Below are 115,343 nucleotides of genomic sequence, written 5' to 3' on the forward strand. Positions count from 1 at the left end.
TCTGTAATAGAGTAAATAGTCCCTGCGTCAGAGTTAGAAATAGACATAACAACTTGTAGAATTTCTTCAAGAAGTTTACTCGCATCCTTTTCTGTTGTTAGCCTAATACTAATATCAATAAAGTGATGAAGATTTGTTCTATCTTTAATGTACTCAGACATATTATTACTACTTTGTTTTGTGAATAAAGGCGCCATTCCAATCCTGTGCTAAAGTTTGCAAATCGGTATTTTTAATTCGGTTAATAAAAATGTGGTAAACGTGATCACTCAATAAGGCAGTTTCACTTAGCTCTTCAAATAACGATAGAGCCAGTTGCCAATTTTTATTATTGTAATGCTGCATAGCAGTGAACGACTTTTTAATTTCAAATAGCTGGCTTTCGCTTATATCAGCTATAAAGTTGACAGGTTCATATAGCTCAGTTGCATTTACTTTACCCACTACCTGTACTTTATCAATTAAGCGAAATGCAATATGTGGACAAGCAAGCATTGTCTCTTCTGTAACCAGAATAGCTACCCCGTAAAATTTGGTCAAGCTTTCTACTCTTGAGCCTAAATTAACTGCATCTCCTAGTACTGTATAGGCTTTTCTGTACACCGAGCCCATATCGCCAACATTCATTTCACCAGTGCTTATACCCACACCAATGCTAATGGGAGGAAGCTGTTGCTCAGCAAATGCTTTATTAAGGCTTGTAAGGCCTGCTACCATTGCTATTGCTGCTTCAACACCGTGTTTTGCGTGGTCGCTATCTTCAAGTGGGGCATTCCAAAAGGCCATAATCATATCGCCTACGTATTTGTCTATAGTGCCGCTGTGATCAAAAATAACTTTTGTAGTCGCCGATAAGTACTGATTTAAATAATCACTTAATTGATTTGCGCTCATTCCTTCCGACAGCGCAGTAAAACTTCTTATATCAGCAAATAATACGGTCATATTTCGTTTTATACTTTGCTGAGTAAGCTGTTTACGTTGGCGAATTAACTGCTCAATATGATCAGGCGGTACATACTGATTAAACATCGATTTAATTTTTCGGCTGTGCTTCATTTCTGCTATAGAGCCAATAAAAACAAAGTAGGCTGCTAATAGGGAAATAAGTAACAGCGGCATAAATAGCGGCAGACTAATTTTTTGTACTGACCATAAATAAAAATTAAGCAATATAACTAGTCCAGCCACACTCACTGAAAGTGTGACAATAAAGCGGGCGCTTTTACGAAAGCTTAAAAACGATAAGCAACAGCCCACAAAGGTAATTATTAATAATGTTGCCCCTAAAGCCCATGTGGGTTGAGAAGGTAAAATTTCTGGATGGAGTAGCCCTTCAAAAATATTGGCATGCACTTCTACCCCAGGGTATTGTAAACCCACTGGTGTTGCTCTTAAATCAGCTAAACCAATTGCGGATGTACCAATAAATGCTACGCTGCCTTCTAATTGCTGCTCGGTAACTTTTTTGGTTAATACATCTGTGGCAGAGTAATATTGAAAACTTTTAGCACGGCCTTTGTACGGGATAAAAATTTGGCCGTACTCATCTGTTTGAATCCAATGCTCATGAAATTTAACCCCTTCAAAAAAGGTCAGGTCGCCTTGGGCACTCGCGCGTGTTTCAATACTGTTCGCTAAGGTATATAAACGTGCTGCCTCAAGTGCTAAAGAAGGGTAGAGCTTATCACCTACTCTATTAACCAGTGCCGCTTTACGGATAAATCCGTCGTTTTCGCTGTGAGCATTGATAAATCCGTTGCCCGTGGCACTATTTTGCAGCATAGGTATATTAACAGTAGCGCCTAAAAACTGGGTTACTTGGGAGTTATTTTGCTCGCTCTTTGGCCATAGTACGCTTGTCTCTGGCAACGGGTTACGCTGTTTGTAGGTATCGTTGTTTAATAAAAAACCCAATACGGTATCGTTACTATTGAGTGTTTTAGCAAAGGTGGTATCAGCGTCTACCTGATGTTTAATATCATTTAACGCTACTTTGTATGCACTTAATAAATCAGGGGCTCTAGATTGAATTTGGTTAACAGGGTTTGTTTCCGGTTCAGAAAAAAATATATCAAATGCAATAACTACAACACCGGCCTCTGTGAGTTTATTTACCAGGTCTGCCATTTTTGCCCGGCTCCACGGGAAACGCCCTTGCTCTTGCATCGTTTTTTCATCTATGTCGATAATAACAACGGTTTCGTCGAGCTGACGGGGAGTATCGGGTAAAGTTAGCAATAGCCTAGAGTCGTAAATAATACCTTCGACCCTATTGAGCAGCTTGGCTAATGCGCCACTAGAGAATAATTCTACAGCAGCTATAAGCAGCGTAATGGCTAAGCCTACAAATAGGTGGCGGTAAATTTTAGGAATATAAACGCGAGAAATAACTATTAATCCTTACTTGGCGTAAACTCAAACGTTCGGCCTTCTCTGGCACATTCAATATTAATATGCTCGCCATAATTTGCCTGTAAATGTGTTTCTATTGCGAGTAGCTCGTCATCGGTTCTTGCTGGGTCGTGGCTTATAATCGCTAAATTTTTAATACACGCTTGCATTGCTAATTCAGCTACTTGCTTAAATGTACTATGCCCCCAACCGTGCTTAAGCGTGAGCTCTTCGGTAGTAAATTGTGCATCATGAATTAATAAGTCAGCATCTTTAATAAAATCAGCCCACTGGGTAACTGTGGTTTTTACAACACCGGGTGGGGCCAATTCGTTATCTGTTATATAAGCAATTTTTTTGCCTTCAGCATGCACACAATACGCTGTGCCCCCGCCTGGGTGATTTAACGGCGCGGTAAATACGTTAAAACTATTTAGAGTAAAGTTTTTTTGAGTAGCAAGCTGAGTGTTTAATGTAATGTTTGCAGGTAAGTGTTGGTAGCTAACCGGAAAAAAAGAGCCAGACATTTGCATTAAAATCGCATTTTTAGTTTGCTCGTCTTCAACATCACCTACAACAATGGTTATATCACGATCGGCTTGGTAAATAGGCTTAAAAAAAGGAAAGCCTTGAATATGATCCCAATGATTATGCGTTAATAAAATTGCAATGGGGGTCGTGTGCTCTATGAGCTTTTCACCTAACTGTGCAATGCCCGTACCTGAGTCGAGAATCAGGCTTTTGCCATTTGTTTGCTCAACATACACACATGAGGTGTTACCACCAAATAGGTGCGTATGCTCACCCGGAGATGGCATTGAGCCTCTTACGCCATAAAATTTAACTTTCATAATTTAGGGCTTAACTCTATCAGGGTAAAAGTTAAACTTAGATAAACTGACATTATTAGAGGCATTATCAAAGCATGTACTGCTAAGTACCACTTGGGTATCTGTTTGTAAAAGCATTGATGTAAACTGATGTGTGCCATCGCATTGATTAGCCTGATAATAACCAAGCGTATTTTCTCCAAATAAGGTGTCGATAGTGCCATTAGCTAATATGCGGGCAATCATCCCTTTAGAATCACTCATGCCTGATAAAATTATATTACCTGTAGTATCAATCACCGCATCGGTAACTTTAGTATCAGAACTTGATGCTAATTGATATTGCCCAACACCACTAGTGGCAAAGCTTGTATCTTCAGTTCCATCTGGTTGTAACTTGATAATCACCGCTTGGTTTGGCGTAGTGCCTTCATTAGCAACTAAATAGAGATTTGCCGCACTATCGGCGAGTATTTTTGCTGCTCTATTACTAATATCTGTCGAAGAGCGGCTATCTGTATAGCTAAATAGCGCGTTAGCATCATCGTCTATTTTCAACATTATTAATTGCGAGTCACTGCCAGATACTTGCTTGCCTGCAATATATATATCTTTATTTGTATCTATATAGAGTGTTTCAAAAAACTCATTTACGCTGCCGTAGTAAGCACCGCTTGTAGCAAAGCTATTTTCTAAATTACCATCGCTTTTTAACATCGTTGCAAACGATCTTGTTACGCTTAAAGCATTAGTCGAAGAGCCTACAGCAACAATATAGCCGCTGCTATCTACAGCAACATCTGCAAAGTTAATATTGATATTTAAAATATCTACAGTGGTATAAATACCTTCGTTGGCAAAGCTTTCATCTAGGTAACCGTCCTGGTCTACTTTTGCTATAAAGCCTTCTTCGTTTAAACCGTTTATGAGTGTACCCGCAATAATGATACTGCCATCGCTAAGCTCTTTTAAAGTAATGGTTTTAAAGGCAACATTAATATTTAGGGCTTTACTACCATCAAGGCTAAAGCTGGTATCAATAATGCCTGCACTGCTATAGCGAGTGAGCACTAGCTTATTATTAGTATTAAGTTGTGCAATAGAGGCGCTTAAAAACTTATTGGCTTGCACGCCGTTTTGTAGCTGCAATACATTCATCGATAAATCGTCTGAACTAACACTTAAGTCATTTATACTTGTATAACCATTTATTGCAAAGTCGGTGTTTAAATTTGCATCACTCGTTATTGACGTTACAAAAGGCTCATTAGATGAATCGTTAAATCTGCCTGATAGCCACAGAGTGTCATTTTCATCAATAGTTGATGCATTAGCAGATTGATGACTGATAACGTTAGAGACAATGTTTATGCCTGCATTGCCGTAGCTAGTGTCAAGCGCGCCATCAGATATAGATACTCGCGCCGAAAATAGTTGCTCGTTTTGGGTATCACCAGAGGCTTCCACACCTGTAGTACCTGAGAGAATGATTTGATTACTCATAGGGGCGTATTGCACACCCGTTATTTGTGCGCCGCCATTAGCAGAACCCGAGTTTTCATCAATATTGTATACGGCGATTCCTTCATCCCCTATATTCTCATCAATATTGCCATTGTTATCAATTGAGATCATTACAGCCTCTTTCTCACCTGAAGAGCGAGTAATATATCCCCCTAAAAAGGCATTAAAATTAGCTGCGTCTACTCCGCCAACTGCAAGTAGCTCATCGTCACCTTCTTCGTCCGATAAATCTAATATAAGCGCATCGCCAGAGTTAAAACTTCCATTATTGTTGCCATCCGGAATAAGGTATCTGATGGTTGCATCTAAATCACCTTCTTCACCTATGCTGCTGCCCACTACAAGTAAATCAGAGTTACCAAAGTTTTTAATAGCGTGCGATTCATCATCCAGGTTCTGGCCACTTACATCTACTATACCTGGGCTGCCTGATTCATAAGCGAGGGTCGATACATCAAATTTAAGAAATAAACTGTCTTTGTCTGAACCATTTACCGAGTAGCCAACGCCTTGTATTTTATTGTCGGTGAACTCAAGGTCGTTTATTACAGATTCACTAGCCAGTGTTGTACATTTAGTACCGCTGTTAGCGTCGCCAGAGTTAGTACTTATAACGCCTGCAGCACTCATTTTTAATAAACATGCTTCAGTTTCTGAGCCATTAAAGCTTGAATAACCTATAAATAATTCACCATTACCAGAGATAATAGCCGTGCCTGTTTCATCTTCACCAAAATCTATCGTTTTAAAGCCGCTGCTATTAAATGCAGTGTTTAAATCGCCCGTATTGGTATAAGAAACAACAACGATATCTGTATCTGTGTTGTTATTGTAACCTACAAAATAAAGGTTAGTGTTAAGCTCAATGCTATCGTTAAATTCACCATTTGAAAAAACGCTCGAAAGATCTAACTGTTCGCTAATCGCTCGTCCAAATGTATCATCTTCTACAGGAATTAACGGGTCTTCTTCATCCGTAATATTCACATTAATGGTTATTGTAGTGGTTTCATTTGGAGAGCCGTTATCGGTAATATCTATATTAACTGTGTGCTGTGTAGCTGTTTCAAAATTAAAGGCACTGTTGCCATTTACGGTTAACAACCCGCTATTGCTATCAATATTAAATAATGAGGTTTCGCCACCGCTTAGGCTAAATGTGAGGGTATCATTTTCAATATCAGACGCTGTTATAGTACCAATTGTTTCTCCATCAGTGGAATTTTCACCAATAGCAAAAGTTTGATTTACTGCCGTTGGAGCATCGTTAATTGCTACAATTGTAATGGTCAAATTACCTTGCACCTCATCAGTACCATCACTTAACGTGTAGGTGAGTGTTGCTGTGCTTTCGTTGTTTAAGGCGGGGGTATATTTAATCTCATTATTTTCAACGCTCGCTGTACCAATATCCGCTGTAACGGCCGTTAAAGCTAGGGTATCGGTTGCATCTGCATCGGTGTCGTTGCTTATAACGTCAATGGTTGTTTCGGGAGCATCTTCATTGATTGTTGCTGTATCAGGTTGCGCTACAGGCGCATCATTTACAGGGGTTACATTAATGGTTAGTGTTCCCGCAGCAGTGTCTGTACCATCGCTTAGGATATAATTTACGATTACTTGGCCATTAAAGTTAGCTTCTGGCGTGTAAACAACGTTAGCACCAGAGCTAGAAATGGCGCCAACATCAGCATTTACAGAAGTAATAGAAAGAGTATCGTTTTCTTCATCCGTATCGTTGCTCAATACATTTATACTAGTTGCTGAGGCATCTTCTAAAATGGTGGTAGTATCTGGGTTGGCAACTGGCGCATCGTTCACTGGGGTAACCGTAATAGTTAACACGCCATTGGCTGTATCGGTGCCATCACTGAGGGTGTAATTTATAGTAACTTGACCGCTAAAGTTTGCCTCTGGAGTATAAATTACATCATCTGCAGAGCTTGTTACTGTGCCCGATGTGGCAGTTACAGTACTAATCGAAAGTGTATCGTTTTCTACATCAGTGTCGTTGCCCAACACATTAATATTTGTTGCTGCGGCATCTTCTAAAATAGTGGCAGTATCTGGGTTGGCAACTGGCGCATCGTTCACTGGGGTAACCGTAATAGTTAACACGCCATTGGCTGTATCAGTGCCATCAGTTAGGGTGTAATTTATAGTGGCTTGACCATTAAAGTTTGCATCTGGAGTATAAATTACATCACTTGCAGAGCTTGTTACCGTGCCCGATGTGGCAGTTACAGCACTAATAGAAAGTGTATCGTTTTCTACATCAGTGTCGTTGCCCAACACATTAATATTTGTTGCTGCGGCATCTTCTAAAATAGTGGCTGTATCTGGGCTTGCTACCGGCGCATCGTTCACTGAATTTATTGTGATATTAAGTGTAGCTGATGTAGCCGCCTCGCCATCACTAACTGTATAGGTAACAACTGCAGTGCCGTTATAATCAGCTTGCGGTGTATATTGTATTTGATTCGCCACAATGGTTGCGCTTCCTGAGTCAGCAGAAACCGTGGTAATAGTGAGTGAGTCGCCCTCAGTGTCAGTATCATTAGCCACTACATTTACAGTAGTCGAGCTGTCTTCATTTATTGTGGCTGTATCAGGGTTGGCAACTGGCGAATCGTTCACAGGTGTAACCGTAATATTAAGTACCCCAGAGGCTGTATCAGTACCATCACTTAGGGTGTAATTTATAACTGCTTGGCCGTTAAAATCGGCCTCTGGAGTATAAGCAAGGTTGCTACCGGCTACCAAAACGCTACCAGTATTGGTACTTGCATCGCTTATCGTGAGCGAGTCATTTTCAGGGTCTGTGTCGTTACTTAATACATTAATGTTTGTTGTTACGGCATCTTCTAAAATTGTGGCAGAATCAGGGTTTGCAATTGGGGCATCGTTAACGGGCGTTACAGTTATTGTTAGTACGCCCATAGCCGTATCAGTACCATCACTTAGGGTATAATTTACCGTTACTTGGCCATTAAAATTAGCCTCAGACGTGAAGATTACATCATTACCTGTACTTGTAACTGCACCTGATGTGGTCGTTAGCGCACTAATAGAAAGAGCGTCGTTTTCTTCATCTGTATCATTGCCAAGTACGTTAATATTTGTTGCTGCAGCATCTTCTAAAATAGTCGCTGTGTCGGGGTTAGCAACAGGTGCATCGTTAACTGCTGTTACTGTTACCGTAAGCACACCTGCGGCGGTAGTCGTGCCGTCAGTAAGTGTGTAATTTACAACGGCTTGGCCGTTAAAGTTTGCCTCAGGTGTGTAAACTAGGTTACTGCCAGACACCGATACTGAGCCGGTGCTTGCACTTGCTGTGCTAATAGCAAGGGGGTCGTTGTCTACATCTGTGTCGTTAGCTATTACGTTAATACTCGTTGGCGCAGCATCTTCTAAAATGGTTGCGGTATCAGGGTTTGCTACCGGCGTATCATTAACAGAGGTGATTGTTACTGTAAGTATCCCCGAAGCACTTTGCGTACCATCGGTTATTGTATAGCTGACTGTTGCAGTGCCATTATTGTTTTCTGCGGGAGTGTATTGAATTTGAGAATTTACAATTGAGACACTGCCAATATCACTGCTAGCAGAGCTAAGAGTTAAGGTATCACCATCTATGTCTGTGTCGTTACTTAATACATTTATTAAGGTAGCAGTAGCGTCTTCTGTAATGGTAATGCTATCGGCATTTGCTATTGGTGCATCATTAATTGGCGAAATGGTTACTTGTAAATTAGCCGTTGCTTCTGCGCCGTTATTATCGGATACACTGTACGATACAATTGCCACGCCATGGGTATTAGGTGCAGAGCTATACTGAATTTTATTATCAACAATGCTGGCTGAACCAAATTCGGTGCCAACACTTGTTATAGTTAAATTGTTACTGTCTATATCAGTGTCATTGGCAAGCACATCAACTAAAATTGGCGATGCATCTTCTTGCATTGCGGCGCTATCAGCCACCGCAATGGGGGCATCGTTAACCGGTATAATAATGAGGGTGGCCATTGCGCTACTTTGAGCTGGCGTGCCATCTGCAATCGTATAGTTTAGGGTTACTTCACCAAAGTAATTGGGCTCAGGTGTATACTCAATTCTATTGTTTACAATGCGTGCGCTGCCGATTGTATTTGTAACATTAGTAAGGGTAAGTGTATCGCCGTTGGCATCGGTATCGTTTTCTAATACGTTTAACAAAGTAGCAGGGCTGTCTTCTAATAACGTATATTCATCATCATTAGCTTCAGCAGGGGAGTTAGACCCTGTTTTACTTAATACAACTTGTGCTGTGGATGTTAGCCCTTGTTCATTTGAAACTGAATAAGTAAAACTATCAACATCTAATGCATCTGAATCAGGTTGATAGGAAAATGACCCATCAACGTTAAGTGCCAAAGTACCGCTTTGTACGTTAACTACGGGAGTGGTGTTAACGGTGAGATTACCTGGCTCTATGTTTACATCGTTTTTAAGTAAGCCATTTTCAGCTGAAATAACCAGTGTTTGATTATACTGAAATTGGTATTCATCATTTTGAGCATTAGGGGTATCAGGCATGCTATTTATTGTGAGTGTTGCCGTTGCAGTGGCAGTGGCACCGAAAGTGTCGATCACTTGGTATTGAAATTCATCGATACCGTAGTAATTAGAATCAGGAATATATGAAAAACTACCATCGGTAGCTAATTGCAATTGCCCATGGGCAGGTGAAATAAGATAAGTATCATCAATGATGAAAGTATCATTATTAGGGTCTGTGTCGTTAGCAAGTAAACCCTGGCTTGCATCAACTACAAGTGTGGTATCTTCATCTACACTATAGCTATCGTTTGCAGCAGTAGGCGGGCTATTTTGATCCAGTGCATTAATTGTAACACTTGCAATAGCCTCAGCACCTTGAGCATCAAAAATACGGTACTGAAAACTATCAGTGCCTTGCATATTTGCACTACCTACATATTCAAAGCTGCCATCAGCAACAAGTGTGAGAGTACCCTTACTCGGTAGGCTAACAGGCGTTGTATCTAGAGTGAGTAGATCTTGGTCTATATCGCTGTCGTTATTTAATAAGCCGGGGGCGCCAACTAATAACGTTCCGTCAGCACTTATATTGTATGTGTTATTAAGGGCTATGGGGGCATCGTTTACAGCGTTAATCGTTATTTCTACAATACCGGTATCTGTCATCCCAAGTTCATTAATTACTTGGTAACTAAATGCATCAATGCCGTTAAAGTTAGCTCGTGGCGTATAAGTAAAATCACCGCTTTCGCTGAGTGAAATACTGCCATGCTGAGGGGTAACTAAAGGGGTTGTGTTTATATATAGCTCCCCTTGGTACTCATCAGTGTCGTTAGTTAAAACGTTGCCTTGCAAGGCTTGATCTTCATTAACTAAAAATTGATCGTTTACCGCTTTTGGCGCAAAGTTTAGCTCTCCTCCTTGCGGTGCTACGTTAATTAACTCAGCAAAGCCACTTTCACCACTGCCATCTACACCAGTTATTAAAACTTGATAGCTTTTATCAGCTAATAGGTTGTCTACACTAAAGCTAGAGCCAGATACACTTAAAAACTGCTGGCCATTTTCTAGCGTATTTATATTGCTGGTGGTAATGCCAGCTTCGGTTGCTAAGTAAATATTGTAGCGGTTTAAGTTTTCGTTTTCTTTCCACGCTAAATTAATCGTTTGTCCGTCTCGCTGTGCTGTTGTGCCTTCTATTTGGTAGGGTTGCCAATTAGCCGTCACTGCGTCTGCAAGTACCTGGTTGTTAAGGCTATCGGTGATCCATATCTCTAAGCGTAGATCACCAGGATCAACGCCATAAAAGTAAGGGCTCAATCCTATAACCGGCTGCTCAAAATCTGTTCCACATGCTTGTGTGCAAAGTGCTAGGCTTTTATTTACACTCGGCAGTACTAAATTTACTGCGCTAATGCCATCGGGATCAGACACGCTAAGTAAAAAAGTGATATTGCCTTGTATAACTTCATTAATTTGTGAAAGAGTTATTGTAGCCTGAGAGTTTGCAACCGTTGTGCCTACAACCCCTCTGCTAGAGGCCACGGCACCCGACACCTGTGTTTTAGTAACAACAGAGTTACCCGTTATACCTGTAAGGTTTATCGGTGTAGCAGAAGGGGTGGGTGTAACTTGTTCTACAGGTAGCTGTTCTGAGTCTTGTTGAGCTGTCTCATCGGAGCCTCCACACGCACTAAGCAAAAAAACCATTGAACCGAGCAAAAAAAGGTTCTTTGCTGTCATTCTACATACTCCAATAAAAAGCTTTATATTCAAGTTACTTAATCTGAATACTAGTTAAGAAAATTATTACCCAAAGTGCAGGTTACTTAAGGTTCTAATCTAAAGTCGCCACCGGCATTTACAGCAGGGTTATTAATTTCACTAAGGCTAAAATCACCCGTGATGGTATCTATGTCATTTAAAAACACAGCATCAATTTGGCCAGTTGCTTTATTGTTGTTATGAGAAGCAAATGTAACGGCTAAATCTAGTTTGGTTAAATCAATTAAGCCGCTGTAAGCTGCGTACCAGTTGCCGCCAGCATCATTAAAGCTAATTTCTCCATCGGGAACTGTGCCGTTATCAAAATCTACCGACATAGACATAGAAAAATCACTGACTTCTCCTAGGCTCGACGACACATCAAAGCTGGTTGCTTGGTAATTAAAAACACCTTGGCGCTGCGCGATTTGGTCAATTAAGGTTGCATCATTTACCGCCTGAAATTGCTGCTGAGCATAAACATCAGTTATTGATATATCGGCATCTGTCGTTTTTTCTGAAGTATTGTTTTGTACTATTGATTGCTGCTCTGTTGGTTGCTCAGCACTTGTGTCATCACTAATAGTCGCTATGGTTTGGGTAAAAACAGCAGGTGCCTGAGTTGTTTTAATCACGCGCCCTAATGAGGTAACCTGCGCAAAAGAAAAAGGCTCATTACTGCCAAGGGATACAACGCTTTGATCTTCTAGTGTTAAATCTATTGCGCCATCCCAAACAGCTACATACATATCACCATCTATAAGCTGTAGTTCAAAATGGGTACCGCGAATACCAATTGATCCAACCGGTGTTTTAACACTGTACGCGCCACCATTTTTTTTAATAACACCCGAAATAGAACGCAGCCCGCCTTTTATTAGCTCAATAGAGGCAGAGCCTTGCTGAGTCGTTGTATTAAATTCATAGTTAGCAATATTTAGCTCAGAGTTTTCTTTTAATGCAATTAAGCCGCCATCAGACATTGAAAATTGCGCTTTGCTTTTTTCGCCAGTCGTTATTTTATCAACGCCATATACCGTGTCGCGTCGCTTAAGTGTTCGTTGTTGGGCGGATTCGGCATCTGTAGCAAGTACAGCGCCCCGAGCTAAAATAGTTTTTCCTGCAACAGTTGTGCTCGCTTGAGAATAAAAACTCACACAAAGTAAGGTGGTTAATACCGGAATTAAATGTTTCATAAGTACCTTAATTAGAATGAGTAACTTGCGCTTATATTGGTATCAAAGCGATCGTATTCGAACAAAGAAATATCACTGGTTTTGTCTTGATAGTTCAATGCTAATTGCAACGCTAAACTTTTATTAACTAAGTAGCGTAACGAGCTAGAAAGTATCAATAGGTCATCGCTTCGCTCTTGAAGAAATAGCGGGTGCTCATCCTGATATTCAATCCATTGATACCCTGTTTGTGCAGAGACTTGCCATTGTTGGCTAAGTAATGCATTTATTTGGTAATAAATTCCGCTAATGCTTCTTGCATTAAACTCACCTTCGTCAATGTTAGCGCTTTCATTTTTAAAGTTTGCGCTAACGCTTTGGTACCATTTTTGAGATAGATAACTTGCACCTATATTAAGAGTGTAAAAGGAGTTATCTAGTTTCTCGTCAAATGTATTATTCATAAGGCCAATTGATAGCGCTCCAAATACACTTAATTGTTTATTAAATTGGTAACTAGCTCCACTTGTTAATGATGACTCGGTTCTGTATAGCTCGCCATCTAACAGTAAAGGCGTAATACCAGCTTGCAAATACCACAGGGTGTTATCATTTAACTTTTGTTGGTATCGACCTGATATATTGGTATTAATACGGTCATATTCAGATAGCTCATTAAATTTATACCAATCGGTATTTACACCTAAAGCAAAAGAGCTTCGCTGATCAATGGGGTGAAAGTACCGCCCTTTATAATTTAGCTTTATATAATTATCGTCAGTGCTTTTACTTTCGGGTGATAGTAAAAACTCACCCAAATTAGGGATTAAAATTGTATCCTCAGAGGTGCCTGCATTAACGTTACCATCTACACCATATGCAAGCTCAATGCTCTGATCATATGTACGCTCTGTTAAGCGCTGCTTGTGCTGTGATGTTGCTAATAAAGAACGAGCCGCTTTTTTTACACCCTCTGGTGAAGTATCAGTATTAATTAATACATTCGCTTGAGCGTTAGCTGCAGGTAAATTATTGGCAGCAATATAAGATTTTACTAAATATAAACGTGCCTCATACCACTGTGGTTTTGCTTCTATTACTCGCTCAAAAGCAAATACCGCCGGAGCAGAAAGACCAGAATTTAGTGCTGAAACCCCAAGCAAGTAGTCAAAATCAGGTTCGCCCAAATATTTATAGTGTTTTTGACTGCTTTTGTACGCTTCATCAAATTGCTTTTGCGAAATTAAATATTGCAGTTCACCAAGTAGCTTTACATAGGAAATATTATTTTGGGCTTTTGCATTCAAGCTAGCAAAAGAAAGGTAACCAAGTAATAAAATAAAAATAGCGTGTTTGATCATGCTCGTTAGAATATCCCAAGAAGAAGTGGTGGTTTGCTAATACTAAATGCTATTAAACGTTAATAAGGTAACACTTTCTGTTTATATGTAAAGTATATTGGTGCATTATTGTGCGATTGTAAACAGCAAACTAATTTAGTATCTGATCAAGTAAGGTATTAGGTAAAGTAGGATAGATGAGCAAATTTAAATTTAAAAACGAACTGGGGATAAAACAGGAACAAAAGGAAAAGAATGGGGCGATTGACGGGGCTTGAACCCGCGACAACCGGAATCACAATCCGGGGCTCTACCAACTGAGCTACAACCGCCACTACACACCTCGTTTGGTGTGGCGCGCATAATACATAATATTATAAATGTTGTGAAGCCTAAAATTAAAAAAAATCAAAAAAAATAAATATTTCATAAAATTGCCTACTATCAGTAAAGGTTCATAAAGAGTGTGTAGCGTAATAGCGCTGACAATAAAAACTATTTTGTAGTGATAATTTACTATTTGATGAGAATGAAATGTAAATTAATGTATACTCACTTGCGGGAAATTGCTTAATAAAAACTATTTGGAGTTACTATGGATTCAATACTTACTTGGCTAAACGAAAACTCAGGCCTAATTTTACACTACGGTATTCAAGCAGTTATTGCGCTTGTTATCTTTTTACTTGGTAGCCGTATTGCCAAGTTTTGTGCAGGTTTAACAGAAAAAACATTCGATAAAAAGAAAGTTGATAAAGCTGTAGGCTCATTTGTATCGAGTATAGTTTATGCCATCGTATTTGCTGCCACTATTTTAATGGCACTTTCGCAAATCGGTATAGAAACAACCTCGTTTATTGCTATTTTAGGTGCGGCTGGCCTAGCTGTTGGTTTAGCGCTGCAAGGTTCGCTGTCTAACTTTGCATCTGGCGTACTTATTATATTGCTTCGTCCATTTAAATCTGGTGAGTTTGTTGAAGCTGGCGGTAAAATGGGCACAGTTAAAAAAATTGATATATTCTCTACAGAGCTTCGCACTCCAGATAACAAAGTAATTATCGTACCAAATTCACAAATTATGTCTGGTGCAATTACTAACTTCTCGCGTGAGTCTACTCGCCGTATCGACTTAGTAATTGGTGTAGGCTACGATGCTGACTTACGTAAAACAAAAGAAGTATTACAGTCAGTACTTGACTCAGAGACTCGTTTACTTAAAGATCCAGCATATACTGTTGCAGTTTCTGAACTTGCAGACTCAAGCGTAAACTTTATTGTGCGTCCTTGGGTAAACTCTGGTGATTACTGGCCAACGTACTGGGCATTATTAGAGAACATTAAAATTGCATTAGATGATGCAGACATTACAATCCCATTTCCACAAATGGATGTACATTTACACAAGCAAGACTAATACAAATCCGCAATAATACTTAATCATTTTGCGGGGTTAAACGTGTCGCTATCTGCGTTAAAAATTCTCATTTAGAACAACTAAATAGCGAATTTTTTGCCTGGCTATCAACACGTTTTTCCAGCCTCGAAATAGATTACTTAATTAAGCGAATTAGTATAATTTTTAGGATTAAATAGGTTATTTTTAATGAAATTAAAGCTTTTAACACTGTTAGTTGCAGCGTCTGCTGCAACTAACGCATTCGCTGAAGACGCAGAGAAAAAAACGTGGGAAGTAACAAGCGAGCTAGGTGCTATTGTCACTAGTGGTAACACTGAAACTACAACATTAAAAGGCGGTTTAAAGGTATTACATCACCTAGAAAACTGGAATAATGAGTACAAAATCGACGGCATCTATAAAGAAGATGAAGTAGAGGATGACAACGGCGACAAAGACAAACAGCGTACGAACGAAAAGTACTCTGCATCTGCGCAAGGTAATTACAAATTAAATGAAAAGAACTCTCATTTATTCATTTATGGTTCACACGTTTCAGACTACTTTGGCGCGCATAGAACTGAATCTGTAATTTCTGCGGGTTACGGCTTACGTTTAATTGACCAACCGGATATGTGGTTGAATGCAGAGTTTGGTCCGGGTTACAAATTTTTTGAATACTCTGACGACAGCACGCAAGTTGATGACGACGGTAACCTACTTGCAGGCGAAAGCGACAGTGAAATAATTGCTTTAGGTAAACTTGATTACAACTGGCAGATTTCAGACAGTGCACGTTTTACTCAACTTGTATCGGTTGAGTACGGTGATTCAAACACCAAAACGCGTTCAGAAACTGCATTGCTAGCAAAAATAAATGGCTCGCTGCAAATGAAAGTCGCTTTTAATGTCACCAACAACTCAGATGTTGCTGATGACGAAGAAAGCACAGATACAGAGACGTCATTAACGTTAGTTTACAGTTTTTAACCAAAAAACGTATTTAATGACATTTAAGTGACATAAGGGACGAAAGTCCCTTTTTTATTTGTTTTGATTTAATGTATTATAGCCACCAATTTTGGTTGTAGACCTAGGGATATACCTACTCGTGAAAGTTTTTATACAATTTTTTAGTGCTTTTATTCTAGTTTGTAGTTTTAGTGCGATGGCTTTTACGCCAACAGCCTCTCAAATTGAGCAATTTAAAAAATTGCCAAAAGCCCAACAAGAAGCCCTAGCAAAACAATACGGTGTAGATATTGCTACGATTACCGGCGCTAATCAATCGAGTAATGAAAATACAAAAGAGCAGCAGCCTACAATCGGCGAACGTGAAAAACTAGAACAAGAACAAGAAGATTTAACTGACGAAGAGCGCTTTAAACCAAAAACAGAAGAATTAAAACCTTACGGCTACGAGCTTTTTGCCGGTGAACCCACCACATTTATGCCAAGTGAAAATGCAGCCGTACCTGACACTTATATAGTAGGTCCTGGGGATCAACTAAAAATTAACTTTTACGGAAAAGAAAGCGATAGTTTTGATGTAACTATTGACCGTGAAGGACGAATTAGCATTCCCGATTTAAGCCCTGTAGAAGTCGCAGGTTTAACTTTTTCCGAAATTAAAGAACTAATAAAAGTAAAAGTTGAGCAAGAAGTCATCGGTGTAAAAGCCTTTGTATCACTGGGCCAACTGCGTAGTATGCGCATACTTGTATTAGGTGAAGCTTACAAACCAGGCAGTTACAGCGTTTCGTCTTTAACAACCGTATCACATGCTTTGTTTGTAAGTGGTGGTGTGTCTGAAATAGCTTCACTGCGTAACATAGAAGTAAAACGCGCTGGTAAAACAGTAGCTAATTTCGATCTTTACGATTTACTAATCAATGGAGACAGCAGCAACGACATAGTATTAAAGCCTGGTGATGTTGTTTTTGTGCCACCAGTCGGTGCCCAAGTTGCTGTAGATGGCTTAGTTAAACGCCCTGCAATATTTGAACTTAAAAAAGGCGAAACAGCTAAGCAGTTACTCACTATGGCAGGGGGCCTAAAAGCCGGTGCTTATGCTAAAAATGCCGTGGTAGAGCGTTTCAATTTTGATCGTAAAGAAGTGCTATCAGTAGACTTTACTAAGCCACAAATTAACTACATCCCGCAAGATGGCGACCGTGTACGCTTTAATTCTGTTAGCTCACAATACCAAAACTCTATTAGCTTAATTGGTGCTGTAGCGCGCCCGGGTAATTATCAATGGTATCAAGGTAAGCGTATTTCTGATGTTTTAAAATCAGTACGTGGCGACTTACTGCCACAAGCAGATTTAAGCTACGGCCTAGTTATTCGCGAAATTAACATAAATGGTGATATAGAAGCGCACCAGTTTGATGTAGCACAAGCCATTATTAAAAACCCTGAAAACAATTTAGCATTAAAAGCTAATGACAAAATCATAGTATTTAGCCGTTTTGAAGAAAAAGAAGCTGAAAAATCAGCACTTGCTAATATGGCGTTGAGTCAAGAGCAGCAAGAGCAGCAGCTTAAAGCTGAGCAATGGCATACGTATCAGCAAAAAGAGTTTGAAAAATACATCGGCATAAACCAAGAAGAAGAGGAATTTCTTTTTGAAGAAAATAAAGCCATTACCATCGCCGAAATTTCAAAACGTAAAGCAAAAGAAGAAGCCGAGCTTGAGCTAAAACCTGAAGATTACGCCTTATTTAGCCGTCATAACCTTTTAGCCCCGATTATTGCCAAATTTAAGCAACAAGCCTCTGTTGATCAGGCTATGCAGCTAGTAGAAATTAGCGGCAATGTTACATTTCCAGGTGTTTACCCTTTAATGGTAGGCGGTGATGTACGTGATTTAGTAACCGCTGCAGGTGGCTTGCTAGAGTCTGCCTACGTAAAACAAGCCGAAATTACGCGTATTGTTGCAAGCGATGCGTCTAAAATAGAGCACTTGCGTTTAGACCTTGAAAGTGCGATGCGTGGAGATTTACAAAGCAACATTACATTGCAAAGTAAAGACAGCATTAACGTATTCGCTATCCCAAATTGGCAAGAAAACGTAAAAGTAGAGCTTAAAGGTGAGTTAAGGTTTCCTGGTACATACACAATTCGCCGCGGCGAAACACTAACAGAACTATTAGAGCGCGCTGGAGGCTTTTCTGAGTTTGCTGAACAAAAAGCCGCTGTATTCACCCGCGCTTCAATTAAAGAACAAGAGCAACAACAGCTAGCCCGCTTATCAACCGAGTTACGCCGTGACATTGCATCAAAAAGCTTTCAGAACTCTGTAAGTAGTAACACGCTTACATATGATGAAATGAATAAACTATTAAATGATTTAGCAAGTGTTGAAGCGGTGGGGCGTTTAGTTATCGATTTACCACTGATTGTTGAAAACAAGCAAAACCTAGTCCTTCAAGACGGAGATGTTTTATATGTACCCAGCAAGCGCGATTCAATTAGCGTAATAGGTGAAGTTAATTACTCTACCTCTCATTTATATAAAGCCGGTATAAGTGTTGATGAGTACATTGATTTAAGTGGTGGCTTAAAAGATCGCGCTGATGAAGACAGTATTTACATAATTAAAGCAAATGGCTCAGTAAAAATACCAAACACCGGTGGCTGGTTTGCTGCTAATAACTCAGAGCAGCTAGAACCTGGCGATACAATAGTAATACCTATGGATGCAAGTCATATGGACAAACTAACGCTTTGGAGTACTGCAACGCAAATTGTATACCAATTAGGTGTAGCTGTAGCAGCTATAAGCGGTATCTAATATTTATAGAGGCGTCAGGAAAGTAAGTGCTTTATTTACATTGCGTTTTCTTCCTAGCGCTTCGGTATACTCCCTAGTTTAAAGTGCACTTGTAGATGTAGTATTAAACCGCGTAAATGTAAAAGTAGGCGGTCTATTTGTAGTTATTGGTGGCAGGTAGCACGAGAAGCTCCTAGCTCTAGAAGAATAACTTGATGTGATATTCATGTTGTACAATTTTAATAGCTGATAGCTAAACTTATGAGATTTAAATGGAAAACAACTCAAATAACCTAAAGCAAGCAAATGGTTCAGTGACTGATGATATTGCCAATGATGAAATAGACCTTCGTGAACTATTTACCGTTATTTGGCAAGGCAAGTTGATAGTTATTGCTTTAACTATTTTATTTGCTGTGGCATCAGTTTTTTACGCTATTAGTCTTCCGAATGTTTATAAATCTGAAGCGTTATTGGCACCAGCAGAAGCTCAGCAGCAAGGTGGTTTAGGCGCATTAGCTGGCCAATTTGGTGGGCTTGCTAGTTTAGCAGGTGTTAACTTGGGTGCCGGTGGTGGGGTTGATAAAACGCAATTGGCGCTTGAAGTACTTAAGTCACGCAAGTTTAGCAGCGAATTTATTCAAAAGTATAATATTTTACCCAATTTAATGGCTGCTAAAGCTTGGAACCGTGAAACGAATACCATTGTTTATGATGAAGAGCTTTATATTGCAGAGCAAAATAAGTGGATACGTGAAGTTAAAGCACCTTTTAAGGCTGAGCCATCAATGCAAGAGGCTTATAAAGAGTTCAGAAAGATTGTTAATGCAAACTTAGACAAAGAAAGTGGAATGATAACGCTTGCAGTTGAGCATGTATCACCTTACGTAGCACAGCAGTGGGTAAAGTGGTTAATACAAGATATAAATAAAACCATGAAAGCACGTGATGTGTTAGAGGCTAATAAAAGCACTGAATTTTTAACTCAGCAATTAGATCAAACAAAAATTGCTGATATACGTGCCGTGCTATACAAATTAGTAGAAGAGCAAACAAAAACCATTATGTTCGCAAATGTTCGGGATGAGTATGTATTTAAAACAATAGATCCAGCATTAGTTTCAGAGGAAAAGTTTAAGCCCAAACGTGCACTTATTTGTATATTCGGTACTTTATTAGGGTGTTTTATAGGGGTAACAATCGTACTTATTAGGCTTTATTTCCCTAAAAGTAAGTAAATAGGTTAAATGTTACTGAATCTCTTTATTAAAGATTATTTTGAGTATTACTCTATAAATTTAAAACGATATATTAGAGAAAATAATATTGGTTAAAATTAAAGATCTATTACATTATACAACTGGTCCAGTAATGAGTGCATTTTTAGGCTTACTAATTACTCCTTTATTAGCATGGACCTTTGCTATGGAGGATGTAGGTCGGGTATCTATATACCATTTGATTTGTAATTTAGTTGTAATGGTTTTTACTCTTGGATTAGATCAGTATTACATGAGGGAGTATTACAAAGCTGAGAAGGTCAGCTTGATGATAACCTGTATTATGCCGGGGATCATTTCTCTTGGTATATTTAGTTATCTTTTTTATGCGTATAGAGTAAGTATTTTACAATATCTTTTTGAAATTAGTAATGATGCAACTGCAATTATTATAATTTCGTCATTTATTGTTACTCTAATTAATCGGTATCTTTCATTGAACCTTAGAATGGAAGGTAAGGCACTAAAGTTTTCTTTTTCTCAAATAATACCAAAGTTAGTCATTTCACTAGCTCTTATAAGTATACTGTACTTAGAGGATGTTATGTTTGATGGCCTTTTATATGTATATCTTTTATCTAATATTGTATTACTGGTTTATTTACTTATAGAAAATTTTAAAATTTATAATTTTCTAAATTTATTTGAAAAAAATAAATTTAACTTCAAAGATTTAAAAGATGGTTTTAGCTTCGGATTGCCCCTTATTTTAAGTGGCTTAGCATTTTGGGGGTTGACAAGTATTGATAAGTTAATGATTAAAGACTTATCTTCCTTAAATGAGCTGGCTTTATATAGTGTTGCTGTTAGTTTTGCATCGGCTGTAGTTATAATAAGATCTGTTTTTAGTACTATATGGGCACCGGCTATTTACAAAAACGAAGACCACCCAGATATAGAGAAAAACATTAGGTCGGTTGTTAGTTTAATGGGTGTGGTTATATTTTATCTATTTTGCATTGTAGGTATTTTCTCGCCATTAGTAGCAATTATACTTCCTGATAATTACGAACTGGTTTCAAGTATAATTATTTGCTGTGTTGGATATCCGCTTTTTTACACGATGTCAGAAGCTACATCTATGGGTATCAATGTAAAGAAAAAAACGTATTATTCTATGCTTGTGTCAATACTGACTTTAGGTGTTAATTTTGTTTTAAACTATCTTTTAATACCTTTTTTAGGTTCGGGTGGGGCTGCTGTAGCAACGTTGATCTCGTTTTATATTTATTATGTATTTAGATGCGAAATATCTTCAAGAATTTGGATCTCGTTCCCTAGATTTAGACAATATTTTGAATTTTTAATTGTAATTTTACTATGTACATTACAGGTGGTTTTTCATGACTTTCCACCACTTTCGAAAGCTCTAATTTGGTGTACAGTATTAGTTTTTTATACTTTCTTTTATCGCAGCTATTTATATTTACAATACTCTAAGCTAACTAAATTATTAAAGAAGAGGGTAAAAGTGTGAGTGTTTTTTTTAAACACCTTCGTGCATTGCTGAAAATGCCATTTTTAGTTAATAACATGAGCAATGTTATTAAACTCGAAGCCAAAAAGGTGCAACTAGATTTAGCTGACTTCAACGAGTATAAAAGGTTTGCAGACATAAGGGATAAAAGTGTAATTGTATCGTTCACTACATATGGAGAACAGATTCATGAAGTTCACTATATAATAAAGTCAATTCTATCACAGACTATTAGACCTAATAAGATTGTTCTGTGGTTGGATGAATCCGAATTTTCAGAAAGTGATATACCTTTAACGCTATCGAGCTTATATGAATTCGGGCTGGAAGTTGAGTTTGTTTCTAATATTAAATCTTATAAAAAGTATATTCCAACTGCAAAGAAATACCCAAATGACATTATTATAACTATAGATGATGACTTTATTTACCCACAAGACATGGTAGAGGGTCTTCTACGCGAGCATTTAGTGTTACCTAATGTAATACTGGGGACTAGAGCGCATAGAGTTAAGTACAATAAAAAAGGAAAAATACTTCCATATAACAAATGGGAGTATGAAGCTAATAGCTTTTCTTTGAAGGAGGATGTATTTTTAACTTCCGGTGCTGGCATGCTTTTCCCTCCTGGCCTGCTGAGCAACGAAGTTTTTAATGAAAAAGTATTTATGGAGTTGGCTGATAGCGCTGATGATATATGGTTTAAAGTAATAGCCCACATAAGTGGAGTAGACTGTAAAAAAATTAATGATAAGCGAGATTGGCCCACTAGATACCTTCAATTAAGCACTGGCTACAACCAATCACTAAGCTCTATGAATGTAGGGAAGGCTAGAAATGACACACAGTTGTCTGCTCTATTAAATTTCTACAATTTAAATTCTCTAAGACGATAAAGTCTATTGTATTAATCTTATATTGCTTTATATGTTTTCTCGATTGAGAAGTTAAGTCTTACCTCTTTTTATGTCTAGCTTATGTAAGAGATATAATGGTATTAGTTACCTTAAGTGTATTGCAATATGTTACTGAACATCAGTTTTATTTAAAAGGTAAAGAAAAAGTTCATTGGGTACATTATATAAACTTCAAGAAAATTGAGGTTATATATGTATCATGCTCGAATGATTAAAAGAGAGTTTCTGAATTTTTATATAAAAAATCACTATTATTATATTTATATATAAATAGTAGTATAGAAAAAATAGGTATTAAATGTTGGCAGAAATAAGATCGTTATGGATAGGTGGTGCTTTATCTAGATTAGAAAGAGTGTGTTTAACCTCTTTTTTACGTGCAGGGCATAAGGTGTATTTGTATACCTATGATGAAGTATCAAACATACCAGATGGTGTAGAAGTGCTAGATGCTAATGTTATACTGCCAAAAAATAAAGTTTTTACTTACGGGTCTGTGACAGGTAAAGGCAAAGGTAGTTATGCTGGATTTGCAAACCATTTTAGGTACGAAATGCTCCTAAAGTGCAGTAATACCTATTGGGTTGATATGGATGTTATTTGTTTGTCGCCTTTTTATATTAATGACGAATTAGACTTTGGCTTTGAAAACGAAACCTATATCAACAATGCTGTAATTGGTACTAAAAGCGCAGGTAACAAGCTTTTCTCTAACTTAAGTAAATATTGCGATAACCCTTTTCAATTTACACGCTGGGATACATTTAAATTCTTAATAAGAAAACTTATTGGTAGAACTTGGGGGCGAGGAGATTTTTCATATTTGCCATGGGGTATTACAGGGCCCAAAGCTCTTACTGGTTTTGTAAAGAAGGGGGGGCTATTAAACTATGCAGCTTCTGTGCAAAAATATTACCCAATTTCATCGGCGGACTGGAAGAAAATTTTCTTTGCCAGTGACGAGCACATCAATTTGGATGGGGCTCAGGCTGTCCACCTTTGGAACGAGCAACTCCGAAGAGATAATTTAGATAAAAATACAGTATTTGATAAAGAGTCTTTATATGAAAGGCTTATTTCAGATCTGAAGCTTGATGAATAGTGTTTTCCGATAAATGATTTATCTTATACTTGTTGTCGTACTTACACTTTTTTCGTACTCATCTATAGCAAAAAAAGATTACAGCCTTTTAGGCTATTTTTTAGTACTGATACTTGCTTTGTTTGCAGGGCTTAGGCATGAAGTGGGGGCTAAGCCAGATTGGGAAGTGTACCATCAAGTGTTTTACGACGCTCCAGAGTATATTTCTAACTTATTTATCTATTTTTCTGATAATAATCGCTTAGAAAAAGGTTACTTAACTTATAACTTTATCATTCACTCTATCTTTGATGATTTTAATTTTTTTCTCGTTGTTACAGCACTAATCACAATAGGTCTAACTTACAAGAGTGTATCTATTTACACTCCTATGACTATCTTCGCACTACTAATTTATATGCGTTATGGTTATTTTCAATTTAATATGATGTTCCTAAGGCAAGGTTTAGCTGTCGCGATATTTCTATATTCAATACAGTTTATAAAATCTAGAAATGCTTATGCTTACTTTTTATTAAATTTAATAGCTATTACTTTTCATGTGAGTTTGATTTTAGTTTTCCCTTTGTACTTTTTCATTAATAATAAATTTAAACCGCACGTTTTCATATCTATTTTAATTAGCGCGCTATTTTTGCAAGGCATTAATGTAATTAAATTGATAGCGGATGTTTTACCTAACTCTAATATCATATTTTACGCGTTTAAGTCTTATGTATCTGCTGGTGAGCCAAAGCCATTTTCTTTCTCATTTATAGAAAAGCCGTTAATGTTTTTTATTTTACTTTATTATTATGAGAGGTTAGCAAAAAGGTTTGAGTACTTTGAGCTATTCTTTAACCTTAGTTTTGTTGGGCTTATCTTAAGTATATTGTTTATGCAGTTTGAGGACTTAAGTGATAGGTTTGTGATTATTTTTAATATATCAAATATTGTGCTTTTAACCTATTTAATGCGGGTGTTCAAAGGTGAGGGTAAATTAGCTTACCTATTTATCATATCCTTAATAATTATGTTCTTTGTTTTTAAAATGACTAATTCAGAACAATACATACCCTATAATATTTTAGGACAAATTAATCTCTAATAGTAAGGCCTCCATGTTAACAATTGCCATATCAACAGTTGCAGCTTCTTTAAATAAGTTGACAGAATATCTTCAGACAAATATTGATAAAATAGATCATAGAGTCAATTTTTTAATATGTTCACAACGAGAGCCTACTAATACTGTAACTCAACTATCAGAAAGGGTTAAAGTAATAAAAACGACTGAATCTGGGTTAAGTCGCAGCCGAAATATGTTGCTTACGAATAGTCAGAGCAAATGGCTGTGGGTACAAGATGATGATATTGAGTTAGAATTTGATGCTCTTCAGCAGTTAGTAAATATTCTTCAAAACTCTAATGATGACCTTCACTTTATTAAAGTAAAGTCATTAGAGAATCACAACGATTTTTATAAGAATTATGCTTTTCATAGCTCACATAAGCTGACAAATTCTTTAAAGATATCATCTATTGAAATCATTGTAAGTCGAGAGTTCGTCAATGCTAAAAAAATTAAGTTCGATACTAACTTGGGTTTAGGCACAAAGCTTCCTTGCTGTGAAGAAAATAAATTTATATTAGATTTATTTAAGGCTAATGCAAAAGTAAGCTATTTAGATCTAGCCACTTGCTATCACACAACTAATATAGAAAGTCGAGATATAGATCATGCTGGTCGATTCTGTGCTAGAGGATACTTATTGCGCTTTTATCCTTTTTATATACGTTTTGCGCTAATGCTACGGTGGGCAATAAAAATCCCAGCGGAGTTATCTTTTTATGAAAAAATGAAACTGATGTTAAAAAACTACATTATAAAATGATTATTTCATTTCTAGAGCTTTAATCTAAGGTTTATCTCTATATACTATGCAGAATTTTTTACCGATAAATCTTAGTCAAATACACTATTAGAGTGTTTTGCAAACGAAGAGTTAAATATGCACCTTATTTCGATTATTACGGCGACTTATAATTCTAGTGCAGAATTGCTAAAAACTTATGAGTCCATATCATCGCAAACGCTTAATAATTGGGAATGGCTAGTAACTGATGACTGCTCATCTGACTCAACATATCAATTGTTGCTTGAAATATCCGAAAAAGATAAAAGGGTAAAAGTTTATAAAAATGCCGTTAATTCAGGTGCAGCCGTCGCTCGTAACAGCTCATTAAGCCATGCTAAAGGCGACTATATAGCGTTTATTGATAGTGATGACTGTTGGCTTCCTAATAAGCTTGAAAAGCAGGTTGCCTTTATGGGGGATAACATCGATTTTTCTTTTACTGCTTATACCTTAATTGATCATCGTGGGGAGTCAATAGGTAAAACTGTAGATGCAACGCAAGCTGGCTTTTTTACATATGAAGACATGCTAAGAAAAAAAGCAACCTTAGGTTGCTCTACTGTGATGTTAAGGCGTAATGCTTTTTCTGATATTACTATGCCATTATTAAGAACAGGGCAAGATTATGCAACATGGCTAAAGTTATTAAAATCAGGGAAAAATGCTTACCTTTTAAGTGAGGTGTTAACGTGTTACAGAATAATGCCTAACTCAATTTCGAGAAACAAAATAAAAAAGGCTAAGCGGCAGTGGCAAATTTATCGTGAAGTAGAAAGCCTTCCTTTCATAAAAGCTGTTACATGTTTTACCTTTTATGCATGGAGAGCTCTGTTTCGCAAGTCGTGATACCTCTAGAAGCCTAGGTAACTGAATTTCACTCTTAGAGTCGGTTTTTAAGCTTACATTTCTATTCAATGCGTGTTCAGAGTTCAGCTATACAATAGAGGAACAGTGTATTGCTAAACAAAGAAATGAATAATAAGATCTGCCTAGTGTGCATCCATGTTAAGGCACAATTATTTCATTTTTACTAATTATTGTTTAGAAAGGCTATAAATAATTTATAATGCTTAGATGCGTTACTAGCCGACTTTAAAAAAAATAAAAAACAATACTTTAAGTTCTTTTTTCACCAAGGTATGCGTAAGTGTATTTAGTAAAATTCTAACTTTAGCTGTAATTGTTAAAATAAATTCAGAAAGCACACTTTTAAGTTGGAAGGTGCTTTAATTAACTGAAATAACACAGATTAAGTTAACTATTAGCTAGTTAACACGGAAATTTATATGATTTTAGATCTTCTATTCACATTTGTTATTGCATTCGCAATGCTATTCTTAATGCGTAAGGTAGCACGCAATATTGGACTTGTGGACATTCCCTCTGGCAGAAAAGCCCATACAGGTAATATCCCCTTAGTTGGTGGAGTAGCAATATGCATAACAATTGTTCATTACATTTATTCTCACCCAGGCATGATCAATCACGAAAACCTCTTTATGCTTTGTATCACTGCACTTACAGCGATCGGTATGCTTGATGATAAATATGACTTAAGCGTTAAGTTTAGGATCATCGTACAGACGGCTATCTCTATCGTTATGATTTACTTTGCAGGTGCTCAGATGCAATCTTTGGGTAATATGTTTGGGATTGGAGATGTTATTCTTTCATGGCTTGGGCCTGTGATTACTGTATTCGCAGTGATTGGCTGTATTAATGCATTTAATATGGTCGATGGTATCGATGGACTTCTTGGTGGGTTATCAATTGTTACATTTGGCAGCATAGCTATATTACTATCTTGGTCGGGTGAGCAAAAGCTTAGCTATTTATGCATCTTACTCGTTGTGACAATGATCCCATATATTTTAATGAATTTAGGCTTGGTTGGTCGCAAACGCAAAGTGTTTATGGGGGATGCGGGCAGTATGATGATCGGTTTTACTGTCATTTGGTTACTGATTGGAGCAAGTCAAAACCCAGGTAGCCCAATGATACGCCCAGTTACAGCTTTATGGCTAATAGCTGTGCCACTTATGGATATGGTTGCGATCATGATACGCAGAATTAAGCAAAAAAAATCCCCGTTTAAGCCAGACCGGGAACATCTACATCATATTTGTCAGAGAATAGGCTGCTCTCCAATGCAAACATTGGCGCTAATTTGTTTAATTGCTTCAATATTTTCTGGAATTGGAATGCTGGGAGAGGTGTATAATATTCCAGAGTATTATATGTTTTATAGCTTTCTAGTCGTATTTAGCCTTTATCTATACGCCCTTGCAAATTACTGTAAAGTAATTAATTACATAAGGTGTAAGCTAGGGCTCTCTGAAATTACAATACAGCAATAACCCCCTTATAAAAGGCCTTTGAATATATAGCTCTATATGAATACCTTTAAGCCCAAGTGACACTTAAAATAAAGTGCTACTTGGGTTAGACCTTTATCAACAGTCATCATGGTTTTTTCACTGCAGAGCTTATATCTCCTTCCAACCCCAACCTCTTCCCCTAACAACTTTTTATACTTATTTGCTAAAAGTATGTACCTATGCGCTAATGATAATACGTGTACCATCTAGTCAAAAATAAACATAAATAGACTTTACTGGCAGCAGCAATAAAGTTGAGCTTGCTTCGCGGTATAAAGTTAATCTTATACAGGACAGTACTTCGTTATATAGGTTATTATTGAAGGCGCTGTACTTTCTATCGCTTACTTAACCGCTCTTAGTTTTATAGTGCACCTGTCACACATACAGTAGCATTAATATATACTAGCTTTTATATTTTTGTATGTGGGTGTGGGTGTGGGTGTGGGTGTGGGTGTCGGTGAGGCTTATAGTTCGTACAATTGTTAGGTAAATAATGGTGTGCAGTAATAAGGCCTTTAATTCAAAATCAAAGCTGCGAGAGATCATTCTCAGGTACGAAAATTATTATTCGAAGCGCTTATTGTGTTCCACTAATAGGCAATATATGCGACCTTAACTGAAAAGAAAACAAGGTAAGCAGAGTAACGCAACTGCTTTACCTAAAGTAAATTGCTTTTGAGCTAATCTAAAATTTAAATATCAGGGATTTCATGAAGTATTTAGTAACAGGGGCTGCGGGTTTTATCGGCGCAGTAACATGTCAAAAGTTATTAGCAGCCGGGCACATAGTTGTTGGTATTGATAATTTAAATGATTACTATGATGTAAGTTTAAAATTAGCCCGCTTAGACTTATTCAAAGAGCACGGTAACTTTAAATTTGTAAAGCTTGATATAAGCGAACGTACGCTTATGAGTGAGCTGTTTAAAGCTGAGCAATTCGATAAGGTAATACACTTAGCTGCACAGGCTGGCGTTCGTTACTCAATTGAGAATCCAGACGCATACGCCGACTCAAACCTAGTTGGGCACTTAAACGTGCTCGAAGGGTGCAGAAATAATAAAGTTAAGCACCTTGTTTACGCATCATCTAGTTCTGTATACGGGCTAAACGAAAAAACACCATTTGAAACAACAGACAGTGTTGATCATCCTGTGTCGTTTTATGCTGCTACCAAAAAAGCCAACGAATTAATGGCACATAGCTATTCACATTTATATAGCTTACCGACTACAGGGTTACGCTTTTTTACAGTTTATGGACCTTGGGGTCGCCCAGATATGGCTCCATACATATTTACTAAAAAAATCTTAAACAACGAAACTATCGACATTAATAATAATGGCGATATGTGGCGTGATTTTACCTACATTGACGATATTGTTGAAGGCGTTGTGCGTGCGGCAGATGTAGTACCAGTACCAAAAGCCGATTGGAAAGTAGAAACAGGTTCGCCTGCTACAAGCTCTGCTCCGTATGCCGTTTATAATATAGGCCATGGCAGCCCTATTAATTTAATGAAATTTATAGAAGCTATAGAAAGCGAATTAGGTATTGAAGCTAAAAAGAACTTCCGTGAAATGCAAGCTGGCGACGTTTATAAAACCTTTGCAGATACACAAGACCTGTTTGCTGTCACTGGCTACAAAGCAAAGGTAGGTGTTAAAGAAGGCGTAAGCGAATTAGCCAAATGGTATAAAACCTTCTACTCGTAAAATATCACCGCAAAAGCAAGCCTAAACCCTGCGCTTAATATAAGGTTTAACCTTGGCGTAGGCGTCTTGCTTGCTGGCGCACTAAAAGCGAAGCTTTTACGTATTTACCAATTTGCGTGAGCAAGCTTCACGCCTACAACAAAACCTTAAACCCACCTTTAATGTTAAGGTTTAACTCCCGTAGGCGTCTTGCTTGCTGGCGCATTAAAAGCGCAGCTTTTACGTATTTATCTATTTACCTATTTACCCAATTGCGCGAGTAAACTTCACGCCTACAACAAAACCTAAACCCACCTCTAATTTTAGGGCTTAATCACTCGTAGGCGTCTTGCTTGCTGGCGCATTAAAAGCGAAGCTTTTACATATTTGCGAAATTGCGTGAGTAAACTTCACGCCTACAATAAAATCCTAAACCCACCTTTATTTCTAATGTTTACCACCCGTAGGCGTCTTGCTTGCTGGCGCATTAAAAGCGAAGCTTTTACAAATACACACAATTCCAATACGGATATTTGCTTATGTTGTTTACTAATCCCGCGCGTAAAGGGTTTGCTACTATATACCTAGCTTGAGCTATTAAATCTTCATCATCTCTTATTTTGTGGTCATAATAATTTGATTGCCATATCTTTCCGTCAGTTTCGTTATATTTATTAAATCTATAAGTTGTAATGTTCTTAAACTTTCTAACTAGGTTTGATAGTTCTGGGCTACGATTTAATTGTAAAAGCCAATGTATATGATCAGGCATAATTACAAAGCAAATAGTGTTAAGCGAATTACTTTTGGAAAACACAGTAAGCTCTCTAGCTATCAACCGTGCATTTAAATAATTAGCAAATAATGGCTTACGAAAATCACAACATAAAGTTATGGAGTAAAAAGTATTAATGGTAGGGCACCTACCTTTTAAACGTTTTTGTGTGTTAACCATATAGTTTTATTCCCTTTTTAAGTGCTTTTTGCGTGAGCAAGCTTCACGCCTACGTGGATTATTATACTTGGTGTATATTGTGGTGTAGGCGCCTTGCTTGCTGGCGTACTAAAAGCAATGCTTTTACGTATTTACCAACATTGCGTGAGCAAGCTTCACGCCTACGTGGAATCTTATACTCGGTGTATATTTTATTGTAGGCGCCTTGCTTGCTGGCGCATTAAAAGCAACGCTTTTACGTATTTACCAACATTGCGTGAGCAAGCTTCACGCGTACAATAAAAGCCTAAACCCACCTTTATTTCTAATGTTTACCACCCGTAGGCGCCTTGCTTGCTGGCGCAATAAAAGCGTAGCTTTTACATATTTACCCCTTACCTATCTCAATTTTAACTTCACTACCTAACACCTCTTTATACTTACTTGCTAATACGTGCTTTGCCTCATCATCACCATGCACAATTTTTATATGGCTTGGCTTTTTACGCATGCCGGTTACAAATTTAACTAATCCGTTTTGATCGGCATGCGCACTATAGCCGCTAATTGTATGCACCTGTGCGTTAATTGTAATTCGCGTATCGTTTAAAAAAACATACCCATTGCGGGGGCCATATTTTTGTATATCGCGCCCTAACGTGCCTCGGCCTTGGTAACCTACAAACAATACATCGGTTGTTTTGTCAGGTAAAAAGCGCTCAAGGTAATTAACTATTCGCCCGCCAGTGCACATACCGCTAGCAGCTAAAATAATGGCGGGAGTTTGGCGCGACGCTAAATAATTAATAATAGCGATATGCTCGCTATGCGTATCAACCGTGGTTAGGTTTTCAAAGTTTAGCGGATGGCGGCCTTTGGCTACTTTGCGCTTAGCCTCTGCATCCCATAAGTGTTTAAACTTAATATATTGCTCTGTAAAATTGGCAGCCATGGGAGAGTCTAAAATCACATGAATACTTCGCCACGGCGATCCTTTAGCTGATTGATGTATTAGCTGCTCTAGCTCGTAAAGTAGCTCTTGTGTGCGGCCAATACTAAATGCCGGCACTAGCACCACGCCGTTACCTGTAACAGCACGTTCAATTACATTTTTTAGCGTTTGTGTGCGCTCTTTTCGGCCTTGATGGTTTTTATTACCGTAGGTTGACTCTATAACTAATGTGTCGGCCTTATGAGGAGGTTTTGGAGCCGGCAACAGCGGCGTGTAGGGCGCACCTAAATCGCCTGAAAACACAACTCTATGGCTTTTATTACTCTTTGCATTAATGGCAACGTCTATTTCTACATAGGCTGAACCTAATATATGCCCAGCACGCTGAAACCGCGCTTTAGCTATTTGCTGGTTGGCGCAAGGCAGCTCAAACCAAGTATTAAAATTAACCGCTATAACCTGCTTATTTAGCAAACTTAGGCACGCATTTATAATTTTTATATCGCGGGTAACCCCTACCTTTAACGCATCTTCAATCACTAATGGCAGCAAACTAGCCGAGGCAGGCGTAGTATAAATAGGCCCCTTAAAACCGGCTGCTAATAAATAAGGAATGCGCCCCACGTGGTCAATATGGCAGTGAGTAACAATAAGTGCGGTAATGTGCGCAATATCAAAGTCTATAGATAAATCATCTTTTGCGTCTTCTCCTTGAAAAAGCCCACAATCTATTAGCACGCTGGTTTTATTATTAATAACTAATTCGTGGCATGAGCCAGTCACGCCATTTATCGCTCCGTGGTGAAGTATTTTCATAGTGGTTCATTGTTTTGTTAATCTCATATTAATAATGTAGAACTAAAATGGCTGACTATAAAGTACTTAGCGGTTTGTTGTTGCTAAAGTCATAAAATGGTAACTTAACTCCTGTAAACATTATTGTATGAGCTAATTAGCTCTTAAACTACCAGTGGTTTAAGCGGTATAAACAAATTAAATTATAAATAAATCTGCCTAAACGCATGCTTAAAATGACTTTACATAGTTTATGGTCTATAAATTGTTTAGCCTTTTTATGTAGTTAATAAGTGAAGTAGTATCTATGAGTGCAAACCATAACCTTTATTCAAGAGGTAATTAATGGACTTTTGGTTCCCGTTGGTTATTACATTTATTGTTTCGCTTGTAGCAATAAAAGTAATAAATCCAATAGCAATAAAAGCAGGGTTAGTTGACTTTCCGTGCGATCGCAAAGTACACGACGGAAATATCCCCCTTGTAGGCGGCATAGCCATTTACCTATCAGTTTTAATCGCCTCTGCTTTATTTATTGAGCACAGTAGAAACCTTAATTTATACTTAGTTGCCTCAGCATTGGTGCTATTTTTGGGTGCGCTTGATGACCGTTATAGGCTATCTGTTAGAGTGCGTTTGGTTGCACAAGTACTTGTTGCATCACTAATTATATTTGGCACCGAAATATACCTAACAAGCCTAGGTTTTTTATTAGGTAATATAGAGCTTAAGCTAGGTGTGCTGGGCATAGTTGTAACCGTTATAGCCATAATTGCAGGGATCAACGCAATAAATATGATTGACGGAATGGACGGACTAGCCGGTTTGCTTAGTTTAATTGCTTTTACAGCGTTGGGTTTTTTATTAAGTAGAGTAACTAATGCATGGTACTTGTTGCCCGTGCTGTTTATTGCCTCATTATTAGGCTACTTAATCTTTAATTTAAAACTACACAGCTCAGTGTCAAAAATATTTATGGGCGACTCAGGTAACATGCTTATTGGTTTAACGCTAATTTGGCTTATGGTTATTGGCACGCAATTAAGCACACCCGCATTAAAGCCAGTTACGGCACTTTACATAATAGCTGTACCATTAATTGATATGGTAGCCGTTATAATTAGAAGGGTTAAAGCAAAAAAATCCCCCTTTTTAGCCGACAGACAACACTTACATCACCTTTTAGAAGTAAAGGGGTATAGTACCAAGCAAGCACTTATTGTTATTTCAATTGCTGCAAGTATACTAGCAATGGTAGGCTGCATAGCTGAGGTTTACTCAATAGCAGAATGGCTTATGTTACTGGCCTTTCTAGTTTTATTTTTTAGTTATGCTGCATTTACAGAGCATGAATGGAAAAAAATTAGCGCTAAAAGCCAGTAATATTAAAGGAATATTTACGTGTTATATAAAAGCAGACTAAAAAAATTATGAAAATAAACTTAGCTCTTACGTCACTAATGCCAATTTTATTTTTACTTGGTTGTACATCATCTCCCCCAGTTCTTCATGCTACCCGCGCACTTATAAACGAGCCTGTAGTGCAAACTAATCAAAATGTAATTCCATTAGAATTTACACAACTAATTCAAAGTAAACCTGTTGGTTACCAAGGTAGCTATAAAAATATTGAGTTTACCCTAGGAAAAAAATATACCTCTGCACTGGGTGAACAATGCCGCGAGTTATTTTTGAATCAGCAAGGGCAAAGCTCTGCTCAAACTCGCCAAGCCATGTGTAAAAACAGCCAAACTGATCAGTGGGTAATGGCTCCACAAGTCATTAAAAACAAAAATAATACTATAAGTTTTGGAGCCTGAGCCAATTTATGAATACCTTTAACCAAAGCTTTAAGCTAATCTTTAATTTAATTATTGGCGCAAGCATTATTGTATCGCTAAATTTAAGCGCTGCTGAGCAAATGTCGCTAACACAGCTCGAAAACGCAGGTACAACGCAAACGCAATTACCCAATGCAGAGCTACAAAATGGCACATTTAGCAAGCAAGGGCGTTCGGGCACATTGTTACCAGGCGAAATGTCAGCAGCAGAACTTTTACCTAGCTCAGAGCAAGGCTTACCCCCTCCGTATGGTGCTAATTTATTTGCCGGCGGATACGAAAGCGAGCGCCTAGATGGTTTAAACGACGACTACACAGTAGCCCCAGGCGACAAAGTATCAATATGGTTATGGGGCGCAATTAACCAATCTGAAGTAGTAACCGTAGATAACCAAGGTAACCTGTTTATAACCAATGTTGGCCCTGTTTATGTGGCCGATGTAAAAGCAAGCCAGTTAAATACTTACGTAAGCAATAAAATAAAAGAGGTATACAAAAAAAGCGTACAAATTTATGTAAACTTACTTACAGCAACTCCTGTAAGCGTATATATAAGCGGTAGCGTCATTCGCCCAGGCCAATATGCCGGTATCGCATCCGACAGTATTTTATACTATCTAAAGCGAGCGGGCGGCATCGATTCGGAGCGTGGTAGTTACCGTTCTATTAAAGTTTTACGTAACAATAAAGTCATTCAAAACATAGACCTTTATGACTTTATACTAACGGGTTACCTACCTAAGTTTAACTTTAAAGATAACGACGTAATATTAGTAGAGCGTCAAAAAGCCACCGTGGTTGTGTCGGGGAGTGTACGCGCGCCATTTAGGTTCGAATTTTTACAAAGCCACGCAACAGGCGAACAGCTTGCCAAGTTTGCATTACCACTGGCTAAAGTAAGCCATGTAGGCGTAGTTGGCGACAGAGCCGACGGCCCATTTTCGGTTTACTTACCCTATAACGAATTTAAAAACTTTGAGCTTAAAGATGGCGACCGCCTAATTTTTAACGACGACATGCGAGCCCAAGTTATCGATATACAAGTAGATGGCAGCTACTTAGGGCCTTCGTACTTTGCTGTTAATAAAAACACGCGTTTGCACGACCTACTTGCACACATTCAAATAGATAAATCGTTAGCCGACTACCAATCTATTTATATACAACGTAAAAGCGTAGCTAAAAAACAAAAAGAAATGATAGATCAATCGCTAGAGCGCTTAGAGCGTAGCGTATTTACTGCACCAGCCTCATCAGACGGCGAAGCAAAAATTCGCGCAGAAGAAGGTAAAATGATTTTAGAATTTACCGAGCGCGCACGCAAAATAATACCGTTAGGTAAAGTGGTAATTGCCGACCAAGGGCAAGTTGCGAATATTAGGTTAGAGCAAGGCGACATAATACACATACCCGCTAAAACAGACCTAATACACATTGGGGGCGAAGTACTCATGCCGCAGGCATTAGTTTATAACCCCAATGCCACAATAGACGACTACATAGCATGGGCGGGTGGCTACAGCGAGCGCGCCAATTACGACCAAATAATGGTTATACACCCTAACGGCATGATAGATCTTGACGCTTACGGCACCTTAAAGCCTGGCGACCAAATATTAGTACTACCAAAAGTAGACACCAAATTTTTGCAATCGGTTAAAGACATAACGCAAATAATTTATCAAATTGCTATTGCGGCAAATGTGGCCACCTAAATGACCACCGTACTAAAACGAAATAACTGGGCAATATGGCGCGACGTAATATTTGCCCTATTTGTACGCGAAATCCGCACTGGCTTTAACGATAAGTTTGGGCTTGCTTGGGCTGTTCTTCAGCCGTTAAGTTTTATTTTTTTACTATCGTACTTACGTGGGTTAATTGCAGGTAGCGAGTCACACACTGTACCCACATTCGATTTTATGATGTATGGCATGCTGTTAATTCAGCTGTTTTTAGACACTTTTACTAACTCTAGTAACTCGATAAAAAAAAATAAGGCCTTATTTGCTTTTAGGCAAGTGCAGCCTATTAGTAGCGTGCTTGCGAGCAGCTGTTTTTATTTACTTGTTAAGCTATTTGTTTTTGTACTTATTTTATTACTAATGTTTTTACTTAAAATGGACATTAAAATAGACGATCCATTATTTGTAATCACTAACGTTATAGCCGTATGGGTTATAGCTACATCTTTAGGGTTACTATTTGCTATTGGGCAATGCTATGTGCCTGAAATAACCAAAATGCAGAGCATTTTAACACGGCCTTTATTTTTTATATCGGGCGTGTTCTTTTCGATGCAAGATATACCAAAAGAATATTGGCCATACCTTGATTGGAACCCTATTTTGCATGCCATAGAGTTAACGCGCCACGCGGCTTATAACACTTACCCAACAGAGGCCGTAAGTGAGTTTTATTTATTAACTTGCACAATTGTACTGCTATTTTTTGCTTTAGCTGTTTACCACATATCGTGGAAACAGGCACTAAGTAGGTAGTGCTATGCAATATGGAGTATCAAGTTGATAAAACTGCAAAACATTACTAAATATTATCCATCAGCAATAGGTAAGCAGTACATTTTTAAAAATGTCAGCTTTGAAATACCCAGTGGCCATAATATTGCTATATTAGGCTCAAACGGGGCAGGTAAATCTACTTTATTTAAAATGTTAGCCGGCAGTGAGTACCCTAACAAAGGTGAAATTATTACCGACCTACATTTATCGTGGCCTGTAGCCCTAGCTACGGGGATTCACCCACAAATGAGTGGCGCCGAAAACGCCCGCTTTATAGGCATGATAAACGGCGTAGCCGACCTAGATTTATATGTGCGCCGTGTACGCCAATTTGCAGAGCTAGGTCCAAAGTTTGATTTGCCAGTAAATACCTACTCAAGCGGTATGAAACCCCGCCTAGCGTTTGCGTGCTCAATAGGTATAGACTTTGACGTATACCTAATAGATGAGGTTACCTCGGTGGGCGATGCAAACTTTAGAAAAAAAACCCGCCAAGCACTTACACAAAAAAGTAAAAATGCCAATGTTATTATGGTTAGCCACGAAATGGACGAACTGCGCCATTTTTGCGATAGTGCTATTGTATTGCATAAAGGCGAACTCACTTTTTACAACGATTTAGAGCAAGGAATTGCTCATTACCAGGCATTATAACTATGAGTCAACAAGCGGTAGAAAAAATAGAACAACGCTTTACAGAGCTAGGGCTAAAAACCGATAAAGCTATTTGGGATAATGGCGAAAAGCTTATTGGGCTTGCGCAACAGCTTGAGCAAAACGATGTATACCTAGCAAGGCGTGTTATGCAACGCGCACGTAATTTAAACCCTAAAAATGAGCAAATAAATAAAGAGCTAGCTAGGCTTACTAATAAAGTAAATAGTAAAGCAAAGCAAACTCAAACAAGTACATCTACCGAACAAAATGTAAAACCAAATATAAAGCAATCTGCTATTGCTAAATTAAACAACAAACGTGGGCTTCATTTATTAACCAAACCGTGGTTTGTGCTGTTGGTTGTGCCTTTTGTATTATTTGCTTTTTACCAACTTGTTTTAGCAGCCCCAAGATATGAAAGCCGAGCACAGTTAATAATTCAGCAACCCGATGGCATGAGCACAATGGACCCATCTATGGCGCTTTTAAGCGGTTTAGGAGTGGGCGGTAGCTCAACAGCCGATAGCGAAATAGCAAAAGCTTATATTCATTCGCAAGACATGCTTAATTACCTGCAACAGCACAGTAATTTAAAGGCACATTACCAACAGCATGGTGATATTTTTACAGGGCTAAGTAGCGATGCCAGCAGCGAAGAGCTGCTAAATTACTACATTGACCACACCACTATTGAAATAGACGAAGACTCAGGTGTATTAAAAATATTAGCCCAAGGCTTTACCCCAGAGTTTGCTAATAACTTAACCAAAATAATAGTGAGCAGAGCAGAGTGGTATATAAATTCTATTGGCCATCAGTTAGCTGAGGCGCAATTACAATTTATACGCTTAGAGCACGCTAAGGTAGAGCAACGCCTGCGCGATGCGCAAAAAAACATACTTGCCTTTCAGCAAAAAAACAACCTACTAGACCCAGAAGCCGAAGGCCTAGCACTACAGCAAATAACTTACGGGTTAGAGGGGCAAATAGCCACTAAAAGTGCGCAGCTAAAAGGTCTGCGCTCAACCATGACCGACAGAGCCCCGCAAGTAGTAATGCTTGAAGCCGAGCTAAATGCATTAAAAACTCAGCTAGAGCTTGAGCGCGAAAGGCTTTCGCAGCAAGGGTCTGAGCCCAGCAATACAACAGCTAATAACAGAGCAGTAAGCCAAGTGTTAGCGCAGTTTTCTGATTTAAAAATAGAGCTAGAGCTTGCCTTAAAAGGGTATACCGCATCGGAGGTATCGCTAGATAAAGCCAGAATAGAGGCCTATAGGCAGCTTAAATATTTAGTAGTGGTGGAGACGGCAACGCTACCGCAAGACCACCAATACCCAAACACGCTTTACAATATTTTGCTATTTGCAGTGCTGCAATTAATGCTATTTGGCATAGGTAGAATAATTTTAGCAACAGTAAAAGAGCTCAGGTAGAATATGCTACGTGAGAAAATAAATAAAATTGAAAGATAGGACTCTACATGTATTCATTAACAAAGCCACAGCACAAGTCGGCCCGTAAGGGCATTATATTAGCGGGCGGCTCGGGCACACGTTTATACCCGCTTACAAAAGTGGTAAGTAAGCAATTAATGCCTGTGTACGACAAACCCATGATTTTTTACCCCGTGTCGACATTAATGATGGCGGGAATAACCGAAATTTTAATTATATCTACCCCAACAGAGCTACCGCGTTTTAAAGAGTTACTTGGCGATGGCAGCGCGTGGGGCATTAGCTTTGAATACAAAGAGCAACCCAGCCCAGACGGCCTGGCACAAGCTTTTTTACTAGCCGAAGACTTTTTACAAGGGCAGTGTGCAGCCTTGGTATTGGGCGATAACCTTTTTTATGGCCACGACTTATCAATATCGCTACAAAATGCAACTACATGCGAGCAAGGTGCAACGGTATTTGGCTACCACGTTGCTAACCCTAAATCTTACGGAGTGGTAGAGTTTGACCAAAACGGCAAAGCCATATCAATAGAAGAAAAACCCGACAAACCTAAGTCTAACTACGCTGTACCAGGTTTATACTTTTTTGATAGCCGAGTGGTTGAATTTGCAAAAAATGTTAAGCCATCAGCGCGTGGCGAGCTGGAAATAACCGACGTGATAGACCAATACCTTGCTAATAAAGAGCTCAACGTAGAAATAATGGGCCGCGGTACCGCATGGTTAGATACCGGCACATTAGATGACCTGCTTGATGCTGCTAATTTTATTCGTGCAATAGAAAAACGCCAAGGTTTAAAAATTAACTGCCCAGAAGAAATAGCCTACCGTATGGGTTACATAAACGCAGAGCAACTTAAACAATTAGCCAAACCGCTTAAAAAGTCAGGCTATGGTAAATACTTACTTGGGCTATTAGATCAAACCGTATTTTAAAAGGCATTAATAATGAAGTTTACACAAACAAAAATACCCGATGTAAAAATAATAGAGCCACAAGTTTTTGGCGACGAGCGCGGTTTTTTTATGGAAACCTTTCGCACAGAGCTATTTAACCAACACTGTGGCGAGCGCACCTTTGTACAAGAAAACCATAGTAAGTCGGCGCATGGCATACTACGAGGCTTACATTACCAAACACAAAATACGCAAGGTAAATTAGTACGTGTTACCCAAGGCGAAGTGTTTGACGTAGCCGTAGATATGCGTAAAAGCTCGCCTACTTACGGGCAATGGGTTGGGGTGTTATTGTCGGCCGAAAACAAACGCCAATTATGGGTACCAGAAGGGTTTGCCCATGGGTTTTATGTAACCACCGATAGCGCCGAGTTTGTTTATAAATGTACCGATATATATAACCCAAATGCTGAGGTATCAATTAAGTGGGATGACCCTACACTTAATATAGAGTGGCCGTTAGTTGAGGGCAAACTACCGCAGCTTTCGGCAAAAGACGAAGCTGGCCTTGCATTTACAAATGCACCAACGTTTTAAGTTAACTAGTTAAAGTAGTCATTATGAAAGTATTAGTAACAGGTAAAAACGGCCAGTTAGGCTCTGAGCTACAAAAAAGCTGCCCACGTAATATAGAGCTAATATGCTTTGGTAGCCAAGAACTTGATATAGCCAATGCAGAGCAAGTAAACGAGCTTTTAATTAGCCACTCCCCCGATATAGTTATTAACGCAGCAGCGTATACCGCAGTAGATAAAGCTGAAACTGATACTAAGCAAGCTTATGCCGTAAATGAGCAAGGCCCAGCTAATTTAGCTACTGTATGCAAGCACATAAATGCTAAGTTAATACATGTATCGACCGACTTTGTGTTTGATGGCACAAGTACCATGCCCTATACCGCCAGCGATGCCACTAACCCATTAGGGGTGTATGGCGCATCAAAACTTGCTGGCGAGCAGCAAATTAGCAATATATTAGGGGGGCATGCAACCATAGTACGAACCGCTTGGGTGTACTCGGTATTTGGTAATAATTTTGTAAAAACTATGTTGCGCCTAATGAACGATAAAGAACAATTAGGTATAGTAGGCGACCAAGTAGGCACGCCTACGTGGGCCGCAGGCCTTGCCAATATGCTATGGGCATTAGTGAACAAAAATAATAATGAGCTACAGGTTAATAATGCAAATACAGCCACTATTTTAAATTGGACCGACGCAGGGGTGGCATCGTGGTACGACTTTGCAGTAGCAATACAAGAGCTAGCAATAGAACAAGGCCTATTAAGTAAAGCAATACCTATTAGTGCAATACCGGCAGCGAGTTACCCAACGCCAGCTAAACGCCCTGCGTTTAGTGTGTTAAATAAAGCACAGGCTGAAGAGCTAACTGGCGTTAAAACAATACATTGGCGCACACAATTAAAAACAATGCTAAAAGAGTTGCCTAATAACTAGCAGCTCGTAGCTCTTAGCTCGCAGCCCATAGCTCGCAGCTCATAGCTCATAGCTCATAGCTCACAGCTCATAGCTCTTAGCTCTTAGCTCATAGCTCGTAGCTCATAGCTCATAGCTTGCAGCTCATAGCTTGCAGCTCATAGCTCGCATAGCTCGAAGCTCACAGCTCGAAGCTCATAGCTCGCAGCTCATAGCTCGCAGCTCATAGCTCGTAGCTCGTAGCTCACAGCTCGAAGCTCGAAGCTCATAGCTCGCAGCTCTTAGCTTTAACTAAATTTGTAAATGGAATAAAATAATGACAGTAAAAAATCTATTAGTAACCGGTGGCGCAGGGTTTATAGGTGCCAATTTTGTACACTATTGGTTAGCTCAAAACCCACAAGACAAAGTAATCGTGCTAGACGCACTTACTTACGCGGGTAATAAAGCAAATTTAGACCTAGTAGCAAACAACCCAAACATGACTTTTGTGCACGGTGATATTTGCGATACTGCATTAATAGAGCAGCTAATAGACACGCACCAGTTAAACACCATAGTGCATTTTGCTGCCGAGTCACATGTTGACCGCTCAATAACAGGGCCAGATGCTTTTATAGAAACAAATATACTTGGCACTTATAGCTTATTAAAAGCAGCTAAAAAAAAGTGGATAGATGAGCCAAAAGCTAATGGTAACGAGCCTTTAGCGCATCGTTTTCATCATGTAAGTACCGACGAGGTATATGGCACGCTTAGCGCGACAGACCCCGCTTTTACCGAAGACACCGCCTATGCGCCAAACTCACCATATTCTGCATCAAAAGCGGCGAGCGATCATTTAGTACGTGCGTATCACCATACTTATGGGCTTGAGGTAACTACTTCAAACTGTTCAAACAACTATGGGCCGTACCACTTTCCTGAAAAGTTAATTCCTTTAATCATTACTAATATTTTAAACGATAAACCACTGCCTGTGTATGGCGATGGCCAGCAAATTCGTGACTGGTTATACGTAGAAGATCACGCCCGTGGTATAGAGCTAGTACTTAAAAAAGGCCGCATTGGTGAAAACTACAACATTGGTGGCAATAACGAATGGGCCAACATAGATATAGTTAAATTAGTATGTAAAGTAATGGGCGAAAAATTTGCAAACAACCCCGAACTTGCAAAGCGCTTCCCAAATTCAAAATCGGCTATAGAAAATAACGTTGAGCAACTAATTACCTATGTTGAAGACCGTGCAGGGCACGACCGACGCTATGCGATTGATGCTACAAAAACAAACGAAGAATTAGGTTATGTACCAGCAGAAAGCTTTGAAACAGGCTTTGCTAAAACATTAGACTGGTATTTAGACAACGAAGCCTGGTGGGCTCAATTACTAGGAGCTAAGTAGTGTTTAAGCGTAATAAAACAGTAAAGCCAACCTTCAACGTAGATTTACCCGCAGTGTTCGTTGATGGCTTAGTGGATGGCCAGCTAAAAGGCTGGGCACAGAGAGCTGATACAGTTGCTATTTCTTTAGCAGGAGAGAAGTTAGCAGAGGTGCCTTGTCAGGATTTTAGAGAAGATTTAGAAGGCGTTTTAGCCAACCCAAACGCAAGCTTCAATTACGCTTTAACTAAAGCTGAAATAAAAAAAGAATGGCGCCACCTTACAACACTTGTTATGAAAGCCGAATTTATAGTAAATGGGCATATTGATGAGGTAGCTGAGTGCATACTAAGTGTTGAGCAGTTAGCTGAGCAACTAAATTTTAAAATTCCGTCTACTGTTACCCAATATAGTTTCGACGGGCTAATTGAAGGTACTATAGCCGGTTGGTGTGATGAAGCCGACTATGTTGACCTTTATATTGAACACGAGCATATAACTAGTAGCCCCTGCAATATTGAGCGTGCTGACCTTGCTGAGTTAATAGAAAATACTCAATGTGGTTTTATCCATATTGTAAATGGTAGCTATATTAAGCCTCATTGGTTTTTAAAAGATAGCTTATTATTAAAAGCTGTATTTAAAAAAGAAGGCAGCGACGCGGTTTTAGAGCAAAAAACAATTGCAATTAAAAGCTTAGAGTTGCTTGCTGCGGTAAAAGTAATTGGTGAGTTTCCTGTTACAGATATAGCAAAAATAATAGAAGAGTCGCACTTGTGGGATGAGGGATATTACTTTAGCCAGTTAGATGCAAGCGAAATATGCCACGAAAACAAACTTCATGACTTTATAATTAAAGGTGCTATAAGTGGTAAAAACCCTAATCCTCACTTTAATACCTATTACTACTTAGCTACTAACCCTGATGTTGCAGAAAATGGTATTAATCCCTTCTATCATTACATTGCGATTGGTGAAAAAGAAGGTAGACGACCTGTACCTTATTTTAGCCCTAAACTGTATTTAGAGTTAAACCCAGATTTGGAGAGCTGGGATGCACCTCTACTTGCTCACTTAATAATGGCGGGTTTAAATGAAGGGCGTATTTACAACGAGTACGTGCAGCCTAAAGCAGATCAATCTAATGCTGACCCTTATCAAGCCTGGCGCTTAAACAACGAAAGCGATAATTTTTTAGAAATTCAAAGTAACTTAGCGCAGTTTAAACATCAGCCAACTATTTCTATAGTAGTACCTGTTTATAACCCTGATAAAGAGTTACTTATTGAATGTATAGAGTCAGTACGTAAGCAGTCGTATACAAATTGGCAACTATGTTTAGCTGATGACTGCTCACCGCATGAGCATGTTAGAGAGGTTTTAGAATATTACCAAAGCTTAGACTCAAAAATTAGTGTGGTGTTTAGAGAGCAAAATGGCCATATTTCTCAGGCGAGTAACAGCGCACTTGAAGTAGCAACCGGTGAATGGGTTGCATTACTCGATCACGATGACGAGTTAAGCCAGCATGCATTGTATGAAGTTATAAAGGTACTTAACGAAAACCCTGAAACATTATTTATCTACAGCGATGAAGATAAAATTAATGAACAGGGCAATCGATGCGACCCTCACTTTAAATCAAGCTGGAATCTAGATTTACTATATAGCCAAAATTATGTATCGCACTTAGGTGTCTATAAAACAGATATAGTAAATAAAATTGGTGGTTTTAGAAAAGGCTACGAAGGCAGCCAAGATTATGACTTACTATTACGTTACTCGCGTGAAATAGACCATAAAAAAATTGTGCATATACCTAAAGTACTTTACCACTGGCGAATGGTAGAAGGCTCAACTGCTTTAGGGCATGGTGAAAAATCATATACCACAGAGGCCGGCATAAAGGCACTTTATGATCACTTTAAAGTGCTAGGGAAGGAAGTTGTTGTGGAAGAGGGCGCAGGACCTAATATGTACAAGGTTAACTGGCTAGTCACAGACTCACAGGGAGATGAACCATTAGTTTCACTAATAATCCCAACTTACAATGGTTACGAAATTACCAAACAAGCAATAGACTCAATTTTGGACAAAACTACCTACCAAAATTATGAAATTTTATTGGTTGATAACAACTCAAATGACCCTACAGCCTTAGAATACTTTGAAGAGCTTGATAAGCACGAAAAAGTAACTGTTTTACGCTACCCTTACCCATTTAATTATTCAGCTATTAATAACTTTGCTGCCAAGCACGCAAAAGGTGAGGTAATTGGCTTAGTAAATAATGATGTAGAAGTCATAAACCCAGAATGGTTAACTGAAATGACCTCCCATGCGCTGCGTGAAGATGTTGGCTGTGTAGGAGCTAAGTTGTATTTTCATAACGACACCATCCAACATGCTGGCGTTATAATTGGCTTAGGTGGTGTTGCAGGTCACTCACACAAGCACTTTCCTAAAGAGCATCCGGGCTATTTCTTTCGGTTGAAATTAGTACAAAACTTATCGGCAGTGACAGCTGCATGTTTACTAGTACGTAAAACGGTGTTTGATGAGGTTAATGGCTTAAACGAAGAAGACCTAACTGTAGCTTTTAACGATGTAGACTTTTGTTTAAAAGTACAAGCAGCAGGCTACCGCAATTTATGGACTCCTTATGCAGAGCTATACCATTATGAATCAATAAGCCGTGGAGCTGAAGATAACCCTGAAAAAGTAGCGCGCTTTAATAAAGAAGTAGAATATATGAAATGTACTTGGAGTACAGATAAAAAAGCTGATCCTTGCTATAGCCTTAACCTGACTAGAGATAGAGAGGATTTCACATATAATGCATAAAATATCTCATTTTAAAGATAACTGGTTAACCAGTAGCTATAACTTACATATAGATGAGCAAGCCCCCAACGAGAATGTATACGGTTGGGTTGTCAACCTAAATGCAGAAAAAATTTATCAAGTCGAATTAATAGATGAGCAAGGTATAAGTGTAGATGCTATTAATTTTGGTAAAGCTAGGCCTAAATTGGCTGAAATGTATAATAATATAGCAAGTGCGGGCAATTCTGGTTTTGAAATTAACCTTACCAAATTATTGAGCTGTAATAGGTATTATTTAGTCGTTAAAGGCCCTGAAGGTTATCGAAGTAAAGTAGCTAGTATTATATTAAACGCCCCTTTATTATACGTACATATAGCAAAAACGGCTGGCTCGACTGTAAATAAAGTTGTTTCAAACTGGTTTTCCCCTGAAAACTCTTTAGTTCATGCTGAGTCTTGTGCAGACTGGTCTGAGAGAATTAATGATGAAAATTTAAAGTATCTATCTGGTCATATACCATATGTTAAATTTATTCAATCAGATATAGTTAAATCATTCTTTAACAAAGCTATTACTTTTAGAGAGCCTCACGCCCATGTTATTTCTCATTTGGCTTGGATTCGCGCGTTAGCGCTTGATGAAAATAAAGCTAAATATAATGCTCACCCAGATTATATACAAAAGCTCAGTGATAAATTAGCAGAGTATGATCTATCAAACCCTGCGGAAATAACTAACGTAATTGAAAGTTTGAATGGTAGTGAATTTCAGCTATTGGACAATACTCAGACTCGTTATATTCGTAGCGATATTAATAAAGTTTCCGTAGAGGAAAGTGATTTAGCTTCCGCTGTAGCAAACCTAAATCACTTTGATTTTATTGGTACTGATAACGATATTAGCGAATTTTTAGCTCATATTGCTAATAGTTATGGCTTTGAACATCAAGCGGAGGACAGAAGGGAAAATGTACTGACGAATAAGTTTGGGCTTGATATTAATAATCCTGATACTAAAGATGCCCTTCTACCTTTAATTAAGTATGATCTTGAGTTATACAAACTAATAAAAAGTTAAACATTCCGGATGTGAAAACATTTAAAGATCCAAGTTTGACTTAATATTTATAGAGCTTGAAAGTGTCTATTATTAGTTTTACGTTTGATGTTTAGTGAAGCAATAATAATTTCGATTAACTTTTAGATGCTGACTAGAATATGGAGGATGTTAAAACCTCCATCTTCTCCGTTGAACATTTCGAAAGGTAAGTAACTATGTTCACCTTTAGCGCAAACAACTTTAATAACCTGAACCAAAATGGTCAACACCAGTTTTGCATGAACTACGCTATGCAGGTGTTTAATAGTAACGCTGTATATAGTTTTATACCTAAAAATGGCTGCTCTACATTGCGTTTATCGGCTGCTATTGCTAATGGCTGTATTAGTGGTATTGAGGAAGGTAACTGGATACATGCTAATAACCAAACATTTAAACCTACTTTAAAAGAGGCGGCGACTGCACAATATAAGTTTGTTGTACTGCGCTGCCCATTTAGGCGTTTAGCGAGTGTGTTTTTAGATAAATTTGTAGCGAAAGAGCCCGATGCATGGCAATACCGCGATTTACTAAAGCGAGAGGTTAACCTTGATGATTTAACTTTTGCGCAATTTGTTAAATCACTTGCTGTGCCGCCTATGAAAGGGGCCAATATACACTGGAAGCCGCAAAATCAATTTTTACTTTATAAAGAGTACGATGACTACTTTGCACTTGAACATTTTGAAAAAGCGGTAGGTACACTAAAAGATAAAATTGATTTGAATGTGGTTGATGCCCGTAATTTAACAGGGCATGGCACTGATAAATTTGAAATGCTTAATGATGTTAACCACAGCCAAGTAAAAGCTTTTGATATTGCTATTTTAAAACGGCAAGGAAAATGCCCTAGTCATAAATCGCTTTATACTGATGAATTAATCCAGCTTGTAAAAAATCTCTACGCAGAAGATATTTCTCTGTATACAGAGCGCTGTAATAAAAGCGACCTTTTATTTACGTAATTATAAATGAATTGGTGTGTTTTGATTCCTTTTTAGAGTAATTGGTAATGGCTTTCGTTTTGCTTAATGAATTTAGCTTTAAGACTTATACATTAGGCATGCTCAATTGGTTTTATTCATCAATAGGATGGTATTAGTAAAATGGAAGGTATTTTACACCCCGCCAAAACTGCAGCACGCTTTACTGCGTTTGGCACAACTTTTATAGGGCCTGTACTAAGTTTTTTTTCTCAACGGTTAGTTGAGAATAATACTGAAAATACATCTCTCTTTTTTTTAGCCAGGGAAGGTTACTGGCTAGAAAAAGCATTTAAACAGTACCTTTCGGGTAGTGATAAAAAACAATCTAGTTGTTATTTACTTGCCTCGCGCGCATTTTTATTTAAGTTACTTTTAGGCAACAGCCAAAGCTATGCATATTCACTCAAGGGCGATTTTAAAGGCTCCTTTTATGATTTAATGCGAACGCGTTTTTTACTAAGTAACAGTGAAATAGAAGATATTTTTAGTGATGAAATTAGCGGCCGCCATGTTGAATTAGCAGCCGATAAAAAAAGTATTATAGAAATATTAGCCAACCATAAAAAAGCGATTGATAAAGTAATAGCACCTACAAAGTGTGCTTATCTTTCTTATTTAGAGGCTATGGGAGTAAATAAACAGTCAACCCTTCACTTAGTTGATTTAGGTTACTCAGGTACTATTCAAAGTTTGCTAAGTATACTCCTTAATAAAAATACATATGGGCATTATTTGATAGCGTCTAACCCTGGGGTTCATTCCATTGAAGGTTGTACAGCTACAATGAAAGGTTACTTGAAAGAAGGGGTGAAAATAGGCGAAGGTTACTTACCGCTCGATCGCTCTATGTTTTTAGAGTCGCTGTTAACTGCGCCTAATGGCCAGTTTAGAGATATACGCTTTAACACCTTTAATAAGAGTGCTAAAAATTTAAAGCAATTTGATTTTTATTACGGGCGTAAGGTGGCATCTCAAAAGTATTTTTATATTTTAGAGCAAGTAATGGCAGGAGCCCTTGATTATGTTGAGCACGCAGCAAAGCACAATATTACGTTTACAAAAAGCGAGCTCGAAATGCTATTAAATAGCTATTTAAGCAAACCCCACATGATACCGCACTCCCTAGCACATATTTTTGATATTGATGACGATGTAACCAGCAACGGTACGGTTAACGCATTACAGTTTTTTGGTTTAGCATAATGATTAATAAAAATACAATAAAAACACATATGCCAGCACTGTTTAACTTTGTAAAAAATCAGCCGCAACTCTTTAAACTCGCTCAGCGCATTAATGCAAAATTGCAGCTTCGAGAATATAAAAAGCTAAATACTAGCAATAAGAGTTACAGCCCTAAAGAAACACTTAACCTGCTTGCGCGGGCAAAAGCCGCAAATCTCTTTGACTATACATGGTATAGCAAGCAGCAGCTTAGAGCGTTTAGCTGTGAGCTTGAAGCGTTTGAAGATTACTTACAAAAAGGTAGTTTTAGTAATATAAACCCAAGCCCTAACTTTGATACAGAGCTATATTATAAGTGTAATACTGACATTTACTTGCAGGGCGAGCATGCGTTAGTGCATTACTTAAATCATGGTCAGCATGAAGGGCGCTTATCACTTCCGGCTAATCAAAAATGGTACCCAAAAGCAATAAATAGCAGCGCTGATGGTGAGCTAACATCACTTAAATTAGCGATGTGTTTTCATGTGTTTTATGGTGAATTTATAGATTATTACTGCAAAGCGTTAGCTAAGTTTTCGCAATCGGTTGATGTATTTGTAAGTGTTGCTAGTGACGAGCTTGCTAAAAAAGCAATACACGATTTTAAAGCGTGTTCAAAGGTAAACAAGGTTGTAGTAAAGGTAGTGCCTAATCATGGTCGGAACTTTGGCCCTATGCTTGTTGAGTTTGCAAGTGACTTGCAAAGCTATGATTTATTTTGCCATATGCACTCTAAAAAATCGCTTTATTCGGGACGTGCGCAAACCCAGTGGGCTGATTACTTGGGTGAGTACTTATTAAACGACCAGCACGTTATTAAGCAAGTGCTTAATCATTTTAACGATAACCCCAAAAGCGGTATTTACTACCCTACTTCGTTTTGGATGATGCCTGATTGGGTAAACCATTGGCTTAAAAATAAACCCGCTGCACAAAAGTTTACTAAAGAGTGGAATATTGAATTAAAAGATGATTTTTTAGCTTACCCTGCTGGTGGTATGTTTTGGGCAAGGCCTGAGGCGCTAAAGCAGCTTTTAAATAAAGAATATCATTACGATGAGTTCCCCGGTGAGCCTTTGCCTAACGATGGCTCTGAACTACATGCCCTTGAGCGTATGCTTGGGCTACTTGTTGAAAAAAATGGCTACAAGCAGCTTTTTTACTACCCTAAAACGGGCCAATTTACACACGATACAAGCTATATTTTGGCGCAGTATGTTAATACAGCCGAAGGGCTTAAAAATCAGCTGAATAATTTTGAGCATATCAGCTTTGATGTATTTGATACTTTAGTAAGGCGTGAATACTATGTGCCCGATTATGCTAAATTACTTTTAGGTAAATCGTTAGTGCAAAAAGGGCTGGTAAGTAATGCCCATGAATTTGTTAAATCCCGTAATATCGCAGAGTTTGAGGTACGCAAAGCTAATAACTTTGTTGGTGATGTAACTATTTTTGAAACCTACGACTATTTAGCTAAGCAACTGGGTTGGTGCAATGAGCAAGCCCATAGCTATGCAGAGCAAGAGTTTGCTTACGACCTACAAATGATTTTACCAAAAGATGAAATGGTCGATATTTTTAACGAGCTTATTTTAGCCGGTAAACAAGTAACGGTTGCATCAGACACGTATTACACAAAAGATCAGGTTACACTAATGCTGGCTAAAGTGGGTATTAGTGTGGGGTTTGACTTACTTGTATCAAGCGATTTAGGTAAACGCAAAGACAGTGGCACGCTATGGCAACATATAAAAGAGAGCCTTCCTGAAGGGCGAAGCTTTATACATGTTGGCGATAATGCTGTGGCCGATGCGCAAATACCCGGTGATTTTGGGTTACAGAATTTGCATATTTTAAACCCGCTTGATAAATGGCAGGCCGGTGGCTTTGTTAACCCATTTGTAGGTGAACAAGGTTTAAATGAGGCACAAATATTAAAATGGGGCCCGCTGATAAGCGACTTTGGCCGATTTGGATTTTTAGGTGAGTAGTATTTAATGTTTGAAACTTTATATTTGCATATTGGCTGGTCTAAAACGGGTACGTCTGCAATTCAATACCAGCTTGATTTACAGCAAAGCGAACTAAAAGCGCAAGGGGTTTTATATTCTAAAACACTGCAAATGAACGACCAAGCGCATCATCATTTTGCGTTAGCATTTGCGCCAATACACGGTTACCCTGCTAAATACAAAATACCAGAAGTGCTTGATATGCTTGAACAGGAAATGCTAAGTGAAGGTTGCCATTCTGCACTGGTTTCGAGCGAGCTTTCGCCTTTTTATTTTAATAACCCCCGTTTTCAGGAATGGGTTAAAAAGTTTAAAAAAGTGGTGGTGATTGGCACTGTAAGGCGCCAGTCTGATTTACTACTCTCACTATTTAACCAGCTAGTAAAAGATCCTAACGTTAGGTTTAAAGGGCGCTTTTTTCAAATGGCGTTAAATAATTTTCCTAAGTTAAATTACTTTCAGCAACTTAACAGGTGGGTGCCTAAAGTAGGTAAGGAGAATATTTTAGTTGTGCCTTATAGCGATACTGTTGTTGATGACTTTTTAGCGCTATTTAATTTAAGCCTTAAAAGTACACATGATAACGTTGTTGTTAATCCCTCACTGCCAACAAGCGCATTAATGCTAATGCAAGAGCGAACTGTACAGATAAACGACGTACCTCAGTATACTCATATACGCGATAAACTTATAAGTGAAGTAAGCAACAAGGCTGTTGATGATAAACCAAAGCGAGTGTTTTTAACTGCAGGTGAGCTTAGGGCAATTGATAATAACTTTAATGGGCCAAACAAGCGTGTTGCAAGGGAATTTTTATCTCAAGATGAATTGTTTACTGATAAAGTATACAAAGATATTCCTGCTTACTAGGGCTTTTAAATTAATATGCACCATAAAGTTAAGCTAGTTGCGGTAGCAAAAGATGAGTCTGCATATTTAGCCGATTGGATTCAGCATCACTTGTTTTTTGGCTTTGCTGCAATACACGTTTATATAAACCGAACAAGTGATGACTCTGCTAAGGTTTTAAATAGCATTAGTCAATTACATGATAATGTTACTTTTAGCCATGCTGATTGGATTGATCAGCTCCCACCGCCATCAAAAAAAAACCTGCAGCATATATGTTATATGCAAGCACTTAGCTCTATTGAGCCTGATATAACGCATGTACTATTTTTAGATGTTGACGAGTATTGGGTGTCGCAGCGTTACACTTGTATAAATGACTTTTTAATTAGCTGCGATAAAGGCCAAGATTTAATTGTATTTGAATGGCTTAACGAAGGAGCTGTAACTACACCATTTTTAGCATTGTCACAAAGATTAACGGGTAAGGTACATGCTTTAGGTAAAAGTATTATTAACGTTTCTGCGATTAAAAATATAAAACAAATACGTTTACATGTGCCGATAATGAATGAGTTAAGTGATGTTACGTTAGTAGATGGGGAGGTGTTTAAGTGCCAGCCAAATTTGCCTCAGCATGTAGCGGTTAATATTAATTCATTTAAGCATACGTTTATTTTTCATAGAATGTTTAGATCTGAGGTGGAGTACTTAGCTGCGTTGTATCGTGGTAACCCAGAGGAGGGTTTTCCTATTAAATTAAACCGAAATGGGTATGGCTACATTAATAATGAAAATCTTCAAAGCTATAGTTTTGAACAGCAACTTTACGCAGAATATATTGAAAATAAAAAGCAGTTTTTAAAAGAATGTAATATTGATAAATATATTTTGGACGCACAGAATACAATTGAAAAAAACTCAGGGCAATTAAAGTTAATGCTGCCTAATTTACTTGCTAAAAAACCACAGGCTGTGGCAAAAGTGCTAGGTAACTTAAAAGACGAAAAAATAAATAAAATTTTAAGTGTTTATTACAAACAAAGTCAGGCAAGTAAAGCTACTCACGCTGCTAAACCTAGGGGCTTGAAAAACCGCATTTTAAAGTGCTTTAAGTTTTAAAATTGCGGTGTACATTAGGCTTAGTTATTTAAGATTTGGCTAGAGTTGGCTGCTGCGGTAATGAATTTATAGGTTTAAGTTAAGTTATAGACTTAAAATATAAAAGCTTCGTATATTGCGCTACTCTTGCAACTATGTGTTTGGAGGTCTTTATAAACACGGTTAATTTAATTATACATATTGGCCCGCCAAAAACAGGTACATCGGCTATACAAAAGTGGTTAAAAGATAATACTGACTTTTTAAGAGCGCATGGAATTTTTTACCCGCAGCACAAAGAAGATAGCAACGGTATTAGTTCTGGCAATTTTTTATCTGTATTTGACCCTCTTAAAGGTGATTACAAGTTAAACCTAAAGCGTATAGAAGAGCTTAAAAATAAAACGGCTGCAAATAACTGTCATACATTATTATTGAGCTCGGAGTTTTTTTTCCATCGATTATTGCCTTTAGTAAATAATCTGCCCAATGTGCGCTGTATTGCTTATGTAAGAAACCCTGCAGAATTGCATGAATCTCATTACAACCAGTCCGTTAAAAGACATGGTAATGTGGCCACCATAAGACGAGCAGATTCGTTACCTATGAACGCTTTAAAAGTACTAGGTGATTATGCTAGCAAACTTGGTGATAGGCTTATTTTACGCGCTTACCATGAAGATTTATTTTTAAATAATAGTATTGTTAATGATTTTTTAACGGCTATAAATTTGCCGGCAGAAGAAGTGGCTAATATAAGCTGTACTAAACGTATTAATACTAGTTATACGCTTGAGGCTTTAGAGGTTAAACGTTGGTTTAATAGATATGAGTTAGGGAGTAATTCAAACCTTTTAGACCGTATTTTGCAGTCATATAGTAATGGCGTTACGCGTTTTTCTTTTGTTGGTAAGCACCAGTTTAATGATTATAAAAGGCAATCTTTAAAGTGGTTAAGGCAGTTAAATGAACAAGCTCCTTTTGCAAATGGCGATAAATTAATAAAAGCTGTACATGATCAAGCACATCAAAATTTTTATAAACAAGAAATAAGTATGCAGCAATGCGACTCTGTACTTAGGTATATTGCTAAAGAGAATATTGCTTTGCTAACTAATTTGGCGCTTTGCGTTTATGCTCAGCCCAACGTTGAAGATAAACCTCCTTTTACGGATGTTTTATTTCAGCTTGTGCCCCCAAGTGCTGCAGTGCCAAACTTATTGCAATACACTAAGCGTGCGTTTGTAAATAGCTATAGTTACAAAATAGAGAGCTTTGATGATTTAAATTACACGCAGGGCAACCGTAAATTTAGAGTTAGTGTTAATAGGCTTCTTAGAAAGCGATTTAGCTTAGTTGCTTATTTAAAGGTACGCTTGTTACTACTTAGCTTAAAGGCGTGAAGTAATTGAAGTTATTTAGAAAAATATCAGTAAAAATAGTCAAAGCGCTTTTAAGTATATTGCCTCAGAGCCTTGTGGAAAAAGTAAAGCAAAACCCTAGGCTGGTTGCTGCGTATAGTCGTAATTTGCATAAAAGTGGTTTGCTATATCAACTACAAACGCTTGATGAGCTTAAGCGCTCTTACGCTGATTATATTAACAATCATAACGGCTACCTTGCTGAGCAAGCTACACACTTTGGCGAGACGTGCAAAACTGATTGCTCGTTAATTGTATGCGTTACTGATTACAACGCTAATAGTTTGCTGGCTACGCTTAAAAGTATTAAAGAGCAACATGCTGCTTTTTCAAATGTAGTTATTTATTGCTCGGCAAACAATACAGTTAAAATAAATGAATTTTTATCGTTATACAGTGCTTTAAGTTTTAAGGTAGTTACTAGCTTAAATACAGAATACTTACCCCCTAAGGTATTTAATAGCCCGAGTTTTTTTGTATTTGCTGGTGATGTATTGCACCCGTATTTGGGGTTTGTGTTAGCTACTGAGTTATCAAACTCATCTAAGCTTGCCTATGTTGATACCGATTTTTTAAACGAAAAAAGCCAACAAAGAGAGTTCGCCGACTTTAAACCCGATTGGAACCCCGATTTACAGCTAACAAATGGCTATATTAGCTCAGGTATTTGGGTTAAAAGCATAAGTGACTTTAGCGCTGCAAAGCTCCCTCTTAACACATTTATGTTAAGTGTATTTATGTGTACGCGTTATATTAGTAACCTTAAGGTAAGAGTTGAGCATATATCTCAAGTATTACTTTCTCGCCCATCTAACTTACCCAAGCTTAGTAATGCTAAAAAGCAATTAAGCGCTTTATATGCTCCGTTTGCTAGTATTATGGAGTCGGCATTACCTAGTGTTTACTTACGTTGGCATTTAAATACACAGCCATTAGTTTCAATTATTATTCCTACCCGAAATGGTTTGGCGTTAGTAAAAGGCTGTATTGAATCTATTTTAAATAAAACAACTTACAGTAACTATGAAATATTACTCATTGATAATGGCTCTGATGACCCTGAATGCCTTAAATACTTTAACCAATTAAGCAAGCATTCAAAAATAAAGGTGCTAAATTACGCGGGCGAATTTAATTATTCAGCTATAAATAATTTTGCAGCTAAAAGTGCCACCGGCGAAGTGCTGGCACTTGTAAATAACGATATTGAAGTTATTGAACCTAACTGGCTTACAAATATGGTTAGCCATGTTATGCGAAACGATATAGGTTGCGTAGGAGCTAAGCTTTTATATTCTGATAATCGTATTCAGCATGCAGGTGTGGTTATGGGCTATGGTGGCGGTGCAGGGCATGGCCATAAGTATTTTCCTAGTGATCACTTTGGTTATATGAATCGCCTAATTGCTACACAAAATTACAGTGCGGTTACGGCAGCTTGTTTGCTCATTAAAGCCAAAGATTTTTGGGCTGTTGGTGGCCTTAACGCAAAAAAGCTGGCTATTGCGTTTAATGACGTAGATTTATGTTTAAAAGTAAGAGAGCTGGGTAAGCGTAATTTATATTGCGCAGAGGCGGTATTGTATCACCATGAGTCGGTTTCACGCGGGCATGAGGATACCCCCGAAAAAGTTAAGCGCTTTAACGCTGAACTTGCCTATTTGCAAACTACATGGGCGGATGTAATAGCGGCCGATCCAGCGTATAACCCTAACTTAACGCTAAAAAGAGAAAATTTTGCAATTAAGTCTTTTAGGTAGTTAATAAAAGTGTAAACCAGCGCTATTATTAAATATGCGCTTTTGAATCAATTATTAAATTACGCTACACTGTATATACTATGTAGATAACTGTTTTTTGGTTGTTTTATCTTTTAATAGAGAGAGTATGATCCCAATATCGGCAACTAATAATCAGTTTGTATTGCAATCTACTTACCCTATTGCAAGTAGTGTAAGCATAGTATGTGGTATGTCTGTCTATATTAACGACCGACTAGAATGGGTAAAGCAAGCGGTTGAAAGTGTTTTAAATCAGACCTTACCAGCAGATTTGTTTATGATTGTACTTGATGGTGAAGTAGCTGACGATATAGCTATTTATTTAACTCAGGTAGAAAAAGAAAACCTTAACTTGGCACTTGTACATGGCACCACAAACAAAGGGTTAAGCGCATGTATGAACTATATTATTGACTCTACTCTACCATTAAAACCTCGGTACTTTTTTAGAATGGATGCCGACGATATTTGTGTGCCTCACCGTTTTGAAAAACAAGCGACGTTACTTGATAAGCATGATGATGTTGATGTGCTTGGCTCTGCCCTTTGGGAGGTAGATGAGCAAGGTAATAGGGCGGGAATTCGCAGGTTGCCCCTTACTCATTCTAAATTGCTGTATGCGTTTTCGCGACGTTGCCCTATTAATCATCCTACGGTGGCAATTAGGTATAGTGTATTTGCACGTGGCCATAGGTATTTGCCTAACATGCGTAATACGCAAGATTACTTTTTATGGATTGCACTGGCTGAAGATGGCTGTAAGTTTGCTAACGTAAAAGAGCCATTACTTCACTTTAGGCGCATTAATGGTTTTTATAAGCGCCGGGGTAGGGGGAAATCGGTAAATGAATTTAAAGCGAGACTTTTAGCTATGGATTCGCTTAAACAAAAGTCTTTACAAAATTATTGTTATGCGTTGTTTGTATTAATTTTACGAATGATGCCTTCATGGATTATAAAAGTTGCATATAAAGCCGACCGTTTTATATTAGGCTTAAATAAACACAATTAATTATGATTGGTGCAGTTTTAGTTGTTTATAAGCCCGATTTAGCGTTAACAGAACGCCTACTCACTCGTTTATACGGGCAAACCGAAGAAGTGGTTATTGTTGACAATAGCCCAACCCCGCATGATTTTACTAAGGTAATTAAGCATTACCATTATATTCACCTTGCTGATAACTCTGGCATAGCGCATGCGCATAATGCCGGCTTATTGTATTTATTAAAAGCAGGGTGCGAGTATGCGATTTTATTCGACCAAGACAGCTTAATACCCAGCGATATGGTGTTTAATTTAAGTAGTTTGCTTAAAGCATCTAACAAAATTAAACAAAACGTTGTAGCCATTGGCCCACGTATTAGGTGTAGTTTTTCAGATAAAAAAGTTAACTCTAAAATACAAAAAGAGGTATTTGAGTACGACGACCTAGTGGGAGTTACACAAATTATAGCCTCGGGCATGATGATAGATTTAAGTGCACTTGACCAAATAGGTTTAAAAGACGAGTCGTTGTTTATTGATGGAGTAGACCATGAGTGGTGCTGGCGGGCTCGCAGTATGGGGTTTGATATAGCCAAAGCTAAAAATGTAGAAATGGTGCATAGGCTTGGCGACTCACGTAGTAAATTTATTGGCGTAACTTATAAAGTAGGCGCACCAATTAGGCTTTATTATCAATTTAGAAATATTTTACTTTTAAGCCGCAGGCCATATGTTCCAACCTATTGGAAAGTTAGGTGTTTGTTTTTTATGCCTATAAGGCTTTTTTTAAACTCGGTAATGCAAAAAAACAGGCTTAAGCGCTTAGGGTTTATGCTTAAAGGAATTATTGATGGCGTACTTGGCCGCAAAGGGCCGTATAAGTCACATTGGAAGTGAGTGAAAGATTATAGGTTTAGATAGCAAGTGAATTTGTATTTGTAGACGCGCAGCTTGCTGCTCGGTGTTAAATTACTTGTACGCGCCTTGCTTGCTGGCGCGTTGGTTTAAAAGTGTAGATGTTTAATTTCTTGCGTGAGCAAGCTTCACGCCTACGGGTGACAACTTTGGGCAACGGGCGGCTCGGTGTTAAATTACTTGTAGGCGCCTTGCTTGCTGGCGCGTTGGTATAAAAGTGTAGATGTTTTAATTTTTTGCGTGAGCAAGCTTCACGCCTACGGGTGACAGCTTTGGGCAACGAGCAAGTCGGTGTTAAGTTTTTTGTAGGCGCCTTGCTTGCTGGCGCGTTGGTATAAAAGTATAGATGTTTTAATTTCTTGAGTGAGCAAGCTTCACGCCTACGGGTGACAGCTTTGGGCAACGGGCGGCTCGGTGTTAAATTACTTGTAGGCATCTTGCTTGCTGGCGCGTTGGTTTAAAAGTGTAGATGTTTAATTTCTTGCGTGCGCAAGCTCTACGCCTACGTTGAAAATCTGTAAACGCGAAATTTGTGGGCGTAACACGAGTAAGTAACGTTAATTGTAGTTTTGTGAGTTACATGAAATGTATACATATTGCATGCGTTGGTAATTAAACATAGACTATCTGCGCATAAGAGTTTTAAGTCGGTCATTAAAATTGACTAGCATGGATTTTGATAAATTAGGATATAAACAAACATTATGAATGAAGAAAAGTTAACTCATCTAAAGGCGCTTGAAGCCGAGTCGATTCATATTATGCGGGAAGTTGCTGCTGAGTTTGATAACCCAGTAATGCTTTACTCTGTAGGTAAAGACTCGTCGGTTTTATTGCACTTAGCACGTAAAGCGTTTTACCCAGGTAAAATTCCTTTTCCGCTAATGCATGTTGATACTAACTGGAAATTTAAAGAAATGATCCAGTTTAGAGATCAAATGGCTAAAAAGTATGGCTTTGACTTAATTGTTCATAAAAATCCTGAAGGTATTGCTATGGGTATGAGCCCATTTGTACATGGCAGTGCTAAGCATACTGATGTTATGAAAACTCAAGGCCTTAAGCAGGCGCTTGATATGAATAACTTTGATGCTGCATTTGGTGGTGCTCGCCGCGATGAAGAGAAGTCGCGTGCTAAAGAACGTGTTTATTCTTTCCGTGATAAAAACCACCGCTGGGATCCTAAGAACCAACGCCCAGAGCTGTGGAACGTTTATAATAGTAAAGTAGATAAGGGTGAGAGCATTCGTGTGTTCCCGCTTAGTAACTGGACCGAGCTAGACATTTGGCAGTACATTTACCTTGAAGGTATTGAAATTCCATCATTATATTTTGCTAAAGAGCGCCCTGTAGTTGAGCGCGATGGCACGCTTATTATGGTTGATGATGAGCGTATGGAGCTTGAAGAGGGCGAACAAGTACAAAATAAAATGGTTCGTTTTAGAACGCTTGGTTGCTACCCGCTAACGGGTGCTGTTGAGTCTGTAGCACAAACCCTTCCTGAGATAATCCAAGAGATGCTGCTTTGTACTACGTCTGAGCGTCAAGGGCGAGTAATTGATAATGACTCTGCGGGTTCTATGGAGAAGAAAAAAATGGAAGGCTACTTCTAAAGCGCTTCGGGCCTCTAGCTATGAGCTGCGAGCTGCGAGCTTAAATATGCAACTATTAGCTCTCAGTAAGTAGCCAAAAGTAATAAACAAGGATGCTTATGAGATACGAAAATTTAGAGGTTTGGCAGCGTAGTTTTCGCCTAAGTATAAAAATTTATAAAACATTTGAGCAGCTAAAAGACTTTGGCTTAAAAGATCAAATGTGTAGAGCCGGCGTTTCTGTTCCTAGCAATATTGCAGAAGGCTTTGAAAGAGAGTCCGATAAAGAAAAAGCTCGCTTTTTAGTTATAGCAAAGGGCTCTTTAGGCGAATTAAAAACGCAGTTAATGATTGCAACTGAACTAGCTTATATTTCAAAAGAAAATAGCTTGTCGATTATTAGTGAATGTGAATTAATTGGGAAAATGCTAGGTAGTCTGATTAGAACAATTAAAAGTTGCTCGTAGCTCGTAGCTCGCAACATAAACAAATTTAAGCACGTAGCTCGACGCCAGCAGCTCGTCGCTTACAGCTTATAAAGGACTTAAAATGACCGAACAAACACAACCAAACTTACTTGCTACAGATATTGAAGCTTATTTAAAAGTACACGAAAACAAAGATATGCTGCGTATTTTAACCTGCGGCAGTGTAGACGACGGTAAATCAACGTTAATTGGCAGATTACTTTACGATAGCAAAATGATCTTTGAAGATCAGATGGCTGCAATTGAAAAAGATTCAAAACGTTTTAACACTACAGATAACGATTTTGATTTATCTCTTTTAGTAGATGGTCTGCAATCTGAGCGTGAGCAAGGTATTACTATTGATGTAGCGTACCGCTATTTTGCAACGGATCAGCGTAAATTTATTATTGCCGATACACCAGGACATGAGCAATACACTCGTAATATGGCAACGGGTGCATCTACGTGTGACTTGGCGATTATTTTGATTGATGCTCGCCATGGTGTGCAGGTTCAAACTCGTCGTCATAGCTATATTTGTTCATTATTAGGTATTAAAAATGTTGTTGTAGCCATTAATAAAATGGATGCAGTAGGCTACGAGCAATCTGTTTACCAAAATATTAAAAAAGATTACCGTGAGTTTGCACAAGACCTTACATTTGATGATGTACGCTTTGTACCAATTTCGGCATTACGTGGCGATAACGTAGTAAACGAAAGCGAAGCTATGAGCTGGTATCCTGGTTCTACTTTAATGAAGCTGTTAAATACTGTACAAGTAAACCATGCTAAAAATGATGAGTTTAGATTACAGGTTCAGTACGTTAACCGTCCTAACTTAAACTTTAGAGGCTTCAGTGGTACTGTTGCTGCGGGTGACATTCGAGTAGGAGATACTGTAGCCTCTTTACCTTCAGGCAAAGAAAGTAAAGTTAAGTCTATAGTTACTTTTGATGGCGATCTTGAAAAAGCATCTGCGGGTATGGCAATTACATTAACGCTTGAAGATGAAATTGATGTAAGTCGAGGCGATATGTTGGTTCGCCCTCATCAAAAACCACACTCAGCAGATAGCTTTGAAGCAGATGTTGTATGGATGACTGAAGAAGCTTTGCATGTAGACCGTGAATACGAAATTAAAGTAGGTAGTAAGTCGGTTTATGGCTATGCTGAAACGATTAACTATAAGGTTGATGTAAATACTTTAGAGCAGCAAGAAGCATCGCAATTAAACTTGAATGAGATTGGTAATTGCCAATTTGCATTAACAGCACCTGTACAATTTGATGCTTACGATGTAAATAAACATACCGGTGCGTTTATTGTTATTGACCGTTTAACAAACGTAACTGTTGGTGCTGGTATGATACGTAAACCATTGGATGGTAAAGCTAGCAAACCTAAAAGCGAGCACTCAGCGTTTGAAGTAGAGTTTAATGCGCTAGTTCGTAAGCACTTTCCGCATTGGGATGCAAAAGTAATCCGTTAGATTACTCAGGATATAGCGGGCTTTTTACTGGCCCGCTGTTTATTTTATTAACTAAGGATAGCTAATTTAATCATGCCATTAGATGCATATCTAACGCTTTGTATTTTTGCTTTAACAATTTTAGGCTTAATTGTTTTACAAACAAGACCAGTTGCTGTTTTTGGTGCAACACTTATTGCTTTAATAGCTTGCGATTTGGTTAGTAAAGATCAGTTTTTAACGAGTATTGCTAATCCTGGGCTTGTAACGCTAATATTGCTGGTGCTTTGTTCATTAGCGCTTGAAAAAACACGTTTGTTAAGGGTTATTGCTTCTAAAACTATTGTAAATAGTTACTTTTCAACATGGTTTAGGCTATTTGGCGTAACTACGTTTTTTTCTTCTATATTAAACAATACAGCGGTAGTGGCTACGCTGCTTTCACCTATTAGAAATAATCCCCATCATTTTGCAAGTAAATTACTATTGCCTTTGTCATATGCCTCTATTTTAGGCGGAACGCTCACACTTATTGGTACCTCGACTAATTTAATAGTTAACTCTATGTATATCGAGGCGTCGGGTAAGTCGTTATCGTTTTTCTCATTTACTGCTGTGGGTGCTATTTTGGTTCTTTGCTGTGGTTTAGCTATGTTTTTATGCACCCGAATGTTACCGAGTATAGAACAAAACAAAGTGACATCTGAGGGCTACTTTATAGACGCGAAGGTATCTGCAGATTCTGAGCTTGTAGGGCGCTCTGTTGAAGTTAATGGGCTTAGGCATTTAGAGTCTTTATTTTTAGTTGAAATAGTCCGGGAGGGGAGGCTAATTAGCCCTGTTTCTCCGTCGGAGGTAATACATCCAGCTGATAGGTTAATATTTTGCGGAGACATAACTAAATTATTGCAGCTTGGGCAGTTTTCAGGATTAGAAATTTTTGCTGAAAAAAATGGCACTTTAAATAGTAATCTCACTGAGGTGGTAGTTAGGCCTGAAAGCGTTATTGTTGGACGTACGTTAAAAACTACTGGATTTAGGGCTTTATTTGACGCAGCAGTGGTTGCCATTAGACGAGACGGCGAGCAAGTATCGGGTAAGCTGGGTGATGTAGTAATTCGTTCAGGTGACTTTTTAGTTTTAGCTGTAGGTGATGACTATAAATCGAGAACAAATATAAACAAAAACTTTTTAACACTTTCGGGTGTTGAGCCCGAAAGTAGAATTAATGGCTGGCGTGCTTGGCTTTCTATTGGTGGATTTATAACTACCATTGCATTGGCTGCGGTTGACGTTTTAGATTTGTTAGAAGGTTTGGTGTTACTTCTTGGTGGCCTTTTATTTACGCGCAGTTTAACTACAAACGAAATTGTTAGACGTTTTCCTATAGATATTTGGTTGGTGGTTTCTTCAGCTATTTTGCTGTCGAACGCGCTGGTTAACTCTGGCGTGGTTGAATCGCTAGGTGGATTTATAGGTCAATTTGACGACCCTAGGTATGTATACACTGCATTTGTATTAGTTTATGTAGTAACTTGGTTAATGACTGAGTTTATAACTAATAACGCAGCAGCTGCTTTAATGTTTCCTATAGGATATACCGTTGCATTAGGTTTTGGCGTTGATGTATTACCTTTTGTTATGGCGGTAGCATTTGCCGCAAGTGGCAGCTTTATTAGCCCGTATGGATATCAAACAAATTTAATGGTGTTTAATGCAGGCAATTATAGGTTAAATGACTTTGTAAAGCTGGGGTTACCCATTAGCATTGTGTATGCACTTGTTGTATTGGTGTTTGTACCTGTGTTTTTTCCTTTTAGTGTTAGCTGAAAAAAAACATCGAGTTAATAGCTTAGCGCCTACGTTAAAAGTCGGCGTGGTGGTTAAATTTTTGTAGGCGCCTTGCTTGCTGGCGCGTTGATATAAAAGTATAGATGTTTAATTTCTTGCGTGAGCAAGCTTCACGCCTACGTTGAAAGTCGGCGTGGTGGTTAAATTTTTTGTAGGCGCCTTGCTTGCTGGCGCGTTGGTATAAAAGTGTAGATGTTTCAATTTCTTGCGTGAGCAAGCTTCACGCCTACGTTGAAAATTGGCGCGGTGGTTAAATTTACTTGTAGGCGCCTTGCTTGCTAGCGTGTTGGTATAAAAGTGTAGATTTTTCAATTTATTGCGTGAGCAAGCTCTACGTCTACACCGAAAATTACGCGGTGTTTAAATTTTTTGTAGGCGCCTTGCTTGCTGGCGCGTTGGTATAAAAGTGTAGATGTTTCAATTTCTTGCGTGAGCAAGCTTCACGCCTACGTTGAAAATTGGCGCGGTGGTTAAATTTTTTTGTAGGCGCCTTGCTTGCTGGCGCGTTGGTATAAAAGTGTAGATGTTTCAATTTCTTGCGTGAGCAAGCTTCACGCCTACGTTGAAATTGGCGCGGTGATTAAATTTTTTGTAGGCGCCTTGCTTGCTAGCGTGTTGGTATAAAAGTGTAGATGTTTCAATTTCTTGCGTGAGCAAGCTTCGCGCCTACGTTGAAAATTGGCGCGGTGATTAAATTTTTTTGTAGGCGCCTTGCTTGCTGGTGCGTTGGTATAAAAGTGTAGATTTTTCAATTTATTGCGTGAGCAAGCTTCACGCCTACGTTGAAAATTGGCGTGGTGGTTAAATTTACTTGTAGGCGCGTAGCTTACTGGCATTTAAAAGCAGCGCTTTTACATTGGTTATTACATTCTAAACCATGAGAAGCTTCGCTTCTAACGTGAGCAAACTCTAAACAATATAATATAGAGCGTTATAAGTTTCAGGCTTTAAATAATTTAAAATAAAGGTGCTTTAATGAGCCAAGATGAAAACATAGTATGGCACACACAAACTGTGTCGAGAGATCAGAAGCAACAGCACAAAGGCCATAAACCAGCACTACTTTGGTATACTGGATTAAGTGGCTCAGGGAAATCAACAGTTGCAAATGCTGTAGAGGCGAAACTATTTTCGCTAGGGTGTCATACATACTTACTTGACGGCGATAATGTCCGTATGGGTTTAAACAAAGGGCTCACTTTTAGTGATGAAGACCGCGTTGAAAATATTCGTCGTATAAGTGAAGTTGCTAAGCTGTTTGTGGACGCAGGACTTATTGTGTCTACTGCGTTTATTTCGCCATTTAAAGCTGATCGCGCTCAGGCTCGAAGTATAGTGAATGAAGGTGAATTCATAGAAGTGTTCATCGACACGCCACTAGCTATTTGTGAAAGTCGAGACCCTAAGGGACTATACAAAAAAGCGCGTGCGGGTGAGATTCCAAATTTTACAGGGATTAGCTCTTCTTTTGATGTGCCTGAAAACCCGGACATACATGTCCATACAGCAGAGCAGACCATTGAACAATGCGCAGATCAAATTGTTGATTATTTGATAAAAAATAAAATTGTAGGAACTAACAGTTAACTACTTTTGATTAGTAAATTTACCAATGGCTTTACTTTGTGTGGTAGTACTTGGCTGCTTTGTTGATAAAATAAACACGCTTTTTGTGATAGTAGACCCTATGCTTACTATCCTTAGGTTAAGAGCTGCCTTTAATTATATTGGTATACTTTTTCTATTTTGGTACTTGAGAGTATTATGAAATATGACATTTTTAACGGTGATGCCGACGGCATTATTGCTTTATTACAGCTGCAATTAGCTAACCCCACCGAGACAGTAAAGGTAACGGGTGTTAAACGCGATATTCAATTAATGCAAAAAATCACTCCTCAAGAAGGGGACTGTATTAGGGTATTGGATATTTCTATGGAAAAGAATATGCCAGCGCTTCACGATGCCTTAAGTGCTGGGGCTCGTGTTATGTATGTTGATCACCACAAAGCTGGGGATATACCTAACCATGCAAATTTATTTGCCCATATAGATTTAGATGCAAATATGTGTACAAGTTTAATTGTCAGTGATTTGCTAGATAAACAATTTCACTTATGGGCTATTACTGCCGCTTATGGTGATAACTTATTTGCTAAGGCTGATAGCGAGGCCGATAAGCTTGGATTAACTGAACTTCAAAAGTCACAGTTAAAAGCATTTGGTACTTACATAAACTATAACGGCTACGGAAGTGAAGTGGCAGATTTACATTTTGCACCTGCCGATTTATTTGAGCTGCTTATGCAGTATAAGTCACCTTTTGATGCAATAAACGATAAAAGCTCGGTTTATTATACTCTTGAGCAAGCTTATAAAGCTGATATGGAGAAAGCCGCTAATGCGCAAATACTCCATGATTGCGATACAGCTAAAGTAATATTATTAGAGGATGCTGCTTGGGCTCGTCGAGTAAGCGGCGTTTTAGGTAATGACCTTGCTAATCAGTCTCCAAATAAAGCTCACGCGGTATTTACGTTTAATAACAAAGGTAGTTACTTAGTGAGCGTTAGAGCCCCTCTTACCAATAAGCAAGGCGCTGTAGATATATGTAGTAAGTTTGATACGGGCGGTGGTCGTGCTGCCGCTGCTGGCATTAATGAGTTACCTAAAATGCAAGTTGAACGCTTTATTAAAGAGTTAGTAGAATATTACAAATAGTTAGGTCAAGAGCTGAACGATGTTGAGTTTAATTGTAGACGCGAAGCTTTTACTTTGGTTATTATATTTTAAAAAAATTTGAAGCTTCGCTTCTAACGTGAGCAAGCTTTAGTCACGCGAAATAATAGTGTTTAGCTGGAGTCAGCGTTATTATTTGCAGAACAATTAATCCACATATTATAAAGCACGTTATTAAATATATTCAGGTTGTATCTACTTTAAGGTTGCTAAGTTAAGATCAACGTATAAATTTTTATTTCAAATTAAAGGACTACCCATGAAAGCTGTTATTCCTGTTGCCGGTCTTGGCACACGCATGTTACCTATGACCAAAGCAATTCCTAAAGAAATGCTACCGATTGTAGATAAACCACTTATTCAATACATAGTGAGTGAGTGTGTAGCTGCCGGTATTAAAGACATTGTACTTGTAACGCATAGCTCTAAAAACGCCATAGAAAACCACTTTGATACCAGCTACGAGCTTGAAGCAACTTTAGAAAAGCGTGTTAAGCGTGCGCTGCTTGAAGAAGTGCGTTCTATTTGCCCTGCAGATGTAACAGTAATGAGCGTTCGCCAAGGCGAAGCTAAAGGCCTAGGACACGCTATTTTATGTGCAAAACCTATTGTTGGCGATGACGACTTTATTGTATTACTGCCAGATGTAATACTTGATGCTTATACGGCCGATCAAAAAACTGAAAACTTAGCAGCTATGATTAAGCGTTTTAATGAGACCAAAGCTAGCCAAATTATGCTAGAGCCAGTGGCACAAGAAGACGTAAGCAAATATGGTATTGCTGACATTAATGGCGTGCAATTAACACCTGGTAACAGCGCTGCAATTAAAACGATGGTAGAAAAACCTGATGCAGATGAAGCACCTTCAAACCTTGCGGTAGTTGGCCGTTATGTATTAAGTAAAAATATCTGGCCATTATTAGCTAAAACCCCCGTTGGTGCTGGTGGCGAAATACAGCTAACCGATTCTATTGATGCATTAATGACTCAAGAAACCGTTGAAGCGTTTCATATGAGCGGTCGCTCACATGACTGTGGCGATAAGCTAGGTTACTTAAAAGCAATTGTTGAATACGGCATGCGCGATACTAAGCTTGGCGACGATTTTGGCCAGTACTTAACTACACTGGTTAACGATGAGTCGACCTTGCAATCTGACAATGTTGTAAACTTATAAGTAATAATGCTTATTGGTTTAGCTTGAATTAATTACATTGTAAAAATTAAACAAACGCGGCTTTATGCCGCGTTTTTATTTGTTATACAAATGAAGTACATGAAAATGCGTTTATTGTAAATTTGTTTATTAGCTACAAACGTATGATGCTTTACTTTTGATGCTAACCTTGTATCGTTTCAATAGCTGATGTTGTGCAATTCTGATAAAATTATATTTATTAATTACCAATGAAAACATTAAGGGAATAGCATGAAAATTGCCGTGGTAGGTACAGGTTATGTAGGCCTTTCAAACGCGATGCTTTTGTCGCAACATAATGAAGTGGTTGCACTTGATATAGACGAGAAGAAGATAGCTCTTTTAAATGATAAGCAGTCACCAATTGTTGATACAGAAATTAGTGAGTTTTTGACGCGTGATGACTTAAATTTTACAGCAACTACCGACAAAGTAGCTGCTTATAAAGGTGCTGATTACGTAATTATAGCTACACCCACTGACTACGATGTTGAAAACAACTACTTTAATACCAGCTCTGTTGAAGCCGTAATTAAAGAAACAATGGCACATAACCCGGATGCGGTTATGGTGATTAAGTCGACTATTCCGGTAGGCTTTACGGCTGATATTAAGCAGCAACTTAACGCTGACAACTTAATATTTTCTCCTGAGTTTTTACGTGAAGGCAAAGCGCTTTACGATAACTTACACCCATCACGTATTGTTGTAGGTGAGCAAAGTGAGCGCGCAACTATTTTTGCAAACTTACTTAAGCAAGGTGCAATTAAGCAAGATGTTGAAGTGCTATTCACTGACTCAACGGAAGCTGAAGCTATTAAGTTATTTTCTAACACTTACCTTGCTATGCGAGTTGCTTATTTTAATGAGCTAGATAGCTACGCAGAAGCACATGGCTTAAACTCTAAGCAAATTATACAAGGTGTAGGCCTAGACCCTCGTATTGGTAACCATTACAACAACCCATCGTTTGGTTACGGTGGCTACTGTTTACCAAAAGATACCAAGCAGCTACGTGCTAATTACCAAAATGTGCCAAACAATATTATTGGCGCAATTGTAGATGCCAATACAACACGTAAAGACTTTATTGCCGACTCAATTATTAAACGTAGCCCTAAAATTGTAGGTGTTTACCGTTTAGTAATGAAAACAGGGTCTGATAACTTTAGAGCCTCTGCTATTCAAGGCATTATGAAGCGTATTAAAGCCAAAGGTATTGAGGTTGTTGTATTTGAACCTGTGCTTGAAGAAAATGAGTTTTACCACTCACGCGTAATAAAAGACTTAAGTGAGTTTAAGCAGATATCTGATGTAGTCGTTTCTAATCGTATGGTTGAGGAGCTTAGCGACATTGCAGATAAAGTGTATACACGTGACTTATTTGGTAGTGATTAATAAGTAGCGTTTAAAAAGCGTCGCCTACAGCGTTTAAAAACGGTGTAGGCTTTTTAATTAGTTAAAGCTAGCCGTAAATGCTAATTTTGAAAATGCGTCCCCATATATATCTTTACCAGTATATAATTCAACACCCCAGCTTTTAGCGCCCCACATAGGCCTGCTTAGCTTACTATTATAAGAAATTTGCATTTCATAACTTGTTTTGTAGTTGTCGCCTGCGTTTTTTAAGCCGCGAAAGGTAGTTTGTAAATACTCTTTTCGATTTAATTGCCAATTCCAATCTAAGCTTATTGCTTTTGCTGCTACGTAATCTTCGTATTCATGTTCATCTCCAGCCCAATGGCCTATTACATTGCCATGATTTCTATTGCCATCTAGGTATATACCATTTGCGTACCAAAGCGCTTGCCAATTACTATGCTCAAATCGAATGCTATGATTTTTATTAATAAATGGAATAAATAGGCCGAAGCTGTAAGCGTTATTTCTACCGCCGCCACCACCTAAAGTATCCTCAAGGGCTACCTCTGCATAAAGTTCATAGGCTAGGTTATTTAATGTATTTGAATAGCTAAAAGCGACTGCACCCAATTGGTCACCTAATTCAAAGTTAGCGTCGTCAGTATCGTCTTCGCCTACATTATCTTTACTACCAGGACTGAAAAAACCCTCGGCGAAATCTTTTAAAGTTACGCTACGCGGGCCTCCGCCAAACTGCATTAGGCGGCTTAAACTTATCGTTAAATTGTCAGTGACAGAAAAGCTGGTGTGTAAGCCAAATAAGTAAGGTTTACCAGGCTCGTACTCTCGGTCCTCTGGATTTTCGACCCTTTGGTTTTTTAAAATCCCTCTTTGCTCTGTCATTTGGCTAATGAACATGTCGTAGCGTATCTTAAAATCTGTAATTGGTTCGACATTACTTAAAGTTATAGATGGAGTTGTTTCGGCTTGGGTGCTTAGTAACATAGCGCTACTGTTAAAAGGAGAGTACCAGTGTTCGCGATAGCCAATATCTAGCTGAGCGTATTTAAACCCCATATAAACGATGCTTTGGGTTGGGATAATTCCATCTTCATTTATAATCCCTACGGCGCTTGCACCGAAGTAGTCGCCCAAACTTAAATTAGCGCCACCTTCGATAATTAAATTTGTTTTTGTGGTCTGCCCTCGTTGATTAGGCAAGTTTTTATTGTTTGTTCCTACAGATGCTGTGCCTTTAACAAAAGTAAGCGCCCCTGCTTGAATGTACGGATTTATTTGGTAAGTAAGTGTGTGGTATAGATTAGGGTGTGTGAATCTAATTTTTTGCAGTACGTTGTAAATATCGTGAGCTTTATAGGGCTTACTCATTAAGTGGGTGTTTTTACTTACAGCTAAAAGGCGTTGAATATTATGCTCAAGTTCGGGAACTTGATTTAAAGGTAAATAAGGTGAAACTCCGCCTTTAGCCATTACGTTTGCACTGATTGCCATCCCGACAAGTAGCGATATTTTTTTTAGCATAATTATTCCGTTAGCAAAAAATTGTTTAAGTAAAAACGTTAATGCGAGGTTAGCAATTAATTCAGAAGTAAGGAAGGAAGGGAGCAAATAAAGGTATAAAAATTACATTAAGCCTCTACTACCAAGCAATAGAAGTAGTATAAGAGGCTATATGAAAGTTAAGCAAAAATTATTTATGTAAATGAGAACACTTACAGATATTGAGTTAGGTGTATTTCATCAAGTATAATAAGTAAGTAGTTTGTCATGACCTATTGCTTGTAGTCTTATATAATAAACCTTTGGTGCTGTTAAATGATCTATTGATAAGCTTGAATGAACTTTACAAGTGAATGAGTATATAATTTTTCAATAAATCACAAAAAGATAGTAATTGGGTCATAAAGTATAAACTGCAGGTAAGGTAGAGGAATTAATGGCAGAAGTAGCTAGACAGACAAGTAAATTTTCGAGACGTTTCTCGGTTGCACCCATGCTTGATTGGACTGATCGTCATTGTCGCACTTTTCATCGTAAGATGAGTAAGCACGCTGTTTTATACACTGAGATGATCACCACGGGGGCGATTTTATTTGGTCGCGGCGATTACCTACACTTTAATCAGCACGAGGGGCCGGTTGCTTTGCAGCTGGGGGGTTCTGATCCCGAGGCGCTAGCAAAGTGTGCAAAGCTTGCGGGTGAGCGCGGTTACGATGAGATTAATTTAAATGTAGGCTGCCCTTCAGATAGAGTACAAAACGGGCGCTTTGGTGCATGCCTAATGGCCGAGCCTGAGCTGGTTGCACAGTGTGTTGCGGCAATGAAAAGCGAAGTTAGTATTCCTGTTACGGTAAAAACACGCATCGGTATTGATGAGCAAGACTCGTATGAGTTTTTATGCGCATTAATTGAAGCCAGCCATAAAGTTGGCTGTGATGACTTTATTATTCATGCCCGTAAAGCGTGGTTAAATGGTTTAAGCCCTAAAGAAAATCGTGAAGTACCGCCTCTTGATTACCCACGCGTTTACCAACTAAAAAAAGACTACCCACAGCTCGACTTAAGCATTAATGGCGGCGTTAAAACAATTGAAGAAAGCCTAGCGCACCTAGCGCATATAGACGGCGTTATGATTGGTCGCGAAGCATATAGTAATCCATTTATACTTAATGAGGTGGATGAAAAGATTTACGGTGAGGTGGCAAATACTCAGACTCGTCACGATGTGGTGCGCGCTATGTATGATTACATAGAAGAAGAAATGCGTTTAGGTGCTAACTTTTGGCATATAGCACGCCATATGCTGGGCATTTTTCAGGGGCAGCCAGGGGCGCGCGGATTTAGACGTCACCTTTCAGAAAACGGTCACGGTAAACAGGCTGATTTGTCGGTAATGGATAAAGCATTAAGTTTTGTGCCTGAGTAATACTAAAGCGCTGAATAGTTATAAAAAACCACTTTATAAAGTGGTTTTTTTATAACTAAAATTTAGTCAAAATATAAATAAATTAGTGATTTTAGCTTATTAGTATTCAGTTTTTAGTCAGTTTTAAATAACGTGTTAGTTATCTAACTAATTGAATTTAAATGTTTATAAATAACTTTTTGTTACTTGGCATAACTCTTGGAGTCATGTTGTTGTTATCAATTAAAAACAACAGGACAAAACAATGAGTATATTTAATCGTGTAAATGATGTTATCCAATCCAATATTGCTGCCATGCTGGATAAAGCAGAAGAGCCAGAAAAACTCCTCAACCTTATGCTAAGTGAAATGCAAGAAGCGCTTAACGAATGTAGAAGCACGGCCGCAGCCTTGCTGTGCGAAGAAAAAACGCTTAAACGCCAAATTGCACAAAAACAAAAAGACTTAACTTTGTGGCAAACAAAAGCTGAGCTGGCAGTTGCTAAAAACCGTGACGATTTAGCCAAGTCTGCGTTAGTAGAAAAACAGCGAGTAGATGAGCAAATTGCAGCAAAAAACACTCAGCTAAATACTCTAAAAGAGTCGATAGAGAAAATTACGGCAGATTGTGAGCGTTTACAGCAAAAAATGGCGCAAGCTAAAAGCAAACAAGCTCAATTAATAAAACGCCACGATATTGTTGCTGCACGTGAAAAAGTGAACATGCAATTACACAGTGACAAGGTCGTAAATGCTTTGTCTCGCTTTGAAATGATAGAGCAAAAAGTGGAAGGCATAGAAGCACAGGTTGATGCTTATGAACTTACAAATACAGCGCAATCAACTGCTGAGCAAATTGAGTCTTTAGTAAAAAATGAAAAAATAGATGCAGAGCTGGCTCGTTTAAAAGCCAGTGTTAAGCAAAGTAATACCAATACAACTGCGCCAAGCGCTTGAGGAGTAGAGTATGAATAACTTTAAAACACAGCGTGGTTGGTACAAAGATTCACTGAATAAAAAAATATCGGGCGTATGCAGTGGGTTAGCGCGTCGCCTTGATTTTCCAGTGTGGTCAACACGCTTAGTAACTATTTTATTATTTATAAGTTTTCCGTTTGCAGTAGCGCTTGGTTATTTGATTGCTCACTGCCGCCTTGAAGAGCGTGCGTATTAGGAGAGGGATATGAAAACCTTAGCAATATGTGTTGTCGTATATGTGTTACTTTTTACTGATACTGTGCCGCTAATACATTTTGATTCATGGCAGTTCCCACTGTGGATTGCAGATATGAGCTGGGTAGGGCTCGATCTGGCTGGTGTATTAGTCGCTATTATTGCAGTGGTAGCCGTAATGGCTTTAGTGACCATGGGGTTAATAGGCGCAGGGATTGTCGCGCTGGTTGGCACCATTTTGGCACTGTTATTTGGTTCAGTGATGATAGCCTGGCCATTATTATTTGTAGCTGTACTGTGCTGGTTGGTGCTCGATAACAAAAAAGTAACCTCTTAAGCCTTAATTTAACTGACTATTATTAGTTAACTATGTTAAATTTAAAGTGAAATTTTATGCTTTCACAAGGAATAAAGCGATGATGAAGCAGTGCTTTTTTATGGCCTCGGCGTTAATGATTAATGTGTTTTCGTCATCGGTTGCTGCACACGCTGGGCACAGCCACGATACAGACGAAGCTAAGCTTGAAGTAAGCCATGCACAAGTAAGGGCGTTTTTGCCTGGTAGTAAGTCGAGTGTTGGCTATTTAACAATTTCTAACCACGGTGGTGGTGTTGCTAAATTAACTAAAGCAACCATCGAAGGTTTAGGCCGTGTAGAAATACATGAGCACAAACATGTCAATGGCAAGATGAAAATGCAACAGGTTAAAGCCGTTACTATTAAGGGCCATGAAAGCCTAAGCTTTGAGCCTGGTGGTTACCATTTAATGGTATTTGATCCACAAGAGCCACTAAAAGTAGGGCAAGAACGTAAACTCACGCTATATTTTAGTGACGGTAACCGCTTGTTTACTAATGCTCAAGTGGTTTCGCTTGAAGCGCAAGCTGCGCATTCAAAGCCATCTAAAAAACAACACGCTCATCACTAGGAGGATAAATGTCGCAACATAAAGGAAAAATAGCTGGTGCCTTAGTGGTACTACTTATTATTTTTTACGCTATTGCAGTTTATTGGAGCATTGAGCCGGCACGTTTTAACGTAGTAACTAATGCAAAAGAAACGGCGCAAGCACGCAACGAAAAAATGGTAACAGGCTATACAACCACCTCAACGCTTATTACCGTTGCTAGCACATTACTTGATAAGCAAGGTGGGTATTTATCAAACGATGTGATGCCGCCAAGTGTGATAATGGATGACATGCCAGCGTGGGAATATGGCGCGCTTGAAATGGTGCGTGATTTAGCGTTATCAATGCGTAAAGATTTTAGCCGTTCACAGTCGCAATCTACCGAACATGAAGCCCTTAAAAAAGCGCAGCCACAATTTAATATTAGCTCTGAGGCATGGGCGTGGCCAAGTGCCGAGGGAGAGTACCAAAAGGGAATAGACTACCTTCTTGTGTACCGCTCACAAATTGCTAACGAGCATGAGCGCGATAGCCAATTTTATTCACGTGCAGATAATCTACGCAGCTGGTTAAAAGAAGCCGAAAAGCGTTTAGGCAGTTTAAGTCAGCGTTTAAGTGCAAGTGTTGGCCAAGACAAAGTAAATACCGATTTAGCCGGTAATTCTTCAAACACGCAAGCGACCTACACACCACTTCAGCAACAAGTAAGAACATCGTGGTGGGAAATAGACGACGTGTTTTACGAGTCGCGCGGTGCAACGTGGGCGTTATTACACTTTTTACAAGCGGTTGAGTATGACTTTGCTGATGTATTAGAAAAGAAAAATGCACGTGTAAGCTTACAGCAAATTATACGTGAGCTTGAGGCAACACAAGAAACCGTGTGGAGCCCAATTATATTAAACGGGAATGGCTTTGGCTTTGTGGCAAATCATTCTTTAGTTATGGCAAATTATATTTCAAGAGCCAATGCGGCTTTAATCGAACTTAGCGAACTACTAGCTCAAGGATAAAAAATGAAAAAGTATTGTTTAGCAGCTGCCCTATCAATGGCATGTTTAGCACCAGCAGCGCAAGCTGACACTCTATTAGGTTTATATGTAGGTGTTGATGGCTGGCAGTCAGATAACGACGGTCAGTTTTCTTACAAAGATAACGCACCACAAGATTTTAATTTTGAAGACGAAACCTTTATTAGCTACTACGCGGCACTAGAGCACCCAGTGCCATTAGTTCCTAACCTAAAGCTTAAATACACTGAGCTTGAACTTAATGGCTCAGCAACCCTTACTGATACGTTTAGCTTTAATGGCTCAGATTACGTGGTTGGTACAACTGCAAATACATTAAGTGATTTAACTCACATTGATTACATTCTTTATTACGAAATTTTTGATAACGATTTAATTTCAATTGATTTAGGTTTAAACGCAAAGCAGTTTGACGGTGACATTGTTGTAACTGGTACCACTCAACAAGGTGGCACTAACTTCTCTGAGACTAAAGATTTTTCGGGCTTTGTGCCACTTGCGTATGGCCGTGCTGAAGCAGGCTTACCATTTACGGGTTTAAGCGTGTTTTTTGAAGGCAGCTTTTTGGCTATCGACGATAGTAAAGTACAAGACTACCAAGTAGGTGTAGCGTATGAACTTATTGATAACCTAGCGGTAGATGTAGCTATTAAAGCGGGTTACCGCTCAATGACGTTAGAGCTAGATGATGTTGATGATATTAATACCGATATTGACGCATCAGGCCCATTTGCGGGTATTCAAGTTCACTTTTAATTAGTGAACCTACTACGTGGTGTGTTATTTATTAACATGCCACGTTAAATTAAATTCTCCCTCCAGTGCATTATTAATTAATTGCTTATACACCTTATTTACAGGGTAATTTATAAGCTTAGAAAGCTCATCGCCAGTTTGAGTAAACTTGTAATAGCTTAATACTAAGTCACTACTTTTAGCTTTTAACGTCACTTTTTGCGATAAAAACGACAGGGTGAGTTCTTGGCCTGCTTTTAATACCGCCGATTCTATTTCTTTTCTGTAGAGTAAATTAAGATCCATAAGCGTTAAAATATCAGGAAAGCTGATCCCCGTTTTTCCTAAATTAAGCGATACCTTATTGCCTTTTCGTAGTAAGTCGAAAAGCGAAGGCTTTTTATAAAACCCCAATAAAATAAAGTGGCTGTCGTCTTTTGCGTTGTAGCTGCTCAGCGATACACACTTTTGTAATGCATCTGCTTCGCGTTGGGTCATATGCTTGAGTGTTTGTAAGCTTTTTATAGAAAATGTACCGGGGTTGAGGGTCTCGCCAGTTAAAATTTTAGCCCACAGTGTTTGCATCGATTCATTTGAGGTGTCTTCACATAGGGCAATAAAGCGCTCTATCCAGTCGGCATCTGGTTGCTTATTGCTTGCCACATCGGGGCAAAATCCCATTGCTTTAGCTAAAATGGTTTCTATATTTTGCTGCTGTTTTATAAGCAGTAAATCTTGGCGCTTTTGGGCGCGCGCTAAAATAGGGTTATCGCTATTTATGTGATAAAGCGGGTTTAGATCGCCTTTAGAGCCGTAACTTTGATCTGTACTTGGTTGCCCTGTATTTGTGGTTATTTTTTTTACGGGGTAGCCAAGTAAAGACTCAATTATATTGGCGAGGTTAATTCTCGCTTGGGCTGATTTTACTGTCATCGTTATCCAGCTGTGTTTTTTGGTCGCGTAATTGCGCCACTGTTTGTAAGTTATTTAAGCCAAGTGACACTGTATTGCTTAATACATACTCGCTAAAAATTGATAGATAACCCGAAATTAGCGGGGTATTGGTTTGGCCATTAATATTACACGTTACATTTACCACACCTTCTACTTCGGTAAATGTAATTTCACCTTCAATAATATGCTCATTTTTTAAAAGTGCATTAAAGGTCATTTTATTTTGCGAAAGCGACGTAATGGTCATTTCTCCATACCCCCAGTCGCTTTGCCACGATTGATGCGCGCCTATACCGCGACTAGGTTCGCCTAAAGTAAAAGTGATAGACGGATCTACTTTGCCCCAAGGTGACCATGTATGCCAAAGGCTAAAGTCAGAGACCAGCGATTTAACGGTCGCTACATTGGCATTTATTTGTATGTTTTTATTTACGCTGTAATTTTGCGGCAGGGTTAAACCAATCAAAATAGCCACTAAAACTAACAATAAGAGCGTTTTTATAAGGATTTTAAAAAATTTAATAGGCACACCTTTTACGAGTTTTTTAGTTTGAAATATAACAACTTTTTATTAATCGACTATAGTATGAATTAGCCTATAAACCAAAAATATATTTTTAGCACATAGGTATGAGCTTATATAAGTATTAAAACTGATAAAGGGTAGATAATGTCGTCAGAGCAAAGCGATTTTTTATTTTTAGCGCCAGACAGCGAAGAGGAAATAACCCAAGAATTATCTGATTTTTGGGATGTTTTGATCGTTGATGACGATCCTGAAATACATTCAGTGACTAAGCTTGCATTGTCGGGCGTAGAGTTTTGGGGGGCAGGGCTGCGTTTTCACGATGCGTACTCTGGCAGCGAAGCCATCGAAATACTCAAAAACAATAATACAATATCCGTTATTTTTTTAGATGTAGTGATGGAATCTGATGATGCGGGTTTGCAAGTTGTAAAACGCGTACGCGAAGAGCTTAACAATCAGCATGTGCGAATTATTTTACGAACCGGCCAAGCGGGCAACACCCCAGAAGAAAAAGTAATTCGCGAATATGACATTAACGACTATAAAACAAAAACAGAGTTAACTCGTTCTAAATTAGTAACTTCTTTAATCACCGCTATTCGTTCGTACGAGCAAGTATGCCAGCTTGAGTATCAAAGTGATGCGATGAACACCATTGTTTCGGCTTCAAAGTCTATTTTAGGGCTTACCGATATTAAAGTGTTGTGCAAAGAGGTTATTAAACACTTGGGCATTATTTTAGAGTGTCAACAAGTTGGGTTGGTATGCAGTAAGCTAGATGGCGATAACTTTATTCAAGTATTGGGTGGTAGTGGCCATTATGAGAGCTACTTTGGTGAAAAGCTTGCTAATGTTGATAGCGTTGCGCTTGAACAAGTAGATCAGTGTTTTGAGTCGGCTCAGCATTGCCAAACTGATTCGAGCGTAACTTTTATTGTTAAAAGTAAGCACCGCCAGGCTGCTATTTATTTAGAGTGCGAGCATAAACCGAGTGATGCGCAGCTGCAATTTGCAGAGATTTTTCTTACTAATGTGAGTGTAGCCCTTGATAACGTAAGGCTGTTTGTAAAGCTAAGAGATGCGGCCTACAAAGATGTACTAACCGGTATTTCTAATCGTACTAATTTTATTGAGCGGGTAGTGCGTTATCAAAAGCCACACGTTAATGACTACGTTTTTGTATTAATTGATGTGATTGGTTTTGCAGATATTAACAATGGCTTAGGACAAGAAATTGGCAATCATTTGTTAATCGAGATTGTAAAGCGGCTTAAAGATGCTTATCCAGACGCAAAGTTATTGTCGCGTATTGGCGCAGATGTATTTGGCTTTATTATTCGCCAAACGGAGTTTGACCTTGAACAATTTAACGATGTGCTAAGTGTGCCTTTTAGTGCTGGCGAGCATATTTTGCCTGTCGATTTTAGAATTGGTTTATGTCAGCAGCAAGACTTTCAAAGTACTGGGTTAGATACACTCAAAGTTGCCTATATTGCATTAAACCAAGCTAAAAAGCTTAAATGCAAAGAGGGTATTTACTACGATATTGATATGCAAGACAAAATGGCTTGGCGCTTAGGTATTATTAGGCAGTTACGTCATGACTTTGCTCGGCAAAAACTCCAAGTGTGGTATCAGCCTCAGCTTTCACTTGATAATTTATCTTTGATTGGCTGTGAAGCATTACTGCGCTGGCCATCAGAAGATGGCTCGTTTATATCTCCTGCGGTGTTTGTGCCTTTAGCAGAGGATGCCGGTTTAATTGTTGATATTGGCCAATGGGTTTTAGAACAAGCTTGCCAACAGCAAAAACGCTTAGAGGCACTCGGTGAAGAAATTTGCATTGCTGTAAATGTATCTGTGCCGCAATTTAAGGTTAAAGGCTACGCTACAACAGTAAAAAACACCTTACAAAAGTACGACGTTAAACCCTGCAATATAGAGTTAGAAGTGACTGAAAGCGTGGTAATGGATGAATTAGAAACCGTGATCAATACCCTAAAAGAGTTAAAAGAATTAGGCGTAGAAGTGGCGATAGATGATTTTGGAACGGGCTTTTCTTCGTTAAGTTACTTACAAAGTTTACCGCTTGACAGGCTTAAAATAGACCGCGCATTTGTAAAAGATTTACCCGATAACGATACCGGGGCTATTGCTGCTTTGGTGGTGTCGCTTGGTGCTAAACTAGGACTAAAAACAATTGCTGAAGGTGTAGAAACACAGCAGCAGGCAGAGTTTTTGAAAAACTTAGGGTGTGATGAAGTACAAGGTTTTATGTACGCTAAGCCGATGCCTGAACACGAACTTTTAGAGTTTATTAAAGAGCGAAATAAAAAACTTAATATCAACAGACTTTACAGTAGGCGCGATATCTCTAGGTAATGTTGTATAAATAAGCAATGTATTAGGATATAATTCGCGCCTTTTGTTATTTTACGGCCAAAACTATGAGCTCCCTTAAAGCTGAACGCGCGCTATTTTCATACCCCAAATATTGGGCAGAATGTTATGGCACCGCCCCATTTTTACCTACCACTCGCGAAGAAATGGACGCTCTTGGCTGGGATAGCTGCGACATTATAATTATTAGCGGCGATGCCTATGTTGATCACCCTAGTTTTGGTATGGCGGTTATTGGCCGTGTACTTGAAGCGCAAGGCTTTAGAGTAGGTATAATTGCTCAGCCAGATTGGCAATCAAAAGATGCCTTTATGGGGCTTGGTAAACCAAACTTATTTTTTGGTGTAACAGCCGGCAACATGGATTCGATGATCAACCGCTACACGGCAGAAAAACGAATGCGCCATGACGATGCCTATACACCAGGTAATGTGGGCGGCAAGCGCCCTGACCGTGCGGTGATGATTTACTCTCAGCGCTTACGCGAAGCCTACAAAGGTGTCCCTATTGTTATTGGTGGTATTGAAGCAAGCTTGCGCCGTATTGCTCATTACGACTACTGGCAAGAAAAAGTACGCCGTAGTATTTTATTTGATGCCAAAGCCGACATCCTTATTTATGGTAATGCAGAGCGCCCGCTGGTGGAAGTAGCCCACCGTATAGCCGCTGGCGAAACTATGGATACAATTCAGGATATTCGTGGTACAGCGGTTATTCGTAAAGAGCCAATACCGGGCTGGCACGGAAGTGATTCAACAGCGATTGATAAAATAGGCAAAATTGATCCTATCCCAAACCCCTATGGGGCTGATGATGTTGGGTGTAGTAAATCAGAGTTTAAGCAAGCCGGTATTGATTTAAAAGCCGAGGCCGCTAAACCCATTACCATTCAGCCTGCGCGCCCTAAACCGTGGGAAAAAACATACGTTAAACTGCCTGCATTTGAGCAAGTAAGCGTTAATAAACCGCTTTATGCTCATGCCTCGCGCATTTTGCACCAAGAGACCAATCCAGGTTGTGCTCGTGCGTTATTTCAGCGCCATGGCGAACGCTCTATTTGGGTTAACCCGCCGGCATTTCCGCTCGAAACCCATGAGATGGATGATGTATTTGGTTTGCCTTATCAGCGTATACCGCACCCAAGTTATGGTGATGCAAAAATACCAGCCTACGATATGATTAAAACGTCGGTTAATATTATGCGTGGCTGTTTTGGTGGCTGTTCGTTCTGTTCTATTACCGAGCATGAAGGACGTATTATTCAAAGTCGCTCGCAAGAGTCGATTATTGATGAAATAGAACAAATTAGAGATAAAGTACCTGGTTTTACCGGTGTTATTTCTGATTTAGGTGGCCCAACGGCCAACATGTATAAATTACGCTGTACGAGCAAAAAAGCAGAAAGTACCTGTAGACGACTTTCATGTGTTTACCCTGATATATGTAAGCACATGGACACAGACCATACACCTACTATCGATTTATACAAAAAAGCCCGTGAAGTGAAAGGCATTAAAAAGATTTTGATCGCCTCAGGCGTTCGTTACGATCTAGCCGTACAAGACCCTCGCTATGTAAAAGAGTTGGTGACGCATCATGTGGGTGGCTATTTAAAAATTGCCCCTGAGCACACAGAAGATGGCCCTTTGTCTAAAATGATGAAGCCGGGCATGGGAGCCTACGATCAATTTAAAGAGCTATTTGATAAGTACTCAAAAGAAGCGGGTAAAAAGCAGTATTTAATACCGTACTTTATTTCAGCGCACCCAGGTACCAAAGACGAAGACATGGTTAACATGGCATTGTGGCTTAAATCTAACGACTTTAAGTTAGACCAAGTACAAAATTTTTACCCGTCGCCTATGGCCAACGCAACCACCATTTACCATACAGAAATGAACTCGTTGCGTAATATTAAAAACAACAAAGAGCAAGTACCTGTGCCAAAAGGAGCGCGCCAACGTCGCTTACACAAAGCCATATTGCGTTATCACGATCCATCGGGTTGGCCAATGATCCGCGATGCACTGCGTAGTATGGGGAAAGCCAATTTAATTGGTAAAGGCCCAAATTGCTTAGTGCCAGAAGAAGGCCGCGATGAAAAAGCACATAAAGGCGCTGGTAAAGGTAAAGGAGGGCGCCCAGCCTTAACGCGCCATACTGGGTTTAGCCAATTTAAAAAGGCTAACACTAAACCTAAAGTGGGCGGCAATCGCCAGCGTGCTTCTCGCTAAGTGTTAAAACAAGTAAATAAAAAACCCGATACTGAGTAACAGTATCGGGTTTTTTTATTGCGTTAATTTACTGCTGTTAGGTGTACATTACACCTTAAAGTTTTCTACCGATATTCTTAGCTCTTCAGCAAGTTTGGCTACTTCTGAGCTTGAAATGTTTGTTTGATTTGCCCCCTCAGCTGTTTGCTCGGCTATGGCTACAATAGATTCTAAACGTTCACTAATTTCTTGTGATACTTGTTGTTGCTCTTGAGCTGCGGTAGAGATTTCTTCACTTACATCGTGTGCTTGCGATACGGCAAGTGTAATTGAGTCTAATGCGCTGCTTGCTAAGTCGCTTTGTTCAACACATGATTCTGCTTGCTGTTTACCTTTATCCATTGCTGTTACAGCCGCTTCTGCGCCACTTTGAAGCGATTCAATCATAGATTGTATCTCTTGGGTCGACTCTTGCGTTTTGCTTGCCAGTGAGCGTACTTCATCCGCTACTACCGCAAAACCTCGGCCATATTCACCGGCACGCGCTGCTTCAATTGCAGCGTTAAGTGCTAATAGGTTGGTTTGCTCTGCAATGCCGCGTATTACATCTAAAATACTGCCTATAGATGCGCTGTCTTGATGAAGCTTATTAATAACACCTGATGCATCGTCCACCTCGCGAGCAAGTTGCTCAATAGTGGCTTTGTTTTGATGAGATATACCTTTTACACGTTCAGCTTCTTTATCGGCATTTTTTATTTCGTTAAGTGCCTGCTGTGCGCTGTTGCTTACTGTTTGCGACGTGCTGCTCATTTCGGTTGTGGCGGTTGCCGCTTGCTCTACTTGTGCTTGTTGGTTACGAATAGCTTGGCTTGACTCACCGGTAATGGCCGATGTTTGCTCAGACGCCGCTGCTAATTGAGTTGAGCGTGAAATAATGCCTTTAATTAAGCTACGTAAGCTATCTATAAGGGTGTTACAGCTTTTTGATAGCTCGCCAAATTCATCTTTTGCAGAGTCATCTAAGCGTTGGGTCATATCACCGCTGGCAACAATATCTAAAATCCGATTAACCTCAGCCAGTGGCTTAGTGATTCTATTAACGGTAAGAATCGCAATTGCAATTGCAATTAACGTTGCGATGATCATGCCTGCCCATGTCCAGAGCGTCGCTGAGTCTACATCCTCGCGAACACCTTCTTGTAATTTGTAAGCTACAGTACTTGCTTGTGTTACTAAATCATCAATTTGCGACAGTGCCATAGTGGTTGCTTGCTCTGATTGGGCAAGTTCTTTTTCGGTAAGTGCGATAGCGTCAATAAGGCGCTGCTTATTGGCCGCTAAGCTATTATTACCGCTGATATTTTCTATCAGCGTATCAACGTATGCTTGTAAATCACTGTATAGGTCGTTGTTATCTTGCTCTATAGCTGGCTTTATTAACGTTAAAGTACGAATTACTTCGTCAAGGTAATAAGCTTGCTCATTTTTTACAATATCTAAGGTGTTTGTCGTCTTAACCGTGAGCATATCGGTACTGTTACTCACCACAGACATAAAGTTGTTTTCTAAGTTATTGGCGGCTTGGTAAGCGCGTGGGTGATTTTGCTCAAAGTTAGTAATATCTGTGATATCAAGCACGACTGAATTGGCATCTTCAGCTGCAATCTCAATTGTTTCAAGCTGTGCTGTGAGGGTTTTATTAAGTGCCAGTTGTTTATCTTTATCAGCTAATAGGTTTTCGACCGTACCTAAAAAGCTTAAGTAGGTTTTTTCTACTGCTTGGCTTTTTTGACTCAGTGATGCATCGTTTTTTACTACACGTTGAAGGTCGGCGTGCAGCGAGTTGAATTTGTCTTTTTGCTCAAGTACTTTTTGTTTTATAGGGGTGAGCTGTGCGCTTGAGGTGGTATAAAAACTAGCTTGGGCTGCTTTACTCATTAAAATAAATTCAGCTTGTAGTTCTGAGCTTTTATTAAGCGCGGGCAGTGATAACTGGTTTACCTGCTGGGTAGAGCGGTCAATGCTCGCAATTTTTATTAAAGAGTTACCACCAATGATTATGAGTAATAAGGTGATAAATATAAAACCACACCAAATTCGTTGGCTTACTGTCAGATTCATATGGATTTCCAATTAAAGTACTTCAATCACATCTTATCGGCTTTTTAACCAATAAGTTAAGCAATTAATATCTATTAATTTAAATTTAACATATGTGCTGGGGTTTTACAGTTTATTTAGATAAAAGCGTCGGCTTTTCTACTATTTTTTGCTTAGTTTGCAAATCCATCATCGTTAAAGCACCGCCCCATACGCATCCGGTATCGAGCGCATGTATGTGATTGAGCTGAGTAACCCCTTCAAGAGCGGCCCAATGGCCAAATATAAGGTTGTTTTCTAATGCTTTTATATTAGGGTGAGTGAACCAGGCTGTTAACGTTTTATTATCGCTAATTGCGCCTTTCGCACTAAGCTCTAACGTGTTGTTGCTGGTTAAAAAGCGCATGCGGGTAAAGTAGTTAACAATGTACCTAAACTTATCAAATTCGTTTAAATCGTCATGCCATATAGCGGGATGAGGCTGATACATTTTTTCAAAAAAGTGCTTAGCATTTGCCGATTGATAACAACGCTGAGCAAACTGTGCGTGTTCAAGTGCGCTTTCTATAGACCAATTAGGGTTAAGCCCTGCATGCGATATAAAGCTGCGGTGCTGTGCTAAATAAATAGCAAGCGGCTGAGTTTGCAAATAGGCGATATAGTGAGGAAGCTTTTTACTATCAAAAATAGCACCGAGTTTATCTTTGGGGTTTATTGGCTTATTAAGATAATGACAGGCAACCATGTGTAAATCATGATTGCCTAAAGTAACAGTCATGCTGTCTTGATGGCGATAAATATAATCTAGGCAGGCCAGAGAGTCCGGCCCACGTGCGACGATATCGCCCACTAAATAAAGGTGATCTTTGCTTGGGTTAAAGTCAACCCGTTTGAGCAAGCGGCTAAACTCTTTAAAGCAGCCTTGTAAATCACCAATTGCGTAATCAGCCATGGCGCTTTTTACTAATGTAAAATGTTAGGGCACGCTAAACGAAATACGCTTATAGGTGCTTCAAACTCAGAGCCAAACTCATTGCGCAGTGTGTAGTGTCCCTGCATGGTGCCAACAGGGGTGTCCAATATTGCGCCACTGGTGTATTTATAAGTTTCGCCTGGGCCTATAACGGGGGTTTCGCCCACAACGCCTTCGCCTTCTACTTCAACTTCTTTACCATTGGCATCGGTGATCAACCAATAACGGCTCAAAAGTGTAGCGCTGCAAAGACTGTGGTTTTTAATTGTCACTGAGTAGGCAAAAACGTACTTTTCTAGCTCAGGCTGAGATTGCCCTTCAACATAAAAAGTCTCTACAGAGACTTTTACAGGAGAGCCAATATTACTGCTTGTTGTCATAAATCCAATTAGCTATATCAATAAATTGTTGTAACGTTAGGCTTTCAGCACGCAAAGTAATATCAATACCAATGCTGGTAAGCTCATCTGCGGTGAGTAAGTTGCCTAAGCTGTTACGCAATGTTTTACGGCGTTGATTAAAGGCTTCTAAACACACGGTGTTTAAAATTTTCACGCTTTTAGCGGTACGTTGCTCGGCTTTTTTAGGGATCAGACGAATAACCGCAGAGTCTACTTTAGGTGCTGGTTTAAAACACTCTGGCGGTACTTCAACCACGGGCATTGCGTGGCAGTAGTATTGCGTCATCACACTTAAGCGGCCAAAGGTTTTGCTGCCTGGGCCTGCAACCATACGTTTTACTACTTCTTTTTGCAGCATAAAGTGCATGTGCTCAATATGATCAGCAAACTCAAAAAGATGAAACAGTAATGGCGTAGAAATATTGTAAGGCAGGTTACCAAACACTTTTAATTTTTTGTCATCGCGTACTAGGCTTGCAAAGTCAAACTTCATTGCATCGCCTTGGTTTACGTTTAATTTAGGACCTAAAAAAGGGTGCTCAATTAAACGCTGAGCTAAGTCTTTATCTAGCTCAACAACAGTAAGTTGGCCGCTTAAATCGGCAACAGGTTCGGTAATTGCGCCTAAACCTGGGCCAATCTCTACTAGGTTGTCTTGTGGTTTAGGATCGATTGCAGTCACTATTTTATCAATGATAGATTCATCAAATAAAAAGTTTTGCCCAAAACGTTTACGGGCGCGGTGTCCTAAATGTACTTTATCGGTCATTGATTCTGTGCTTTTTCATGGGCGAGCTTAATTGCTTCGCGGATCGCTAATTCAAAACTGCCAACTTCAGCGTCACCGGTGCCTGCTAAATCAAGCGCAGTACCGTGATCGACCGAAGTGCGGATAAATGGTAAACCTAAGGTTATATTTACCGAGTTACCAAATCCCTTGTATTTTAGCACAGGTAAACCCTGATCGTGATACATAGCAAGCACGGCATCGGCTTGAGAGAGGTATTTATCCTGAAATAGGGTATCGGCAGGAAGCGGACCAATTAAATTCATGCCTTGGCTGTTTAAAAGCTCAAGCGTAGGTGAAATTGTTTCTATTTCTTCTGTGCCTAAATGACCGTCTTCGCCGGCATGGGGGTTTAATCCACACACTAAAATTTTTGGTTGCTCAATACCAAACTTAGTTTGTAAGTCGTGGTTTAAAATACTAATAACTTTAGTTAAGCGCTCTTGTGTAATTGCACGCGATACATAAGCCAGTGGTATATGCGTTGTTACTAGGGCAACACGCAAGCCTTCAGTTGCTAGCATCATTACTACATCAGAGGTGCCCGATTGCTGAGCAAAGTACTCCGTGTGGCCACTAAAGGAAATACCGGCTTTATTAATAATCCCTTTGTGAACAGGGCCCGTGACAACGGCATCAAAGGTACCGTCCATATTTTTTTCGCTGGCAATACGTAAGGTATCAAGCACGTATTGGCCATTTAAGTCGTCTAGTTCACCTAGCTTAACGTCAGTGCCTAAATCTACTTGGTGAATATACATGCTACCTGCAGGCGCTATAGCTGCAGGGGTATTTTCATCAAAATCAATTAGCTCAATATTAAGGCCCAAGTGTTGAGCGCGTTCTTTTAATAACTGTTTGTCGGCGATAGCGACCAGTTGAGCTTGCCATGGTTGCTGCGCTAATTGCAGCAGCAAGTCAGGGCCAATCCCCGCAGGTTCACCCGGGGTAATTGCAATTCGTAATGTCATAATTACTCGTCTATAGGGAAAATTTCAACATGGGCTTGTTCGCGCATTTCTTGCTGCCAGTTAAAACTTTCTTCTTTAAATTTACGATTAAACAACATGCCGTGCGCACGGTTACGTTTAGCTAGCTCGGTTTTATCTGCTACACGTTTATCTAAAAGTTGTACTATGTGCCAACCAAATTGTGTTCTAAATGGTTCACTAATTTGGTTTTTATCAAGTGATAACAAAGTATCTTTAAACGCCGGTACATACGTTGTAGGGTCAGTCCAATCATACTCACCGCCTTTAAGGGCTGAGCCTGGATCTTCTGAGTATTCTTTAGCAAGCTCAGCAAAGTCTGCTTTTCCTGCGCGTAAATCTTTGGCAAATCCTGCTAGCATGCTACGTGCTTTTTCTTCACTTAAAATAATTGAAGGCTTAATAAGAATATGGCGTGAGCGTACTTCTGTAGTTTCTACTAATTGGCGACCACGTACATCTTGAACCTTAATTATATGAAAGCCAGCACCCGAGCGAAGCGGGCCAACAATAGCGCCTTTCTTTTGACCTTTTACAGCTTCGGCAAATAACGAAGGCATTTCGTTGATACCCATATAACCGAGTTGTCCGCCTTCAAGCGCTTTTGAACCACCTGATGATGAAATAGCGATGCGTTTAAACTCTTGGCCATCGTTTAATAGCTCAATAACTTTGTCAGCACGTGTTTTAGCACTGGTGATTTCATCTGCTGTTGCATCGTTAGGAATATCAATAAGGATGTGGCCAATATCATACTCTTCAGAGTTTTGACCTTGGCTTTCCATTATTTTTAACAGGTTATCTACTTCTTGTTGGCTAATATAGATTCGGCGATCTACATTGGCACGGGTAACCTGTTGGGTGGTGATCTCTTTACGAATTTCTTCGCGGTAGGCTTGAAAGCTCTCGCCAGCGGCTTCAATGGTACGACGAAGATCGGCAATGCTGCCGCCTTGATCTTTTGCCATATTCGCGAGTGTTTGGTCTAACTGGCTGTCTGAAATTTCAAGGCCCATACGTTCAGCCATTTGCATCATAAGCGTTTGGTTAACTAAACGCTCAACGGCTTGTACGCGAAGCGTTTCGTCTTTAGGAAGTTGTTGGCCTTGCTCTGCGGCTTGCTTTTTAACACGATTAATTATGGTGTCTACTTCACTTTTTAAAATTACGCCTTGGTTTACAACACCAATTACTTTGTCGATTTCCTGTGGGGCGGCAAATGCGCCATGGCATAAGCTTAAGCTTAAAATAGCTGTTGATAATAGTTTTTTTAAATTCATATTCTTTTTACTACTCTTCTAATAGTACTGCTTTAAAACAGGGCGTACTGCATTTTAGGGCTTTAAAGTATCACCTTAATTGCTCGTTTGCCTTAATTATTAAGAAAATACGGTCTACGGTAGCCAAAAATACCTTGTTGTAATAATTTTTGTGCATCGTAACGGCTCTTACTGCCAAGTCCTTTTAATACAAAGTTTAAACTAATACCTGAATCAAAAGTGGCTTGTTGCTGCCCGATAGACTGATTTAAATCGGTTTCAATCTGACGGTGACCAGTAATTTGGATTGCCCAACAGCATGATTCATACTGTAATCCGCTTAAAAATTCGATGCTTCGATTATTTTCAAGGTCCCGGTGGTAGCTTGCAATAAATTGCCACTGTTCACTAATTGGGATACTTGTAAATACACCCGTTTGCTCGATTGTATTTCCTGAGACATCATTTGCATAGCGATGGTTCAATTGAACTAGCTCATTATTGTCACCTTTGTAATCGAGGGTGACATTTGACTGGATCATTTGCTTACCATCCGTGTCGTATTGCATACCCGCTGAGAGGTACCAACGGCGGTGCCAATGTAGCATTGTTTGCGCTGCAAAAAGGGCGTTGTAGTTTGTCTCTGAGTCTAAATCTTGCTCGGTAGGTTTAGCCGAGTCGTTTAGGTAAAAAATTTGACCCGCGCTAAAGTTAAACACTTCTTCGTGTTTATTATCAAATAAGCGTGTTGTTGCACCTAACGTAAATTGGTTAGCTGCGGCTATACGGTCTACACCCGAAAAGCGCGTATCTCTAAATAGGCCAAAAAAGTCATCCTGTAAGCGGGTGGTGTCAAATAGACCTATCTCAGATTGATCCTTATTAGGGGTATATAAATACTGTATTTGTGGCTCAAGAGTTTGAATGCCATCTTCAAAAAAGGTCGAGGTGTCACGTTCAAAGTTAAGCTGCGAGTACAAACGTACTTTTGGCAAGGTACGCGAAACGCTATCGCTATATTGAGTGCCCGTTAAATTACCACTTTGTTTGTAGTTAGTTTGCAATAAGCTCACTTCTGAGAGAAACGACCACGCATGTGTTGCGTAGTTAAAGCGCGCTTTTGGCTCTACGTGTACACGGGTAGCACTGTCTATGGCAATTTCTGAAGATTCGTTGGTAAAGTGGCTTACTTCACCCGACAAACTAAAGTCAAAGTTATCAAAACGCCATGGGGCGGTTTGTGTAAAGCTAATTTGTGGAACCGCGGCATACGACTCTAAGTGATCGCCCAGTACTTCAAAGTTTTGAAATTTAATATCGGTACGCCATGTGTCACCAAGGTGAGTCACAGAGCCGGTACGATAAAGTTGGGTATCGGTTTTATTTGCGTAATTAGAGCTTAAATCGGTGATGTAGTTGTCATCACTGACGTTAGTTATATCAATATTGGCGCGCCAGTCTTCACTTAAATAGCTTTGTTGCTGCCAATGAAACATATAGCGCTCATCAAGGCTTGGCTCCGAATCATCGCTATCTAAATATTCAATACCGACTAAGCCTTCATGTTGCTCCGTGAGGTATCTAAACTCGGTTTGCAATTGTAAGCCTTTGCGCGACATATAACGTGGTGTAATAGTGGCGTCAAAATTAGGCGCAATATTCCAATAATAGGGCGTAACAGTTTCAAGGCCGTAACGGTCAGAGCTCGAAATACTTGGTGTTAATAAGCCCGACTTGCGTCGCTCATCCAGCGGAAACGTGAAATAAGGTAAATATAAAACGGGGGTATCAAGAATACGTAAAACGGCGTTATAGGTTTCGCCCCAGCCTTCTTCACGAGAGAGGTTAATTTCGTCGGCTTCTATTTCCCACACGGGTGTATCGCTTGGGCAAGTAGTAAAGCTTGCATTCATTAACAATAAGCCAGACTCGTTGACAGTGAGTTTTTCGGCGCCACCTTTACCTTGTTGCGCTGTTAAGCTGTAATCGGCACCTAGTAGGCTTATTTCTGAATTATTTAAATCGGCATTTAAACCTGAGCTGTTTACTTGGCTTACACGGTCTTGATAAGTAATAGGGCCTGTTGCATTAAGTAAACCGCGCTGTTTATCTATAAGCGCAGTTTGTGCGGACAAACTCATATCAAGGGTGTTAATATCAACATTGCCGGTAAATTCAGCGCTTTGTGTGCCTAGGAGCTCTACATCGTCAGCTTGTATATCAACCGATCCTACCGCTAAATTTGGTAGAGGTTGCCAAGCTCTGGTTTGCATTGAAATGCCACATAAATTGTGTGCCAGTTCAGTTTCGGCAAGCGATGGTGCGCTAATTACGCCTAGCATCAATATGCCCCAGGTTTTGCTCATTTATCGACCTTAATGCTCTTTGGTTTATTATAAGCTAGACATAATAAAGGAAAACAATGGCAAATACAGTAATTGACCTATAAAAATAGACATCTTATATAATGACACGCTTTGATAATTTACAACTATTTATAAATACGCACTTTGATGCTAAACCACACTCCTTGGTAGCCATTACTGGGGATGCCAGCTTTCGCCGTTATTACCGTTTAAGCTGTGCCGGAAAAGCGTTTATTGTGATGGACTCCGACCCACAAAAAGTAAATAACGCTCCGTATATCTCTCTTAATAAAGTATTCACCGACAACGGCTTTTTATTGCCTGAAATAATTGCAAGCGATGAAGAACAAGGCTTTTTTGTGTTAAGTGACTTAGGAAATACACACTTAGCCGATAAGCTCGATGAATCAAATAGAGATGAATATTACAAGCAATTAATCCGTTTAGCGGCAAGCTGGGCCAAAACCCCTGAATCAGCAGCTATGCAAAATTATAATAAAGAATTTATTCATCTTGAGCTGAATATTTTTAGTCAATGGCTGGTTACTGATTTTATTGGCTTAACATTGAGTAATGAGCAACAAACGCTTTGGCAGCAAAGCTGTGAGCTATTAACGAACGCTATGCTAGCGCAGCCTACGGTCACGGTTCATCGTGATTATCACAGCCGTAATATTATGTATAGCAATGAGCAGTGGGCAATTATAGATTACCAAGATGCCGTGCGCGGGCCGCTGTGCTATGACTTAGTGTCGCTGCTACGTGATTGCTACTTTAAGTTGCCACAAGCACAGCTTAATCAGCTGCTTGAGTACGGGTATGAAGAATTTACAGCGCAAAAATTAATAACAGATACTTCTTTTGAGCAGTTTAAACAGTGGTTTGATTTAACGGGTATTCAGCGCCATTTAAAGGCAGCGGGAATATTTTGCCGGCTCTATTTACGCGATGGCAAAACCGGTTACCTTGATAATATTTTATCGACGTTGGATTACATTGTTGATGTTGCTAAAACCTATCCAGAGCTTGCAGCGTTAAGTGAGTGGGTAGGCAGCATTGTAATACCGCAGGTAACACTAAAATTAGCTAAGGAGCGCACATGAAAGCCATGATTTTAGCTGCCGGGCGCGGCCAGCGAATGATGCCGCTTACACAAGCTATGCCTAAACCTATGCTAAAAGTGGCGGGTAAACCGCTGATTGAGCACCATATTAATAACCTTAAAGCCGCTGGCATTACTAACATTGTTATAAACCTAGCTTGGCAAGGGGATAAAATAAAAAGCTATTTTAAAAATGGTGCTGAGTTTGGTGTGCGCATTGAATATAGCCAAGAGGCTGAGGGCGGCCTTGAAACCGCAGGCGGAATTATTCAGGCGCTGCCATTACTAGGTGAGCAATTTATTGTAATTAATGGCGATGTATTTACAGATTACGATGTGAGTGCGCTTACACAGTTGCACCTGCAAGACGGCGAGGCTCACATAGTGTTAGTAGAAAACCCACCTCATAACGAAAAAGGGGATTTTGCGTTAAGTCACTTATCGGCTGAGAGTCAAAAGTATACATTTTCGGGGATTAGCCGTTACCACGCTAATTTTTTTAAAGGTTTAGAGCCTGGCATACGCCCGCTTGGGCCAATACTGCGAGAAAAACTCGCCCAACAAGTTATCTCAACTGAGCTTTATATTGGTCAGTGGGACGATATAGGCACACCACAGCGACTCGCACAGCTCAACGAGCGCATACAAAACACACTTTAATAGAGGCAGTTAATTAGATGTGGGGAAAAATACTCGGTTTTTGTTTTGGCTTTATGTTTGGCAAAATTTTTGGCGCCATTTTAGGTTTATACCTCGGCCATTTATTTGATAAAAGCTTAAAAAACGATTTTGATAAAGCCGGCGGCTTTTCAGGTTTGTTTAAAGGTGATGATGTAAACGAGCGCCAAGCGTTGTTTTTTTCGAGCTGCTTTGCGGTTATGGGGCATATTGCAAAGTCGAACGGTCGCGTAAGCGAGGTGCATATAAAAGCGGCAAGTATGTTTATGGATGAAATGGGGCTAAAGGGCGATGAGCGCCGCGAAGCTCAGCATGCATTTCAATCAGGTAAAGACAGCGACTTTTCGATTAAAGAAACAGTACACGACTTTAAAGAACGCTTTGCAAAACGTTACGACTTACTGCAACTGTTTTTAGAAATTCAAATTCAAATGGCGTTTTCTGATGGCGTGCTCGCAGAGCAAGAAAAACAGCTGTTACAAGAGGTAAGTAAGCAATTAGGGATTTCTAAAACCCATTTTGCTTTTATTCTTAAGCGCTACCAAGCTGAATTTAGTTTTAGACAGCAGCAACAACAGTATAGGCAACAGCAGCAAGGTCAAAGTAGCAGTTACCGTGAAGGCTCTGGTCATCATGTGCCCCCTAATAACAGCATGAACCGCTCACAGGCCTTGGCTTTATTAGGGTTAAGTAATGACGCGACGCAACGAGATATTAAAGTAGCGTATCGTAAATTAATGGCGCAGCATCACCCTGATAAATTAGTATCTCAAGGGCTGCCTAAACACATGATGGAAGTAGCAGTTAAAAAAAGCCAAGATATTCAAGCGGCTTACGAGTATTTAAAAAAGGCGGCGTAAAAAACCGTCTATCACTTTAGTTAACCGTGCATGCTGTTCTGGCGCATCGCGCAGGCCAAAGAGTTGGCGCTGGCGGTAATCAAATTTAGCATTTCGATTTACCCAGCGCTGGCGGTTTTTAAGGCTCATAAGTATATCGGTATTGTCATTTGCATAGTAAATATCAAGCAAGGCGGGAGTTACCAGCGATGTGGTTTGCGCTAAACCTTTATTGCGCTGTGTATTAGGTAAATAACTACTTAAGCTTATAAACGCATCTATTCGCGAGTCAGGAAAATCGGCATAGTATTCTAGCAATACTCCCGCACTGGTACCTTGTGCTATGACGACAATATTATTTGGCTCGCTCATCGCGTTTTGATAGAGCGCCTCATAACGCATTATTAAATTAGTTTTATAATTACTTAGTACCTCATTACTCACCAAATCAATGGCATTAACAAAGTCTGGCTCTTGAGCCGTTGTAACAGCACCGTTGCTGTTACTTTGCGCCGTTTTTGTTGGCTCTTCATTTTGCGCTTGCGTACTTGATTGCGTGCTTGATTGGGTATCTGCTTGTGAAGCCATGTTACTTGCTTGCCAATCTATATCGGGTACTGTCATGGCGTAGGTTGTGTAACCTAAATTAGTAAGCTCTTTTCGCAGGTAACTCATGCCAGCATTGCTAGTGGGGGTAGAATTCCAATCAGGGATGAGTAATACAATACCTCTAAAATCTCGGCTCATGTATTCGCTATACAAACTTAAAAACTCTGTATCACCAGCAAGTATGGGTTTAACTTCATCATTGGGTAGTAGACGTTTTATATCGCTATTTTCGATACTTGATAAAGAAGGTGGGGCTATATGCTCTGCAGCACTGGCATATGCGCTTAAGCATAACGCAGAGCAACAACATACACTTTGTAGCGTTTTTTTGATTAGCTGCGCAAATATCATAGTAAGCCCAAAACGTGAGTAATAACTAAGTATCGGCGCGCTAAGGTAAAAGTTTAGTACTAACTTTGTGGGCTTTACCTATTAAAAGTCGGGCTCTACCTCAAAGGTCAGTACTTGCTCGGTCACGGGGTGTTTTAGTTGCAACATTTGCGCATGTAGTTGTAAACGTGGCGCCGCGGCTAGGGCCTCTTTATGGGCATAAAGTCTATCGCCCAGTATTGGGTGGCCAAGGCTTAGCATGTGCACGCGTAATTGGTGCGAGCGCCCCGTAATTGGCGTGAGCTCTACACGTGTTGCGCCCGCTTCTCGTGCAAGTATTTTAAAGTGGGTTAGCGAGGGTTTACCGTTTTCATAATCAACCATTTGCTTAGGGCGATTAGGCCAATCACAGATAAGTGGCAAATCAACCGATCCGGTATCTTGCTCAAGTTGGCCGTAAACACGTGCAATATAGCGTTTTGCAGTTTCACGTTCTTGAAACTGCATACTTAAATGCCTATGAGCTGCCTTATTCATAGCAAGGCAAAGTATGCCTGACGTTGCCATATCTAGGCGGTGCACTATTTTAGCTGTAGGAAAAACACGGTTAACGCGATTAATTAAGCTATCGGCATGTTTTGGATCTTTACCTGGGACGGTTAAAAGTTCGCTGGGTTTATTAACGATGAGCAAGTCGTCATCTTGGTGCAGTATTGTTAAATACGGACTCATTGGGGGATTGTAATTAACTAACACGGCCGACCTCAGTAATTTTGCAGGGCGCTATTTTAGGGGAGCGAGAGCAAAGGCTCAAGGAAAAGATAAAAGTTTAATTGCGTATTTTTCATGCTGGAGTAAAACTGCACCAGCTTTAAGTTATAGGAACACATTATGGCAAGGCAAAGTATTTCACTTACTGAACAGAATGATTTATGGCTTCGTAATTACGTTGAAAACGTGGGGGGATTACACAAATAAAAGTGAATTGGTGAATGATTTAATTCGCCGTGCAAGAAGAGCAGAAGCAATAAATGGCAAGCTTGCTAACTCAGAAAAAAAGCGGTTTTAGTGATCAATCGGCGTGCCGTTTGTGGCTCAGACAGCATTTATTATAGAGTTACAGGAATAGGTATTGAAATAATGGCTTTATTAGGTGGCCAAGATACTGATGAGTAATTGTAGAGGTGAATGTAAAAAGCACGGCCTGTAAACCGTGCTTTTTGAAATGTAGTTTAGTTATATCTTGATCTAACTAACGGCTGATAGCTATAAACTAAACGCTCAAAAACCTTAGTGTGAAACTACGATTAAGCGTATCGCATCAAGTTTTAATTGGGCTTTTTCTATATGCGTTGTCAGCTCGCTGCGCTGCTTATCGAAGAAGGTAATTTCTTCTTGGCGAATATTAGGGTTAATTTGCTTAAGCGCTTCAAGGCGAGCTTGTTCTTCACCTAAGGTGCTTTGCATTTTTTCAAGTGACGCACTGCGTATAACCTCAAGCTGTTGCTGAGCCATCTCTTTTGCGGTGTTGATCATTGGGTGAACCGCACCTTGTAAAGCACCTGCTAATTTACTTGCAGTTTGACGCCCAACGGCTGAAAGCTGTTGGTTAAAGCTATCAAATGCCACGTTTTCGCCGAGGTTATTACTGGCTTTATCAAGTAATATGCGAATAGGCGTTGGCGGTAAAAAGCGACCTACTTGCAGGGCTTTTGGTGCCATAGCTTCGGCTACAAATATTAGCTCAACAAAAAAGGTACCTGGTGGTAATTTTTTGTTTTTAAGCAAAGCTACAGAGGCACTACCAAAGTCATCATCACAAATCATGTCCATCGTGCCTTGCACCATAGGATGATCCCAGCTAATAAAATGTACGTCTTCTTGCGAAAGGGCGGTATCGCGGTCAAATGTAACCGTCATGCCATCTTCTTTTAAGCTTGGGAACGATGCACTTAGCATATGCTCTGTTGGCTTTAAAATAATGGTGTTTTCGCCTTTGTCTTCTTGGCTTACTCCAAACGTGTCGAATACGTTGATCATGTAACTTGGTAACTCAAATTGGTTATCAAGTGCTTCAATTTGTTCAACCAATGAATCGGCAGCGCCTTGGCCAGATGAATGCAGCTCTAATAAACGGTCACGGCCACTTTCCATTTGTTTGCGTAGCACGGCATTTTGCTTGGCTGCTTGCTCAAGTAGAGGGTCGAGCTCTTCTTCATCACAATTATGGGCAGCAATGTAATCAAGTAGGTCTTCACTAAATTCTTTATACAATAGCTGGCCAGTGGTTGATGTGCTTTCAAATGCATCAAGGCCTTCGTTGTACCAACGCAGTAATACTTCTTGCGCTGTATTTTCAAAATACGGCACATGAATATTAACATCTTTTATTTGCCCAATACGGTCTAATCGGCCGATACGTTGTTCAAGTAAGTCAGGGTTTAGTGGTAAATCAAATAACACTAAGTGATGCGAGAACTGGAAGTTACGTCCTTCTGAGCCAATCTCTGAACACAGCAGTATTTGTGCATTGTCGTATTCATCGGCAAAAAAGGCTGCTGCGCGGTCGCGCTCTATAATCGACATGCCCTCGTGGAACACAGATGCTTTTATTGCTTCACGCTCACGCAAAATTTGCTCAAGGCTAATAGCGGTTTCGGCTTTGGCACAAATAAGCAGTACTTTTTCGTGCTTTAGGGTTTTAAGTGTTTCGATTAACCAATCTACACGCGGATCAAATGCGCCCCAGCTGGCACTTTCACCTTCAAACTCTTGAAAGATTTTCTCTGGAAACAGAGCGCGTTGTGCGCTTAGCTCTGCACTTTGTATACCGCTCATGCTGCCAAGTACCGACATTGCTGTTTTATATTGCTTTGGCAGTGCCATTGGGTAAGCATGTAATTTACGGCTTGGGTAGCCATCAATTCCGCTGCGGCTGTTTCTAAACAAAATACGACCTGTGCCGTGGCGATCAAGCAGCATGTTAAGTATTTCTTTACGCGCCGGTAGATCACCTTGCTGAGCTTTTTCAAGCACATCGGTAATATCGGTTTCTTTTAATAGCTCAATGAGTGTGGCTTTGGCTGTATCATCAAGGGCTTGCGCTTGCAGTAGCTGATTTGCCGCTTCGGCAACGTCTTTGTAATTAGCTTCTTCTTCTTTGAATACGTCGTAGTCGTAAAATCTATCTGGGTCGAGCAATTGCAAGCGGGCAAAGTGGCTACGGTGACCAAGTTGATCAGGCGTTGCTGTTAATAGAATAAGACCCGGAATATCTTGGCTAAGCTCAGTCATGCGCTGATATTCGGTGCTCGGCTTACCATTGTTAATGCTTAGGTGGTGCGCTTCATCAACAACTAATAAATCCCAATCAGCAAGTGTTGCTTGTTCAAACCAGCGTTTTTTCTTGGTTAAAAACTCAAGGCTGGTAAGCACTAGCTGCTCGGTATCAAATACGTTTGGCGAGTCTGCAAAGGCTTCGTCGCAGCGCTCTTCATCAAAAATAGAAAAACGTAAATTAAAGCGGCGTAGCATTTCTACTAACCATTGGTGCTGCAGGTTTTCTGGCACCACAATGAGTACACGGCTAGCACGGCCACTAATGATTTGTTGGTGTAAAATCATGCCGGCTTCAATGGTTTTACCAAGGCCTACTTCATCTGAGAGCAATACACGTGGGGCAAAACGTTTACCTACTTCTTGTGCAATATAAAGCTGATGCGGAATAAGGTTAGCGCGCTGGCCAATTAAGCCTTTAATAGGCGATTGTTGGCGCTCAAATTGGTGCTGCCATGTTTGGTAACGTAAGGTGTAGCAATCAAAGCGATCTACTTGGCCTGCAAATAAACGATCTTGCGGTTTATTAAACTTAATAAAATGATCTAAAAAGGTTTCTTTTAGCTTTGCTTCTTCGCCGGTATCAACGCGAGTACCTACGTAGCAAAGTAGTTCACCTTGCACTTCAATAGACTCCACTTCTAATTCCCATTCTTCAACGCTTTTGATCACATCACCTGGATTAAATGCCACACGGGTAACCGGTGCTTCTGCACTAGAATAAACACGGTTTTCACCACTGGCAGGAAATAAAATGCTGACCTGGCGGCCTTCAATGGCAACTACGGTGCCTAATCCTAAATCTGACTCTGTATCACTGATCCAACGCTGACCTAAGGAAAAATTCATGTATGTCTCGTCTATGAAGAAAAAGGCGGCTATGTTACCTGTTACATAACACCACTGCAAGGCGCTATTTGACTCACTTTTAATTAATTTTATAAGTGCGAATTAATCCCATTAACAGTGCTAACAAATAGCTCTTTTTTAGGTAAATAAAAACTATATCGTGTTTGTAATAAAACGGACTTTTATGACAAATAGACTAAACTTAGATTATGCCTTAGCAATTAAGTATTGCAGGTTTGAATTTAGGCCCGTTTTACTTAGTTATTTTGGTATAGCATAAAAATCATAAAACGTAAGGAAAGTGCTATGGAAAAAGCTTCGAACCTTGAAAGTAAAATGTATGTGCTAGACACCAATGTATTACTCCACGAACCCCTCGCTTATTTGTCTTTCCAAGAACATAACGTTGTCATTCCCATGACTGTTTTAGAAGAGCTTGACCACATTAAAGATAGAAAACACGACGTAAGCCGTGATGCACGAGTGGCTATTCGCGGCTTAGATGAGGTACTAAAAGACGCAACTCCAGAGCAAATGTTGCAGGGTGTTGCACTGCCTAGCAATAAAAAGGCAAATGCCAATTCCACTGGCACGCTCATTATTGTTAATGACCATCTTTTTGCAGATTCTATTTCTGGTTTACCGGGGGATGAAAACGACCACCGCATTATTAACTGCGCCGTGTATTTACAAAAACAGCACAGCGATTCAAAAATTGTATTAGTGACAAAAGATATAAACATGCGCCTTAAAGCAAAAGGTGCAGGCCTTAAATATGTTGAAGATTACCGTACCGACCAATTAATCGATGATATTGCTTTATTAACTAGCGGCTATAAAAAAATAGAGGGCGATTTTTGGCAGCACGTAGGGCAATGCGAAACACAGCAGCATGGCCGTGATACGTTTCATTATGTGGCTAAAAACTTAATTCCAGATGTGTTTTGCAATGAGTACATACTTGATGGCAGCGAGCACTTTGCTGCGCGGGTCAAATCTTACGATAACGAGCGTATTAAATTAAAAGATATTAGTGTTGAGCGTTTAATGCACCAGCAAGCGTGGGGCGTAAAACCTAAAAATATTTACCAAGGTATGGCTCTCGACGCTTTGCTTGACCCTAGTATTGAGCTGGTTATTTTAACCGGTCCAGCTGGGTGCGGTAAAACATTACTGGCACTGGCCAGTGCGCTTGAAATGGTGATTGAGCGCGGTATTTACGACAAGGTCATTGTAACGCGTAATACCCCCGAAATAGCTGAGTCTATCGGTTTTTTACCCGGTACCGAAGAAGAAAAAATGGCGCCGTGGTTAGCTGCAATTACCGACACCTTAGAGGTACTACACAAAGGAGACGAGAACCCAATTTCGAGTCGCAATTACATAATGGAAAAAGCCAATGTACAGTTTAAGTCGGTGAACTTTATGCGTGGGCGTAGTATTCAAAATGCAGTGGTAATTTTGGATGAGAGCCAAAACTTAACGGCATCTCAGCTTAAAACTATTATTACCCGTTGTGGCGAGGGAACAAAACTAATTTGTAGCGGTAATTTAGCGCAAATAGATAGTAACTACTTAACCCCCGTTACCTCCGGCCTTACTTATATTGTTGAGCGTTTTAAAGACTTTGAAGGTAGTGCAACAGTTAATTTAAACGGGGTAGTGCGCAGCCGTTTAGCCTCCTTTGCAGAAGAAAATTTATAACTTGCGCAGAACAATTTGGCTCGATAGTCTAGTGGCTGACTATCGGGCCAAAACTTAGGCAAAACGTTGAAATTTTTACCTCTAAAAGACTATTACCGCTCTTTATTTGTAGCATTATTTGTTCCCTTATTTGTGGCATTTTTACTGTGTTTGCACTTGTATAATATAAAAGTTGAGCGTGCCATAGAAAAACGTCAAGCCGATTTTGAGCAAGTGTCGGCTCAAGTTAGCCATATAATGAGCTCGGTAAATGACTTTTTTGACAATGCCTTTATATCGTATCAGCAGCCTAGTGTTGAGCAGTTCAATCGCAACTTATTAGAAGGTATTAATCAATACGACAATTACTACTACCGCCACTTTAGCGAGCGCCAAGGCGAAATAGTCGGTAAAGGGCAGTTTGCTTTTTCTAACCGGGCGTTGATCCAATGGCAGCAAGCTACAACCCTAAGCCCAACGTTTAATACCGCGTTATCGCTTATGCAATCGTTGTCGGCTGTTGCCTATGTTGATGATTCGGGGTTTGCCTATGTGGTAAGGCGTAATAAAAGCCAAAGCACTATGCTTAATAAAATTTTGAATGGTAATTTTAAGCCCACATTTATACCTGGCCAGCTTACCTCAAGCGCCATTGTTAAAATACGCGATAGCGCTTATTTTGCTATTGGCCGTAAAAAACAACCTAATTCGTCAGACTACATCATTTTAATATACGATTTAGAGGCCATGTCTAGCTGGCTTAAAAAGGTGGCACCAAGCGAAGGCGAATATGTGTTTATGAACCAGTCGCATCAAGTGATAGCCAGCTCTGTTAAGCAGTTAAATGAAGCAACAGCCTTAAAAGATTATTGGCCTGAATTAGCCCATGACAATGAAAAAATAAACTTAGTCAATAACACAAATGCGCAGTTTTTTATGCAAGCAATGGGGAACCTGCCCATTCATGCCGCCTTTTATGAGCCGCAAATAAAAGTGATCACGCCAATTAGGTATGAAGTTCTTTTGGAGTTTGCGTTTTTAACGTTATTTTTAAGCTTAATGTTTGCGGTATTTTTTTGGTTAAGCCAACGTATTTTTGTTAGACCAATGACTCATTTAATGCAATATTTTGAACAAAATGATGCCCCTAAAGCCGCGCTTTCTAATTACCCCATTCCTTTAAATTGGCAGCCTTGGTTTTCTCGCGTTAAATATGTATTTGATAAAAATGCACAGTTAGTTGAGTCGCTCCAAGAGGCTAATAAAGAACTCGATGAACAGTTACAGCTGCAATCTCAAAAGCTAAAACGCAGCTACGAAGCAAAAGAGCGACACCTAGCGCTATTAAATACTATGCTAAATAGTGTGCCTGATCTTATTTACTTTAAAAATATTGATGGCTCTTTTTTAGGCTGTAATAAAGCATTTGAAGCCTATGTAGGCAAAGAGCAAGCCATCCTAGTCGGTAAGCGTATTGAAGATTTAGACAGCGACGATTTACAGTTAAGCCTACTAGAAAAGCAAGTTTTACAAACCAAAAGTAGCATTGAGCAACGCATAGATAGCACCGACAAATCGTATCAATTAACGATTGCCCCATTTTATAACGAGCACCAGCACTTATTAGGCACTATGGGAATTGGGCGAGACATTACTGAGCAGCAGCAAACTCTATCGGCATTAAAAGCGTCAGAATCTAAATTTAGAAGTGCAATAGAGTTTGCAGCAAACAGTGTGGTGTTACTTTCGCTTGAGCACACCATATTGCAAGTTAACAAAGCGGCTCGTAAGTTATTTTCACAGCAAGATATTTTAACTGGTGAGCCACTAAAAATGCTGTTTGATGAGGCGCAGTGGCAAGAAATAAAAAATGCGCTTTGTCACTTATTAGATGATAAAAAACGGGTTTATCATTTAACGCTCTCACAAGGAAAACTAACAAGTTGGCTGCAGCTGAGTGTGTCGCTGGTGTGGGATGAAAACCGTGATCCCTCTTATTATGTTATTCATATTCAAGATGTAAGTGCGCTGACTAAAGCTAAGCATGACGCAGAACGCGCAACAATAGCTAAAAGCCGCTTTATTGCTAATCTAAGCCATGAGATCCGCACCCCTCTTAACGCTGTGTTAGGGCTGTTAGATATGATAGTAGAGCAAGGCTTAAAAAATAAGCAGCTGCAACAAACTAAGCTGGCTAAAAACGCAGCTCAAAGCTTATTGCTGATGCTAAACAGAATGCTCGATTTTGCCCGAGTAGAAAGTTCGCAAGCGCAAATTAAACCGGTGCCTTTTTGCTTAGTTGAACTGATTGATATTTGCGAGAGCTTAACAGCGCCATTGTGTCAAAACAAAGGGTTAAGCTTTAATATTGAAATAGATCCACTCATTAACCCCGCGCTGGTGGGGGATTCAATACGTTTGCAACAAATATTAGGTAACTTACTCACCAATGCCGTTAAGTTTACTAATAAAGGCAGTATTACTTTAAAAATGGTGCTTGAAGAAAATGACGTTTTAGATCAGCAACGTATTTGTTTTCACGTAATAGACAGTGGTGTAGGTATTGCTAAGGCTGACCAACGACGACTGTTTGATGCTTTTACTCAAGGCGATGAATCTTCTACGCGTATTCACCAAGGGGTCGGGCTTGGACTTGCTATAGTTAAACATGGTGTAGCCTTAATGGGAGGCGAAATTGCAATTAATAGTGACAAAGGCCGTGGATGTGAGTTTTTCTTTACTCTAGCGCTTGCGGTAGATACGGCTAAAAATAGTGTATTTATACCTAATACATTAGCCATTGTGAGCGATGACACTGTACAGCTAAACGAAGTGGTTAATGCCTACTCACAAGTGGCGGCCATTGATTTAGAAGAGGCGCTTCGCTACCCAATAAAGCTTGCTGATGCACAGCAACTGATTATTGATGAAACCACATTGAACGATTTATTAAAGGTTGAATCTATACACGAAACGCTCAGTGGCAACTCATACCCTGTGGTTGTGGTTAATCACGAGCACACTTTAGCATTGCCTTGTACTACGCAAATTAACGCACAACATGTTAAAGCTACGGCGTTAGCTCAGCGCTTGATTAGCTTAACTGCTAATGCGGGGGCGGAGCCACCTAAAGCCGCTGAAAATAATGAAGAAGTAAAAAAAGATATATCGGGTCTACTTATTATGGCGGTTGATGATAACCCGCTTAATTTAGACATTATTAGCAGTGTGCTAAAACAGGCCCATATAAATGTAATAACGGTTACCAATGCGCCAGATGCAATAGAGCTGCTACAAATATTAAAACCAGATTTAATTTTGATGGACGTGCAAATGCCGCATATTGATGGTTGCCAAGCAACGCAATTAATTCGCCAACAGTTTGACGCGCGCCAGCTGCCTATTTTTGCTTTAACAGCACATTGTGAACCTGCAGATGTTGAGCGCTCACTTAGTAGCGGCATGAATAAGCATTTAACTAAACCTGTGGTTGCAGCTGTGCTGTTAGATGCAATTAGAGATGTAGACTTTATAAAACCTAAGTTTTATGACCAAAGCTTTGCGCTCACCCAGTTTAATTTTGATGAAAATTTACTGGCAACCATGGTCGGAAAGTTTGCGAAGCTGTGTGAAACGCAGTTAGAACAAATTGAAGAAAACACCCAGCGAGATGAAGTGGTACGCTTAGTGCATAGCATTAAAGGCGTGGCGGGTAACTTAGGTTTTATTAGGCTTTCATTGTGTGCAAAAAAATGTGAAACGCACCTTAAAACAACTAACGAGCCGCTTCAGCACACTTTAAAAGAGCTAATCATTCAGCTAAAGCAAGTGATTATATTTATTGAAACCTTAGGGGGACGGGATGCCAAAAAGAGCTAAAATACTAATTGTGGATGACGATCCCCTTAACCGGCTGGTGCTTGAAAAAACACTGGGCTCGGAGCATGACGTATTTTTAGTCGAAAGCGGCGAAAAAGCGCTCACCTTTATTAAATCTAATCAGGTCGATTTAATTATTTTAGATGTGGTGATGCCAGGCATTGATGGTTATGAAGTGCTTGTACAGCTTAAAGAAAACCCTATTACTCAGTCTATTCCTATTGTGTTTATATCTGCTAATAATAGCCACACCGATGAAGCAAAAGGCCTTGAATTAGGTGCAATGGATTACATCACTAAACCCTTTAATGCGTCTATAGTCAAAGTGCGGGTACGCAACCAATTACTGATCAAGCAAAAAAATGATTTGCTAGAAATGCTTGCCTCAATAGACGGTTTAACGGAAATACCCAACAGGCGTTATTTAGATGAAAACCTCTCTCGTGAATGGCGCAGAAGTAAACGTAATGGCTCGTGTTTGTCTGTTTTATTAGTAGATATAGATCACTTTAAGCGTTACAACGATTGCTATGGCCACCGAGCGGGGGTGAGTGTTTAAAGCAGGTTGCCCAGGCGTTAGCAGCGCAATGTGAGCGTAGTACTGACTTTATTGCCCGCTACGGGGGGGAAGAATTTGCAGCGGTATTACCCGATGTTAATAAACAACAGGCATTAGCATTTGCCCAAAAGTTAAGAAAAGCAGTAAACAGCCTCAATATAGAGCACAAAGCTTCGTTAAATGCAGATCACATAACAATCAGTATTGGCATTGCCAGTATGGAAAACGGCAATGCAAGTGCCGAACAAGCCTTACTCGAACAAGCTGATCTAGGGCTATATGCCGCAAAAGATGCAGGGCGAGATCAGGTGGTTGCGCTTAACTTATAATGTGGCTGTGTTTATATTAAAGCGTTATTAAAATCGGCCCCACACGTTAATGTTATTACCAAGTGGGGCTGCTTTACGCTACTAGCGATTATTTTGTGATCATGCCCAGTGCGCTTTCACCAATACCCACCAATTTATCATTTTTAAATACCAATGGCGTGCATTCATCTTTTGTTGTTTTGCCATCAGAGTGAATGCTGTTAGTCACGTAAAACAGTACCTGATACACATCATCGTCTTTTTTCAATAGCTCGGTAAAGTTTGGCGTTTTTAATTGCGCTAAAACAGATTGATAGCTGCTATCCATTGTTAAATCTGCAATCGCTTCACGGTTTTTTTTATGCTGATGTTGCCAGCTTGATGAGTCGTTACCTGCCCAGTGCGTTTCTGCTTCGCCATCTGATACGGCAATAACACAGCCTGTTAAAAACGGAGCAATAAGTGCAGCAGCTAAAAGTGATTTTTTCATTGTTATAGTCCTTGATGAGTTTTAATTTAATTATTTACTTATAAGGAGCAAGTAATAGGCCAATATAACAAAGTTATAAAATTCATGGGGTTAGGTTGTGATGGCTGTTTTTAAGTGATTAATTATAAAAATCATTAGCAAAAACAGCCACTTTTTAGGTTTTTTAACGATTGAGCTAGCCTGCGTTTATTTAGCCTAGCGAAAACACGTTACAGCTATTTACTAAATAGAATAAGGCACTTTGAGGCAGGTAAAACCTAGCCTCAATGCGGCTAATTATTATTGCAAATTGTTATTATACCAAGCGGTTACGAGACTCACCGTTAGTAAAGGCTGCAATATTTAGGCTTACCTCATTAATTAAGCGCACGATTGACTCTGTGCTGGCCCATGCAATGTGAGGTGTAAGAAGCAAGTTTTCGCCTGTGTAATTAGCCAGCGGGTTAGAAGGCTCTGCCGGCTCTTTAGTAAGTACATCAACTCCCGCACCGGCAATTAAATTTTGCTCTAGGGCTGTGGTTAAGTCGGCTTCATTTATAATGCCACCACGGGCGGTATTGATAATAATACTGCTGGGTTTCATCATTTTTAGCTCATCTAACGAAATTAAATCGCGTGTTTCATCAGTAAGCGGGCAGTGCACGCTAATTATATCAGCGGTTTTTAATACTTCTTCAAAAGGTGTACGGCCTTCTCTACAAGAGGCGCCTTTACGCTCTGCAACCACTACATTGGCTCCAAAAGCTTGCGCTACTGTCGCCACACCTTTACCTAGCGTTCCACCACCTATAATGGCAAATGTTTTACCTTGTAAATCATTAAAGCTGTAATCTAATCGGCAAAACATCTCGCTTTTTTGCCAAGCGCCTTGCTGGCAGTCGCGCTGGTAGCGGTGTGTATTACCTAATAAATTAGTCACTAACGAAAACGTGTGCTGTACAACCGAAGGGGTTGAGTAGCCTGCTACGTTGGTAACGGCAATACCAAATTCTTCAGCGGCGTTTAAATCAACATTATTAGTGCCTGTTGCACTTACGCAAATAAGCTTAAGCGTTTTAAGTTGGCTTATCGTATCGCGATTTAGCACAACCTTGTTGGTAATAAGGACGTCCGCGCCTTGGCTGTGAGCAACAACTTGCTCAGGTGACGTAAGTTCGTAAGTAGTTAGCTCACCTAGTTCTTCAATGCAAGTTAACGAGGTTTTAGCTAAAGTAGCGTTATCGAGAATGGTGATTTTCATTGTGTGTCCTATCTAAATGCGTACCGTAAAATGGCAAGAGCGTTTAAGGTACTACGAATACACACCTTTGTTAATGCTATTACTACCAAATGCTTAGTACAAAAAGTCAGGTTGCTGTTAAAAGTTTAAATTGGCTGGTCTGCCCACTCAAATATAAATAACATGATATTTTAGCGGGCTATATCGCTGGGGCCTGTTTATCAATTGAGGTTGAACTCACTTTCCTGTGAAAGGTCAACAAGCCTTATTAACGTTGATAAAACTAAAAAACAATGCACCAACCCCTTTTTGTGTGGTCATAGACTGAAATGGCTCGCAAATAAGCATAACCAAATGGCTATTTCTTATTTAAGAGTGGCTGAGTTATAATCAAAATTATATATAAACGGTACGTTTTGCGTGCCGTTTTTTTAACATTGTAGATGCAGTAATGAGTGAATTAGAAGATAAGTACGCAGACATAAGACCTTACAACGACGATGAAGTTGCGGCCTCGCTAGCGCGTTTAATTAACGATAATGCGTTTATAGATGTAATAGCAAAGTACAACTTACCGCGCTTTATATCCGCTATGCCTTTTATTGCTCGCACACTGGTGAGAAGCCAGTTACGAAAAAAATGGGGTAAATTTACGAGCGTTGAAGATGTACAAAACGAAGTTGCAAAGTATTTAGATAAACTTATAAAACGCACTACCTCAAAAGTTACCTTTTCGGGTTTAGACAAATTAGACCCGCAGCAGGCGTATTTATTTATATCAAACCACCGCGACATAGTGCTGGACCCTGCACTTGTTAATTGGGGTTTGTATCAACATAAAATGAAGACGGTGCGTATAGCAATTGGTGATAACTTATTGCAAATACCGTATATAACCGAGCTGATGCGCTTAAATAAAAGCTTTATCGTTAAGCGCTCAGCCAAAGCACCTAAAGAGATGCTTAAGGCGCTTACGCAGTTGTCGTCGTATATTTATGACTCGTTAACAGCAGGAAATTCTATTTGGATTGCGCAAAAAGAAGGGCGTGCAAAAGACGGCTTTGATCAAACAGATCCGGCGCTTTTAAAAATGCTGCAACTTAATGGTCGTAAACAAAAGAAAGGATTTGGCGAGTACATTAAAGAGTTAAAAATTGTTCCTGTGTCTATTTCTTACCAGTATGAGCCTTGTGCAATTTCTAAAGCAAAAGAGCTTTATCATAAACAGCAGCACGGTGAATACGTAAAATCAGAGGGCGAAGACATAGCAAGTATTGTTGAAGGGTTTAGCTCTGCTAAAGGGCATGTGCACTTAGCATTTGGACAACCGGTTGAAAGCGGTTGCGATGATGCTGATGAGCTGGCGCAAACAATTGATAAGCACATTGTTGAGTCTTTTTACTTACATCCAGGAAATTACATTGCCGGTGGGTGCAAGCAAGCAGTTATTGATGAGCCCGATACCGCCACTTTTGAACAGCGTTTAGCCTTAGTGCCAGAAGAGCTAAAGCCACTTGTTTTAGCTATGTATGCCAAGCCATTTCAACGCAAAACTGAAATCACAAACAAAGTATGTGAGCAAAGCCATTAGGCATCTGCGTTGGCTGTCCCGTCCTGAAATAGGTTGACGGTTTTAATGAAAGACTTGGTGCGAAAGCGCCAGGTCTTTTTTATGCACTTGATTTGGTGTTTTCATATCCAAACTTAAGTGCGGTCGCATTTCATTGTATATAAATATCGATTCTTCAACGAGCTGTTTTAACTCTGCCATATTGCGACATTTATACAGTAAAAACTCTTGCTTTAATATCCCGTTAATACGCTCTGCTAATGCGTTTTGATAACAGTCATACCCATCGGTCATCGATGGTCTAATGCCCTCTTTTAATAGCGCATTTTGATATACTTCAGAGCAATATTGTGAACCTCTATCTGAATGATGAATGGCATCACGTTTATATACGCGTTGCTTAATTGTCATTTCTAATGCTTTGGCTACATCGGTTGCTTTCATTTCATCACTCAGCTCATAACCCATTATTTTTCGACTGTAAGCATCAGTGACTAACGATAGGTAATGCACGCCTTGCGCCGACTTTACGTATGTAATGTCACTAACGAAGACTTCCTCGGCCGCAGTAGGCATGTATTCCTTTAGTAAATTGGGATGCTTGCGCATCCAATGGTTACTGTTTGTTGTTTTAGTGTAATTTTTCTTTGGTTTTACAAGAAAGTCATGCTCTCTCAAATAATCAAAAAAACAATCACGACCTAGTTTAATGCCACGCTCTTGCAGGTCTGGCTTTATCATCAGATAAAGTTTCTTCCCACCAATACGAGGCATGAATTGCCGCCAGTACATCACTAATTCTTTGACTGGCTCCAATTCTTTATTCCGAGCATCTATTCTGCGCATAGCTTGATAGTAACCTTGTCGCGTTATGCCATATGCACGGCATAACGGAGTAAGCTTTATTTGATGGTTTTCTTTTGCGCGCGTGATAGCTCGGATATGTACTTTTTTCGCAAGCCCGCTCCATATTCTTCATCCATAATATTAATCATTTCATCTTTGATTAAATCCTTTAGGCGTAACTCTTCTATCTCGCGCTCTAAACGTTTAATTTTTTGTGCTGGGGTTTCTTTCGATTTAGGCATGTTGGCTATATAAGTTGGTTTAGACCAATCTAATTTACCATGTTTTCGCAGCCATACCAGAACGGTACTGCGGCCTTGAATGCCGTAATGACTTTGCGCTTGTTTATAGGTGAAGTCGCCTTTTTCTACTTGCTCAACAATAGATAATTTAAAGCCTAATGTATAATCTCGCTGAGTACGCTTAACGTCTTTAGTTTTAGTGGTTTTCATAAAATAAGTCCTAAATGTGTAAACACATTTCAGGACAAGACAGGCAAATAGTGTAATAAAGCAGCGTAAACGCTGCTTTTTTTTTGTGCATAAATAACGCTATACTCATACAAAGCAATTAATCTACTTAGGGGGCGCAATGCAACAAATTGAAATATTTGATATTCCAAGCCCCTGTAAAAGTATTTGCCAAGTAAACAACCGAGGTTATTGCAAAGGCTGCTACCGAAGCCGGGATGAGCGCTTTAATTGGAATGCGTTAAGCAATGCGCAAAAAAAGAAAGTACTTAGCTTGTGCCAACAACGTTACAAACGGTATTTACAAAAGCGCCAAGCTGCGCAATCACAAGCCACTTTAGATAAGCAACAAGGCTTTGAATTTTAAACCTTGCTGTACATGCTAGAGTTTTAAATTGTATTTTGCGCGCAATGCGCGACTAGTGCCGTTATCGTGTAGCTTATTTAAAGCATTCAATAATTTACTTACCAAAGCCGCGTGCTTTTTATGTACATAATGATAGAGCGAAAACGTACTTAGCAGCTGGGTTTGCATACACGTCTCTGGCAGGGAAAAGTTATCGGCTTTAAGCACAAAGTCGAGCATAATTACCCCATCAACTTTATGCTGGGCTAGTAGGTTAAGTTGGGTCGTAATATTTTTTACTTCAATAATATTGCCGTTAAACTTATGCTCATTTAAGTAATGGTGTTGAACTGGATAGCCTGATAAAACCGCAATACTATCGAGCTTATCGAGTGTATTGGGTTGGCAGTTTTTAAACAGTAAAAGCTTATAGTCAAACAGTGGGTAGTTAATTCTGATCAGGTTTTTATTGTCCGCCTCTATACTTATATCGCGGCCAAGCTGGCCATCTAACACCCCATTATTGGCTGCTAATAAGGCATTTTGGCGATTAAAATCAATTATGTGTACTTCATAATTAAGTTCTTTATAGGCTAATGTGAGTAAAGCGAGCGCATAGCTTGCTTGAGCTGAGTCGGCCGGGCGGTTAAATATAACGCTATTGTGATTGGCGAGTGTAATTTTACTAAAAAATAAAACGACTAATAAAAACAAAGCATTGAGCTGTATCTGCAAGGTTACTTCCGTTTAAAATAAGGAGAGGGCAAATGAACGCAGCGAATAATACCAAAATAGTTTGGTTTTTGCCCATGTTTGTTGCTTTTTAAACAGTAAATGGGTTCAAATATACGTATAATAAATGCGGATAACTAACCGTACTTAGGAGTGGTTGTGAGTTTTAATTTATGTGCTTTACCTCGAGAGCAAAAATACCAGATTCAATTAGATTACGAAGCCTCATTTTGGGCTTATCAAATTAAACGTAATAAAAAAACACGTGAGCAAGTTTATAACACGATTCATAGCCGCCCAGTGGCAGAGCAAACGTTTTTAAAGCAACAGTTTGAGCAGTATTTGGCGTTAATGCTAAGCTAATATATGTACACAGTACAAAAGTTAGACACACTTAAGATTCCATTAGTTAATAAGTTTTATGCACTGTATAGCGTAAGAGGACGTGCTAATAAGCAAGATCAGGTTTGGGTTGTTTACAGTGAAATGCAGATAGTTGCGGCGTGTCGGATACAAAATAAACACGACTTTTTATTTTTATCGACCGTATTTGTTGCCCCGCAGCACCGTGCAAAAGGGCTGGCAAAGCAACTTGTATGCGCCGCTATAAAACAGCAAAGCATGCCGCTTTACACCTTTGCTTATAAAAATATTACAGCTTTATATACGAGTCTTGGTTTTAACCAAGTATTAACATATACTCCTGGTTTAAAAGCACTTTTTGATATTTATACGCATCGAAATATAGTCGCACTCGAATACCTATAACAAAAACAACGGATCAAGCCATGAGTAAAGGCGTTCATTGGATCATTAGTTGCTGTATAGCTTTAATCGCTATATTTAGTTGCCATGTTGGCGCACAGGTTAAACGTTTATCCCCCAGTGAAGGCCTGTCGCAAAGCTATGTGAACACTATGCTGCTTGATGATAACGGTTACCTATGGCTCTCTACCGAAGGGGGGTTAAACCGCTATGATGGTTACCAAGTTGTTTCAATTAATGGCCCTAATGGCGAGCTTGAAGAAGCCATAATTGATTGTATTTACCAAGACCCCGCAGGCAATATTTGGATAGCCTCGTTACTTGCCGGCTTATTTAAATACGACCCAAGTACCGACACCTACCAGCAATTTATTTCTCAACCTACCAGCGAAAAACAAATTTTAAGCCAGTCGGTATTTAGTATGGTAGCGGTTGATGACAAAACCTTATGGATTGGGCGTGGTCGCGACTTTGCTAAATTAGATATTGAAACAGGTAAAATAACCAGCCTATTTGAGCTGCCTAAAGAATACGAAAACACCTTAGTCAGAGAGCTTTTTCATTACAATGGGTATATTTTTATAGGCACAAGCCATGGGGCGTTTGTATTTGATATCGCCTCTGAGCAAATTAGGCCGCTGCAGCATTTAAAAAGCAAAGCTGAGCATATTTATCAAAACAACGTTAAATCGTTTTCGGTTATTGAAAATAATCAGTTGTTAGTAGGCACCGTTAAAGGCTTGTATCAAGTTGATATTAGCGACTTGCCAGGCATGTTTGAACGCCCCGACATAGCATTTAAAAACCAAGCCGTTATTGCCGATTTAAATGTATGGCGCATCATCAACGAAGGCGAAAAGCTAGATCTGGCGACTAATAAAGGGCTCTTTAAATTTGATTTAAATAGTAAAGAGTTGGTAAAAAACACACGGATTACGCAAAGTAAATACAGCCTATCTGATACCAGTATGATAGACATGGTAAAAGATAAATCGGGAGGGTATTGGCTCGCTACTAAAACCGATGGTGCATTTTATCTGTCTAATAATACCTATCACTTTAGCAATATAGATGGTAGTAAACTGGGTGGCGATGGCCTTTCTCATCCTTCGGTTTGGGGCATTACGGAGTATGGCAACAGCCTATGGCTGGCAACGCATAATGGCTTAACCGAAATTGATTTAGCCACTAACATTAGCCAAGTTTACTTAAAAAACCACAAAGTAGACTTACTGACTACCGAATTTAGCGTGTATGAAATTATTCCTTATAAGCAAAAGCTTTGGTTACATACAAACCGTGGGCTGTTTGAGTTTGACCCCATAACGCATCAAATTAACGAGCCAACAATAACAAACCCCAACAATAGAGCCTACATAGAAGGCTTGGTACACGGCGTAACCTTAATGCCTAACGGTGATTTGTACTATGTGCACTCAGATCACGGTATGTTTGTATATAATATTGATACTCAGCAGATCACCCGGTTAGAAGGGGCTTTTAGCAAAATAGAGCCGTTTTTGGCGCATGGTTTTTCGCCAGCGCTGGCAACCAAGCCTGATATGCCCCTGTTTTTTAATGCGGGTATTTTATATCAGGTAAACCCAACCACATTAGCATTAAACACCATTTATAAAGTGCCAAAACAGCACGATAACGTGGCTATTAATGTGCTTTCTTACGTGGTCGATAACAACAATATTTTATGGATTTCGCTATCTAATTTTGGCCTGATTGGGCTTGATGCAGCCAGTTACAAATTGGTACACACGATTGACTTAGAAAAAAATAAGTTAGGTACCTTACTTTATGACATGGTGCTTGATGATAATGGCATGATTTGGATGAGTAGCCATAAAGGCATATGGCGACTAAACCCAGAAACACTTCATTTTCAGCAGTTTACTACATCTGAGGGGCTGCTTTCTGCTGAATTTAACAGCAGTGCCATGGCGCATTTAAGCGATGGGCGCATTGCCTATGGCAGCTTAAAGGGCATTACATATTTTCATCCGATGGAAAATCAAAATTACCACTCTTTAATTGATCATGTAAATATAACGCGAGTTGATTTAATGTCGCGCGACTTATCTATCGATTTAAAACAGCCATTAAATGAAATAGTCCTCAACCATGATGATATCGGTTTAGAGGTGGCGTTTTCGGCGATGGCGTTTAGCTATCAAGAGCGCATAATTTATGAGTACCAGCTCGATAACGGCCAAAAAACCTACACCCGTAATAATAATCGGGTGTTATTTCCTAAATTAAATCCAGGTAATTACCAGCTCAAAGTATGGGCTAAAGATCCATTAACCGGCGAGTACACGCCGCCTGCAGTGCTAAAAATTCGTGTTAAGTATCCCCTGTGGCGAGCGCCATATTTTATGGTGCTTTATGGCGTTTTGTTTATCGCATTTATTGCTTTTTGGGTAATGCGCCGCAACAAAATTCAGCGCATATTACTGGCCGCTAATAAGGAAAGTAAAGAAAGTGAAGCGCGATTAAAACTAGCCTTAGAGGGCAGCGAGTCGGGCATGTGGGATTGGCAGTCTACATCGAGTAGTATTTACCAGCCGCGCTTATGTAATGAACTGGGGTATGATCAAGAAAGCGTGAGCCTAGATGACTACCTAGCTAAAATTCACCCGCAAGATAAAGCGCTTTTCAGATTAGAATGGTTAGAATTTTTATCAACCGATAAAGGCTACTTTAATTGCACTTATCGGTTACGCCACGCTAAAGGCTATTGGCGTTGGTATAAAGACTTTGGCAAAGTGGTGGAATGGAGCGGGCAACTTCCTAAAAAAGTAGCGGGTACTTACACCAATATGACCCGCGAAATGGTGTTTGAAGAGCATGCCCGTTTATTTACCGCTGCGTTTGAGCAAACCCGCGATTGGGTATTTATTCTTGATAAAAACTTTACGGTTCGCGCCTCTAACAAGTCGTTGCAAACGGCCTTTAACTTTCCTAGTGAGCCACGCTCTAGCCGTGCCCTTAATTTAGGCATATCGCGAAGTAATCGTTTTGACTACTTACGGATAATGCAAAAGCTGAATGTGGGTGAGCATTTTTCCTGTGAAGACTTAGTCACCCTAGCCAGTGGTGAGCAGCGCCATGTGTTAGTAAAAATAAGTGCAGTGGCCGACACTGAACACCGTTTAAGCAGCTACGTTATTATTTTAACCGACATTCATGCGCAAAAATTGGCTGAAAATGAGCTTCATATTTTAGCCAACTATGACTCATTAACCGGTTTGCCTAACCGTATGCTGTTTAACGACAGGGTTGAGCATGCGATTGAGCAAGCGCAAAATCATCAATGTAAAGTAGCTATGCTGCACATAAACATTAAGCGGTTTAAATACTTTAACGACTCATTTGGACGTGAAGCGGCTGATGAGCTAATAAAGCAAGTGGCTAAGCGTATTAAGCGCTCCTTGCGTCCTTCTGCAAGTGTTGCGCGCTTTGGTGGCGATGAATTTGTGGTGCTGGTGGAAGATGTGCAGCAAATTGAAGAAGTATTGCTTATTTGCTCTAAATTAATAGATTCTGTAAGCCAAAATATGGAATTTAATGGCCAGGTGGTAAACGTTAATTTAAGTATTGGTGTAGCAATAGCGCCTGATGACGCCGCAGATCATGCTGCGCTGTTAAAAGCTGCCAGTATAGCTTTGTACCATGCAAAAGAGTCGCTCGAAAGCAGTTATAAGTTTTACAAGCAGGAGATGAATCAGCATGTACAAAAAGCCCTGCATTTAGAGTCTTTGCTAACTAAAGCGTATCAAGAGCAAGAGTTTTGCAATTACTACCAGCCTATAGTGAATGCGCACACTCAAAAAACCGAAGGTTTTGAAGTGTTGTTACGCTGGCCAGAAAACACTTTAGTGCCCACGCAAGAGTTTTCTTTAGCGGCTGAGAGCATAGGGTTAATAACAAAAATTATGCTGCAAACCTTTGCCCGTGCGTTGCAAGCCCTTAAACAATGGCGTGAGATTTCACCTCAGCTGTACTTGTCGATAAACCTCTCAGCACTTGATTTTGAATACGAAGAGCTTGTAACCGACATTCATAAAGCGTTGAGCCACGCTAATGTGCCCTCAGAAGCCATAGTGTTTGAAATTACCGAGTCTATTTTAATGCGTGACTCTAAACATGCGCTGCACAGTATGGAAATGCTGAAAAAGCTTGGCTGTAAGCTCTACATGGATGACTTTGGAACAGGCTATGCGTCATTAACGTATTTAAAGCGTTTTCCTATCGATGTACTAAAAATAGATAGAAGCTTTGTGCAAGATATTGGCGTGGACTCGGATGATGAAGCCATTATTCAATCAACGCTTACCTTAGCTCATAGCTTAGGTAAAGAGTGTGTGGCTGAGGGCATTGAAAACAAACAACAGCTGCAGTTTTTAAAGCAGTTAGGGTGTAAGCATTTTCAGGGCTATTTATTTAGTAAGCCAGTACCTAAAGAAGCTGTTCCCGCACTGATCAAACAAGATTGGGGCAACATATTTAACCAGTAAAGATAAGCTTATTGGCGTTTACCACAGTGGCGGCAAAATAAATGGCTGTTGCGTTGATTAAGCTGCGTTTTAATTGCTTTATTGGCCTCAAGCTTACTTAAACCTAGTTTGTAGCGCAGCTCCTCTAAGTGCAAACGC

At 39.4% G+C, this 115,343-nt stretch carries 88 protein-coding genes, 1 tRNA gene and 1 pseudogene (2 of these 90 cut by a window edge); 61 read left to right on the forward strand and 29 right to left on the reverse strand.

All coding sequences use genetic code 11. The features are described 5' to 3' along the window. From VOI46_RS02150 to VOI46_RS02180, 7 genes are all read right to left on the reverse strand, one after another. Window positions 1-197, reverse strand: partial view of an HD family phosphohydrolase gene (locus VOI46_RS02150; protein WP_004585778.1) — the 5' portion only. 1,465 nt of this gene lie to the left of the window's left edge; 197 of the gene's 1,662 nt are visible here — the first part of the coding sequence; the start codon lies at window positions 195-197; its stop codon lies off the left edge, out of view. After that, window positions 169-2,397 (reverse strand): adenylate/guanylate cyclase domain-containing protein, encoded by a 2,229-nt coding sequence (locus VOI46_RS02155; RefSeq protein WP_324738231.1) that lies wholly within the window; start codon window positions 2,395-2,397, stop codon window positions 169-171. Before VOI46_RS02155 ends, VOI46_RS02150 begins: the two co-directional genes overlap by 29 nt. Next, a complete protein-coding gene (locus VOI46_RS02160; RefSeq protein WP_004585780.1) occupies window positions 2,397-3,245 on the reverse strand; it encodes an MBL fold metallo-hydrolase in 849 nt (282 codons plus the stop codon). The genes VOI46_RS02155 and VOI46_RS02160 overlap by 1 nt, the downstream gene beginning before the upstream one ends. Window positions 3,246-3,248: 3 nt before the next feature. Further along, window positions 3,249-11,033: an Ig-like domain-containing protein gene (locus tag VOI46_RS02165; protein WP_324738139.1), complete on the reverse strand. Its 7,785-nt coding sequence runs from the start codon at window positions 11,031-11,033 to the stop codon at window positions 3,249-3,251. Between the two features lie 86 nt (window positions 11,034-11,119). Continuing rightward, entirely contained in the window at window positions 11,120-12,250 is a 1,131-nt protein-coding gene (locus VOI46_RS02170; RefSeq protein ID WP_024032474.1) for a FecR family protein, read from the reverse strand. Window positions 12,251-12,261: 11 nt separating this feature from the next. After that, a complete protein-coding gene (locus VOI46_RS02175) occupies window positions 12,262-13,590 on the reverse strand; it encodes a hypothetical protein (RefSeq protein ID WP_324738140.1) in 1,329 nt (442 codons plus the stop codon). 235 nt (window positions 13,591-13,825) lie between these two features. Continuing rightward, window positions 13,826-13,901, reverse strand: a tRNA-His gene (locus VOI46_RS02180). Window positions 13,902-14,164: 263 nt separating this feature from the next. Here VOI46_RS02180 and VOI46_RS02185 point away from each other — a divergent pair. From VOI46_RS02185 to VOI46_RS02240, 12 genes are all read left to right on the forward strand, one after another. Continuing rightward, the gene (locus VOI46_RS02185; protein ID WP_282337630.1) at window positions 14,165-14,983 is read left to right on the forward strand and encodes a mechanosensitive ion channel domain-containing protein; all 819 of its coding nucleotides are present in this window, start codon (window positions 14,165-14,167) and stop codon (window positions 14,981-14,983) included. A 189-nt stretch (window positions 14,984-15,172) separates the two neighbouring features. After that, window positions 15,173-15,955 (forward strand): DUF481 domain-containing protein, encoded by a 783-nt coding sequence (locus VOI46_RS02190; protein ID WP_324738141.1) that lies wholly within the window; start codon window positions 15,173-15,175, stop codon window positions 15,953-15,955. A 178-nt stretch (window positions 15,956-16,133) separates the two neighbouring features. Further along, window positions 16,134-18,761, forward strand: coding sequence for an SLBB domain-containing protein (locus tag VOI46_RS02195; RefSeq protein ID WP_324738142.1), 2,628 nt, complete (start codon window positions 16,134-16,136; stop codon window positions 18,759-18,761). 251 nt (window positions 18,762-19,012) lie between these two features. After that, entirely contained in the window at window positions 19,013-19,978 is a 966-nt protein-coding gene (locus VOI46_RS02200) for a Wzz/FepE/Etk N-terminal domain-containing protein (RefSeq protein ID WP_324738143.1), read from the forward strand. An 88-nt stretch (window positions 19,979-20,066) separates the two neighbouring features. After that, window positions 20,067-21,497: an oligosaccharide flippase family protein gene (locus VOI46_RS02205; protein ID WP_324738144.1), complete on the forward strand. Its 1,431-nt coding sequence runs from the start codon at window positions 20,067-20,069 to the stop codon at window positions 21,495-21,497. Further along, window positions 21,494-22,393: a hypothetical protein gene (locus VOI46_RS02210; protein WP_324738145.1), complete on the forward strand. Its 900-nt coding sequence runs from the start codon at window positions 21,494-21,496 to the stop codon at window positions 22,391-22,393. The genes VOI46_RS02205 and VOI46_RS02210 overlap by 4 nt, the downstream gene beginning before the upstream one ends. Window positions 22,394-22,712: 319 nt before the next feature. Next, the gene (locus VOI46_RS02215; protein ID WP_121636921.1) at window positions 22,713-23,516 is read left to right on the forward strand and encodes a hypothetical protein; all 804 of its coding nucleotides are present in this window, start codon (window positions 22,713-22,715) and stop codon (window positions 23,514-23,516) included. A gap of 13 nt (window positions 23,517-23,529) precedes the next feature. Then, window positions 23,530-24,603: an EpsG family protein gene (locus VOI46_RS02220; RefSeq protein ID WP_121636922.1), complete on the forward strand. Its 1,074-nt coding sequence runs from the start codon at window positions 23,530-23,532 to the stop codon at window positions 24,601-24,603. Window positions 24,604-24,616: 13 nt separating this feature from the next. Further along, window positions 24,617-25,390, forward strand: coding sequence for a glycosyltransferase (locus VOI46_RS02225; protein ID WP_324738146.1), 774 nt, complete (start codon window positions 24,617-24,619; stop codon window positions 25,388-25,390). Window positions 25,391-25,507: 117 nt separating this feature from the next. Further along, window positions 25,508-26,260, forward strand: a complete 753-nt coding sequence (locus tag VOI46_RS02230) for a glycosyltransferase family 2 protein (protein WP_121636924.1) — start codon at window positions 25,508-25,510, stop codon at window positions 26,258-26,260. A gap of 440 nt (window positions 26,261-26,700) precedes the next feature. Continuing rightward, the gene (gene wecA, locus VOI46_RS02235; RefSeq protein WP_324738147.1) at window positions 26,701-27,771 is read left to right on the forward strand and encodes a UDP-N-acetylglucosamine--undecaprenyl-phosphate N-acetylglucosaminephosphotransferase; all 1,071 of its coding nucleotides are present in this window, start codon (window positions 26,701-26,703) and stop codon (window positions 27,769-27,771) included. Between the two features lie 734 nt (window positions 27,772-28,505). Then, window positions 28,506-29,510, forward strand: coding sequence for an NAD-dependent epimerase (locus VOI46_RS02240; protein WP_324738148.1), 1,005 nt, complete (start codon window positions 28,506-28,508; stop codon window positions 29,508-29,510). Window positions 29,511-29,991: 481 nt separating this feature from the next. Here the strand turns inward: VOI46_RS02240 and VOI46_RS02245 are convergent, their stop codons facing one another. Together VOI46_RS02245 and VOI46_RS02250 are read right to left on the reverse strand one after the other, a co-directional pair. Then, window positions 29,992-30,444 (reverse strand): transposase, encoded by a 453-nt coding sequence (locus VOI46_RS02245; RefSeq protein WP_324738149.1) that lies wholly within the window; start codon window positions 30,442-30,444, stop codon window positions 29,992-29,994. 367 nt (window positions 30,445-30,811) lie between these two features. Beyond that, entirely contained in the window at window positions 30,812-32,191 is a 1,380-nt protein-coding gene (locus VOI46_RS02250) for an MBL fold metallo-hydrolase (protein ID WP_324738150.1), read from the reverse strand. 324 nt (window positions 32,192-32,515) lie between these two features. On the opposite strand from VOI46_RS02250, the gene wecA (VOI46_RS02255) reads away from it, so the two are divergent. From wecA (VOI46_RS02255) to VOI46_RS02375, 25 genes are all read left to right on the forward strand, one after another. Beyond that, the gene (gene wecA / locus VOI46_RS02255) at window positions 32,516-33,553 is read left to right on the forward strand and encodes a UDP-N-acetylglucosamine--undecaprenyl-phosphate N-acetylglucosaminephosphotransferase (protein WP_324738151.1); all 1,038 of its coding nucleotides are present in this window, start codon (window positions 32,516-32,518) and stop codon (window positions 33,551-33,553) included. Window positions 33,554-33,600: 47 nt separating this feature from the next. Then, entirely contained in the window at window positions 33,601-33,990 is a 390-nt protein-coding gene (locus VOI46_RS02260; protein WP_324738152.1) for a DVU3141 family protein, read from the forward strand. An 8-nt stretch (window positions 33,991-33,998) separates the two neighbouring features. Further along, complete coding sequence (locus VOI46_RS02265; RefSeq protein ID WP_282337637.1) at window positions 33,999-35,726, forward strand: polysaccharide biosynthesis/export family protein; 1,728 nt, start codon at window positions 33,999-34,001, stop codon at window positions 35,724-35,726. Next, window positions 35,727-36,512 (forward strand): ABC transporter permease, encoded by a 786-nt coding sequence (locus VOI46_RS02270; protein ID WP_282337638.1) that lies wholly within the window; start codon window positions 35,727-35,729, stop codon window positions 36,510-36,512. A 24-nt stretch (window positions 36,513-36,536) separates the two neighbouring features. Next, window positions 36,537-37,187: an ABC transporter ATP-binding protein gene (locus VOI46_RS02275; RefSeq protein ID WP_324738153.1), complete on the forward strand. Its 651-nt coding sequence runs from the start codon at window positions 36,537-36,539 to the stop codon at window positions 37,185-37,187. 2 nt (window positions 37,188-37,189) lie between these two features. Further along, window positions 37,190-38,623 carry a lipopolysaccharide biosynthesis protein gene (locus VOI46_RS02280; RefSeq protein WP_324738154.1) on the forward strand — a complete coding sequence of 478 codons (1,434 nt, stop codon included), beginning with the start codon at window positions 37,190-37,192 and terminating at the stop codon, window positions 38,621-38,623. Window positions 38,624-38,670: 47 nt separating this feature from the next. Continuing rightward, complete coding sequence (gene rfbA, locus VOI46_RS02285) at window positions 38,671-39,582, forward strand: glucose-1-phosphate thymidylyltransferase RfbA (protein ID WP_324738155.1); 912 nt, start codon at window positions 38,671-38,673, stop codon at window positions 39,580-39,582. 12 nt (window positions 39,583-39,594) lie between these two features. Then, the gene (gene rfbC / locus VOI46_RS02290) at window positions 39,595-40,140 is read left to right on the forward strand and encodes a dTDP-4-dehydrorhamnose 3,5-epimerase (RefSeq protein ID WP_324738156.1); all 546 of its coding nucleotides are present in this window, start codon (window positions 39,595-39,597) and stop codon (window positions 40,138-40,140) included. Window positions 40,141-40,163: 23 nt separating this feature from the next. Beyond that, on the forward strand, window positions 40,164-41,060 hold the full coding sequence (rfbD, locus tag VOI46_RS02295; RefSeq protein WP_324738157.1) for a dTDP-4-dehydrorhamnose reductase: 897 nt from the start codon (window positions 40,164-40,166) through the stop codon (window positions 41,058-41,060). Window positions 41,061-41,355: 295 nt separating this feature from the next. Further along, window positions 41,356-42,444 carry a dTDP-glucose 4,6-dehydratase gene (gene rfbB, locus VOI46_RS02300; RefSeq protein ID WP_324738158.1) on the forward strand — a complete coding sequence of 363 codons (1,089 nt, stop codon included), beginning with the start codon at window positions 41,356-41,358 and terminating at the stop codon, window positions 42,442-42,444. Further along, entirely contained in the window at window positions 42,444-45,266 is a 2,823-nt protein-coding gene (locus tag VOI46_RS02305; RefSeq protein WP_324738159.1) for a glycosyltransferase family 2 protein, read from the forward strand. Before rfbB ends, VOI46_RS02305 begins: the two co-directional genes overlap by 1 nt. After that, window positions 45,259-46,326 carry a hypothetical protein gene (locus VOI46_RS02310; RefSeq protein WP_324738160.1) on the forward strand — a complete coding sequence of 356 codons (1,068 nt, stop codon included), beginning with the start codon at window positions 45,259-45,261 and terminating at the stop codon, window positions 46,324-46,326. The genes VOI46_RS02305 and VOI46_RS02310 overlap by 8 nt, the downstream gene beginning before the upstream one ends. Before the next feature lie 197 nt (window positions 46,327-46,523). Continuing rightward, window positions 46,524-47,312 carry a sulfotransferase family 2 domain-containing protein gene (locus VOI46_RS02315; RefSeq protein ID WP_324738161.1) on the forward strand — a complete coding sequence of 263 codons (789 nt, stop codon included), beginning with the start codon at window positions 46,524-46,526 and terminating at the stop codon, window positions 47,310-47,312. Window positions 47,313-47,453: 141 nt separating this feature from the next. Beyond that, a complete protein-coding gene (locus VOI46_RS02320) occupies window positions 47,454-48,536 on the forward strand; it encodes an HAD family hydrolase (RefSeq protein WP_324738162.1) in 1,083 nt (360 codons plus the stop codon). Next, window positions 48,536-50,554 carry a rhamnan synthesis F family protein gene (locus VOI46_RS02325; protein ID WP_324738163.1) on the forward strand — a complete coding sequence of 673 codons (2,019 nt, stop codon included), beginning with the start codon at window positions 48,536-48,538 and terminating at the stop codon, window positions 50,552-50,554. Before VOI46_RS02320 ends, VOI46_RS02325 begins: the two co-directional genes overlap by 1 nt. Before the next feature lie 6 nt (window positions 50,555-50,560). Next, window positions 50,561-51,445, forward strand: coding sequence for a hypothetical protein (locus VOI46_RS02330; protein ID WP_324738164.1), 885 nt, complete (start codon window positions 50,561-50,563; stop codon window positions 51,443-51,445). A 15-nt stretch (window positions 51,446-51,460) separates the two neighbouring features. Further along, window positions 51,461-52,546: a glycosyltransferase family 2 protein gene (locus tag VOI46_RS02335; RefSeq protein WP_324738165.1), complete on the forward strand. Its 1,086-nt coding sequence runs from the start codon at window positions 51,461-51,463 to the stop codon at window positions 52,544-52,546. Window positions 52,547-52,686: 140 nt separating this feature from the next. Beyond that, entirely contained in the window at window positions 52,687-53,928 is a 1,242-nt protein-coding gene (locus tag VOI46_RS02340; protein ID WP_004585827.1) for a hypothetical protein, read from the forward strand. A 74-nt stretch (window positions 53,929-54,002) separates the two neighbouring features. Beyond that, entirely contained in the window at window positions 54,003-55,706 is a 1,704-nt protein-coding gene (locus VOI46_RS02345) for a glycosyltransferase (RefSeq protein ID WP_324738166.1), read from the forward strand. A 127-nt stretch (window positions 55,707-55,833) separates the two neighbouring features. Continuing rightward, a complete protein-coding gene (locus tag VOI46_RS02350; RefSeq protein WP_324738167.1) occupies window positions 55,834-56,739 on the forward strand; it encodes a glycosyltransferase in 906 nt (301 codons plus the stop codon). Between the two features lie 2 nt (window positions 56,740-56,741). Next, complete coding sequence (locus tag VOI46_RS02355) at window positions 56,742-57,611, forward strand: glycosyltransferase family 2 protein (protein WP_324738168.1); 870 nt, start codon at window positions 56,742-56,744, stop codon at window positions 57,609-57,611. A gap of 722 nt (window positions 57,612-58,333) precedes the next feature. Beyond that, window positions 58,334-59,242: a sulfate adenylyltransferase subunit CysD gene (cysD, locus tag VOI46_RS02360; protein WP_004585832.1), complete on the forward strand. Its 909-nt coding sequence runs from the start codon at window positions 58,334-58,336 to the stop codon at window positions 59,240-59,242. Window positions 59,243-59,340: 98 nt separating this feature from the next. Then, the gene (locus VOI46_RS02365; protein WP_029773231.1) at window positions 59,341-59,688 is read left to right on the forward strand and encodes a four helix bundle protein; all 348 of its coding nucleotides are present in this window, start codon (window positions 59,341-59,343) and stop codon (window positions 59,686-59,688) included. Between the two features lie 82 nt (window positions 59,689-59,770). Beyond that, a complete protein-coding gene (gene cysN, locus VOI46_RS02370) occupies window positions 59,771-61,183 on the forward strand; it encodes a sulfate adenylyltransferase subunit CysN (RefSeq protein ID WP_004585834.1) in 1,413 nt (470 codons plus the stop codon). Between the two features lie 72 nt (window positions 61,184-61,255). Beyond that, on the forward strand, window positions 61,256-62,992 hold the full coding sequence (locus VOI46_RS02375; RefSeq protein WP_324738169.1) for an SLC13 family permease: 1,737 nt from the start codon (window positions 61,256-61,258) through the stop codon (window positions 62,990-62,992). A gap of 34 nt (window positions 62,993-63,026) precedes the next feature. Here VOI46_RS02375 and VOI46_RS02380 read toward each other — a convergent pair whose 3' ends face one another. Beyond that, on the reverse strand, window positions 63,027-63,230 hold the full coding sequence (locus VOI46_RS02380; RefSeq protein ID WP_324738170.1) for a hypothetical protein: 204 nt from the start codon (window positions 63,228-63,230) through the stop codon (window positions 63,027-63,029). 91 nt (window positions 63,231-63,321) lie between these two features. Further along, on the reverse strand, window positions 63,322-63,450 hold the full coding sequence (locus VOI46_RS02385) for a hypothetical protein (RefSeq protein ID WP_269745348.1): 129 nt from the start codon (window positions 63,448-63,450) through the stop codon (window positions 63,322-63,324). A 538-nt stretch (window positions 63,451-63,988) separates the two neighbouring features. On the opposite strand from VOI46_RS02385, the gene cysC reads away from it, so the two are divergent. The 4 genes from cysC (at window position 63,989) to VOI46_RS02405 (ending at window position 68,351) form a co-directional block, all read left to right on the forward strand. Continuing rightward, complete coding sequence (cysC, locus tag VOI46_RS02390) at window positions 63,989-64,600, forward strand: adenylyl-sulfate kinase (RefSeq protein WP_004585837.1); 612 nt, start codon at window positions 63,989-63,991, stop codon at window positions 64,598-64,600. Between the two features lie 177 nt (window positions 64,601-64,777). Continuing rightward, entirely contained in the window at window positions 64,778-65,734 is a 957-nt protein-coding gene (locus VOI46_RS02395) for a DHHA1 domain-containing protein (protein ID WP_004585838.1), read from the forward strand. A gap of 277 nt (window positions 65,735-66,011) precedes the next feature. Next, window positions 66,012-66,932 (forward strand): UTP--glucose-1-phosphate uridylyltransferase GalU, encoded by a 921-nt coding sequence (gene galU / locus VOI46_RS02400; protein WP_004585839.1) that lies wholly within the window; start codon window positions 66,012-66,014, stop codon window positions 66,930-66,932. Between the two features lie 252 nt (window positions 66,933-67,184). Beyond that, the gene (locus VOI46_RS02405; RefSeq protein WP_004585840.1) at window positions 67,185-68,351 is read left to right on the forward strand and encodes a nucleotide sugar dehydrogenase; all 1,167 of its coding nucleotides are present in this window, start codon (window positions 67,185-67,187) and stop codon (window positions 68,349-68,351) included. A gap of 57 nt (window positions 68,352-68,408) precedes the next feature. Here the strand turns inward: VOI46_RS02405 and VOI46_RS02410 are convergent, their stop codons facing one another. Then, entirely contained in the window at window positions 68,409-69,857 is a 1,449-nt protein-coding gene (locus VOI46_RS02410) for a capsule assembly Wzi family protein (protein ID WP_004585841.1), read from the reverse strand. A gap of 415 nt (window positions 69,858-70,272) precedes the next feature. Between VOI46_RS02410 and dusA the strand changes: the two genes are divergently transcribed. The 7 genes from dusA to VOI46_RS02445 all read left to right on the forward strand — a co-directional run bounded on the left by dusA (window position 70,273) and on the right by VOI46_RS02445 (window position 75,113). Then, window positions 70,273-71,262, forward strand: coding sequence for a tRNA dihydrouridine(20/20a) synthase DusA (gene dusA / locus VOI46_RS02415; RefSeq protein WP_004585842.1), 990 nt, complete (start codon window positions 70,273-70,275; stop codon window positions 71,260-71,262). Between the two features lie 244 nt (window positions 71,263-71,506). Next, window positions 71,507-72,199, forward strand: coding sequence for a PspA/IM30 family protein (locus VOI46_RS02420; protein ID WP_004585843.1), 693 nt, complete (start codon window positions 71,507-71,509; stop codon window positions 72,197-72,199). Window positions 72,200-72,209: 10 nt separating this feature from the next. Beyond that, a complete protein-coding gene (locus VOI46_RS02425; RefSeq protein WP_004585844.1) occupies window positions 72,210-72,416 on the forward strand; it encodes a PspC domain-containing protein in 207 nt (68 codons plus the stop codon). A gap of 9 nt (window positions 72,417-72,425) precedes the next feature. Then, window positions 72,426-72,752, forward strand: a complete 327-nt coding sequence (locus VOI46_RS02430; protein WP_004585845.1) for a hypothetical protein — start codon at window positions 72,426-72,428, stop codon at window positions 72,750-72,752. A 79-nt stretch (window positions 72,753-72,831) separates the two neighbouring features. After that, window positions 72,832-73,344 (forward strand): copper chaperone PCu(A)C, encoded by a 513-nt coding sequence (locus VOI46_RS02435; protein WP_039972069.1) that lies wholly within the window; start codon window positions 72,832-72,834, stop codon window positions 73,342-73,344. An 8-nt stretch (window positions 73,345-73,352) separates the two neighbouring features. Further along, a complete protein-coding gene (locus VOI46_RS02440) occupies window positions 73,353-74,339 on the forward strand; it encodes a DUF2333 family protein (RefSeq protein WP_004585847.1) in 987 nt (328 codons plus the stop codon). Window positions 74,340-74,342: 3 nt separating this feature from the next. Beyond that, complete coding sequence (locus VOI46_RS02445; protein WP_004585848.1) at window positions 74,343-75,113, forward strand: TIGR04219 family outer membrane beta-barrel protein; 771 nt, start codon at window positions 74,343-74,345, stop codon at window positions 75,111-75,113. A 24-nt stretch (window positions 75,114-75,137) separates the two neighbouring features. On the opposite strand, the gene VOI46_RS02450 is transcribed toward VOI46_RS02445, so the two are convergent. Both VOI46_RS02450 and VOI46_RS02455 read right to left on the reverse strand, forming a co-directional pair. After that, window positions 75,138-76,025 (reverse strand): TIGR03899 family protein, encoded by an 888-nt coding sequence (locus VOI46_RS02450; RefSeq protein WP_004585849.1) that lies wholly within the window; start codon window positions 76,023-76,025, stop codon window positions 75,138-75,140. Further along, window positions 75,994-76,575 carry an SRPBCC family protein gene (locus VOI46_RS02455; RefSeq protein WP_004585850.1) on the reverse strand — a complete coding sequence of 194 codons (582 nt, stop codon included), beginning with the start codon at window positions 76,573-76,575 and terminating at the stop codon, window positions 75,994-75,996. Before VOI46_RS02455 ends, VOI46_RS02450 begins: the two co-directional genes overlap by 32 nt. A gap of 141 nt (window positions 76,576-76,716) precedes the next feature. Here VOI46_RS02455 and VOI46_RS02460 point away from each other — a divergent pair, with 141 nt between their 5' ends. Next, window positions 76,717-78,957 (forward strand): EAL domain-containing protein, encoded by a 2,241-nt coding sequence (locus VOI46_RS02460; RefSeq protein ID WP_004585851.1) that lies wholly within the window; start codon window positions 76,717-76,719, stop codon window positions 78,955-78,957. Between the two features lie 65 nt (window positions 78,958-79,022). Beyond that, window positions 79,023-81,209 carry a YgiQ family radical SAM protein gene (locus VOI46_RS02465; protein WP_004585852.1) on the forward strand — a complete coding sequence of 729 codons (2,187 nt, stop codon included), beginning with the start codon at window positions 79,023-79,025 and terminating at the stop codon, window positions 81,207-81,209. 87 nt (window positions 81,210-81,296) lie between these two features. On the opposite strand, the gene VOI46_RS02470 is transcribed toward VOI46_RS02465, so the two are convergent. From VOI46_RS02470 to lptD, 7 genes are all read right to left on the reverse strand, one after another. After that, on the reverse strand, window positions 81,297-83,312 hold the full coding sequence (locus VOI46_RS02470; protein WP_004585853.1) for a methyl-accepting chemotaxis protein: 2,016 nt from the start codon (window positions 83,310-83,312) through the stop codon (window positions 81,297-81,299). Between the two features lie 112 nt (window positions 83,313-83,424). Next, window positions 83,425-84,243, reverse strand: a complete 819-nt coding sequence (locus VOI46_RS02475) for a symmetrical bis(5'-nucleosyl)-tetraphosphatase (protein ID WP_004585854.1) — start codon at window positions 84,241-84,243, stop codon at window positions 83,425-83,427. 11 nt (window positions 84,244-84,254) lie between these two features. Continuing rightward, complete coding sequence (gene apaG, locus VOI46_RS02480; protein WP_004585855.1) at window positions 84,255-84,644, reverse strand: Co2+/Mg2+ efflux protein ApaG; 390 nt, start codon at window positions 84,642-84,644, stop codon at window positions 84,255-84,257. Then, on the reverse strand, window positions 84,628-85,434 hold the full coding sequence (gene rsmA, locus VOI46_RS02485) for a 16S rRNA (adenine(1518)-N(6)/adenine(1519)-N(6))-dimethyltransferase RsmA (protein ID WP_004585856.1): 807 nt from the start codon (window positions 85,432-85,434) through the stop codon (window positions 84,628-84,630). The genes apaG and rsmA overlap by 17 nt, the downstream gene beginning before the upstream one ends. Next, on the reverse strand, window positions 85,431-86,423 hold the full coding sequence (gene pdxA / locus VOI46_RS02490) for a 4-hydroxythreonine-4-phosphate dehydrogenase PdxA (RefSeq protein ID WP_004585857.1): 993 nt from the start codon (window positions 86,421-86,423) through the stop codon (window positions 85,431-85,433). The genes rsmA and pdxA overlap by 4 nt, the downstream gene beginning before the upstream one ends. Before the next feature lie 2 nt (window positions 86,424-86,425). Further along, entirely contained in the window at window positions 86,426-87,721 is a 1,296-nt protein-coding gene (surA, locus tag VOI46_RS02495; protein WP_004585858.1) for a peptidylprolyl isomerase SurA, read from the reverse strand. A gap of 92 nt (window positions 87,722-87,813) precedes the next feature. Next, entirely contained in the window at window positions 87,814-90,066 is a 2,253-nt protein-coding gene (gene lptD / locus VOI46_RS02500) for an LPS assembly protein LptD (RefSeq protein WP_004585859.1), read from the reverse strand. A gap of 101 nt (window positions 90,067-90,167) precedes the next feature. Here lptD and VOI46_RS02505 point away from each other — a divergent pair, with 101 nt between their 5' ends. The 3 genes from VOI46_RS02505 to djlA are packed head-to-tail and all read left to right on the forward strand — an operon-like array spanning window position 90,168 to window position 92,706. Beyond that, window positions 90,168-91,169: a phosphotransferase gene (locus VOI46_RS02505; RefSeq protein WP_004585860.1), complete on the forward strand. Its 1,002-nt coding sequence runs from the start codon at window positions 90,168-90,170 to the stop codon at window positions 91,167-91,169. After that, the gene (gene murU / locus VOI46_RS02510; RefSeq protein WP_004585861.1) at window positions 91,166-91,828 is read left to right on the forward strand and encodes an N-acetylmuramate alpha-1-phosphate uridylyltransferase MurU; all 663 of its coding nucleotides are present in this window, start codon (window positions 91,166-91,168) and stop codon (window positions 91,826-91,828) included. Before VOI46_RS02505 ends, murU begins: the two co-directional genes overlap by 4 nt. A 17-nt stretch (window positions 91,829-91,845) precedes the next feature. After that, window positions 91,846-92,706 carry a co-chaperone DjlA gene (gene djlA / locus VOI46_RS02515; RefSeq protein WP_004585862.1) on the forward strand — a complete coding sequence of 287 codons (861 nt, stop codon included), beginning with the start codon at window positions 91,846-91,848 and terminating at the stop codon, window positions 92,704-92,706. On the opposite strand, the gene VOI46_RS02520 is transcribed toward djlA, so the two are convergent. The 3 genes from VOI46_RS02520 to rapA form a co-directional block, all read right to left on the reverse strand. Then, window positions 92,689-93,645, reverse strand: a complete 957-nt coding sequence (locus tag VOI46_RS02520) for a DUF3530 family protein (protein ID WP_004585863.1) — start codon at window positions 93,643-93,645, stop codon at window positions 92,689-92,691. The two genes, djlA and VOI46_RS02520, sit on opposite strands and share 18 nt — an antisense overlap. An 81-nt stretch (window positions 93,646-93,726) precedes the next feature. Further along, a complete protein-coding gene (rluA, locus tag VOI46_RS02525) occupies window positions 93,727-94,380 on the reverse strand; it encodes a bifunctional tRNA pseudouridine(32) synthase/23S rRNA pseudouridine(746) synthase RluA (RefSeq protein ID WP_024031523.1) in 654 nt (217 codons plus the stop codon). 534 nt (window positions 94,381-94,914) lie between these two features. Next, window positions 94,915-97,809, reverse strand: a complete 2,895-nt coding sequence (gene rapA, locus VOI46_RS02530) for an RNA polymerase-associated protein RapA (RefSeq protein WP_004585866.1) — start codon at window positions 97,807-97,809, stop codon at window positions 94,915-94,917. Between the two features lie 306 nt (window positions 97,810-98,115). Between rapA and VOI46_RS02535 the strand changes: the two genes are divergently transcribed. From VOI46_RS02535 to VOI46_RS02545, 3 genes and pseudogenes are all read left to right on the forward strand, one after another. Next, a complete protein-coding gene (locus tag VOI46_RS02535) occupies window positions 98,116-99,513 on the forward strand; it encodes a PhoH family protein (RefSeq protein ID WP_004585867.1) in 1,398 nt (465 codons plus the stop codon). Window positions 99,514-99,579: 66 nt separating this feature from the next. After that, on the forward strand, window positions 99,580-103,371 hold the full coding sequence (locus VOI46_RS02540; protein WP_004585868.1) for an ATP-binding protein: 3,792 nt from the start codon (window positions 99,580-99,582) through the stop codon (window positions 103,369-103,371). Further along, window positions 103,355-104,259: pseudogene (locus VOI46_RS02545) on the forward strand (diguanylate cyclase). Before VOI46_RS02540 ends, VOI46_RS02545 begins: the two are co-directional and overlap by 17 nt. An 88-nt stretch (window positions 104,260-104,347) precedes the next feature. On the opposite strand, the gene VOI46_RS02550 reads toward VOI46_RS02545, so the two are convergent. Further along, entirely contained in the window at window positions 104,348-104,728 is a 381-nt protein-coding gene (locus VOI46_RS02550) for a DUF3192 domain-containing protein (RefSeq protein WP_004585870.1), read from the reverse strand. Between the two features lie 295 nt (window positions 104,729-105,023). Beyond that, entirely contained in the window at window positions 105,024-105,968 is a 945-nt protein-coding gene (locus VOI46_RS02555) for a D-2-hydroxyacid dehydrogenase (RefSeq protein ID WP_004585871.1), read from the reverse strand. Between the two features lie 430 nt (window positions 105,969-106,398). Here VOI46_RS02555 and VOI46_RS02560 point away from each other — a divergent pair, with 430 nt between their 5' ends. Beyond that, window positions 106,399-107,538, forward strand: a complete 1,140-nt coding sequence (locus VOI46_RS02560) for a 1-acyl-sn-glycerol-3-phosphate acyltransferase (protein WP_004585872.1) — start codon at window positions 106,399-106,401, stop codon at window positions 107,536-107,538. Window positions 107,539-107,580: 42 nt separating this feature from the next. On the opposite strand, the gene VOI46_RS02565 is transcribed toward VOI46_RS02560, so the two are convergent. Continuing rightward, window positions 107,581-108,815, reverse strand: a protein-coding gene (locus VOI46_RS02565; protein ID WP_324738171.1) for an IS3 family transposase whose coding sequence is annotated in 2 segments (ribosomal slippage) — window positions 107,581-108,464 and window positions 108,464-108,815 — 1,236 coding nt in all. Because the reading frame shifts where the segments join, the coding sequence is not laid out codon by codon here. Window positions 108,816-108,954: 139 nt separating this feature from the next. Between VOI46_RS02565 and VOI46_RS02570 the strand changes: the two genes are divergently transcribed. Further along, complete coding sequence (locus tag VOI46_RS02570; RefSeq protein ID WP_004586824.1) at window positions 108,955-109,200, forward strand: DUF1289 domain-containing protein; 246 nt, start codon at window positions 108,955-108,957, stop codon at window positions 109,198-109,200. A 15-nt stretch (window positions 109,201-109,215) separates the two neighbouring features. Here the strand turns inward: VOI46_RS02570 and VOI46_RS02575 are convergent, their stop codons facing one another. Beyond that, window positions 109,216-109,914 carry a transporter substrate-binding domain-containing protein gene (locus tag VOI46_RS02575; protein ID WP_004586825.1) on the reverse strand — a complete coding sequence of 233 codons (699 nt, stop codon included), beginning with the start codon at window positions 109,912-109,914 and terminating at the stop codon, window positions 109,216-109,218. Window positions 109,915-110,070: 156 nt separating this feature from the next. Here VOI46_RS02575 and VOI46_RS02580 point away from each other — a divergent pair, with 156 nt between their 5' ends. From VOI46_RS02580 to VOI46_RS02590, 3 genes are read left to right on the forward strand one after another with little or no spacing between them, the layout of a single operon-like run. Beyond that, the gene (locus tag VOI46_RS02580; RefSeq protein ID WP_004586826.1) at window positions 110,071-110,274 is read left to right on the forward strand and encodes a DUF3283 family protein; all 204 of its coding nucleotides are present in this window, start codon (window positions 110,071-110,073) and stop codon (window positions 110,272-110,274) included. Between the two features lie 3 nt (window positions 110,275-110,277). Continuing rightward, window positions 110,278-110,679 carry a GNAT family N-acetyltransferase gene (locus VOI46_RS02585; protein WP_004586827.1) on the forward strand — a complete coding sequence of 134 codons (402 nt, stop codon included), beginning with the start codon at window positions 110,278-110,280 and terminating at the stop codon, window positions 110,677-110,679. Between the two features lie 20 nt (window positions 110,680-110,699). Beyond that, window positions 110,700-115,205: an EAL domain-containing protein gene (locus tag VOI46_RS02590; RefSeq protein ID WP_004586828.1), complete on the forward strand. Its 4,506-nt coding sequence runs from the start codon at window positions 110,700-110,702 to the stop codon at window positions 115,203-115,205. Between the two features lie 8 nt (window positions 115,206-115,213). Here VOI46_RS02590 and VOI46_RS02595 read toward each other — a convergent pair whose 3' ends face one another. Further along, on the reverse strand, window positions 115,214-115,343 hold the final stretch of the coding sequence (locus VOI46_RS02595) for an ion transporter (RefSeq protein WP_004586829.1). 818 nt of this gene lie beyond the right edge of the window; 130 of the gene's 948 nt are visible here — the last part of the coding sequence; its start codon lies off the right edge, out of view; it ends in the stop codon at window positions 115,214-115,216.

This window comes from Pseudoalteromonas sp. CuT4-3, from assembly GCF_035666335.1.
Taxonomy (GTDB): Bacteria; Pseudomonadota; Gammaproteobacteria; order Enterobacterales; family Alteromonadaceae; genus Pseudoalteromonas; species Pseudoalteromonas atlantica.

What these genes read in the sequence shown, in the direction of transcription:
- VOI46_RS02160 (WP_004585780.1), bottom strand. Translation starts at nt 3,245, where the DNA reads ATGAAAGTTAAATTTTATGGCGTAAGAGGCTCAATGCCATCTCCGGGT.
- VOI46_RS02165 (WP_324738139.1), bottom strand. Translation starts at nt 11,033, where the DNA reads ATGACAGCAAAGAACCTTTTTTTGCTCGGTTCAATGGTTTTTTTGCTT.
- VOI46_RS02170 (WP_024032474.1), bottom strand. Translation starts at nt 12,250, where the DNA reads ATGAAACATTTAATTCCGGTATTAACCACCTTACTTTGTGTGAGTTTT.
- VOI46_RS02175 (WP_324738140.1), bottom strand. Translation starts at nt 13,590, where the DNA reads ATGATCAAACACGCTATTTTTATTTTATTACTTGGTTACCTTTCTTTT.
- VOI46_RS02185 (WP_282337630.1), top strand. Translation starts at nt 14,165, where the DNA reads ATGGATTCAATACTTACTTGGCTAAACGAAAACTCAGGCCTAATTTTA.
- VOI46_RS02190 (WP_324738141.1), top strand. Translation starts at nt 15,173, where the DNA reads ATGAAATTAAAGCTTTTAACACTGTTAGTTGCAGCGTCTGCTGCAACT.
- VOI46_RS02195 (WP_324738142.1), top strand. Translation starts at nt 16,134, where the DNA reads ATGGCTTTTACGCCAACAGCCTCTCAAATTGAGCAATTTAAAAAATTG.
- VOI46_RS02200 (WP_324738143.1), top strand. Translation starts at nt 19,013, where the DNA reads ATGGAAAACAACTCAAATAACCTAAAGCAAGCAAATGGTTCAGTGACT.
- VOI46_RS02215 (WP_121636921.1), top strand. Translation starts at nt 22,713, where the DNA reads ATGTTGGCAGAAATAAGATCGTTATGGATAGGTGGTGCTTTATCTAGA.
- VOI46_RS02220 (WP_121636922.1), top strand. Translation starts at nt 23,530, where the DNA reads ATGATTTATCTTATACTTGTTGTCGTACTTACACTTTTTTCGTACTCA.
- VOI46_RS02225 (WP_324738146.1), top strand. Translation starts at nt 24,617, where the DNA reads ATGTTAACAATTGCCATATCAACAGTTGCAGCTTCTTTAAATAAGTTG.
- VOI46_RS02230 (WP_121636924.1), top strand. Translation starts at nt 25,508, where the DNA reads ATGCACCTTATTTCGATTATTACGGCGACTTATAATTCTAGTGCAGAA.
- wecA (WP_324738147.1), top strand. Translation starts at nt 26,701, where the DNA reads ATGATTTTAGATCTTCTATTCACATTTGTTATTGCATTCGCAATGCTA.
- VOI46_RS02240 (WP_324738148.1), top strand. Translation starts at nt 28,506, where the DNA reads ATGAAGTATTTAGTAACAGGGGCTGCGGGTTTTATCGGCGCAGTAACA.
- VOI46_RS02245 (WP_324738149.1), bottom strand. Translation starts at nt 30,444, where the DNA reads ATGGTTAACACACAAAAACGTTTAAAAGGTAGGTGCCCTACCATTAAT.
- VOI46_RS02250 (WP_324738150.1), bottom strand. Translation starts at nt 32,191, where the DNA reads ATGAAAATACTTCACCACGGAGCGATAAATGGCGTGACTGGCTCATGC.
- wecA (WP_324738151.1), top strand. Translation starts at nt 32,516, where the DNA reads ATGGACTTTTGGTTCCCGTTGGTTATTACATTTATTGTTTCGCTTGTA.
- VOI46_RS02260 (WP_324738152.1), top strand. Translation starts at nt 33,601, where the DNA reads ATGAAAATAAACTTAGCTCTTACGTCACTAATGCCAATTTTATTTTTA.
- VOI46_RS02265 (WP_282337637.1), top strand. Translation starts at nt 33,999, where the DNA reads ATGAATACCTTTAACCAAAGCTTTAAGCTAATCTTTAATTTAATTATT.
- VOI46_RS02270 (WP_282337638.1), top strand. Translation starts at nt 35,727, where the DNA reads ATGACCACCGTACTAAAACGAAATAACTGGGCAATATGGCGCGACGTA.
- VOI46_RS02280 (WP_324738154.1), top strand. Translation starts at nt 37,190, where the DNA reads ATGAGTCAACAAGCGGTAGAAAAAATAGAACAACGCTTTACAGAGCTA.
- rfbA (WP_324738155.1), top strand. Translation starts at nt 38,671, where the DNA reads ATGTATTCATTAACAAAGCCACAGCACAAGTCGGCCCGTAAGGGCATT.
- rfbC (WP_324738156.1), top strand. Translation starts at nt 39,595, where the DNA reads ATGAAGTTTACACAAACAAAAATACCCGATGTAAAAATAATAGAGCCA.
- rfbD (WP_324738157.1), top strand. Translation starts at nt 40,164, where the DNA reads ATGAAAGTATTAGTAACAGGTAAAAACGGCCAGTTAGGCTCTGAGCTA.
- rfbB (WP_324738158.1), top strand. Translation starts at nt 41,356, where the DNA reads ATGACAGTAAAAAATCTATTAGTAACCGGTGGCGCAGGGTTTATAGGT.
- VOI46_RS02310 (WP_324738160.1), top strand. Translation starts at nt 45,259, where the DNA reads ATGCATAAAATATCTCATTTTAAAGATAACTGGTTAACCAGTAGCTAT.
- VOI46_RS02315 (WP_324738161.1), top strand. Translation starts at nt 46,524, where the DNA reads ATGTTCACCTTTAGCGCAAACAACTTTAATAACCTGAACCAAAATGGT.
- VOI46_RS02320 (WP_324738162.1), top strand. Translation starts at nt 47,454, where the DNA reads ATGGAAGGTATTTTACACCCCGCCAAAACTGCAGCACGCTTTACTGCG.
- VOI46_RS02325 (WP_324738163.1), top strand. Translation starts at nt 48,536, where the DNA reads ATGATTAATAAAAATACAATAAAAACACATATGCCAGCACTGTTTAAC.
- VOI46_RS02330 (WP_324738164.1), top strand. Translation starts at nt 50,561, where the DNA reads ATGTTTGAAACTTTATATTTGCATATTGGCTGGTCTAAAACGGGTACG.
- VOI46_RS02335 (WP_324738165.1), top strand. Translation starts at nt 51,461, where the DNA reads ATGCACCATAAAGTTAAGCTAGTTGCGGTAGCAAAAGATGAGTCTGCA.
- VOI46_RS02350 (WP_324738167.1), top strand. Translation starts at nt 55,834, where the DNA reads ATGATCCCAATATCGGCAACTAATAATCAGTTTGTATTGCAATCTACT.
- VOI46_RS02355 (WP_324738168.1), top strand. Translation starts at nt 56,742, where the DNA reads ATGATTGGTGCAGTTTTAGTTGTTTATAAGCCCGATTTAGCGTTAACA.
- cysD (WP_004585832.1), top strand. Translation starts at nt 58,334, where the DNA reads ATGAATGAAGAAAAGTTAACTCATCTAAAGGCGCTTGAAGCCGAGTCG.
- VOI46_RS02365 (WP_029773231.1), top strand. Translation starts at nt 59,341, where the DNA reads ATGAGATACGAAAATTTAGAGGTTTGGCAGCGTAGTTTTCGCCTAAGT.
- cysN (WP_004585834.1), top strand. Translation starts at nt 59,771, where the DNA reads ATGACCGAACAAACACAACCAAACTTACTTGCTACAGATATTGAAGCT.
- VOI46_RS02375 (WP_324738169.1), top strand. Translation starts at nt 61,256, where the DNA reads ATGCCATTAGATGCATATCTAACGCTTTGTATTTTTGCTTTAACAATT.
- cysC (WP_004585837.1), top strand. Translation starts at nt 63,989, where the DNA reads ATGAGCCAAGATGAAAACATAGTATGGCACACACAAACTGTGTCGAGA.
- VOI46_RS02395 (WP_004585838.1), top strand. Translation starts at nt 64,778, where the DNA reads ATGAAATATGACATTTTTAACGGTGATGCCGACGGCATTATTGCTTTA.
- galU (WP_004585839.1), top strand. Translation starts at nt 66,012, where the DNA reads ATGAAAGCTGTTATTCCTGTTGCCGGTCTTGGCACACGCATGTTACCT.
- VOI46_RS02405 (WP_004585840.1), top strand. Translation starts at nt 67,185, where the DNA reads ATGAAAATTGCCGTGGTAGGTACAGGTTATGTAGGCCTTTCAAACGCG.
- VOI46_RS02410 (WP_004585841.1), bottom strand. Translation starts at nt 69,857, where the DNA reads ATGCTAAAAAAAATATCGCTACTTGTCGGGATGGCAATCAGTGCAAAC.
- dusA (WP_004585842.1), top strand. Translation starts at nt 70,273, where the DNA reads ATGGCAGAAGTAGCTAGACAGACAAGTAAATTTTCGAGACGTTTCTCG.
- VOI46_RS02420 (WP_004585843.1), top strand. Translation starts at nt 71,507, where the DNA reads ATGAGTATATTTAATCGTGTAAATGATGTTATCCAATCCAATATTGCT.
- VOI46_RS02425 (WP_004585844.1), top strand. Translation starts at nt 72,210, where the DNA reads ATGAATAACTTTAAAACACAGCGTGGTTGGTACAAAGATTCACTGAAT.
- VOI46_RS02430 (WP_004585845.1), top strand. Translation starts at nt 72,426, where the DNA reads ATGAAAACCTTAGCAATATGTGTTGTCGTATATGTGTTACTTTTTACT.
- VOI46_RS02435 (WP_039972069.1), top strand. Translation starts at nt 72,832, where the DNA reads ATGATGAAGCAGTGCTTTTTTATGGCCTCGGCGTTAATGATTAATGTG.
- VOI46_RS02440 (WP_004585847.1), top strand. Translation starts at nt 73,353, where the DNA reads ATGTCGCAACATAAAGGAAAAATAGCTGGTGCCTTAGTGGTACTACTT.
- VOI46_RS02445 (WP_004585848.1), top strand. Translation starts at nt 74,343, where the DNA reads ATGAAAAAGTATTGTTTAGCAGCTGCCCTATCAATGGCATGTTTAGCA.
- VOI46_RS02450 (WP_004585849.1), bottom strand. Translation starts at nt 76,025, where the DNA reads ATGACAGTAAAATCAGCCCAAGCGAGAATTAACCTCGCCAATATAATT.
- VOI46_RS02460 (WP_004585851.1), top strand. Translation starts at nt 76,717, where the DNA reads ATGTCGTCAGAGCAAAGCGATTTTTTATTTTTAGCGCCAGACAGCGAA.
- VOI46_RS02465 (WP_004585852.1), top strand. Translation starts at nt 79,023, where the DNA reads ATGAGCTCCCTTAAAGCTGAACGCGCGCTATTTTCATACCCCAAATAT.
- VOI46_RS02470 (WP_004585853.1), bottom strand. Translation starts at nt 83,312, where the DNA reads ATGAATCTGACAGTAAGCCAACGAATTTGGTGTGGTTTTATATTTATC.
- VOI46_RS02475 (WP_004585854.1), bottom strand. Translation starts at nt 84,243, where the DNA reads ATGGCTGATTACGCAATTGGTGATTTACAAGGCTGCTTTAAAGAGTTT.
- apaG (WP_004585855.1), bottom strand. Translation starts at nt 84,644, where the DNA reads ATGACAACAAGCAGTAATATTGGCTCTCCTGTAAAAGTCTCTGTAGAG.
- rsmA (WP_004585856.1), bottom strand. Translation starts at nt 85,434, where the DNA reads ATGACCGATAAAGTACATTTAGGACACCGCGCCCGTAAACGTTTTGGG.
- pdxA (WP_004585857.1), bottom strand. Translation starts at nt 86,423, where the DNA reads ATGACATTACGAATTGCAATTACCCCGGGTGAACCTGCGGGGATTGGC.
- surA (WP_004585858.1), bottom strand. Translation starts at nt 87,721, where the DNA reads ATGAATTTAAAAAAACTATTATCAACAGCTATTTTAAGCTTAAGCTTA.
- lptD (WP_004585859.1), bottom strand. Translation starts at nt 90,066, where the DNA reads ATGAGCAAAACCTGGGGCATATTGATGCTAGGCGTAATTAGCGCACCA.
- VOI46_RS02505 (WP_004585860.1), top strand. Translation starts at nt 90,168, where the DNA reads ATGACACGCTTTGATAATTTACAACTATTTATAAATACGCACTTTGAT.
- murU (WP_004585861.1), top strand. Translation starts at nt 91,166, where the DNA reads ATGAAAGCCATGATTTTAGCTGCCGGGCGCGGCCAGCGAATGATGCCG.
- djlA (WP_004585862.1), top strand. Translation starts at nt 91,846, where the DNA reads ATGTGGGGAAAAATACTCGGTTTTTGTTTTGGCTTTATGTTTGGCAAA.
- VOI46_RS02520 (WP_004585863.1), bottom strand. Translation starts at nt 93,645, where the DNA reads ATGATATTTGCGCAGCTAATCAAAAAAACGCTACAAAGTGTATGTTGT.
- rapA (WP_004585866.1), bottom strand. Translation starts at nt 97,809, where the DNA reads ATGAATTTTTCCTTAGGTCAGCGTTGGATCAGTGATACAGAGTCAGAT.
- VOI46_RS02535 (WP_004585867.1), top strand. Translation starts at nt 98,116, where the DNA reads ATGGAAAAAGCTTCGAACCTTGAAAGTAAAATGTATGTGCTAGACACC.
- VOI46_RS02550 (WP_004585870.1), bottom strand. Translation starts at nt 104,728, where the DNA reads ATGAAAAAATCACTTTTAGCTGCTGCACTTATTGCTCCGTTTTTAACA.
- VOI46_RS02555 (WP_004585871.1), bottom strand. Translation starts at nt 105,968, where the DNA reads ATGAAAATCACCATTCTCGATAACGCTACTTTAGCTAAAACCTCGTTA.
- VOI46_RS02560 (WP_004585872.1), top strand. Translation starts at nt 106,399, where the DNA reads ATGAGTGAATTAGAAGATAAGTACGCAGACATAAGACCTTACAACGAC.
- VOI46_RS02570 (WP_004586824.1), top strand. Translation starts at nt 108,955, where the DNA reads ATGCAACAAATTGAAATATTTGATATTCCAAGCCCCTGTAAAAGTATT.
- VOI46_RS02585 (WP_004586827.1), top strand. Translation starts at nt 110,278, where the DNA reads ATGTACACAGTACAAAAGTTAGACACACTTAAGATTCCATTAGTTAAT.
- VOI46_RS02590 (WP_004586828.1), top strand. Translation starts at nt 110,700, where the DNA reads ATGAGTAAAGGCGTTCATTGGATCATTAGTTGCTGTATAGCTTTAATC.